We start from the raw sequence: 86,140 nt of genomic DNA, 5'->3' as shown, positions 1-86,140 counted from the left end.
GCCCCTTGCAGATTGGCTTTGTTGAGGTCTGCCCCTTGCAGATTGGCTTTGTAGAGGATTGCCCCCCTGATATCGACATTATTTAAATCCAAGCTCTGATTTTCTAGTTCATTTTCAGACTTGCGCCGTCCAATTACGGTAAGGGCTGCTTGAATATCTGTCTCAAGTTTTAGTTTTTCCTCTATCTCCTTTGGTTTTTGATAATTCCAAGTATTGACTATTATTAATGAATGTCTATATCCTGTATTTTTCTCGGAAAAATCTTTCAAAGGTGCATTCTCTCGCACAAAAGCTGTAAGGACTTCCATAATTGTCCAGTGGTCTTTTGGGGAATCCTTGGCGATTCGTTCTAGAGTATAAATCGCCCCCAATCGCGTTTCAATCTTTTCATTCCCAAGCTGTTCAACCGCTTTCGCAAAGCGTTCTGTAATTTGCTTGTCTTGTGCTGCTTCTGCATTCTTTAAAGCAGCTTCAGCAGTTTTATTTGCAGCCTCGGCGCTCTTATTTGCAGCTTCAGCACTTTTATCCAAAGCTTCCGCACGTTTAGCTGCATAGAACGCATTGATGAATACAGCAATTCCAACAAAAATTGTTCCAGTAGTTGTTAAAGCTTTAATTCCATAATCTAACCTTTGCTCTATTGATAAACCTTCAACATTCACAAAGGCTAAAAAAACAATAAATAAGCAAACAATAAATATAAATGGTAGAACTATTAACCAATTTCTCAGAGGGTCTGTGTTTTTATCAGACATATAGCAATCCTAAACGATTTATTTTTTTAACGAACCGCATTCGCGTAGCGTCTCGCAGAGAAGGACGCAAAGAGCGCGAAGGGAAGAGAATTGTAAAGGGTTTTTGCCTCAGTCTCGTGAATTTTTGATTTTGATTGCAGTTGTGAATTCTATAGTGTGTAGACATTGTTCAAGATGCTAAAACTTCACTGAGGATAACAATAGATAAACCAGGAACATTACGAAAGCATATAAGAGGTTGTTTGAAAAGTATTTCTCTATAACTTTAGGCACTTTTGATCCCCCCTAACCCCCCTTAAAAAAGGGGGAACCGGAGTCAAAGTCCCCCTTTTTAAGGGGAGCCAGTGCGGTCTTGGGGGTTTCCCCCATGAGCAACTGGCGTGGATTTAGGGGGATCTAAAACTTTTGATACCGACAAGAGAACTTTTCAAACAACCTCTAAATAGAGCCACTTTTTGGAAGTATTAGCTGTCCCATGATAAGCGTTCTTCTTGTAGTTGTCTGTCTATATCCTCAGCAGTTCGAGAAGGGTGTCTCCTACGGCTTTCTTCTATAATGTCGAGTACAGAACGATGTTTTGGTTCAGCTTTTTCTGGTAAAATCACAAATACATCAACGCTATCGCCTATTTCAGCTTCTAGAATTTCAATTTCTATTTTGTTTCCTGGTAAAACTTTGGTTGTGATACGTAAAGCTGATTGCATGGTTTTTCCCTGAACATTTATTAATACTGTAGGCAAGATTGTTTTCTTCTATATTCTCCTACAAGCTGTAGAAGGCGGCAGTACTGTTATTTATTTCTTGTTTGTCGCTAAATGAATAAATAAAGTTAAAATTATAAACAAATTTCTCGGTGTGTCTGTCTTGTTATCAGACATAAATTATGTTTCTTCCTCATCTCCCAAATATTTACGGAGACTTTTGGTAAAAACTATAGCACTAAGTGAAACTGGTAGAATGCGCCCAAATAACGAATGATGCTGTGATAACTTAACCAGACTGCCGCCAATGTGTCGGTGCTTCGATATAATCAGGTAAACGAGTAGTGCGATCGCCAAGTGCCTTTCTAATCTGCTGCAACTCTAAGTTTTTAGCCCCTGTCAAAATTGTCCCTTCCAGTTTGACATCACTGAGGTTAGCTTCTGAAAAGTTAGCTCCCATCAAGTTAGCTTGAGTCAAGTTAGCTTGATAAAAGGTTGCCCTATATAAGTTTGCTCCGATGAGGTTTGCTTGATGTAGGTCAGCTTCCGTTAAGCTTGCTTCTGAGAGGTTGGCAAAATAAACTTCTGTTTGGTGGAGTTTGGCTGCATTCAAGTTAGCCCCTGAAAGGTTGGCTCCATTCAAGTTAGCCCCTGAAAGGTTGGCTCCAATTAAACCCGTCATTTGCAGGTTGGCTTTCCCCAATTTTGCTCCTTGCAAATTAGCTAGAAACAGCTTTGCTCCAGAGAGATTAGCGACTTTTAAGGTTGCTTGTTGCAAGTTAGCTTTATAAAGGTTTGCTCCCTGTAAATTTGCTGCACGCAGACTTGCTCCAGAGAGATTAGCTGAACGCAGGTTTGCTCCAGAGAGGTTGGTACGATTGAGGTTAGCCCAACAAAGGTTGGCTCCACATAAGCTAGATTTTAGTAATTTGGTTTCATAGAGAATAGACCTAATGAGTTTAGCGCCACTCAGGTCAGATCCGCTCAAGTCAGCCCCACGGAGGTCAGCACCACTCAAGTCAGCCCCACGGAGGTCAGCTTGTTGCAGGTTAGCTTTTAGCAGGTCTGCTAGTCTAATATCGGTGCTACGTAAATCAAGTTTCTGATCTTTTGGGTCTTCGAGTAAATTACGCCTGCCGATAACAGTCAGGGCTGCTTGAATATCGGTGCGGATTTTTGGCAATTCTTCATGGAGATTTTGCTCTAACGGCTGTGTCGGACGCGACCCGCCTCTACGCCGACTTGAGTACACTGCCCCTTGATATTCCGGTTTTTGTTGCTCCCCTTTTAGGTGCTTGATAGGTGCATTTTCTCGCACAAAGGCAGTGAGGATTTCCATGATTGTCCAGTGTTCTTTGGGAAAATCCTGAGCAACTCTTTCTAGTGCATAAATTGCGCCTGTCCGGGTTTCGACCTTTTCATGACCAAGCTGCGAAATTGCCCCCATAAAGCGTTCTGCAATCAATCTATCTTGATTGATTTTTGCATTTTGAATGCCAATGTCCAGGTTTTTCTCAGCTGCGATCGCATTTTTCTGCATCGCTTGGGCACGCCTTGCTGCATAATAAGTATTAAACATTGCTGCCGATGCGAGAAAAACTATTGCAGTAGTTGTTAATGCTTGGTTTCTATACTGAATTTTTTCCTGGATTGACAATTCTTTAATACTTGACAATACGAAGAAAATTACAGTCAATGAGAAGCCAAATATAACTGTTATAGTTATTAACCAATTCAACAGAGCATCTGTCTTTTTAGAAGACATGGTAAAGATTTTCCTTACAACCTAGAATTATTACTTAGATGTTGCGGAAAAATAGTATAGCATTTAGCAGAAAATTATAATAGGTGTCAAGATACTCATTGAACTAAGGAATAATATCGAATATACTTCTATATTACGGCAGAAACAAACCACCCATTCCAAATTAATGAAACGCTTGCAGTACAAGAATTATGAATTACGTTGTACATAGGAAATGGGGAGTAGGGAGTAGGAAATAGGGAAAATTAATCAAGCGGGCATGATATTAGTATTTTACTGAGAGAATTGGGTTTCTCTGAGGTTTGCCCCATCGAGTATGGCATCATTGAGAATTGCCCCATGCAACCTAGCTAGATATAAACTTGCACAATGCAGGTTAGCTCCAGAAAGGTTAGCTCTTTTTAGATTGGCTACACTGAGGATTGCTCCTTCTAAATTGGCTAGATATAAGTTAGCTCCTTCTAGGTTAGCGGCACTAAGTATTGCTCCCGCTAGATTAGCTTTGATAAGATTGGCATCAGCAAGATTAGCTTGATATAGATTTGTTTGTTCTAGATTCGCCCCATTTAAATTTGCTCCTCTCATATCCGTGAAGCTCAAATCAAGTTGCTCATTTTCTGGGTCTTTATTTGCATCTCTTCTGGCGATAACAGTCAGGGCTGCTTGAATATCTACACGAACTTTTGTTGACAGATTGCTTGTTACTTCCCTTTGGGGCATATAAGGAGCATTCTTGCGTACAAAAGTAGTAAGAATATCGATGATTATCCAGTGGTACTGTGGATGATTATGGGCAATATACTCTAAATCGTTAATTATAGCTAGGCTGGTTTCTATTTTGCTATTTCCTAGCTGTTCACTTGCTATTCTTAAGCGTTGTTTTGGTGACTTAAGCTGAGTTTTTTTGACTTGCTCCTGGAGAGCAGGTATCCACAAGAATATTTTTGATAGCTGGATGTTATTTTTTGATGAAATATTTTTCATGGCATGACAAGTATTAATAATTACTGAAAAAATCTTCAAGTGGTTACAGTATTTTTGTAAGAATTCAGAATTCAGAATAGTTAAAAAAATAGGAGAAAATTTGATACATAAATGTACTAATCATGCTGCACTCCTTTTAAATTCTGACTCCTGTTAGCGATAGCGGGGCGTTTAGCCCATTCTGAGTGCTGAATTCTTACGTATTTTTAACAATTTATTTGCCCATACTATTGTTTCATTCATGGTCAATATTTGAATATGATAATGCAACGAGCCAAATTGAGTAGTCTGGAATGAGTGGTGAGTCTAAATCATCAACTCATTGATTTTGACTCGTGAATTCTTCTTCAATTTATTCATAATGATTGATGAACTAAATCTGAGTATCGAAATGCAGCAAAAAATACAGCCAATGGTTAAAGACCTGGTGTTAATTGGTGGGGGTCATAGCCATGCTATTGTCATGAAAATGTTTGGAATGAAACCGTTACCCGGAGTACGCTTAACGTTAATTACCGCAACATCAGAGACAGCCTATTCTGGAATGTTACCAGGACACATTGCCGGATTTTACACCCACGGCGAATGCCATATTGATTTGCGACCCCTAGCGAACTTTGCTCAGGCACAGTTGTATATTGACACGGTAGTTGCCCTAGACTTGGAAAACAACAAAGTTCTTTGTGCGAACGGACTTGCGGTAGATTTTGATGTGCTGTCTGTTGATATTGGCAGCACTCCGGCCACAATATCTGTATCAGGTGCAGCAGAATATGCGATCGCAGCTAAACCAGTATCGCAGCTATTAGAGCATTGGTATGAACTGATTGCAGCTGTAGGTAAAAATCCTCAAGAACCAATTAGCATTGCGCTCGTTGGTGGAGGCGCTGGCGGTGTAGAATTAGCGCTAGCGATGCGATCGCACTTACATCAGATTTTGGATAAAGCTCAACAACCAATTGAAAACCTGAAAGTTCATTTATTTCAGCGTGGACAAGAACTGATGCCCAATTACCATCAATCAGTACGCCATCAACTTCAGCAAATTTTAACTGAACGGGGTATTGAGCTACATCTTGGGGAAACTGTGTGTAAAATTGCACCCATAACTCATAGGGAAACTAAAGAAGTATTTGAAATTAAATGTGAATCTGGCTTAAAAGTAGAATTTAATAAAATTTTTTGGGTAACACAAGCCTCAGCACCCGAATGGTTAAAAACCGCTGGACTAGGAACTGATGAGCAAGGTTTTATCCTGGTAGAAGACACATTACAATCTCAAACGCACCCGCAGGTATTTGCATCTGGTGATATTGCCACAATGGTAAATCATCCGCGTCCAAAAGCTGGGGTATTTGCTGTTAGGCAAGGTAAGCCTTTGTTTGAGAATTTGCAGCGAATTTTATTAGGTAAGTCGCTTAAACCTTATAGACCACAAAAAGAATATTTGAGTTTAATAGGTACTGGAGACGAACGAGCGATATCTGCGATGGGCAACACCTACGCAACCAGAGGTATTATCACTCTACCACCCCACAAATTATTATGGTGTTACAAAGATTGGATTGACCGCCGTTTTATGGAACGCTTTCGCTTTGAATAATATTATGTATGGATAATTTAGTTGCGATTCCCACAGTCATTGCACCCCATCCCTTAATCCCTCGGTGTACATTTATCGAACAGAATTCATTCTGAATTCTGGCTCCTGACTCCTGAATTCTGTTCGATAAACTAAGTAAAAATAAAATGTATGTATAAAAAAATTCTAATGAATGTAAAAAAGTATAACAGATGCATCCGATAATATAAATTTTGAACTTACACTGACTTTGGCGGTATCATAATATGCATAATAAATATGCAAATAAATGTAAATTTATTTACAGTAAATAAGAGATTTCCGTTGACCATTAGTCGAGGTACAACGGCACAAACAACTAATGTATGGGTGAGAATCTCATCGGATGGGATCGAAGGCTGGGGGGAAGCATCACCATTTGGTGTAGGTAATCATCGGCAATCAACTGATGCAATCAAAGAGGTGCTACAGCAAGTTGTGCCACTTTTACAAGCATTCAGCCCCTTACAGCGGCAGCAAATTGAACAAGTTTTAACACAAAACCAGGTTCCTTCTGCTGCAAGAGCTGCCTTGGATATGGCAATGCACGACTGGTTGGGTAAGCGTGTAGGATTACCTTTGTGGCAAATTTGGGGACTCGATCGCAATCAAATAGTCCCTACTTCTGTCACAATTGGGATTAATTCGCCTGAAGGTGCGATCGCAAGAGCGCGAGACTGGCTAAAATTTACCGATGTCCGTCTTTTCAAGGTGAAGCTAGGTAGTCCAGATGGGATAGATGCAGATAAAAAAATGCTATTGGCGGTGCGAGAAGAAGCGCCTGAAATAGAATTATTTGTTGATGCCAACGGGGGTTGGAGTTTAGAAGATGCGATCGCAATGTGCAACTGGTTGGCAGATTTAGGTATAAAGTATGTAGAACAGCCATTGCCACGGGGACAGGAACCAAGTTTAGCAAAACTCAAAGAACATTCTCCCCTCCCCATATTTGTCGATGAAAGTTGTTTCACCAGCGCTGATATTCCCGATTTGGCAAATTACGTAGATGGTATTAATATCAAACTGATGAAATCAGGGGGACTAACAGAGGCAATGCGAATGGTACATACAGCACGAGCATATCGGTTGCAAGTAATGTTCGGTTGCTATTCTGACAGTTCACTAGCTAATACAGCAGCATTACAGCTAGCGCCACTAGCTGATTATTTAGATTTAGACAGTCACCTGAATTTAATTGATGACCCTTTTACGGGTGCATTGCTAAAAGAAGGAAGAGTTTTGCCAAACGATTTACCAGGTTTGGGAGTGCAACACAGTGCGTCTACCACTTAATCAACGAGTAGCTATTTTACTTCATGAGGGAACTGTTGGGACTCACGGCAAAACAGGGCTAGCGATTTTACGTTACAGTGAATCCCCAATCGTAGCCGTAATTGATCGCGAGTGTGCTGGCAAATCCCTACCAGAATTAACAGGCATCAAGCGTGATGTACCGATTGTGGCATCGGTAGCCGCAGCCCTTGAGTATAAACCAGAAGTCTTGGTAATTGGCATTGCCCCAGGAGGTGGTGCTGTACCAGATGATTATTGGCTGGAAATTAAAGACGCTTTAGAAGCGGGAATGTCGCTGGTGAATGGTTTACATACACCAATGGCAAGTATCCCAGAATTAAATGCACTGCTCAAACCAGGGCAACTAATTTGGGATGTCCGAAAAGAGCCATCTAATATCAGTGTTGCGAGTGGAATGGCACGCACTCTCCCTTGTCGGCGGGTGTTGACAGTGGGAACCGATATGGCCATTGGTAAAATGTCAACTAGCTTGGAGTTACATTGGGCATCAAAACTGCGGGGCTGGCGTTCTAAATTCCTCGCCACAGGGCAAACTGGGGTGATGTTAGAAGGAGACGGCGTAGCTTTAGATGCCGTGCGCGTAGATTTTGCCGCCGGTGCTGTGGAACAGATAGTTATGCGCTATGGCAAAAACTACGACATTTTGCACATTGAAGGACAAGGTTCACTGTTGCATCCTGGTTCAACGGCAACCCTACCCCTGATTCGTGGTTCTCAACCAACCCAACTGGTGTTAGGACATCGCGCGGGACAAGTTCATGTACGTAATCATCCCCATGTCATAATTCCACCCTTACCAGAGGTGATTCGGCTTTATGAAACTGTTGCTAGTGCCGGTGGTGCTTTTGGAAGTGTTCCTGTAGTCGGTATAGCTTTGAACACAGCCCATTTAGATGAGTCTGCGGCACATGATGCGATCGCTCAAACAATAGCAGAAACGGGGCTACCTTGCACCGATGTAGTCCGCTTTGATGCCAATATTCTTTTGGATGCGGTGATGAAGAATTAAGTTCTCTAGAATGCTTCAACCACTCCTGAAGGAGAAGTGGCACAACAGAAGAAGGGAGATTGCGATCGCTTGGCGGCAAAACTGCGAGAATAAAAGATAGATCCTGTATCCAGATACTATTTAACTTCTACGCTGTCTTGCTTGTGCCTGTTGCCCGGAATATTATGGATCTTCAGGAAAAACCCATTTTGGCGGTTCCGTCATTTTTTGTCGCAGACGTTCTTGTGCTAACTCCAGCATTTTCTCTAAGGGAGTTTCTTCAATAAATTTTGCGGCTGCTTCTCTAAACTCGATATTGGGACATTTATCCCCTAAAACACACCCGTTAACACAGGCTTGGGCGCAGTCAATCTTTTGCTCCACAGTAAATTCCTCTCTCTAAAAGTTATGAGGTATGAGTTGTGAGTTATGATTTTCACCCCTAACTCTTCACTCTTAACTCTTTACTATCAGGCATAACCCTCCAGATAAATTTTACCTTGCCAGTTGCCATCTCATTAGTCCAAATACTTACCATTTAGAAAGTTATGAGTTGGGAGTTATGAGTTATGATTTTTACTCCTAACTCCTAACTCCTCACTCTTATAAAGGGCGCTCATGTCGGAAATCTTTGCTACTACTGGAACTATAGCCGCGATCGCTACTGCTGTTGTCCCCCAACAGGGTAGTGTTGGGATTGTGCGGGTGTCCGGTTCTCAAGCAATGGCAATTGCCCAAAGTCTCTTTCATGCACCAGGGCGACAAGTTTGGGAAAGTCATCGGATTCTCTACGGTTACATTCGCCATCCCCAGACGCAACAATTGGTGGATGAAGCCTTGTTGCTGATTATGAAAGCACCCCGTTCTTACACCCGTGAAGATGTAGTAGAATTCCATTGCCACGGGGGAATTATGGCAGTGCAGCAGGTATTACAACTGTGTTTGGAAAACGGCGCTAGACTAGCGCAACCGGGAGAATTTACTCTCCGCGCCTTTTTGAATGGACGATTGGATTTAACTCAAGCTGAGGGGATTGCCGATTTAGTGGGAGCTAAATCGCCCCAAGCGGCTCAAAGTGCCTTAGCTGGTTTGCAAGGAAAATTAGCTCATCCGATTCGGCAGTTACGCGCTAACTGTTTGGATATTTTGGCAGAAATTGAAGCTCGGATTGATTTTGAGGAAGACCTTCCTCCGCTGGATGATAAAGCAATAATATCAGAAATCGATAAAATTGCCGCAGAAATAACTAGGTTATTGGCAACCAAAGATCAAGGGGAATTGCTACGCACTGGTTTAAAAGTGGCAATTGTTGGGCGTCCGAATGTGGGTAAGTCGAGTTTATTGAACGCTTGGAGCCGGAGCGATCGCGCCATTGTGACTGATTTACCTGGTACAACCCGCGATGTAGTGGAATCTCAGTTAGTTGTCGGGGGAATTCCCGTACAAGTGCTAGATACAGCAGGGATTCGGGAAACAACAGACCAAGTGGAAAAAATTGGTGTTGAGCGATCGCATCTTGCCGCCAATGCAGCTGATTTAGTCTTGCTTACCATTGATGCTTCAGCCAGTTGGACAGAAGGCGATCAAGAAATTTATGAAAAGGTACAACACCGTCCGTTGATTATAGTGATTAACAAAATCGATTTAGTCGAAGAAAGTGAGAGAACAACTCTTCAATCTAAAATTCCAGTTGCGCTGAAAGCGCATCAAGGTAGCGACTCAAAATCTAAAATTTTCACAGCCGCCGCCCAAAATCAAGGTATTGACGCTTTAGAAACAGCAATTTTAGAAATAGTTCAAACAGGAAAAGTGCAAGCTGCTGATATGGATTTAGCCATTAACCAAAGACAGGCGGCAGCCTTAACTCAAGCTAAAATGTCTTTGGAACAAGTACAAGCAACAATTGCCCAGCAGTTCCCTCTAGATTTTTGGACAATTGACTTACGGGGTGCAATTCAAGCTTTAGGAGAAATTACTGGAGAAGAAGTCACTGAATCAGTTTTAGAGAGAATTTTCAGCAGGTTTTGTATTGGAAAATAAAACAGGAGTCAGAATACAGAATTCAGAATTCAGAAGACTCTACCCATAAAGGGATAGAGTTTTAAGGTGAAAACATTTTATTTTTTTAGGACTTACGCACTGTAAAACTTAATCATGGTATGCATATATGAAAATGGGTCGTTTCAGCCTTTTATTAATCGTTCTTCGATGGTCATTGTAGGGGTTTAGCAATGCTAAACCCCTACGACAGACGTGCTTTTTCAAAGAATTCATATTTGGTATTTTCTGTCAATGCGTAAGTCCTATTTTTTTCGCTTGACTTCGGGCGTTAGCGTCTAGTAGAGAAGTACAGTTTTAACCAATATTCGTCACCCACTCGTACAGAACTCATACTGAATTCTGACTCCTGAGTTCTGAATTCTTCTTATAAAAAAAATATTGAATTTTACTGTCGTTACAATCAAATGATGATTGCTAAAATCAAAGTAAACAAGAATGTCTAATTGGTAGAAAAAAGGCTAAATAAGGATTATGACCGTAACTACCTATAAATGGACAATTCAACGTTATCACCAAGCAATAGAGGCAGGCATCTTTGACGACCAGCCCATTGAACTATTACGCGGCGATCTCATTGTTATGCCCCCAGAACGAGAACCTCACGCCTACTACAACACAGAAGCAGCTGATTATCTTCGCACACTGCTTGGTGAACGGGTAAAAATCCGCGATGCCAAACCCGTTACCTTGCCCAACGATTCAGAACCTGCTCCCGATGTTGCGATTGTCAAACCTTTAGGTGAGGTCTACCTAGAACACCATCCTTACCCAGAAGATATCTTCTGGGTTATTGAATTCTCCAATGCTACTCTGAGCAAAGATTTAGGTGACAAAAAAGACATCTACGCTGAGGCTGGTATTGTTGAATACTGGGTTGTCAACCTGAAGACTCCGCAGTTAAAAGTATTTCGTGACCTAAAAAATGGGGAATACAAAACTGAACTGACACTAACTACAGGTACTATTTCACCCCTAGCCTTTCCTGATGTATCCGTCCGAGTTGATCGCCTTATAAGTAAAACATAATACAGTGTATTGTGAAAAGCACGAAAGTACCAAATACCTATTAGAAGTGGGGGACTATGGCTCCCAACTTCTAACTGATAACTGTATAAATAGGAGTTATAAGTTATGAATTAAAAATTCATAACTCATCACTTATAACTCATAATTTATAACTCATTTTCTGTAATCGTTTTTGGAATATTGCCAACAGTTGCCAGTTGCACTGTAAAAGTAGAACCTTCATATAATTTACTTTTTACAGAAATAGATCCACCACAACGCAGTAGCAATTGCTGTACGATTGTTAACCCCAATCCAGCACCACCATAATCTTCTGTTGCTGCTGTACGCACACGATAAAAACGGTCAAAGATTTTGGGAATTTCGTTTTCGGCAATACCGATACCTGTGTCGCGGAATTCTAATTGGACATGATCACCTTGAAGACGGGCACGCACCCATACTTCACCCCCATTAGAGGTAAACTTAATGCTGTTATGCAGCAGATTTATCACAATTTGCCTCAGACCACCACTCACGCACCAAACAGATGGCAGTTCAGTCGGTATAGTGTAGGCTAGCATAATCCCTTTTTCTTGAGCTACAGGTTGGTAGGTACTGACTACTCCAGGCACAATCTCTGAGAGCCGCACTGACTCCAAAGCCATCCCTTCCCAATTACGTTCCAGTTGCACCAGTTCCAATAAACCAGTAATCAGAGAATTTTGCTGATCGCACTGGGTATTTAACATCTGTAAATAACGTTGTCGCTGGGGGGGTTTAAGATTAGGGGAGTTTAATAATGAAAGTGCTGTCTTCATGTGCGTTAGGGGTATACGCAATTCCTGACATACATTTTTTAGATATTCATCTTTGAGTTGCTCTTTGTTGTGCAGTTCTTGATTTTGCTGCTGAAACTTGGTGGTGCGTACTGTGATTATTTGACGATTAATTTCATCTTGTCGTAGTAGTTGTTTTGCCAACAGTTGATTCATCAATGCGGCTTGAGGTACGCTTGGACAAATAAAATCAGCAGGTAAAATTGGGGATGATTCTGGCACAATCGCTTGTTTGATACCATCTAATACTTGCTGAATTACTCTCCCTTCAACAGTAGTTATAATCAGCAACGGCTGGTTTTTATTAGTATTTACCTTCCCCGATGTCTGAGTTTTGCGTTTTTTAAGTGGTCGATGAGCCAAAATTAAACTGCAAAACTGGGGCGATAACACCATCAAAAAGTTTTCCCGTCGCAGTTGGCTATCTGGTGGTAGGTGAACGAGGACATAATTGGAAGATGTGGGGGATGAGGGGGATGAGGAGGTATTTAATTTTCCTTCTCCCTTATCTCCTTCTGTTCCCCCTGCTTCCTCATCTTCCCCTTTTCCACTTTCGTCAATCTGGCAAGTATAAATGAGACTAGACGCACCTACCGAGGATTGATAACGCGCTAATTCTGATTGCCAAATTTTTTCTGGTGGTAGCTTCACCCATAAAGTGGCTGCAATTTGCTGCTCAATTAGTAAGTCAATTTGCGCTCTCACCAGTGATAGCAGAGTAGCAGGACTGAGGGACAATGGTTTAGGAGGCACTTGCACTCCCATAACCAGTTGATAAACAGACAGATCCTTAGCCAGAGAAACATTCATGAGTCAAGCACAAAAAGGATGAAGCAAGAAATAAGTCTGTCTTCGATTTTCACCTTTATGTGTGCATTTTTTACAAAATCCCCACGGAAAGAAATATTAACTATGAAAAACTCCAACTAGAAGGGAGTGGGGAATGGGGACTGGGGACTGGGGAATGGGGAATGGGGAATGGGGAATGGGGAATGGGGAAGAGTTTTCTCTTCTGCCTTTTTTCAATGCCCAATTCCCAATGCCCAATGCCCAATGCCCAAATTAATGTTGCGTCTTCAGTCTTTCGTGTAAGGCGTCGCGTGCGTGTTCTCGGTCGTCAAAATGGATTTTTTCGGTGCCGAGAATTTGGTAGTCTTCGTGGCCTTTACCAGCAAGTAACACTCCATCACCGGGTTCTGCTTGTAAAATAGCGGTACGAATTGCGATCGCACGATCGCAAATTACAGTCGGCTGCACTGTGTCAGCGATTCCCGTCAAAATATCTTGCAAAATCCTTTCTGGGTCTTCAGTCCGGGGATTATCTGATGTCACTACTGCCACATCAGCTAATTCAGCAGCGATTTTACCCATTTTTGGGCGCTTAGTGCGATCGCGATCGCCTCCACAACCAAATACACAAATCACTTTTCCCGGTATAAATGGACGTGCAGCTTTCAGTAAATTTTCTAAGCTATCGGGTGTGTGGGCATAATCCACAATCACGCTAATATCTTGTTCAGGATTAATCTGTACCCGCTCCATCCGTCCGGGAACTCCTGGGAAATCAGGTATCACAGATGCCACTAACTGCAAATCTATACCTAAGTGTAAAACTGCTCCTACGGCTGCAAGAAGATTTTCTAAATTATATTGTCCGACTAGGGGCGATCGAAAAGCTACATCACCTTTTGGTGTATGCAATGTGCCGCTGACACCATTCGGCTGGTAATTTAAATCACTCATCCATAAATCAGCGCTGTTGTCGTTGACGCTGTAACTCCAAACGCGCTCAGAATCTAAGGAGGCAATTAACCGCTTCCCGTAGGAATCATCAGCATTAATTATTGCCCGTCCCTTGAGATAATCGGGGCTAAATAACAACGCTTTGGCAGCAAAGTAATCTTCCATGTCGCTGTGATAGTCGAGATGGTCTTGGGTAAGATTACTGAATACTGCCACATCAAATTCACAACCCAATACTCTACCTTGGGCTAAAGCGTGAGAACTTACTTCCATCACCCCGAACTCACTCCCAGCATTTACCGCTTCAGCTAGCTGCTGTTGCAGTTCTACAGCAAAGGGGGTAGTGTGGGCAGCAGTTTGCTCAAAACCTGCCCAACGAGTGTAGAGAGTTCCCATCAAAGCTGTAGCTAGATTAGCTTTGTTGAGGAGAAATTCAATTAGATGAGTAGTTGTAGTTTTGCCATTTGTACCAGTCACACCCACCAGCTTGAGTTTTTTCCCCGGATAACCGTAAAAAGCACTGGCTATTTGGGCACAAGCTTGAGTTATGTTGCTTGCACTGATGACCACAGCCTGATTTGTGGGAGGATTTTTTTGTGCAGCTTCGGGAGAAACGATCGCAGCTACAGCCCCGGATGCGATCGCACTTTGCCAAAATTCCCCACCATCAACCCGCGTTCCTGGCATCCCAATAAACAAATCTCCCACACGACAAGCATGGGAATTTGTCTTCAAACCCTTAACTTCCACATCCTCTAAAGTCGGATGGCTAGGTAATTGTTCAACACTGTCTACCGCTGTTAGTAATTCCCGCAATTTCATTTTGTGAACCTCGTCACATTCTTAATCTTGCGCTTATTCTGCATTATTTTTTTCTAATTGGCTAAATACTTTCGCAACATTTGCTCCAACTGCTGCACACTAGCACGAGGAGAAGGACGCGGCAATGGTTTCTCACTCGCCTCTTTTTCCTCCTCGCCTCTGTGGTTTGATAAAAAAAGTACCGGCACTTCATACTCATACGCAGCAAACCAATCTTCACGAGTCGTAATATCCCTAATTTCCAACTCGAAACTGAGATTTTGGATTTGTTCTAGCTTTTCTTGCAAGCCTTCACATAAATGACAGCCGGGTTTACTGTATAAAATTAATCGCATTTGATCTGTGGTGAGAGGTTATAAGTTTAAGATAACGAACCGCAAAGGCGCGAAGGAAGAGAGATGAGAAGAGAAGAGTTTGATGTGGGTGAGTATGTTGATCAAATGGCGTTGTTGTTAGATTTAGAGATCAGAGATGAGTATCGTGATGGTGTGGTGGCAAATTTTGAGAGAATTAGTGCGATCGCTAGTCTTGTAAATTCTTTCCCTTTACCAGAGGAAATTGAAGTTGCACCAGTGTTTGAACCATAATGACTTCAACAATAGCTATGTTGATGTTTTAGTAAAATTACTGAGCTTGCAGTATAACTAACGATACTAAGATATTAGCCGACTATATCTTGGAAAATCAGATGAATAATTTCAATGCTTCTAGTTCATTGAAATCTGCGGGTGTCGGTAGATTGTTGGTGCGGTTGCTTTGGATGCTGTTAGGATTTGGTATTGCTTCTACGCTATTATCTTTGTTGGAAGTCATAGCAAAGCCACTTTACCAGCTACTTGCTTCTCTTGATGCACTTGTATCAATCATTTCGTTATTTATCAGCTTAATTTCAATCATTGTTTTTTTGGTTTGGCTATATCGTCTCCATGCCGATTTAAAGAATCTATTTAAGGAATATCCGATTACGCCAGGAGGTGCGATCGCGCGATTTCTAATTCCCATATATAGCATTTGGGGAATAGCTAACACGTTGTCCACTTTTGCCGATCGATTTAAAGGGGAAGGTGATGATTTAACACGTTTAAGTGAACAAGTGCGATTGTTAATAGGGCCGCTATATGGTTTTATGATCGGGTCAAACCTTGTGACTCGTATGGCTCTTACAGAAAGTTTTAAAAATCCTGAAAACCAATTTTTGCCCTTTTGGTTTTTATTATCTTGTATTCTAGATTTAGGTTTTAGTGCTACTTTACTACAACTAACAAAAACTATGCGAACTGCTATTACTCAAAAAGCTAAACGCTCTATCTCTTAATATTTCAGCATGAATTTTAATTCAGCCGATGCCATCACAATAGCTGCTGCTGTGCGTGAAGGCAAAGTTAGCGCGGTGGATGTCACCAAAGCTGCATTAGCACGAATCGCTGCGCGAGATCATCAACTCAACTGTTTTACGGCTATCACTGCTGAAACAGCTTTAACGGATGCAGCCCGCATTGACAGGGAAATTGCCCAAGGTAATCATCCGGGAGTGCTGGCTGGTGTGCCTTTTGCGGTGAAAAATCTCTTCGATATCGCTGGTTTAACGACTCTGGCGGGATCGAAAATCAATGCAGAAAATCCAGCAGCCAGCCTTGATGCAACCGCAGTAGCGAAGCTGAAACAAGCGGGTGCGGTGCTGGTTGGCGCTTTGAATATGGATGAGTACGCTTATGGCTTCGTAACGGAAAATTCTCATTACGGCGCTACTCATAACCCCCATGATTTACGGCGAGTTGCTGGTGGTTCATCAGGTGGTTCAGCGGCGGCTGTGGCTGCTGGATTAGTACCGTTGACGTTGGGTTCTGATACTAATGGTTCAATTCGCGTTCCGGCGGCGTTGTGCGGCGTTTTTGGTTTCAAGCCGACTTACGGGAGGTTATCTCGTGCTGGGGTAGCTTTATTTTCTAGCAGTTTTGACCACATTGGCCCTTTTGCGCGATCGGTGCAGGATATCGCGACAGTGTTTGATGTGCTTCAGGGAGAAGATGATCGCGATCCAATTTGTACAAAACGTCCGCCTGAATTGGTTTTACCACAACTTAAACAGGATATTTCTGATATCAGAATTGCGATCGCTGGTGATTATTTCACCAAAGGCGCAGAATCGGAAGCTTTAGCAGCAGTACGAAAGGTAGCTGATACAATAGAAGTCACTGAATACGTAATCATACCAGAAGCACACCGCGCCCGTGCAGCAGCCTTTGTGATTACAGCTAGCGAGGGCGCAAATCTGCATTTGGAAAAATTGCGATGTCGTCCTCAAGATTTTGATGCGGCTACACGCGATCGCTTTTTGGCTGGGGCGTTAATTCCTAGTAGCTGGTATCTGCAAGCACAACGGTTTAGAAAATGGTATTGCGATCGCGTGCGGGAAGTTTTTCAAAATGTTGATGTAATCCTTGCCCCAACTACACCAATTTCCGCACCGTTAATTGGTCAACAAACGATGATTTTGGATGGCGAAGAAATTCTTGTCCGTCCTCATTTAGGGTTATTTACTCAACCATTATCTTTCATTGGTTTACCAGTTTTATCAATGCCAATTCAGCGTCAGAATGCATTACCTTTAGGTGTGCAATTAATAGCAGCACCATATAATGAAGCATTGATTTTACGGGTTGCGGCTACGTTAGAGGCAAAAGGTATAGTTTCAGCACCAGTAATTTTAAATAACAACTAATTGATGAATTATTGTCATCCTCACCGCCGTGAACTCAGGGTGATTCTGGAGTCAGGAGTAATGAGTCAGGAGTAATGAGTAATAAGTAATAAGTAATGAGTAAATACCCGTTTTTCATCCACTATGAAACTCATTACTCCTTACTCATTACTTTAAAGCCGTGCTGGAAGCACGGGGTTTTAAACCCATTTTTCGGATAATATCAATTTGAAAAAAGAATGCGACAAATAAACCATTTGTAGAGACGCGATTCATCGCGTCTTTACCCAAGGATGTGTTGCAATAATTAATTAAATTGGTATAATCTTGGTGCTATTGCACAATAAAAGTCAATTTGATTTAAGTAATACCAATTTAATGTGAAGTTGCACATATCTCGATCCCCCTAAATCCCCCTTAAAAAGGGGGACTTTGATAGATGTTTTTCCAGTTCCCCCCTTTTTAAGGGGGCTAGGGAGGATCTAATTCTATGCAGCTTTATACAAAATTGGTATAAGTCAGTGAAAAAAAATTCAATAATATAATATTAGTTAGGCTAACGCACCTGATATTGTTGACTGTGCGTTGCGCTCTGCGACAAAACATCCTACATTAAAATTCCTTAACATAACTGGAAATATTAGCGAGATGATAACATTAGTTTAGTAATGTCAGTATTCCAGCATGATCGAGAAAATTATGATAACTGCTGACACAACTTCTCAAATTTTGGCAATTCCGCCTTTAGAAAATGGCGACAAGCTCACCCGTCATGAATTTGAGCGACGCTACCATGCCATGCCTAATCTGAAGAAAGCAGAATTGATTGAAGGAGTTGTTTACGTGGCATCCCCATTGAGAATCAAAAGTCATGGAGAACCCCACGCTTACATTATGGCTTGGCTGGGAGTATATAAAGCAGCTACATCGGGTGTAGGTTTAGCAGACAATACCACAGTTTTAATAGATGCTGATAACGAACCCCAACCAGATGCCTTATTAAGAATAGAACAAGGTGGACAGTCGCACATTAATCAGGATGATTATGTGGAAGGTGCGCCAGAATTAATTGTAGAAATTGCCGCTTCTAGTGCTTCCTATGATTTGCATAAAAAGCTAAAAGTGTATCGTCGGAATCAAGTACAAGAATATTTAGTCTGGCGAGTTTATGACCGTCAATTTGATTGGTTTAGGTTACAAGAAGGCGAGTATATTCAACTTGAACCGAATACAGATGATATAGTTTGCTCTCAAGTTTTTCCAGGGTTATGGTTAGCAAAATCAGCATTATTATCAGGAGACTTAGCTAAAGTTTTAGCCATTTTGCAGCAAGGGTTATCTACACCAGAACATCAAAATTTTGTTGATAAAATATCTATTTAGAGAGAAATATTCCAGGTCTAATCTCAGCGTCAGGAATTGTTAATGAAAAATTAGCGATCGCTCAAAACTTCAGCTTGCCAGCTTCTTCAATAAATCTGTTAATGAAATTACAATTAACCACTTTTCAAATAACCTATCATCTTTGAACCTGTGCGCGACTTATACTCCATCAAAAGTAGATGGATAAACCACTTTTCCTTTGTAACTTTCCTGATAATTTTGCAGTGCTTTAACCATTAAAAATTGCTCTGGTATTGGAAAGGGAGACTCAATTCCATAAACAACAGAAGTTTTGAAGCCAAAACGAGTATAAAATTGGGGATGACCTAGTACAATTACTACGGCTTCTTTCTTTGCCTCTGCTATCTCTAACCCGGCTTTGATTAATGCACTACCAATTCCTTGTCTTTGAAACTGTGGATGAATTGCCAAAGGTGCTAAACCAAGTACCTGCAATGTTTCTTTACTTACCAGGTCAATATAGCTAAATAAAATATGACCGACTACAACATTTTCAAATTCTGCAACTAACGAAAGTTCTGGAATATAGCGGTCAGAACGGCGAATTTTCTCTACAAGTTTAGCCTCGTTTTCTTGTCCAAATGCTAATGTATTCACCTCAGCTATTGCTGGGTAGTCTGTCAAAGTTTCACAACGAATATTCATGATTTTAAAATCAATTCCATAAAAATCCAGTTTGCACGATGTTCTAAAGGAATTTCTGTTTTTTCCAAATATGGTTTGATATCCTGAAAGCCAAATGCACGATAAAGTGCCTGTGCTTCCTTTGCAAAAGGGGCGCTGTCTAAACGTATCCTTGAGTAACCAATGCAGACAGCTTCATTGATGATATCTTGTAACAATGCCCGACCGATTCCTTTTCGGCGAAATTCTGATCTTACATACATCCTTTTAATTTCGCCAACATCTTCACCAATCTTTCGCAAGCAAACACAGCCGACTATTTTTGCCTCGGATTGTCCCAGAAGAAAGCGTCCTGAAGGGTGTAGAAATTCGTGAAGTTGAGTCATATATTGCTCAAAGAATGTATTAACATCTAAATTAATGCCGAATTGATCGCTGAATATTAACTTAGTCTCGTTAAAATATTCCCAAAATATTTCCTGTATATAAGATTTGTGTTCGTCAGTCTCTATCTGAATAATTTTAAGCAAAGTTTATCCTTCCGCTAAATCATTAAACAAAATCAAAAATTTAGAAATATCAATGGTCATCATTCCAGTAATTGATTTAACTGCCTTCAGCAGTAGCAACGCAGCAACTCGGCAAGCTGTTGTGAAACAAATTTATCAAGCTTGTCATGAAATTGGTTTCATGTACTTGCAAAATTCGGGAATATCAAAAAAACTAATAAATCAAGTATTCACTCACAGCAAATCTTTCTTCAATCTACCTTTAGAAGTCAAGCAAAAGCAAGCTTGGAGTGATGAATTTAGTAACACGGGTTACGTTGGGATTGAGAGAGAACGTCTTAACCCCAATAATCCAGGCGACTTAAAAGAGGCGTTGAATGTCAACAAACAAGTGGCTGTAGGGATAGATGCTTCAATTGTCATCTTTTATGATGGTTGTACAGAACTTGCCAACACGATATTACAAGCTTATGCATTGGCGTTGGAATTGCCAGAAGATTTTTTTACAACAAGACATAATCAACAAAATCATACCTTGCGATTATTACACTATCCCCCATTGCAGACACCAGTTAAACCCGGACAAGTTCGTGCTGGTGAACATTCCGATTATGGCAGTATTACCTTACTTTTCCAAGATGACATTGGCGGGTTGGAAGTACAAACAACATCTGGAGATTGGATTGCCGCACCTGCAATTCCTGATACTGTAATAGTCAATACTGGTGATTTAATGCAACGCTGGACAAATCATGTATTTTGCTCAACTAAGCATCGAGTGATGATTCCTAGTGATGATAGGGTGAAGCAGTCCCGGTATTCTATCGCTTTTTTCTGTCATCCTAATGATGATACCGAAATTACTTGTTTGGAAAGTTGCCAGAAAGAACAATCGCCTATTTATCCCCCTATCCTTGCGGGAGAATATCTTTTAAGTCGTTTACAAGCAAGTTATGGTAATTCGTAATTCGTAGTTAAGAAAGATATTTAATATGAAAATATACGACTGGATTGTGGTTGGTGGTGGAATTACGGGTGCTGCACTCGCTTACGAATTAGTAAAAACAGGTTTTGCTGTACTTTTGTTGGAGCAATACAGCACACCACAGAATGCAACTCGCTATAGTTATGGTGGACTTGCCTATTGGTCTGGCAATACGCCATTAACTCGGCTATTGTGCGAAGAAGCGATCGCACGTTACCATATCCTATCTCAAGAGTTAGACGCTGATATCCAGTTTCGGGAATTAGATTTATTACTGACTATTTCAGCCGCTAATGACCCAGAAGCAACTGCGGCATCATATAATCATTTTGCCATTCCACCTCGTTTACTCAGTGTCCAAGAAGCTTGTGAGTTGGAACCGCAGCTAAATCGAGAAGCTATATCTGGTGCTTTAACTGTCAAACACGGTCATATTCACCCAGAAAAAACATCACTTGCTTACATCCAAGCCTTTGAATGTGCTGGTGGTGAAATGCAGATTACCCAAGTTTTGCAAGTATTGCAAGATGGTGTCAAAACCACCACTGCAACTTACCACAGCGCTAACGTTGTCATTTGTGCGGGTGGACTCAGCCGCCAACTGCTAAAATCTGCTGGTGTTTCCATCAAGCTGTATTTTACCCATGCAGAAATCATTGAAACCCCACCTGTTGATATTAAGCTACGCACTTTAGTTATGCCGGCTAATCTACAACGGTTTCAACTAGAAGCTGAATCTACTCAAGTTGATGAATTGTGGGATGAACTTGGTAATGATTTAGTACCGCCAATTTTAGATGCGGGTGCAATTCAGTTTCCAGACGGTAGTATCCGCATTGGTCAAATTAGCCGTGTGATCGCAGATCCTCATGCCAAGGTAAACTCAGAGGTAAGCGAAAAATGGTTGCGAAGAAGTGTTGGTCAAATTTTACCAACATTGGAGAATTTACCAGGAACTTGGTATCATTGCTTAGTGGCATTTAGTGGCAATCAACTACCCTTAATTGGTGCTATCCCAGGATTTGAAAGCGTTCATGTTTTTTCTGGGTTTAGCAATCCCCTAGTACTTATACCACCTTTGGCAAAACGCTTTGCTAATTTTGCAACTGGCAACGAAGATGAAATAATTACAAAAATGCTAATCTAAAAGCCCCACAGTGAAAAACACAAAATATTCCTTATATTGCTGTGTCAAGCAGCTATCTGTTCAGTAGCGACTAGCATTTTGAAAAAAGACAGATGTTTTCAACTCAATACAGTTCAGAATGAGCAACAAAACCCTGATGTAGAGACGCGATTTATCGCACCTTCAAAGACTGTCTAGAATCTCAGGCATTCGTGGAAGAGAAAGATTTTTCTTCCTCCACAACATAATTGCATAGATATGAAAATATTTATGAAGTTAACAAAGCTTAATATTAAAAAGTTTGTTTTTTATTACAAAAATGAACTTTTTTGTATAACACGTCACTTTTTACTAGTAAACTATCGCACTAATATCACACTTTGAAGATTGATATTGTCAGCTTTCTATAAGTTGGCTGATTCATCAAGAGGAAAATTCATAAAGATATGAGAAGACAATTTAACCGACGCAAGTTTTTAATCTACGGTTCTGCAACTTTTGGAAGCAGCTTTTTTTTGAAAGCTTGCGCGAATAATTCTCCAACTGCAACAGAGACTCCAGCCGCACCTCCTGCTGCTTCACCAGCGGCGGCTACTGCGGGTGATACCATCAAGATAGGTATTTTGCACTCTCTGAGTGGTACTATGTCTATTAGTGAAAAAAGCGTTGTCGATGCTGAAAAATTAGCAATCAAAGAAATAAACGCTGCTGGTGGTGTCTTAGGTAAACAAATTGAAGCAATTACCGAAGATGGTGCTTCTAACTGGGATACTTTTAGAGAAAAAGCAACCAAGCTAATCGATCAAGATAAAGTAAGTGTAGTTTTTGGTTGCTGGACTTCTGCTAGCCGTAAGAACGTCAAGCCAGTATTCGAGAGCAAAAATCACATGCTCTGGTATCCTGTGCAATATGAAGGTCAGGAGTGTTCTAAAAACATTTTCTACACTGGCGCTGCGCCAAATCAACAAATCGAACCATCTGTTGATTGGCTGTTAAAAAATAAGGGCAAAGAATTCTTTTTAGTTGGCTCTGACTACGTTTTTCCCCGGACAGCTAATACAATTATTAAAGCTCAACTAGAAGCTTTAGGCGGAAAAACAGTTGGTGAAGATTATTTACCTCTTGGTAACACAGAAGTTACACCAATTATCACTAAAATCAAGCAAAATTTGCCCAATGGTGGCGTGATTTATAACACTTTGAATGGTGATAGCAACGTGGCTTTCTTCAAACAATTGAAAGGGGCTGGATTGACACCAGATAAATATCCCTCTATGTCTGTAAGTATTGCCGAAGAAGAAGTTAAAGCAATTGGTGTAGAGTATCTCCAAGGTCACTATGCAGCCTGGAACTATTTCCAAACAGTAGACACACCTGCTAATAAAAAGTTTGTGGCAGCTTTCAAGAAAGAGTACGGTGAAAATCGGGTGACAAATGACCCAATGGAAGCAGCATACATTGCAGTTTATTTGTGGAAGCAAGCAGTACAAAAAGCTGGAACTACTGATTTAGAAAAAGTGCGGGCGGCGGCTTATGGTCAAACTCTAGATGCGCCTGAAGGGAAAGTGACAATGGATGCCAATCATCACATATCTAAAATTGTGCGGATTGGTCAAGTTAGACAAGATGGATTGTTTGATATTGTCTATGCTACTCCAACACCAGTTGAGCCAGTTCCTTGGAATCAGTTTGTAAAAGAGACTAAAGGATTTGCTTGTGATTGGACTGACCCGGCTAAGGGTGGTAAGTTCAAGAAAGCCTAAATAATTCGTAATACTCGCCAAAGGCGAGAAGCAAGCTACGTAATTCGTAATTCGTAATTCGTAATTAATTAATGATTACGAACTATCAGAAATAAGTAGGGTGTGTTACGGCTTTAGCCTAACGCACCATCTTAGATAACGGTGCGTTAGGAGGTCATGTCATGTTTTTTGTTAGAAATAATATAGAAATGCACGCCTAACATATCCTACGTTAATTCTAAAAACGAGAAGCTGATAGATAGGAGAAATAAGTGTTAGCAGGATTTTTAGAAGCTGTATTTAATGGTATTAGTATTGGCGCTGTATTATTGATTGCCGCGTTGGGACTAGCCATTATATTTGGATTGATGGGCGTCATTAATATGGCGCATGGTGAATTGATGATGTTCGGTGCTTATACAACTTATGTTGTGCAAAATGTATGTAAACAATTGGGCGGGGTATGGTTTGAAGTTTATATATTTTTGGCTTTGATTATCGCTTTTATTTTCACGGCTGCTGTGGGATTAATTCTAGAAAAAGGCGTGATTCGTTATCTCTATGGACGACCGTTAGAAACTCTATTGGCAACTTGGGGAGTAAGTTTAATTTTTCAGCAGTTTGTCCGCAGTGTGAATTGGGTATTGATAATTGGTATAGGCTTATTTTCTCTGTTGTTTTTTGGAGGTTTATGGATTTTAAATTCCCGCACAGATTTGGGAAGAGTTCGTAACTGGATTGTGGCGGTGATATTTTTATTATCGCTGGGGGTGACAATTACAACAGGCAATTTATTGAGTCAAACTTATCAGTTAGCAGTAACTCAACCTTGGTTTGGCGCTCAAAATGTGGATGTAACTGCGCCTACTTGGTTACAAGCAGGGATGTCTTTAGGTGGTGTACAATTACCCTTCGCCAGATTATTTATTATTGCTTTAACAATAATCTGTGTATCAGGAATTTACTTATTCTTACAACGTTCTAGCTGGGGTTTAAGAATTCGGGCTGTGACACAAAACCGGAGTATGAGTGCTTGTTTGGGTATCCCAACTCAAAAGGTTGATGCGATTACTTTTGCACTGGGTTCTGGTTTAGCTGGTGTGGCGGGATGTGCGATTAGTTTGCTTGGTTCTGTAGGGCCAAATACGGGACAAAACTATATTATCGATACTTTTATGGTTGTTGTTGTTGGAGGTGTGGGCAATTTAGCCGGTACTATTTTGGCAGCTTTGGGTATTGGTACGGCTAATTTTTTAATTGGTTCTGGGACTTTGGCTTTGTTGTTGACTCCTGTTAAACCTTTAGCTGATTTCTTTACTTTTTTTGCCACGACGAGTATGGCAAAGGTGATGGTATTTGCGCTGATTATTGTGTTTTTACAGTGGAAACCTGGGGGGATTTTTCCACAGAAGGGACGTACTGTTGATGTTTAAACCGCAGAGATGCAGAGGATACAGAGAATGATAAAGAAGGGGGGAAGGTTAATTTTAATTGAGGTGGGGGTGGTGATTGCGATCGCACTCTTCCTTATAATTATCATGCCATTGCTGCTTTCGGAGTTTCGCCTGAATTTATTGGGGCGATTTTTGTCACTGGCGATCGTGGCTTTGGGTATTGATTTGATTTGGGGTTATACTGGTTTACTAAGTTTGGGACATGGTATTTTCTTTGGTTTGGGTGGATATGCGATCGCAATGTACCTCAAACTCCAAGTCCCTACTGGAGAATTACCTGATTTCATGGGACTTTATGGGGTTACGGAACTTCCCGCGTTTTGGCAACCTTTTTATTCGTTTCCTTTGACAATAGCTGCTGTGGTACTAATTCCAGGGTTATTGGCGGGAATATTAGGATATTTAGTATTTCGGAATCGCCTCAAGGGAGTTTATTTTTCTATCTTGACCCAAGCCGGAACTATTGTATTTTTCAACTTCTTTAACGGTCAACAACAATTTTTCAACGGTACGAACGGACTGATAGATTTTACAACTTTCTTTGGGGCAACGGTCAGCGATGCCAAGACGCAATTGATTTTCTACACGCTGACGGTAGTTTTTCTCGCAGCCACCTACGGCGTTTGTCGCTGGTTGACAAGCGGACGCTTTGGGAGGTTGTTGATAGCGATTCGTGATGATGAAAGTCGGGTAAGATTTTCTGGCTACGACCCTACAGATTTTAAGGTGTTGGTGTTTGCAGTTTCCGGTGCGATCGCAGGGATAGCAGGAGGATTTTACACCATTCAAAGTGGTTCTGTATCACCCAGAGCAATGGATATTGCCTTTTCGATTGAAATGGTGATTTGGGTAGCTGTAGGCGGACGCGCTACTTTAATTGGGGCGATTGTCGGAACTTTGTTAGTAAATTATGCCCGCACTTTTTTAAGCGAACAATTTGCCGAAATCTGGCTATTTTTCCAAGGCGCACTATTTTTAATAGTTGTCACAGTCCTTCCTGACGGCATAGTGGGATGGTTGCGTAGTCAGAATATTTCTCTTTTCCACCGCCGTCAACAAATTGTTACATATCCCACCTTGGAAGAAGACCCCGAAGTGCAACATGAACGCGAAAATATTGGAAACTAAAAACGTAACTGTTAATTTTGACGGGTTTAGAGCGCTAAATCAGCTTAATTTTAGCATGGATGTGGGTGAATTACGGGTAGTAATTGGCCCCAATGGTGCGGGAAAGACAACATTTCTGGATGTGATTACAGGGAAAGTGCAACCAACCGTAGGACGAGTTTTATTCAAAGGAAGAAACCTGCGTTCTTTACCTGAATATCGAATTGCACGATTGGGAATTGGGCGCAAGTTCCAAACACCCCGAATTTACCTGAATTTAACGCCCCGCGAAAATCTAGAAATTACTATTAACAAGAAGAAAAATGTCTTTTCTACTTTGTTTGAACATTCTAATGCTGTTGAAAAGAATAATATTAAAGGATTGTTAGAAACCATCGGTTTAACGCCAAAAGCAGATATTAGAGCAGGTTTACTTTCTCACGGTGAAAAGCAACGGTTAGAAATTGGAATGTTAGTGGCACAGTCACCAGACTTATTACTCGTTGATGAACCAGTTGCAGGTTTAACAGATGAAGAAACCTATAACATCGGCGAATTACTTTTAGCGCTAGCACAAAGTCATTCAATTTTAGTAATTGAACATGATATGGAATTTGTGCGGCAAATTGCCAAGAAAGTAACAGTTTTACATGAAGGTTCGGTGCTGTGCGAAGGAAATTTTGAGGAAGTTCAAAATGACTCTCGCGTTATTGAAGTATATCTAGGAAAACAGGAAGAGTAGATTTTTACCGATAAGGGAAAAAGGGGAAAGGGTAAGGGGTAAAGGGAAAGAATTAAAAACTTTTCCCTACAGGTATAAAGCCCCTCTTTTTAAAGATGGAGAGCAAAAAAGAAGATTTTACCAGACACGCAGTGCGTTCGCCCTTGGCGTCTCGTAGAGAGAAAAATCAGCGTCAATACTTGAAACCCCTGCTTTGAAGTATGGGGTTCCTTTTCCCCTTTTCCCTTTCCCCATTCCCCCTCTTCTTCATCTTATGCAGATTTAAGTTTATGCTGCGTAATTGGATAAAGTCGAGCTAGGAGGATGTTTGAAAAGTATCGTTATTAAGATAAAATTTCTCGAAACGCTTCTGCTCTCCTTCCCTATAAGGAAATGGGGGTTTCCAAGCCTCTTTCCTGCAAAGAAAGAGGTTTCGAGTATATTTATTGACTTTCCAAATATCCTCTTACAGATTTTTTTACACTAAAACTCTCAAGAGTATTTCATTCCCAAAAATTCCATAAAATGTAGCATTGAATATCAGTAAGTTTATTGTTGAGAGTATCTTAAAAACTCAAATTTTCCCCTATGCCCTGATTCTCCAATGCTAGGCACAACGCGCTTTTAAGTGATTCCCAGCACACTTTTTTTGTTCACACTGTTGACATAGTTGATGATGACACGTTATAAACTGTGAAGAAAAATAAATCAGTCTGCCTAATCCACTATATTCCCTGAAAAATTTTTTGAGTAAGGGTAAACCGGAGCGGAGGAACCAAGTTTGGGGCGTATTTTGAAGAAAGTTAGAGTTAAGAATGAAGAGTTAGAAGTTACTAAATAGATAACTCATAATTCATAACTTACAACTTATAACTTTTTCAAGAAGGACATCTCTCAGTCCTAGCCCGTCAGCTAACTTCGTCGGCATTGAGAAGAGACTGAACGAGAAGCATTCTTACAAGTAATGCCTTGTTCTCGTCAGTGTCCTTTGGCTGGTAACTTTGTGGTTCGTTGTGCCTGCCCTCGGCCTTGAGAGAGGATAACAATATCTTGATTTCTGGCGTCTGAGGTAGGATTATTTGCCTTGAGGTGAAAATCAGCTATGTTCCAGAATAAGAAACATCGCATTGCTCTAATTTCTGTCGATGGCGACCCGGCTGTTGAAATCGGTCAAGAAGAAGCTGGGGGTCAAAATGTCTATGTGCGTCAAGTAGGTTATGCCCTAGCCCAGCAAGGTTGGCAAGTGGATATGTTCACTCGTCGTAGTAGTCCTGAACAAGCTGCGATCGCTCAACATAGTCTGAATTGTCGTACTATTCGGTTAAACGCTGGCCCAGCTGAGTTTATTGGGCGAGATAACTTGTTTAACCATTTACCTGAATTTATCGAAGAATTCCAGCGATTTCAGCAACGCCAAGGGTTCCATTACTCCCTAATTCATACCAATTACTGGTTGTCTTCTTGGGTTGGCATGGAATTGAAAAAGCAACAACCGCTGATTCAGGTGCATACTTACCACTCTTTAGGAGCGGTTAAATACAGAAGTATTGGTGATGTTCCCGTAATTGCAGCCCAGCGACTAGCTATAGAAAAAGCCTGTCTAGAAACTGTAGACTGCGTGGTTGCGACCAGTCCACAAGAACAGAAACACATGCGGATACTCGTTTCCAGCAAAGGGAACATTGAAATGATTCCCTGTGGTACTGATACTGATAAATTTGGGGAAATTCCGCGGTCTGCTGCACGGGAAAAGTTGGGAATTGCACCAGATGCCAAGATGGTTCTCTATGTTGGTCGTTTTGACCGACGCAAAGGTATTGAAACTTTAGTACGAGCCATTGGCAAGTCGAGTTTAAGGGGTGAGGCTAACCTCCAACTAGTGATTGGGGGTGGTAGTCGTCCAGGTCAGAGTGATGGAATTGAACGCGATCGCATCGCCAGCATCGTCACTGAACTCGGATTAGAAGATTGTACAACCTTTGCCGGTCGCCTAGATGAAACCGTCCTCCCCTTCTACTACGCGGCTGCTGATGTCTGCGTAGTGCCCAGTCACTACGAACCTTTTGGTTTAGTTGCCATTGAGGCGATGGCGAGTAAAACTCCAGTCGTAGCTAGTAATGTCGGTGGGTTGCAGTTTACTGTAGTACCAGAGGTCACAGGTTTACTAGCGCCCGCCAAAGATGAAGTGGCTTTTGCTGCTTCCATAGACCGCATTCTAATTAACCCAGCTTGGCGAGACCAGTTAGGTGAAGCAGCAAGGCAACGGACAGAAATTGCTTTTAGTTGGTATAGTGTGGCATTCCGACTGACTCAGCTATACAGTCGTTTGCTGGCTCCAACTGCACCCAATAACCGACCCCGGATTGCAGCTTAATTTTTACAGTTTTGAGCGCGGTAATATCCTCAAAGTGATTTTATCGCGCACAAACAGTCAAAAACAAACTACTCAGCCTAGTTAATTAGGGAATCAGAATTATGCTGAATATTGGAGATTATGCTTTGCATCAAAGAACAGGGCAAGTTGGTCAAGTTTGTGGTTATGGACATCAGGTAATGGATGGAGTTTACACAACTACCCTGAAAGTAAGAGTCAGCAAGCATAAGGGAACTCGTCGTCAAAGCAGATTTTTTGAGGATGCTTACTCCGCTTGGATGCTGACAAAGGAAGCTTGAAAAAGGGACTGGGGACTGGGGACTGGGGACTGGGGACTGGGGACTGGGAAAACTTGGAAGGGGATTCAGACCCAAATGGCACTAAGATAAGCCCAAAGTCCTATGTTGCCTCGTTCCCAGCCTGGGGGCTGGGAACGAATTCCTAGAGGCTCTGCCTCTGGTCAAGCCACTAGAGGCGGAGCCTCTCAGGAACCCCTTTATTCAGAAAGCTCTCTACACTATGCATAGCTTGCTTGTTTGCAGGAGTTCGCGAACTTGTTACTGCTGCGCTATCCGCCAGTCACACAGAATTCAATTCTGAATTCTGGCTCCTGACTCCTGAATTCTATTTTTTAATTTCTCTACCAGAGTTTGCACCGTAGATTCTGGTTGCTGACGTGCTACAGGTTTTTGCTGTCCAAAACCATCAAACAATTCGTCAAGCTTGACCGTGAAGCCCAAATACGCGCCACCTGCGGAACGTGTTCCAGAAAAATCTCGGTCATCAACTTTACCAAAAACATATCCAGCAGAAAGGCGCAGATTAGGAGTGAGGTAGTAGCCTGTTTCTACCACAAAGCCCGTCTCGCTGTAGTTAGATTGACCAATCCAACGAGCCTCACCAACTAAATCCCAGCTATATCCCAAACGATAAGTAGCTCGCAATTGTCCCAGATTAACCATACTTGTACCAACTAAATCGTTGGCTAAATAAGAAGTGCTGTTACGCAAAGCATACTTACCGTAGAATTCCCATTGCCAGTTAGGGGCATAAATAGCTTCTAAAGCAAAGGTATGGTCTTGGGAACCCGTACCACTACCTAACAAAATAGTTTCAGGAATAATTGTCGGATTTTGGCGATATTCATAACGCAACAAAGCATTAAATTTATCGCTATTGGGGTCGCGGTAGGCTAAACCCAGCTTCAAATTAGCGGTATCTCCCAATCCTGAAAGCTTCTGATTGGAAGAGTTTGCTTGTTGATAACGTACCAAAGCCGTCAGAGCCGGAGAAATTTTACCCGCTGCACCTGCGGTAATTACTGTATTACTACCACCAGAAGAGGAGCGATGTTCGTAACGAGCGCTGGCTTGAAACTGGGGATTATCACTGTATTCCAACCCAACGCTGTAACTATCGCCACCCTCAAATCCGATCGCTGATGCTGCTTGACCAAAGGCGTAGGGTTGGGCATATTGTTGACCTGCCGCAGTTCGTCCTAAGAAGTTGCCAAATACGTGTTCGTAAGCTAAATTCAGCCGCAATCCCGGAGCAATAGTCCAGCGGTTATTTAGACCAATTGCACCTTGGGTAGTCAGTTCATTTGCACCACCCAAAATTGAGTAACGACCAGTCAAGGTGGTATCAGTACCGAGTTTGTGTTCACCATTGACACTTAAGCTGGTGATGGAATTACCCGAAAATTGACCGCCAGTGTAAAACTGTTGAGCCAAACTGACATTGACACCAGGAAGTACTGCCCAATTCAACCCTAAAATAGTCCGGTCTGGGTAAACAGTATCTTTTTGGGAAGATAAGCTGAGTTCATTTTGGGCTTGGAAAGTCAGGTTTTTCGCAATGGGAACTGTAAAACGCGATCGCAATTGATTAGAATTACTATTCAGAGCGCTGTCGGGGATACGGTCTTCCCGATTACGATGAATCCAATCCAGATCCAGAATAGCTTTACCTAAGCGTTGTTGAATCCCAGCGGAAATCGTCGTCAGTGAATTATCAACTTTGCTCCCAGGTATGGACTCATAACGGGGTGCAAACAGTTCTTCAAAGGTGTCTAGGGGTTGGGGAGCAATCCCAAAATTGTCTTCATGGTCGTATTGCACCCTGACGTTGGTACTTGAAGTTAGTTTAGTTGTAACCTGCGCTCCATAACGGGTTTGTCCCGGTACAAAGCTGATAGTGGCATTATTGGCAAAACCGGTATCAGCAAAGCGATAATAGGCACGACCTTGAATCCCATTGGCAATTTCTCCCTCAGCTTCCAAGCGGTAGGCGTCACCACTAACTTTTCCCACAACATCAGAATCATTAGTGGAATGGGCATATTCTGCGGTTAACTTCCCTTTGTCACCCAAAGCAATCAGCGCATCTGCACCGTAGAGTTGAAAGTCACGTACTCCGTGATTTTCTTGAACATAAGTTGCCCCTATCCAACTTTCCTGGTTAAGTTTGCGGGAAAGGTTATATTGCAAACGACCAGCATAAATATTGCCGTCAGAGTTTTGGTCGTCATATTGGTAGCTAACAATAATCCGACGTACCAACACTTGTCCAGTTTGATCAATATCGGTGCGAAGAATCGGTTCGCGGAATATTAATGTACCGCGATCATAGTCGATTTCATAGTCTGGGCCTCGGTTAAGCTGTTTCCGTTCTAATACAGTCCCAGGACGATTGAGTTCTTCTAACTCGATAAAGACATTTTCGCTACCTGGTTGTAGTAGTCTGCGAGAGAGGAAGTAATAACCACTAGTACCATCGGGAGCAATGGTATCTCTTTGAAACCCTTCTAAGTTGTTGCCATAGAAACCTGTAATTTGTAGGTTTCCTAAGTTGTAGTTAGCTTTAAAACCGTGGAGTTGACGAGTGATAGAAGTAAATTGCTGCGATCGCCGCGCAAATTCTTCTGTGTTGTAGTCACCCCACATGCCATAATCTGGATCAGAGCCGGGGATACGAGCTGAACGCTCAAAACGCAGAAATACACTGTCAATAGAAGGCGCAACTACATCAACTTTTGAGCTATCGCCGTAGACAGGATAGTTTTGCTCACTGAATTGGTAAGTTCTAAACAGGCGATTATCGCAGTTACAATCTTCATTCAAGCTACGAGAACTGTTGTATGCACCTGTAAATAACCATTCCCCGATCGCACCAGTGGCAAATATCGCGGAATTGAAATCTAATTGTGTTCTGTTGTCTTTATCTGGAGGGAGGAAATCACGGAAACTACCGTAATAATTTGTACCTCTAGCACCCAAGCGTAAATCTATGACCCCTGTCACTAAACTCGGACGTAGTGACGTTTCAAATTGCAGTTGAGTAAAGGCTTCTAAATCATTAGCGATCGCACGAATTGTCACAGTTTGCGCTTTTAGCTGCGATCGCAAAATCGCTGTAAATTGCCCAGCTTTCGCCTCCACTTGAAATCCCGGTTCATCGGGTTTGAAGTCTTTCCCAACCAACTCCCCAGCAGTAGGGATCAAAGTGACAACAGCATCATGGTTAGAGCGATTACCACTTGCATCGATGAATTGACCCCGAATTGTCGCCGTAGAACGTCCATCTGCTGGGATACGGGACTCAACTGTTTCTAAAGTTAGTTTTTGTGGCGCTCCCCGAACTGCGACTTGCACTGTTACAGGAGGTTCTGTTCCGCCAACAGCTTGTGCAGAGATGGTGTTTGCACCTTCTTTTAACGAGACACCATACCATGTCTGCGTTACCAAGTTAGTAGTGGCATCAGTTTCCGTCCGTCCCACTAAAGAAGGGTCTACCAACGCCCCATTTACCCGCAATTCCACTTGACTACCAGCGGGGAACTGTACAATTACCGTACTAGCTTGTACATCTACAACACTGTCAGCCGTCGGAGTCAAAATTTTGATTGCTGTAGAGATAGGGATAGTGGGGGAAACGGGAAGATTTTCATTCACCCCTTCCGTTTTCTCCGTGTCCTCTACTCCTGCTATTTTGCGTAAGCCTCTAGGCAAATCGACAGAAGTTGCTGGTTGAAATGGTTGTATTTCTGTTGGAGAAGCTTCAATCTGTGTTTCTGTGTCTTCGCGTGCTGCTATTTTACGTAAGCCTCTGGGCAAATCAACAGAAGTTGGTGGTTGAAATGGTTGTATTTCCGTTTCACTTGGCTGGATATCTGGAATTGAAGTATGAGTAACTGGTGCTGAAGAAGTTAAGGGAAGTTCGAGGGGTGAAAGTTGCTTGTCAGAACTTCCCAAAACATGGGGAGAATTCAAAGCCTCTCCCTTTTGAGAACTTGAAAAGTCAGGATCTTCTACACCCTTGTCTACCTGCGAAGGAGAATCGGGGAAAAGTAGTTTTTCGCTAGTGATTTCAGCTTTGGCGATCGCAGGATATAAAACAAGGCTGAGAGCCATTACTGGCATCGCCCCCATCAATCTCAGGTTAAATGTAGTTGTACAGTGCAGTCTGGGTTTCATTTCTTCACTGACTCCTGAAATGTGGGGGTGACAGCGAAGTTCATACGTACCAAGCCACCCGGTTCTAAATGCACCAAGCGAGATTGGCTATTGCGTTCGCGGAATTTTTCGTTACGAGCTAGGGCGTAACCGGGTACACTGCTGAGGTCTAATACACCTGTGTGGTATCCAGGTAAAGCATTAGCTAAGGAGAACAAACCATTCGGATCTGTAGTGATGCGGTTCCCGTCTTCTAGAAAAATCACCGCATTTGGTACTCCAGGCTCACCACGCTGTTGTTCACCATCAAAGTTTTTATCAACAAACACCCGACCGATAATCGTGCCACAATCAGAAACGATTCCTGGACGAATATTCAACTGGTGGGTTGCTGGCCCATCCTTGGTGCTAAAACTGTTATCAGCTCGTTGGCCATTAACGATCGCACTATTACGACCATTTCCACGCAGTGAATCGGCTGTGAGTTGAGCAGCGTAAGCAATATTCAGAACTTTCTCTGTGGGAATCGTTACGTCTGTGCGGAATGTCACTGTGTTTCCATTGCGTTCTGAGGTGATAGTGACTGGTTGACCATCCAATTCTCCCCGCACAGATTTCGGCAAGAAATTGAATCCTAAAGGTAGATTGTCGGTGACAAATATATTATTCAAACCAGCATCAGCGAGATTTTTCACCGACAGGCGGTAGATTACGGTATCTCCAGGTTCAGCAGCAGCGCGATCGCCTGTTTTGATAATCTGTAACTGATTGGCTTGACACAAATTTGTGGTAAATTCAAAGGCTAATAAGTCCAGTCCCACAACTTCTGCATTGGGAACTAAAACAACTGTTTGCTCTACCCTGGTTTCGCCTGTGAGACTAATTGGTTGACCATCTAGAGAAGTAGCAACATATCGGACGATACCATTACCTTGTGTACCACTACTAGCAAGGATTTCAATCTTGACCCGCCGCTGTTTGTAGATAGAATTTGGTGGTGGATTAACTACAAAAATGTAGGTTCTACCTGGATCAGTTTGACCCTTATTCGGATCAAGTAAAAAATTGTAGACACCCGCAGGGTTATTCGTCACGAAGTAAGGGTTACTATTCTCGATATTTGGCGATTTACCACCAGGAATGTTGTTATTAGGAATATCTGGTAACTCTGTTCGAGTCAGAGAAACCAAACTGCCCAACTCTGTCCCCGTTGGATCACTAGAGTTAGGTTCATATACCCCAACAGAAAAACCTGTATAGTCAGGTAAAATTGTGCCAGCACAACCTAAAATCCGCCCTAATGGGTCAACTAATGGGCTAGGACTAACATTGATCTGACTAGAACTGCCTTGATATTGATAATTACTGCTGGAATCTGTATAAGTATAAGTAGCTTGGTTTATTAATGGCAAAGACGCAACCAGATTGTTAGTCTGTTGCGCGATCGCTGGTATAGGTATAGTAGTATGCAAAAAACTTCCCAGAAGAAGAGTAGCTGTTAACCGTCGCCACCATCTACTGCTAGAAGTAATTTGCTTTTGGTTTTGAGGATGGCTCACTCTACACATCTCCTCTGAAATGTCAAGCTTGTTGTTAATAAAAGCACTTATTTGTGGAAATCCAGTTAAGCCAAATCTCGTTTCCAGGTTTCGCCTAGAAACGCTTCTTTATCGAGTCAGGAAATTCGTCTCCCTTCGTCTCCATCAGCGCACTTGGGTTTGATAAGTCGCCTTAACTGTTGTCTTGGCTGCAAGTGATGGAATCTGTAAACGGATGTGGGTGTAGGCAATGGCTGGGGCTGGTTTTGTTTCCACTTTCCCACCAGGAAGAGTAACTTTAACAGTGGGATTTTCGACAAAGCTACGCCCGCCATCAATGCTGTAAATGACTTTGGCATTGTTGGCGACATTGGTAGAATTCAGCACGTAGACCATTCCTTTCGGAATCGGTTGATTGAGAATTAGATTTTTAACTGGGCGATCGCTCTTATTTTCGCCACTCAAGGTATATCGCAACACATCTCCTGGTCGCACCACAACTTGACCTTTCAAAGGTTCCCATTTCTGGCTTTGCTTACCCTGCTGATCCTGTGCCACCACTTGCTTTTCTGCTTCTAAACGCAATTGAATTTGCCCTTGAGTTTTGATATTCTGAGCAACAGCACTTCCTGAATGCCATACATTTGCGATTCCCGGAATTTGACCGACAAATGGAACTGTAATAATGAGTGCGATCGCTCCTAAACCTGCAAGAGAAACACGCTGCATATAAATCACCTCAAAAAACTTCCAGAATGTTGATTGTTGACTTATCTTTCCCTGCTTTTGCTAAGAAAGAGTCACTCCTCTCTTTACTTCCTATTTAGGGATTGGGGATAAGGTCAACTGGTTGCAGCGATCGTGCAATCTTTTCTCTACGAGACGCTACGCGAACGACAAAGCTCAGTGACCACGCCAATGAGTTTGCAAACATCAGAGTCCCCAATCCCAACGAATTAGTTAACCTTACGTCGGAAGCTGAATGTTCTCTGCTGACCTGGGGCTACCTGACCGGTGACACTATTGACATATCTAGTCACATCTGTAGTTACAGTTGTTCCAGTCTGGTCACTACCAGAGTTAGTAGCAGGATTACCGTTGAAGAATTGAATATTACCGTTGGGGTCAGTAGCTGAACCAATGATGTTGCTGGTATCAATTTGGCCGTTATTATCTTGGTCTAACGCCCAGTTATTAGGAAGTGTGACACCATTTTCATTAATCACCACATTGCTGGCGTTTAAGATGATGTTACCGTTACCAGATTGTGGCTCAGAAATGTTACTGTACTGAATCTGATACTCAATAATGTTTCCAGGTACAGGACTCTTAGGAGTATCGCTGAGTTGACCATCAGCCCCTGCCACTGGCTGTCCATTTTGGTCTAGGATTCTTGACAGTTTCCGCAGTTTTAAGAAGCCAGTATATACACGGTCAATCGTCGTGTTGCGAACAGTTTCTGCACCTAAACCAGCAGTAGCATCATCCACAAAGGCAGTAATTGGCACTGGGAAACCTCTGTCAATATCTGTGGATAACTGAGTATTAGCAGGTAAATCAATTTCCACACCGTAGTTGATATTAGTGCCAGCAGCCACGTTAGGAATGGTAATGTATTCAGTTATGGCATCAATAGCTGATTGATCACCCGCCGTAGCAGGATCACGATCTATATCAAAGAGAAAATTCGTGCCATTCCAAACATAGGATCTAGATTCAGAACCGTAGGTAATGGTGACTAACGTACCTGTGGGTAAGTCTGCATTATTTCCCGCAGGTGTATTACTTGCAGGTGGTATAGGTACTAGAGAATAATTACTAGCATTAGCACCACTATTTCTGATGGTGTTTGTAAAGCCTACTGGTTGTGGGTTAAGCCTGGTTCCCGGTACTGTACCTGCTGGGACTAGAGAAGATTTGTTAGTAAAGTCATCATTGGTTCCACCAGATGGGCCGATGGCATTGGGCGCATTAATTGGGCCATTGAGAATTGCTGAAGCTACAGCAACTTCCACCGTAAAGATGTTAGCTTCACCACCATCACCAACACCAGTGTTATCGTTGTTGCCATCAACTCCTGTTTCTGGAGTACCTGGGTTGTTAATAAAACCATCATCAACAACCAAAGTCTCTGGGATACCATCATTATTAATATCTGTACCTGGAAATGGTGTCATGTTACCCACTTGTCCACCGAAGTTACTGGGATTTTGATCACCAGATTCATCGTATACAGGGAAGGTATTGCCAGGGGTTTGACCAAACAATTGAGCGATGTTAGCAACAATTAAGGGTGATGTTGCACCAGATTCTACTGTTAATTGAATGAAGAAACCAGTAACTGTTTGATTAGGTGCAACTGATGTAACGGTAGCAGGATTATTGACAAAACCAACGCGCGTAACTGTAGCAAGGTTAGTTGGTACTGTTGTTGTCCATGCTGCGTCATTGGCATTAGTACCAATTGGAGATGTGGTGTAGACTGCTATCCACCCAGCAGGCGGAGTGACTGAAACTAAATCTGTACCTGTGGGAATGGCATCTGAAACTAAGATGCGTGGAACAGTTGAACCGTCAAGGTTGATGTTTCTACCTTCCAATGCGGCGGGGGTAATTCCCCGTCCTGTAGGATCATTACCTTCAACTCGCAAACTCAACCCATAAGTTAAGGTGTCATCTGTAATTGAGTTGGCTGTATTATTGTTGTTGTAAGCAGTGCGTGTCTTAAGAACAGTAGCTAAAGAATAGCTTTGAACAACTCCACCAATTCTCACATCGGTAGATGTATCACTAGCTTCCCTAGTACCGTTAACTGGAGCGCCAGCTACTTCATTGATGAGGCTACCGTCAGCGTTATCTACAGTGTAAACGTCACCACCATCAGGATTCCGCAAGACGTTTTGAGCGTTGGCAGGAGTATTACCAAGCCTAACAGTAATTGTGTCACCGTTTTGAGCGCCTGGTTGGACGGTAACTGGTACTCTGACTAAAACTTGACCACCTACAGGAATGTTTGGTACAACCACATCAGCTGTGATGTTAGTCCAGGTTACACCATTGTCAATACTGTATTGCAGGTTATTGGGTGTGCCACCGTTTGGTAAGGTTCCTGATACTGTAGCTGGCCCCGTTGTTGTGGCTAAGTTGGGTATACGGAAGCCGGTGGGGTCGTTACCAACGTTAGTGATAGTGTAATTGAAGATTAATGAATCATTAACTTCGACGTTGCCACCGTTACTATCTACTACACCAGTAGATTCAACTGTGATACCAGCAACTTCTGCCACTGTAACAGTGACGGTGTTAGAAGTTGTATTAATAGGAGTTCCTGGATTGTTAGGATCTTCGTAGGTAGCAGTTGCTGTGTTGCTGATGGATTGACCAGCAGCTGTACCGTCAGCTAGTACAGGTGCAATAAATTGGAAAAGGCTACCAGTTAATAATGCTGTTGCTACTAGAGATTGGTAAGGCTTACGCTGCTTGTTGACAGATTTGTTTCGGTTTACCATAAAAGTAGTTTGTTTGTTTGCTGAACTTGTATCTTGGATTTTGAGACAGGATAAAGTTCGGCAATTCCTTAAAGAATTACCGAATATAGCTGCCCAAAACTTCAACGTTTCGGGAATGCATATTTAAGGAGTGAAATGATTGACACTCCTTGAAAATTATATTGAGGCAATAACCAGAAATAACTTGTCTACTTGTTTTATGCTTACCCTTGAGACTCAAGGCTGGCAATCGCAAATATGTGTAATTTATTACTGTATTTTGCTAAGTTGTTCATGTAAATAGCAATGTAGCTTTTAAAGCTCAAAAAATCTTCCGTATAAATAAGTAACTTGTCTAGCTATTAATGAGTGCATCAAAGTTGAAAAGGTAACTTTATTTTGGCAACACACATAGAAATTTTAGTGGTTTAACTCAGGTGCTAAAAACACTAAAACTTATATCTGAAAACACTTTTGCGTCTTTTTCATCAGAAAGACATACTGCTCAATAGAGTCGTTTAGATAAAAAAATTGAAAGTTAACTAGTTGATCTAGATTACTTAAATGAGATAGTAATTTAAATAAATGCAAATTCATCATAACCAAAATGCAATTTAATCATATTATTTAGCAGTGTTAATGCTGAGTAGTTTAAGCTGTTTTCTTTTTTTATAACATTCGACGCATAAGTGTAAATACTAAATGTAGGGATTACTGATGTTAAAGTTTTACAATAATCATTCCTTTCAATACTAAACATACCCGACAAAATTTGTCGGGTATGTTTGACTGGTATTTTTACTCGTGTTACTATCAGGCGACAGCCGACAGACAAACAGGGAAAGCTAGTTTATGACTCAGGCAATCAAAACCCAAACCCAAACCCAAAGCAGCACTGCCTACTTTCAAGCCTTAAAGTGTAAAGAATGTGGTGCCGAATATGAACTCAAAGCCAGCAATGTTTGTGAGTTATGTTTTGGGCCGTTAGAGGTCAAGTATGACTACAGCGCCCTACGTCTGACTGTCACTCGTGAAACAATTCAAGCTGGGCCCAACTCCATTTGGCGCTACCGTCCCTTTTTGCCTGTCGCAACTGACAATGTTATAGATGTGGGAACGGGTATGACTCCCTTGGTTCGTTCCCATCGTCTTGCCCGTCGCCTGGGTCTAAATAAGCTTTATATAAAAAATGATGCCGTGAATATGCCCACCCTGAGCTTTAAGGATCGGGTGGTATCAGTTGCTCTATCGAGGGCGCGAGAGTTGGGCTTTACTACTGTTTCTTGCGCTAGCACTGGTAACTTGGCAAATTCTACAGCTGCGATCGCATCTCACGCCGGTTTAGACTGTTGTGTGTTCATCCCCGCAGATTTAGAAGCCGGTAAAATTCTCGGTAGCTTGATTTACAGTCCCACCCTGATGGCAGTTAAGGGCAACTACGATCAGGTAAATCGCCTCTGTTCAGAAGTTGCTAATACACATGGATGGGGTTTTGTCAATATTAATCTACGTCCTTATTACTCTGAAGGTTCCAAGACGTTAGGTTTTGAAGTTGCGGAACAACTAGGCTGGGAACTACCGGATCATGTTGTTGCTCCCTTGGCATCTGGTTCACTATTTACCAAAATTTATAAGGGTTTCCAAGAATTTGTAGAAGTTGGTTTAGTAGAAAACAAGAGCGTTCGTTTCAGTGGCGCTCAAGCTGAAGGTTGTTCACCCATCGCCCAAGCCTTTAAAGAAGGACGCGACTTTATTAAGCCAGTAAAACCGAATACAATTGCTAAATCGCTGGCGATCGGCAACCCAGCAGACGGCATTTATGCTGTAGAGTTAGCTCAAAAGACTGGTGGTAACATTGAATCAGTTAATGATGCAGAAATTATTGATGGCATCAAACTGCTGGCAGAAACCGAAGGCATCTTCACAGAAACAGCTGGTGGTACAACTGTGGCCGTGCTGAAAAAACTGGTAGAAGCTGGCAAGATTGATCCAGATGAAACAACCGTGATTTACATCACAGGCAATGGTCTGAAAACCCAAGAAGCAATCCAAGGCTACGTTGGTGAACCCTTGACTATTGACGCCAAACTCGATAGTTTTGAACGTGCGCTAGAGCGATCGCGTACTCTTGATCGCTTGGAATGGCAACAAGTCCTCGTTTAGTTAGGAGTTATGAGTTATGAGTTTTTTTATTCATAACTCTTTACTCTTAACTTTATTCCTAACTCCTCACTCTTAATTCCTCACTTTTTACTTCTATGGCTGTAAAAGTTTTAGTTCCTACGACTCTTCAAAGTTTTACCAATAATCAAGCTACTCTAGAATCCAGTGGTAGCACCATTGCAGAATTGTTGGAATCCTTAGAAAAAAGCTTTCCTGGAATTAAATCGCGCTTATGCGATGAAGAAGGTAAACTACGTCGGTTTGTAAATTTTTACGTCGATAGCGAAGATATCCGTCATTTAGATGGTATAAACACAACTCTTAAAGATGGTGATGAAGTAAGTATTGTCCCAGCTGTTGCAGGTGGTTAATACAGAGAAGACTCATTGAAGGAGGCAGGAGGCAGGAGGTTTTTTCGCTTATAGGATTCAAAACCCTCCTGAAAAAGAGCCACAAAACTAGAATTTTTGGAGTTCTTGTCTTAAACCCAAGACCCTATCTATGGTCGCGGGCTGTTACAGATAGCGCAGCGGTAGCTCAGGAAAGGAGCGTCGGGCAGTTTTCCTCCTGCCTCCTTCGATAAAGTAGAAGCATGACCTCGTTCCCAGTCTCCGACGACTGGGAATGCCTATTAAGAGGCTCCGCTTACCTTACTCAAGGGCAAATAATGATGTCCGTTGAGTTTTTGCGATCGCACCAGCAGAATCCAGGTTTAACCCTTTCCCTTTGACCTTTACCGAATGGCACTAAGTACTGCAAATATTCGGTTGGGTTACCTGAAAATAGCTGTAAATTATGTTTTGACGATCGCTGGAGTAATGTTACCAATATAAGTACTGAGCGATCGCGCCGTTTGCACTAAGAAATTATTGGGATCTACAAGACACGGACTAAAAGCCAAGACTTCCTCTAAAGGAACTGCTACAACTTGTCCATTTTGCCAAGCTACCATCTGTGCAGATTGTCCATCGGCTAATAAATCTACCGCAGCTTTACCAAAAGCAGTGGCTACCAAACGGTCTAAAGCTGAAGGAATACCACCTCGTTGGATATGTCCTAAAACAGAAACCCGAATATCAATTTGATCGTTACTGCAACGGCGAATTTCATCGGCAATATATTGACCCATACCACAGGATGGCTTTTGGCATGATGAATAGTTAGATGAATCGGCTGCTATTTGAACGCCTTCCGCTACGACTACAATTGCAAATCTGCGTCCCCAGCGATCGCGTAATTCTGCCAAATGTTCGCACACACCTTTAATTGTGTAGGGAATTTCGGGAATCAAAATCACATCCGCACCACCTGCAATGCCAGAGTGCAGTGCTAAGTGACCTGCTTTCCGTCCCATAACTTCGACAATCATCACGCGATCGTGACTAGCAGCCGTAAATGTCAAACGATTTAGAGCATCAACAATTGTGTTGACCGCAGTATCAAACCCAACTACTCTTTCCGTCTTGCCTACATCATTATCAATTGTTTTCGGAATGGCGATGAACTGCCAGTTCCCTTTGCTTTGCAGTTCGTTGAGAATTGCTAAACTGCCATCTCCACCAATACCAATCAAGGCAGCTAGTTCTAAAGCATGATAGCCTGCAACAATCTCGTCAACATGAGCCAGAGTATCTCCTTTGTTAATGCTACCCAGAATTGTGCCTCCCATATTTAACAAGGGGTCAATACCACGTAGGTCTAGACCATGTATGCTCAGAGGAATTGCCTTTTTCTCTAAAAGCCCTCTAGTCGCATAAGGAATACCCACTACCTGCCAGTTATATGTAAGAGTAGCGTGGTTTACAACTGCCCGAATTACAGCATTGAGTCCAGGACAGTCGCCACCACTGGTAAGAATGCCAAGTCGTTTTTGCATGGTCATGACTCCTCAACAAGAAACAAAGGAAGGAGGCAGAGGGTAGGAGGATTGAAGGAGGCAGGATAGCGCAGCGTTAGCGAGTCCGCGAGCGTCGGGCAGTTTTCCTCCTGCCTCCTGCCCTCTGCCTCCAACATCCTCGATAAAGAATACTGCCCTCTGTCTCACTTTTTAACCCTGTTTCGGCTGTATGTTGAAGTTAATCTAAAAAGCTGAGGAAGTTGTGAGGATCTAACTTAGGTATTATGCATCATTAGTTATCAGCTATTAAGATTGATAACTAAGCGGAAATTTAGATATTACTCCCGAAATATAATCTTCCCTCTGTGTCTGGAGTGTGATTAATTGTACCTTCATCCAACAACGCCGAAAATTCACTTAACTGTCATCACAAGTTTCTCAAATTGTTCTTCTATCATCTTAACTGTGAGACTCGGAACATCCTGAAGAGACAAGAGGCTCAAACCATGAATTCAGCATTTGCTGTTAAAATTAACAACACGGCAAAAACACCCTCAGCAACTCACAGTGATCAGCGCTTTAAGATGCTGGATGCAACTATAAAACGCTATCAGTATCAACAGGATGCACTCATTGAGATATTGCATAAAGCGCAAGAACTTTTTGGCTATTTAGAAAACGATGTATTAATTTACGTTGCTCATAGTCTCAAACTGCCACCTAGCCGAGTTTATGGCGTTGCTACGTTCTACCATTTGTTTTCACTTGCTCCTAGTGGTGTACATATCTGTGTAGTGTGTACAGGTACAGCTTGTTACGTCAAAGGCGCTCCAGCTATCCTGACAAATTTAGAAAAATCTGTCCACATTCACGCTGGTGAAACTTCAGCAGATGGTCAAATTTCACTGCTAACAGCAAGATGTTTGGGTGCTTGTGGAATTGCACCTGCTGTAGTATTTGATGGCACTGTTTTAGGCAATCAAACTGCTGAATCAGTCCTTGATTGCATCAAAGGATGGTTGCAAGATGGATCTACCTGAATTAATTGAAATTGCCCAAAAAGAACGTGCTTCAGAGAAACTTGTGCAAATTCGCTGTTGTGTTGCCGCTGGTTGTCTGTCTGCGAATTCCCAAGTCGTCAAACAGCGTCTAGAAGAGGCTGTAACAGCAGAGAATTTGACAGAAAAAGTAGAAGTTCGTGGCGTTGGCTGTATGCGTTTATGCTGTCAAGGGCCATTAGTACAGGTGGAGAAACTGGGGACTGGGGATTGGGTACTGGGGACTGGGGAGGACTCTAGGCAATCTCCACATAGCAAATTGTATGAGAAAGTCACACCTGATCATGCACCATCAATTATCACCGCTATCAATGGAGGAGAGACAACAGTCCAACAGGGTGATTTAACACATCCATTTTTTACATCCCAGATGCCAATTGTTTTAGAAAACAGTGGCAAAGTCGATCCAGAACGCATTCAATCTTATATTGCTGCCAACGGTTATCAAGCGCTTTACCATGTCTTGCGGGAGATGACTCCTAGCGAAGTAGTAGATACTGTTACCCGCAGCGGTTTACGGGGACGTGGTGGTGCTGGTTATCCTACAGGTTTGAAATGGGCAACAGTTGCCAAAGCAAAAAGTGATGCCTACGGCGAGCAAAGCGATCGCAAATTTGTAATCTGCAATGCTGATGAGGGAGATCCAGGGGCGTTTATGGATCGTAGTGTACTAGAAAGTGATCCTCATCGCGTTTTGGAAGGAATGGCGATCGCAGCATACTCTATCGGCGCAAACCAAGGCTACATTTACATTCGGGCAGAATATCCTATTGCCATTAATCGTCTGCAAATTGCCATTCGTCAAGCACAACGCCTTGGCATTCTAGGCACGCAAGTTTTCGACTCTCACTTTGATTTTAAAATTGATATTCGTATCGGTGCTGGTGCTTATGTCTGTGGTGAAGAAACCGCTTTAATGGCTTCTATTGAAGGTAAACGCGGTACTCCTCATCCCCGTCCGCCTTATCCTGCTGAGTCTGGTTTATGGGGCTATCCAACCTTAATTAATAACGTTGAAACTTACGCCAATATTGCACCCATTATTCGCAAAGGTGCTGAATGGTTTGCTAATATTGGCACTCAAAAGAGCAAAGGTACAAAGGTTTTCGCTCTAGCTGGCAAAATCCGTAACACAGGTTTAATAGAAGTACCGATGGGAACTTCACTGCGGCAAATTGTGGAAGCAATGGGCGGTGGCGTACCAGATGGTGGTGTGGTAAAAGCAGTCCAAACTGGTGGCCCTTCTGGGGGATGTATTCCAGCAGCAGCTTTTGATAGTCCGGTAGATTATGAATCACTCACTCAACTGGGTTCGATGATGGGTTCCGGTGGGATGATTGTTATGGATGAAACTACCAACATGGTGGATGTCGCCCGCTTCTTCATGGAATTTTGCATGGACGAATCGTGTGGTAAATGCATTCCCTGTCGAGTCGGGACGGTGCAGTTATATAAATTGTTGGCGAAGATTAGTGAAGGTAAGGCATCCTTTGCTGATTTGGAATTGCTGGAAGAACTATGTGACATGGTAAAACATACTAGCTTGTGTGGTCTTGGTCAATCTGCACCCAATCCAGTATTTAGTACCTTGCGTTACTTCCGTGATGAGTATTTGGCTTTGATTAGTCATTAGTCATTGGTCATTTGTCATTTGTCATTTGTCATTTGTATTTATAAAAGACCAATAACTGGAAAAAATGTGCAATTTGAAAGTACATTAGCGTTACCAGGAATCAATAAGAGATGGTTGTAAAAACTTTAACAATTAATGAACAATTAATTAGCGCTCGTGAGGAGGAGACTATTCTCCAAGCGGCGCAGGATGCGGGAATTCATATTCCGACTTTGTGTCATCTAGAAGGAGTTGAAGATGTTGGCGCTTGTCGGCTTTGTTTAGTAGAAATTGCTGGTAGTAATAAACTTCAACCTGCTTGTGTGACAAAAGTTACTGAGGGTATGGAAGTTGAGACAAATAGCGATCGCTTGCAAAAATATCGTCGCACAATCATAGAAATGCTATTTGCTGAAGGCAATCACATTTGCTCGGTTTGCGTAGCTAATGGTAATTGCGAATTGCAAGACTTGGCCATTGAGATGGGTATGGATCATGTGCGTTTGGATTACCATTTCCCCGATCGCAAAGTCGATGTTTCTCACGATCGCTTCGGTGTTGACCATAACCGTTGTGTTCTTTGCACTCGTTGCATCCGTGTTTGTGACGAAATTGAAGGAGCGCACACTTGGGATATGGCGGGTAGGGGGACAAACTCTCATGTAATCACTGATTTGAATCAGCCTTGGGGAACTTCAGATACTTGTACTTCCTGTGGGAAATGCGTTAATGCTTGCCCTACAGGTGCGCTTTTTAACAAAGGCTCAAGCGTCGGAGAAATGAAACGCGTAGACACAAAGTGGCTTGTCGCAAGACATCGCACCAAACTTGATTTCCTAGTCACAGCACGCCAGAAGTAGCAATGGCTTGTTTAGCTACCAATCATGAATTTGCACAACGAGGTAAATCTAATGTTACGCCGTCTCTTAAAATTTTTTTGGTGGCTCCTATTGCTAGCAATATTAACAATATATATATACCTGGGTTTAGCAACATTCACATCTCAACAGGTGATTGCTACTGTTATTCAATTAGACGATGCGCCAGGAGAAATCGTTTATCGCTCACAGCAAAAATTAAATGATGAATTAGGAAATTATTGGCAGGTTGTCTTGTTTAAGCGAGTTCATTCTAATAGCAATAAAATATCGTCAATAAGTCTCCGGTTGGTGGGATTTCCTGGTTCTCAGGAACTAGCCCATCCCTTACCTCTGAAAATTACTAGTGATACAGGTAAAGTATTTACTGCTCCTGATATTTTCCTAGATGAAGCACCAGCACCAACTATCGGTCAGTATGACTTCAAGAATGTTTTGCCTCAATTACCAACTGAAAATTTGTTAATTGGCATACCTGTAGATAGACAAAACTTCATTAATCTTTCAATACCTCAATATATCGTGCAGGAATGGCAAGAAGTTGCACTAAAGTCTTGAGTTATAAGGTCAAATTTCATCTCTATAGCAATCCGATTTGATTTCTGAATCACTCGTAGAGGTAAGGGACTGGGGATTAGGGACTGGGGACTGGGAAGAAGGAATAAAGGTGTACTGAGTTTTGTTCAAAAATCAAATATGAGTCCTATATCACCCTCAAAAAAAAGAAAATGGCTCGTTTAAAATTAGCAACGGTTTGGCTAGGCGGCTGTTCTGGTTGTCACATGTCTTTTCTCGATTTGGATGAATGGCTGATTGATTTAGCAGGACAGGTAGATTTAGTTTATAGTCCCTTCGCTGATACCAAAGAATATCCTCAAGGGGTAGATGTGGTGTTAGTTGAAGGTGCAGTAGCCAATGAAGATCACTTGGAAACGATTCGGAAGGTGAGAGAGCGATCGCACATTCTTGTCTCCTTTGGCGATTGTGCTGTCACTGGTAATGTTACTGCTTTACGTAATCCTTTAGGTAGTGCCGAACCTGTTCTTCAGCGTTGTTACATCGAAGCTGTGGATATTCACGCCACAATTCCTCATGAGCCTGGTATTGTACCAACCCTACTAGATCGGGTAATACCAGTGCATACAGTAGTTCCAGTTGATATTTATTTGCCAGGTTGTCCACCTGATGCAACTCGGATTAAAGCAGTGTTAGAGCCACTTTTAAGGGGAGAAAAACCACAATTAGCAGGACGTGAGTTTATCAAGTTTGGTTAACTTCACAAGTTACTCAAATTCTTTATCTAAGTTGAAAGTGAGGCAATTGTAAAACAAATTTATAAACAATTATGGCAGTTAATTATCGGGAAAGAATCATTGCTCTTTGGACAGTATTTCTACTAGGAACACTGTTTCATACACAGCTGAATTTAATACCGCTTTTTCATAGTTTACCTGTTGTCGAATCTCAACCAGCCAAAACCATCAATGATATTTCTGGAATTATGTGGCTGATGTTAGGTTTTTTTGTGCTGCCAATGTTGGCAATTATTGCTACTACTTTTACCGATTCAAAACGTTATCGAGTTATGCATTTTGGCTTAACTATCTTTTACAGCATTATGAACTTACTACACGTGATTTTAGATTTATTTGTCCAGCCACTTCTCTGGTATCAGATAGCCTTGATGGTCTTGTTATTCTTCGTGGGTTTATTATTAAACATTACTGCTTATCAATGGATGCGACTGCATAACAGGGCTAATAGATCACAAGGAAATTTAGAAAGCTCACATTTTTAGCTTTTATTAAACCCGTATAGCATTAGCTTTATAGCAGGAGGCAGGAGGCAGAAGGCAGGAGGTAAAAGTATTACTATTCCTAGCCTTGGGGTTTTCAAAATGTCCTAACCTATGTGGCTACGGCTTTATTAGAAATTTGGAGAGCATTATGTTGAAAGCATCTGACATTATGACTAAAGATGTTGCTACGATTCGTAGTTCCGCAACAGTGGCGGAAGCAGTCAAACTCTTAAGAACAAGGGACTGGAAAGCGCTGGTTGTAGATCGTCGCCATGAACAAGACGCCTACGGCATGATTACTGAAAAGGATATTGTCTATAAAGTGATTGCTTATGGTAAAGATCCCTGTAGTGTGCGTGTTCATGAAGTGATGACTAAGCCTTGTATCGTCGTCAATCCTGACCTTGGCTTAGAATACATAGCACGATTATTTGCTGACCATAATTTGCAGAGAGCGCCTGTTATTCAGGGCGAACTACTGGGTATCATTTCCCTTGTTGACATTCTAGCTAATAGTAGTTTTCTTGAGCAACCTCATACTATCTTATTAGAACAACAGCTTCAGGACGAAATTAAAAAAGCTCGTGTTATTTGCGATCAAAAAGGCATCCGTTCAGAAGAATGTGCTGCTGCTTGGGATGCGATCGAGGAATTACAAGCCGAGATAGCACATCAACGAGCAGAGAAAGTCGTGAAAACAGCCCTTGAAGAATATTGCGATGAATATCCAGAAGCTAAAGAAATTTATGAGAATTGGTGTAGTGGTTGACCGAATTTTAGATTTTTAATTTTTAATTTTTAATTTTTAATTAAAACTGGTCAATCTAAAATCCAAAATTAAGATAGTCATGAAAAAGATTATTATCGATCCGGTTACACGAATTGAAGGACATGCCAAAATATCTATTTACTTGGATGATACAGGACAAGTGAGCGATGCTCGCTTTCATGTCACAGAATTTCGTGGTTTTGAAAAGTTTTGTGAAGGTCGCCCGCTTTGGGAAATGCCAGGAATTACGGCGCGGATTTGTGGGATTTGTCCGGTGAGTCATTTATTAGCATCAGCAAAGGCAGGCGATCGCATCCTTGCTGTTACAATTCCCAAAGCTGCGGAAAAATTGCGCCGTTTGATGAATTTGGGACAAATTATCCAATCCCACGCCCTGAGTTTCTTCCACCTCAGCGCCCCAGATTTATTATTAGGGATGGATAGCGACCCTCAAAAACGCAATGTATTTGGCTTAATTGCAGCTGAACCAGAATTAGCGCGTGGCGGAATCCGCTTACGTCAATTTGGACAAGAAATTATTGAACAATTGGGAGGGCGAAAAATACATCCATCATGGGCGGTTCCTGGTGGTGTCCGTGAACCCTTATCGCAAGAAGGACGCACCCATATTCAGAACCGCATTCCAGAAGTACGCAGCACAATATTAGATGCACTGGGTAGATTTAAAGGCTTACTCAATGATTATCAAAAAGAAGTGCAAATCTTTGGGAATTTTCCTAGCTTATTTATGGGTTTAGTTACTCCTGATGGTTTGTGGGAGAACTACGACGGACATATTCGTTTTGTAGATAGCGCTGGAAATATTATTGCTGATAAACTCGATCCAATTCATTATCAAGAATTTATTGGTGAAGCAGTTCAACCAGATTCTTATTTAAAGTCTCCTTACTATCGTCCTTTAGGTTATCCTGACCAGAGCGACCATTGTCGTTTAGATAGTGGTATTTATCGGGTGGGGCCGCTAGCACGTCTGAATATTTGCAGTCATATTGGTACACCTTTAGCTGATACAGAATTGAGAGAATTTAGAGACAGAGGTAAAGGCACTGCTACCTCATCATTTTTCTATCACTATGCCCGGTTGATTGAAATTTTAGCTTGCATTGAACGCATAGAAATTATTATAAATGACCCAGATTTAATGTCTAAAAAATTGCGTGCTGATGCTGGCATTAATCAATTAGAAGGAGTGGGTGTAAGTGAAGCACCACGTGGGACATTATTTCACCATTATCAAGTTGATGAGAATGGCTTACTTCAGAAAGTAAATTTAGTAATTGCCACAGGTCAAAACAATCTAGCAATGAATCGTACAGTCGCGCAAATTGCCCGACATTTTATTCACAGTTCAGAAATTTCTGAAGGAATGTTAAACCGTGTTGAGGCAGGAATCAGGGCTTTTGACCCTTGTTTGAGTTGTTCAACTCATGCGGCAGGACAAATGCCTTTACATATTCAATTAATTGGGAAAGATGGAAATATTGTAAATGAAGTTTGCCGAGATTAATCTATTCTGAATTCTGGATTCTGAATTCTGACTTCTGAATTCTGAATTCTGACTTCTGAATTCTGGATTCTGACTTCTGAATTCTGAATTCTGAACTCTTGTTTGAAAACAACACAGCCTCAAAAGTTCTCTCGTAACATTTAACATTTCTTCTTCTGTGATTTCCATTCCAAAATGCAAATCTATCGGGCGCGATAATGCCTAATGCTAGAATAATAGAAGCATGAAAGCGTGAATACAAAACTCCTCATTTCTCCTCAAGAACTCACGTCGCTGTCAGCAGAAAAATCGTTACAAAGTGTCATTATCGATACGCGAAGCCCCGAAGATTATGCTATCTCTCATATTCCTCAATCCCTAAATATTAGAGATTTTTTCACCTATCTTTTAGAGAATTCCTCCCCAGCAGGATTAAAAGAACTACAAGAGTATTTTGCAGAAATTATGAGCAAGCTGGGAATATCAGGTGCGGAACGGTTAATTGTGTATGAAGATGCCTTAAATAGAGGTTATGGTCAATCTTGTCGAGCAGCTTTCTTACTGAAGTATTTGGGCTGCACTCAGGTATCTATTTTACACGGAGGATATAGAGCATGGCTGACAGAGGGATTACCTACTACCGATGAAGTACCATTACGTGAAAGCAGCATATTTAGATTGCATCCCAATGCTGACATAATGGTGACTACTGCCGAGATGTTGCAAGCAATTGACAATCCAGCAATTATTAAATTAGATGTGCGCGATCGCAATGAATGGCTTGGGTTGAGTTCTTCTCCCTATCATCCTGATTTTTGTCCCCGCAAAGGCAGAATCCCTAACGCTGTATGGTTAGAATGGCATCATCTGATGAATTCCGAATCGGAAATCCCCACGTTGCGATCGCCAGATGAAATCCGAGAAATTTGTCAGTCAGTAGGTATTACTTCAGAGTCCATTGTGTATATTTACTGCTTTAAGGGTTCAAGGGCTGCGAATACATTAATAGCCCTTGAAGAGGCGGGAATTTCTGCCAGAAATTATTTTGGCTCTTGGAATGAATGGTCGCGTGATTTTTCACTACCTATTGATAATACATGTTTCCGGCTCTGAGAAAAAAATTGCCTGCAATATTGACTAATATCAGAATTGCAGGCAGGTTTAAAACAACCATAAAAATGGATGGATGGAATCTTTAACTAACTGGAATAGGTTGACCACTAGACAAAACTAAAGGGAAATTATGGACATTAGGAGCGTGCATTGCATTTATACCCAGATTGGCACGGTTCAGTATATCAGCGTTGGTTCTAATTACTTCACCCCGACTATCTAAGATGGAATGATTAAAGTTTAACCCATTGATGTTAAACGCCATCGAACATACACCCATTGCTGCGAACCAAATACCTATCGTTGGGAATGCTGCTAATAATAAATGGAAAGCACGATGATTTTTACTAGCAAAGATAGGAATCAACAACCGTCCCAAAAAGCTAGAGTGTCCTGATAGGTACTTGTAGGTAAATTTCTTTTGACCTAACTTATATCCGGCATTAATTGATTCATTGTCATCGGTCTTCCGAATGAGTGTTGAAGTCACCAAAGAACCATGTAAAGAACTAAAGAGTGCGCCACTGAATATACCTGCTACACCCAACATGTGAAACGGGTGCATAAGGATATTGTGATCACCTTGGAAAGCCAACATAAAGTGGAAAGTTCCAGTGATTCCCAAAGGTAAACCATCAGAAAAACTACCTTGGCCAATGGGATAAACTAGCAAAACGGAAGTAGCGGCGATGACGGGTGCAGAATAGGCAATTGCTATCCAGGGGCGCATTCCCAAACGATAGCTTAGTTCCCAAAATCGCCCTAGATAGCACCAAATACCAATGAGAAAATGCAGCACAATCAATTGATATGGCCCACCATTGTAGAGCCATTCATCCATTGATGCCGCGTCCCAGATCGGATAAAAGTGCAAACCAATGGCAGCAGAGGTTGGTACAACTGCGGCTGTAATTAAGTTATTACCATCCATCAATGACCCCATGATTGGCTCACGGATGCCATCCATATCTACGCTGGGAGCGGCAATAAAAGCCAAAATAAAACAGATGGTGGCAGCCAACAAAGTGGGAATCGCCAACACACCAAACCAGCCGATGTAAATCCGATTTTCTGTACTAGTAATCCAGCGACAAAAACTATCCCAGAAATCAAAAAAATTAAATTCTCTTTGAGGTTGAACAATGGTACTCATGGTGTGTAGCTCCTAAGTAATTCCAAGTTCAAAAATTTTTCACTACTTTTGGCAGATGCCTATCTATTTTGCTTAATCTATATTTGTTGCTTCGCAAATTTTCAAGCTAATTAATGCAATAGTTGGGCATCTTTATCTTGAAATTAGAAAAAGAATTTGAGGAACTTGTGAGGAAATACAGTGCTGATTACAACTTAAATTTTGTCAAAACTCAGATTCACATACCCGCAAAAAAGCAGGAAGCATCAGGGAACTGGGGGATGTTGCGTCAAAAATCTCAGGCTAACGTGAGCTTTCAATGAACCTCTCCCTACCTTGAACTTTAGTTCAAGTCTGTCCCTCTCCGAGTTGGAGAGGGAAGGTTTTGCGTAATGAAGAGTGCTGAGTTCCAAGTGCTGTACATGGATAGCGGGGCGTTTAGCCCGTGCTGAGTTGACCGCCCACACTATGCGCGGGTATCAACCTTCTCTCTATAAGAAGATTCCGCCCACACTCTTGCGGGGCTTTTACGCCCTGTGCGAAGTACTGAGTACTTCTTAAATTTACTCAGCACTCAGCACTGAGTTGGTCAAACCAAGGAGAGGTATTTTTCAGCTAAGTAGACAGATACTATATGAGCCGTCGAATTCACTTCAGGTTAAGTCAGGGGATGTAAAAACCCCTGGCTAACTTCTGGCTAATTTCGTTGAGATAGGGGTAGTTCATAACAGTATTAATTATTTAAAGCCACGACCAGTATGTGGAACGTGGATCAGTTTTTTTGGCTTGTGAGTGACGTAGATATCAGTTTCCAGTTCTGGCTTTTCTTCTTCCTGCTTCCCAAAAGCACCAGCCTGACTGAGGTCTTGAATCAATTCATCAATCAGGATAGTTGTAACGTGCGCCATGATGAAAATATGCGAGTACTCACGCTTATGACCTTTCACATACAACGTCTCGCTCGATAGAGAATATTTAAAGACAATATCATCATTGGCACGTTTGAAGCGTATAGTAAGTGATAGTGGCGTGTGTCTCACCCACAAATCCTCGCCCAGTTTCTCTTCGAGGGTCTTTAATTGTAAGTATGCATAGATAGCTATATTCTCGGTATAAAGCACCTTATTAACCTGGGCTTCGTAAGAATTTTTTGCCAGATAGTCCCAGAGAAGTATAGCTGAGAAGCCGTTGCGAGAGCCAGCAAATGTAGTATCCTGAGAACCTATATATTCTGGATCGTCGGGTGGACGCAGCTGATATTTTGTCTTGGTCATATAAATCCCACATGGTAGTGGTGCGCCAATCCACTTGTGTCCGCTCATAGCGATGGAGTGGACAAAGGGCAGACGAAAGTCAAAGTTCGGGCCACGCTGCGAGATTTTGCCCATGTTATACGCCATTTCAAGAAATGGCATATAGGCAGCACCGAGCGCAGCATCTACATGGAACCAGTAACCACTGCGAATATCATACTTGGTCGGATCTTCGGGATCATAATATACCTTACGTTCATCAAGACCATATTTTTTTAAAATAGGAAGCAGAGCGTTGCCTGCTGCTTCTACATCGTCATAAGCACCTTTGAATGTGGTGCCGTAGTTAAAGCACACGAGAATCGGATATCCCTTGGCGGCAAAAAACTCGACAAGTTTGCACAGTGATTCCATATCAATCGAGCCAGGGCCATCGTTACCGCCTTGAGATGGCACCTCTTTTGGCCAAGGTTGACCTGGTGCTAGTGGATTTTCCTGGGGATATTTTTCAGTCCCAATCTCGTAAAAATTTTGAATAGCCATCACGCGCATGGCTTTGATAATTGAGTAGTGCGTGTCCTCTGAATAAAATGTAACTGGAGTGTGAGCGTTTGGGTTATTTTCTAAAACGGGTGTCTGCTGATAGATGAGGCGGCGCTCTACTGAGCGTGGCTGACCTGCTAAACTAGCTTGTCTAGCTTCTTCTTCAACGGTAGGGTCATTGAGTAGGAACTTACCAGCTAAATAATCACGTCCGTTCCACAAACCGTATAAGTTACCTTCGGTGCAACCCATTGTTAAAGCATAACCCCAGTAAGACTCTGGATCATTGGGATCGTGGGGCCAACGCGCATTCCACAGCGAGGCGTAATAATCTAATACTGCACGCTCCATAAACTTACTGTTGATGGTATAGTTCCCGCTTTGGAAAGGGTCGCCGACATTATTAATGTGGTAGTTGAGGTACGGCTTTAAGTCTTCTTCATAGTTGAGGCTTTGGTTGACTTGATAGCCGAGGAAGTAATTTCTCTGGGTAGACTCATAGTTTTGTAATTGAACCAGAGCGGTTTTTCGTTGTTCGGGGGTCAAGCCTGTTGAAGATAGCTCGAAATTTTTGTAACTAATACCAGGGACTGTGGGGTATGTAGAGCAAGAATCTTTCGTGGGAGGTGACACGATCGCAGCATCACCAACAATAGCCGAATCAGACACCGTTTGCTGCCATAATCCGACTTCTAACGTAAAAAGCAGGGGATTTTTGAGATTTTCTGAGTTCTTTCCATCACTTATGCTCATCATCATCCTCCAAACAAAAGATTCACCAGACTATAGAGATGCTTGGTTGTTGATAAAAATCACAATTCTTGTCTTGACTGGAGAGAATTTGACTATAGGCGATCGCCTGTAGTCATAATTTCTGCTACAGAGTACTGATCAGTTGTAATGTTGACTCACAGGTTTATTTATATGTCAACAATCTGAGGAAATTGTGAGCATTTCTTCCAAGCTTCTCTATCTCCTCACAAGTTCCTCAAGTTTTGTCTCTAATTTCAGAATAGTGTTGGATAGCTAAAAAGTATGAATTTTAATGCGATGGGCTACGCTCCACCGGAGGCGATGTCTACGACGGGCTACGCCTACGCAATTGGTTACGGTAATGAGTTACGTAGTGATGATGGCATTGGGCAACGAGTAGCTAAGGCGTTGCATCTATCAAAAGTGAAATCTTTGGCTGTCCATCAACTCACCCCCGAACTGGCTGAAGCTTTAGCCCATGCTAATTTGGCAATCTTTATCGATGCTTGTTTCACCTCTGAAAGTTCTCAGGTACAGGTACAATTGCTTTCACCTGAATCTTTCAAAATGATTGCTGGACATACAGCTGATCCGCGATCGCTCTTAGCTCTCACTCAAGCTCTTTATAATCGTTGTCCACCAGCTTGGTGGATCAAAGTACCAGGCGTAAACTTTGAATTAGGTTGCTACTTATCACCATTTGCTGAAATTGGAGTAGCTATCGCTTTACAAAAAATTACCCAGATTATAGACGAAAATTTCAGCTTACTTGTTTAAAATATATTTCCACCACAGGTAACAGCAACTCATGCAAAAGCCTATCCAGTCATCTGGCGATCGCGCCTATGATATTTTGCGAACTGAGAAAGCGAATCCCCTTGATGATATCTTTGCACCAAAAAGTGTGGCTGTAATTGGTGCTAGCGAAAAAGCTGGTAGTGTTGGACGCACTCTACTATGGAACTTGATTAGCAATCCTTTTGGTGGAACTGTTTTCCCTGTCAATCCCAAGCGGCACAGCATCTTGGGAATCAAAGCATACCCGACTATCTTTGATGTACCAGAACTGGTGGATTTAGCAGTTATTGCCACCCCCGCAACAACAGTCCCAGGTATTATTGCTGAGTGTGTGGATGCAAGTGTCAAAGGTGCAATTATTCTTAGTGCTGGTTTTAAAGAAGCTGGTGCAGAGGGTATCGCTTTAGAACAGCAAATACTTCAGCAAGCACATCGGGGCAAAATGCGGATTATTGGCCCGAACTGCTTAGGTGTGATGAGTCCACGCACAGGTTTAAATGCAACTTTTGCCAGTACAATGGCGCGTCCTGGGAATGTGGGCTTTATTAGTCAAAGTGGAGCGCTTTGTACGGCTATCCTTGATTGGAGTTTTCGGGAAAACGTTGGTTTTAGCGCCTTTATTTCTCTTGGCTCAATGTTGGATGTGGGTTGGGGAGATTTGATTTACTATTTGAGTGATGACCCGCATACCAAAAGTATTGTCATTTACATGGAATCAATTGGGAATGCGCGATCGTTTTTGTCAGCAGCGCGGGAAGTTGCTTTAACTAAACCGATTATTGTCATAAAAGCAGGTCGGACTGAAGCAGCAGCTAAAGCAGCAGCTTCCCATACTGGCGCACTGACAGGAAGTGATGAGGTTCTGGATGCAGCTTTCCGACGTTGTGGGGTGTTGCGCGTCAACAGCATCTCTGACTTGTTCGATATGGCAGAGGTGCTGGCAAAACAACCCCGTCCCCAAGGGCCACGGCTGACAATTTTAACTAATGCAGGTGGGCCTGGGGTACTTGCTACTGATGCTTTGATTGCAGCAGGTGGAGAAGTTGCACCAATTTCTGAGGAAACTAGCGCATCCCTTAATCAATTATTACCAGCACATTGGAGTCACGGCAACCCGATTGATATTCTAGGAGACGCTGACCCACAGAGATATACCAAAGCATTGGAAATTGCTGCGAAAGATCCCAATAGTGATGGTTTATTGGTGATTCTCACTCCTCAAGCAATGACAGAACCCACCCAAACAGCCGAGCAATTGAAACCCTACGCACATATAGCTGGTAAACCTATCCTTGCTAGTTGGATGGGAGGAGCAGATATTGCAGCAGGTGAGATGATTCTCAATCGTAGCCATATCCCCACATATCCTTACCCTGATACTGCTGCTCGGATATTTAGTTATATGTGGCAGTCTAGTTATAATCTGCGCGGTATCTACGAAACTCCTGTAATGCCTGTATTTGATTCCGCTTCAGGGATACCAGACCGTAATTGTGTGGAAAAAATTATCAAAATAGCCCGTCAGGCTGGGCGAACTATTCTTACAGAGTTTGAATCGAAGCAGATTTTAGCTGCTTATGGTATTCCGGTGGTTGCAACTTGCGTTTCTAAAAGCGAGGATGAAGCAGTTCAATGTGCTGAAACAATTGGCTATCCAGTTGTTTTAAAGCTCTTTTCCGAGATAATCACTCATAAAACTGATGTTGGCGGTGTGCAGTTAAATCTAAGAGATGCTGAAGCTGTACGACAAGCCTACCGCAACATTGAATCCTCTTTACAGAATAAATTACAACACGACCCTGATTATTCAGACGCGATGAATCGCGTCTCTACAAGAGATGGGATTCATCGCGTTTCTACAGAATTATTTTTGGGTGTAACTGTGCAGCCGATGGTAAAAATGGCTGGTTATGAACTGATTATTGGCAGTAGTCTGGATGCACAGTTTGGCCCGGTGTTGCTGTTTGGTACAGGGGGACAACTAGTTGAAGTTTTTCATGATCGCGCGATCGCACTTCCACCCCTCAATACCACTTTAGCGCGGCGCATGATGGAGCAAACGCAGATTTACAAAGCGCTGAAAGGAGTCCGGGGACGCAAAAGTGTTGATATAGCTGCCCTTGAACAATTAATGGTGGTATTTAGTCAATTAGTTGTGGAACAGCGTTGGATTAAGGAAATCGATATTAACCCGTTGCTGGCTTCATCTGAACAATTAATTGCCCTCGATGCGCGGATTATCCTCCACGAACCAAATGTTGAAGAAGACCAACTACCAAAGTTAGCGATTCGACCCTATCCCACACAATATGTCAGCAAGTGGACGATGAGAGATGGCACTCCAGTTACCATTCGTCCCATCCGTCCAGAAGATGAGCCGTTGATGGTGCAATTTCACAAGACACTCTCAGAGCAAAGTGTTTATTTCAGATATTTTCACTTAATTAAGCTCCAGTCAAGAGTAGCCCATGAACGGCTAACACGTATATGCTTTATTGATTACGATCGCGAAATAGCTCTAGTTGTCGAATCTCAAAATCCCGAAACGCAGACACGGGAAATATTGGCAGTTGGTCGATTAAGTAAAATACATAGTACGAATGAGGCAGAATTTGCTATTGTGGTTAGCGATCGCTCTCAATGCCAGGGTATAGGAACCGAGTTACTACAAAGGTTACTGCAAGTTAGTCGAGATGAGCAACTAAATAAAATTACTGCTGATATTTTGGTTGATAATTACGGTATGCAAAAAGTTTGTGAAAAACTAGGTTTTCGTATTCAACACACAGATGATCCAACTGTACTGAAAACCGAAATCGATATCAAAACATTTCACCCCAAAAATTAACGTGCGCCTCCGTTGGAGACTCACATAAAATTAATACTCATCGACAAATTGAGGATGAACCCACAGAAATTCACGGCGTTTGTTCTGCACCCGCACTAGACCACCAAAACTAGGATCTTTTTGTTTCAGAAGGGCGTGTAATTCTCGCAAAATCGAGCCTTGAGCGCGGATTGCATCGCCTTCCAAGAAGGTGGCATCGCTCTTGGACTTTCCAGTTAAAGCCATATCACTTCCCTTCAAGGTAGACTCGATGCTTTTCTGTCCCAAATCGAGTTGTTCTTCAATGGCTTTGTAGGTGGTATCATCCAGTATAAATTTAGTTGCCGAACCTGCCACAGGTAAGACTAGGCTCAGGGTTCCGGTCAAAATTCTGAGATAGGGGACTGCCTTGGTGAACCACTCACGCGGCAAGTCTAATTCATAGACTCCCTTTTTCTTGTCATCAGGATTTAAGGCTGGAAGTGGCTGACGTGCGTGTTCGCACCAGAGGGTGAGTTGAAACTTGGCACTAATCCATTTGGGGCGATCAAAAAATTTCGGATCGACAGGCTGAAAGCTGAACAGGCGCGGGCCGTCTTTTGCTTCATCGGTGAGCATTTGCATCAGTTCTGCAAACTGCTGATCGACCTGGCTTAAAATGGTGCGTTGCTCCTGAGATAATACCTGAAAACGCGCGTGATCTAGACGATCGTACATAACCAAATCTTGGCGGATGACGTTTAACTCGTCTTTCACAATGTCTCGGAACTGCTCAATGCCAATTTCTTGAGATGGGGGTTGAGCAGTCGGCGCATTATTTAGCAGTCGGTCTATGTTTTGCCATTCGCCACACCCGGAAATGGGACACGGGAACTCATGACGATTTTTCTTTTTGCTTTCAATTAGTTTTTGTACCTCAAACAGTCCGTTTCCAGGGGCATTCATACCGCAAGTTTCAATGCAGGGAACCATCACATTACAACGCAACCCTTCCCAGAAATTCTCGACTAGCCATTTAATCTCTTCCGTGAGATACGACAGAAACCTTTCTGGATAAGCTGCTCGTACTGTAATTTTTACATCAGTGCCAACATATTCCAGCAATGCCCGACCGTTGTAGTCATTGTCAAGCATTAAGCCCCGTTGCCAGTGAATGCTGTTTTCGTAATTTGCCCGTCCCAGTGAGTATTTGTGCAATCGGACAATCAACTGGTAAAATAACCCTTCTGCTACTGCAAACTGTCCGCGACTGTCCACAATGCGGCAGATTTGCACCTGTTGTCTATCTCCGGCTTCCGGTTGCTCTCCCCAATTGGGCAATGACTCCGGGCGTGTGTCGGGAACAAGTTGAGCGATGAGGCTGGTATTGCTAGTTTCTGACGGCTCGAAAACCACTTTGTAGGATAGATCAAAGCGTTCCATCAGCCGCAGAAAGATTGGATGCAATTTTGAAAGGTAGCCTTCTTCGCCTGCAAATGGCGGATGGCTCCACAACTGGCTGAGATGCTGAAATTCCACCAAACCGTTGCGTTTGCGTGTCATTTCATCATCTAGCACAAAGCTGATCGCTTTTGCTAGCCAGTCGGGTTTGAGAATGACGATATTGCGTAGTGTTGGGTCGTAATGGTAATGGATGAAATGCCCTAATATATGGGAGATGCGAAGGAACAGTTCTGCTTGCTCCTCATCGATTCCCTGTTCAGCGCAGATGGCAATGACATCATCATACGGTAGATAGGCTTTGTCACTTGTCTGCAAAGTTTCCCGCACCCGTTGCCACTTTGCTGGAACGGATCGCCCCATTTCGGGAAGAGATGCAGCGACACGAGCAATAGTATCTTTTAATTCTGCAAGACCAGCGCAATCCGTCGTATCCTGGTTGGGTTTGCTGTCTACATGGAAGAAATCGATTACCGTATCTTTGCCGAATTGATCAAGAATTTCTTGTCTGTCAATGTCCGGTTGTCGCTGTCCGGGGCCGCCGTGCGTTGCAACTACCAACACCTTTGCATCTGGTTCTCGATTTTTGATCAGCGTAATCCACTCTTTGACAAAGCCCTGCTGGGGGCCTTCCCGTGGTTTCCAGATAACTAGATACACGGCTGGCGCACTGAAAAACAACTGGTGCGTTGGTCGATAAACCCGTTGACCGCCAAAATCCCAACCATTGAGTGATATCTTTGTGCCACTATCGGGATCGGTGACGATTACAGGTTTAATTTCAATCCCGTGAGTTGTGGGGCGACCATCTACCCATTCATCCCCCCGCAATGCACCCAACAGACAACTCTTGCCCACCTCACCCTCCCCAACTAGGATCAGTTTGGCTTCATTCAGAGTTATCTGTGCTTCTGCCTTTGTCCGCAGGTATTGCAAGACTGCTTCAGTGCCTTGTTTGCTTGCAGCAGCAAGTTCAGGGTTAAAAGGGTTACCGTGAAGTCTAGGTATCTGCAAACTATGAAGTTGTCCAAGCGAATATGGTAAATCGCTCAACAGATTATGGGCAACTTCTATGATTTTCAGGTTAGAGAGTTGACCTAATGACTCCGGTAAGGAGGTTAACTTGTTGCCTTCTAAATCAAGGTGTTCTAAGTTAGCTAGTTGACCAATAGAATGTGGTAGTGATTTTAACTTACCTTCTTCTACTATATTTAGAAGAGAAAGCTTACGCAATTGGATTAGATTAACAATCGCCTCTGGTAGTTCCGTCAATTGGTTTCTGGAGAGGTCAAGCTCTTGCAAGTGAGTCAGGGATGCGATCGCCTCCGGTAGTTCCGTCAGTTGGTTCTCAAAGAGGTCAAGCGTTTGCAAGTGAGTCAGGGATGCGATCGCTTCTGGCAGTTCGGTCAGTTGGTTGTTGCCGAGGTGAAGCCGTTGCAACCCAGTCAGGGATGCGATCGCCTCTGGCAGTTCTGTCAATTGGTTGTTGTTGAGGTAAAGCCGTTGCAACCCAGTCAGGGATGCGATCGCCTCTGGCAGTTCTATCAATTGGTTGTGGGAGAGATTAAGTTGTTGCAACCCAGTCAGGGATGCGATCGCCTCTGGCAGTTCTGTCAATTGGTTCTCGGAGAGGTTAAGTTCTTGCAACTGGGTCAGGAATGCGAGTGCTTCTGGCAGTGCCGTCAGTTCGTTGTGAGAGAGGTCAAGCTGTTGCAACTGTGTCAGGGATGCGATCGCTTCTGGTATCTCAGTGAGTTCCATATCGCTGAGTTCGAGTTCTACTGCTCCCTCTCGCCTTGCCTTTTCAATACGCTGCTCTGCTTCCCGATAAGCCTCATCTCTTGCCATGACCAAATCCTTTCTCTCACTACCAAAATCGGAGTAATAGCCAGACTTTTTCTGAGTAACAGCCTATACAGGTGGTTTAGCCAGAAAATCTCAGCCTAACACTCTAATAAACAGCAAGCAACGCCAAGGGTGAAAATAGAGCAAACAAATCTCATACAGGGGTTTTCATCGCTTCTACTCTATAAAACCTGCGTTCTGCACCGCAACAACAATGGCGTTAAGGAATCAAGGTATAAAAACCGAGCTACTGCGATCGCTGCTGCAAATTAGTAGAGATGAGCAAACACCCAGCCCCTTGAAATGACAAACCTCTCAAGTCTTCACAATTTACTCTTCTTCTTATTGTGATAGTTTACACCGAATAGGAGGCAATCTAGATAACTATTCATTTATGTTGATAGTAAAATTTATAGCTGATAAAAATATCCAATTACAGATAAATTAATATTCATCTTCTATTGCTAAGTATTTGGCAATTTGGCACATTGTAATTAGAGTATTTTGATATATTGCAGAAATTACCAAGATGTTTTTACTTATTATACATAGGACGGGCTAAAGCCCGTCTTTTTTATTGCTGATTATTTGGCATTTTGGCATTACACTCAAAGCAAAATATGATATATTTGCTAGAATGCAAATAATTAAAACATTAAAAAAAACTAAGCTCAACTAAAATTTTCTGTTAAGATTATTTGCTAGCCTTACAATCTATTGAGTTTTATTTGTGCTATTTTTCCACAGTTCAAGGTGTATTTCCACTTTCAAGCTATTTAGACGGGATAAACCATCCCGTCTTTTATTTTGCTTGCTAGTTCGAAAAATCGCTTTAATGTAAGTTCTGGATATAAAAATACTGCTAGTTTTTTTGCTAATTTTAACATCTAAATTAATCTGCCATAGCCTCTAACCTATGGCAGATTAATTTTATATTTTAGGTATTCAATAATACTGGAGTAATGTCTTATCAGGTTTCAGGATATTTGCACACATCCTATAGGAAGATGCCCTATGAATAGAATAATGAGTAAATTAATTCGGGATGTTGTTATGCACTGGATTTATATATAGGTTTGGCTCACCGCCAAACCTTTTTTATTTACAAAAAATTAAAAACTAAAAGTACTTCGCAAAATGCCGATAGTAACTGAGTCACTATCTGGTGTATGACCAGGCTCTAAGATATGAATTATTCCTGGTGTAATACTGATATTATTTGTTAGCTGAAAACGATAAAATGCCTCGATTTGAGTGGTCGTTCCTGGTTGTCCACCTGCACGTCCTAAACCACTATTTACAAAATCAGGGACATTATTCCCCACAGGTAAGTTGCTACTGGTAATTTTAGGAGGTTGACCAACATAAATTCCTCCCAAATTACCTTTAGCAAATAAATCAGGGAAATTCATGAACACCATATAATTCGTAGTTTCTACATTTCCTGATTGCCCAGGAATATAAGATTTAGTATAACCACCCCATGCACCTGCGCTAATGCGGGGAGAAATTTGCCAAGTTACAGTCGCACCCACGGCGTTAGTTTGCAGCGGTGCTGATCTTCCGGTAGTGGTATTAACTGTAGTTAAGCATTCATCGCCAACAAAGGTTAGTAAACAACCATCAGAAGAGTAATTGTTAACGTAATACAAACTTAAATCGAGAGTATCAGTTGGTGTCAGCAGTAATTGCACACCTGTAGTGGTGGTTCCATCAAATAAACCACTAGCTGTCCCAGGATTTCCTGGTTGATAACTAGTATAAATTGCCTGCAAACTAGCGCGTTTAGTAAATTGCCAATCAATAGCTATACCACCGTGACCGTATCCCATATTTAAAATTGGGTTTCTTTGGGCAAAATAAGACAGCGGCCCTGTTGCAGCACTTTCTACCCGATTGGGGCCTCGGAAAGCAGCTGGCATACTTACGCCTTCTGTTCCCACCATTACTGCTAATTTATCTGTCACCAGCCAATGCAAATTGAGGTCACTTACAATCAAGCTATCTGTAGGAAATTCGTAGCCAAGTAAAACGTCATTTCGGGAAACGCTATTAGTAAATCTAGGCGTAGTTCTTCCTTTACCATCTATAAGACCTGTAAACAAGTAACTATTGGGAGTGATTTGGCTAGTTAAATATAGTTGCGCGAGGGATATGACATTAGTGTTTGTCCCCGCATCATCTGTATCTTTTTGTCCATTTCTAGGATTTACATCACCACGATTGCTAGTCCGTCCTTGAACGCCAACTATTAGTAGTCCGTTGAGTTTGGTTGTTGCTGAGAATTGGTTGGCTTTGATTTCGGCTGTTCTGGCTTCTAAACTATCGACACGACCCCGTAAAGTTGCTAATTCAGGGGAAAATTCTGACTGCAATTTTTGTAATATTGCTAAATCTTCGCGAGTCACTAAATCGTTGGTGGCTGTAGTGATTAATTCGTTGACTCTATCTAAACAAGCATTCACACCAGCGGCAAATTCATACCTAGTTAAGGCGCGATTACCGCGATAGCTACTATCTGGATAGCCAGCTATACAACCATAGCGTTCTACTAAAGACTGTAATGCTTGGAATGCCCAATCGTTTGGTTGTACGTCCTTGAGTTGAGAAACCGATGTAACTTGCGCCATCGGTTCTTCTGGGGAGGGAGATGAGGGAATAATATTATCGCTCTTAACTCCTGACTCCTGAGTAGTTATTGTATCTATGTATTCTTGTGCTAGTGCTTTTTGTGCAACTCCATGTACTCCCGCAATTAGTAACCATGCGAGCATCCAGGTTTTGCGATGACTGCGGCTAATAAGTCTACCTTTCAATTTTTTACACTCTGCTCACATACTTAAGTGAAGAGTGTATTCGCGATCATCTAGGGTTCACATGGGGACATTTACGGATTTTGTCCCAAATTAGACTTAATGCTTCTGGGCAACTTCTGAAAGGACGAGTATAACAGGGTATTGGGGACTGGGGACTAGGTACTGGGGATTGGGGACTGGGGACTAGGAAAGAGTTTTCTCAATCCCTAATCCCTAATTCCCAATCCCTAATTCCTTATCCCTAATCCCCAGTTCCTAATCTATGGCAAATCGTTCACGCAAGCTGACACCAAAAGCCTCTAAACAAAATAAACCTCATGCAGGTGCGATGAAAAGCGTTGTTAAAAAACCCCAGAAAAAACTAAAACGGGGAAATTGTTTGTCGTCAACGCTAGCAATCGCAATTCTGTTAAGTAGTGCTAGTCTAATTATGGCTTTTGCCTGGATTAGCGTTCTCTTCATTTTCAATCCAGACCAGGTAAGCTGGCTAAATAAAATTTTACCTGCATGGGCGCAAATCCCCCTTGGTAATCACGAACGCCCCCAAACTCTCGAACAAATTCAACTCGATTTGAGTAAAAAAAACCAAATATTTGGGGAAACTCTGCCTTTACATCAAGATGTGAAAAAATCATTTTTACTGCCAGTTTTTCAGCAGCGTGCTAATTGTCAATCTGATTGTGAAGAACTGGTGGAACTCAGGGTTTACGAGCGCTCAGAAGAGTTAGAGTTTAAATCTCAGTCAGAAAATTACTACTATCTAGCGACTCAATTACCTATAACTGGCCCAGATGAATCCTTTGTGATTTCTCCCTTACTTGATGGAACATTAGAACCCCAAGATATTAATATTCCTCTACCTTTAAATAAGGTACAACGTTTTGAAGGTGGGACACCATCACCAGGGGTTTGGTTTGATTTGCGGGGTCAACGCCAACAAGGAACTGGTGCGTTCGCATACGGTCACGTTGTATACTACAATCCAGAACGCACGAATTTACTACAAATGTTGTCTTGGACTAGTCCTAATGGACAATTGCCCAAATGGCAGCAGGTAACTGGTGATGGTACAAAAGAGTTAGTTGTTGATCAAACTATAGGTTTAGAACCCCACTTACAGGTTTATCAAGTCAAGCCTCTGAAGTTATTCCTCAAACCAATTCAATTGGAGGAAATTACCCTCAAATCACCAGCTTTCAAGGATTCTGCATACCAAAATGCCCTGTCAATTGCCCGTAGTGGACTGTGGACACCAGCCTTTGAATGGTTGAAGTCAATCAAAAAACAGCGCAAGGGAGTTTTACCAGAGGCGGCGCAAGCGCAAATGGATTTGATTCGTTTGCATTCCCAACTTACCAAAATCCAAGCCCAAAAAAATTGGGCAAGTCCTAGTCAAGAAGCACTAGCAGATTTGATTGATGGTCGCTGGGAGAAGGCTTTACAGGTGTTTGAAGCGTCGCCACATAATGCCCAAGAAATTGCCACCCTACTCAAAGCTGATGAAAAACGGTTGTGGAATCGCACAGCGGCGGCGTTGCGGGTGAACCCAAATAGACGAGAGGTGCAAGCTTGGTTCGCTTTGATTTTAGCAGTTCAGCGGGGAGAAGGACATGCTAATTCTTGGTTAAAGGCGCAACCAAAAATTACAAAAGATAATCTTGCTTATATTCAAAGTCTGTTAGCAAGACTCAATGGTGAGGGTACAAAGTCGCAAATATCCTCTACTCACCCTAGTCAGATTATTGGTACAGTCCAACCAATCACTCAAGTTATTAACACCGACTGGCTGCAAACAAATTCCTCAGCAGATTTGAAACTCACAGATAACCAAGTTTGGTATCAGGTGGAGGTGAGTGCATTTAATGACGGAAAACGCTGGCTAAATTTCCCTTTTGAGAATTTCAACTTACCCAAAACTGAGTCCGCTAAATTTTTGGGGAAAACTTTGGGCATCACTTCTGACCCTGAAATCCAGATTGTGGTCTGGTTACCAAATGGAGAACAACAAATTACTATAGCCGCTATCAAAGCAGTGCAACTACGGGGTAAAGTTTTGCGCCTATTAGCTGCTGGCCCAAAAATTCCAGATAATCAAAACGATGTTCTTCAACCAAAACCTTTAGCCCTGACCAATGCAGCACTAGAATGGGTGCAACCATCTCCCATTACTCTACGGGAACTATATCAACAAAATCCCCAAGGGGTGAAGGTAATGCTATCGAGTTTGTGGAAATCTTTACAGCAATCTGGTGAAGTTCCGGCTGGTGCTATTCCTAGTTTTGAACAGATGCAGGAAAAATTGGGTAACTGGCCTGTTCAAGTGATTGATTTAACAAATAACGCTCAACCAGAAATAATACTGACTATCTCACCAGAAGCAATAACATCGTTGAATGAGTCTAAACCTGCAATTCAGGGGGAGAACACAGAGCAACGCCGTGACCGGACTATAATTTTATCTGATCGGAATAAAGTCATTTACACTGATTTTACAGGAAATTACTTACAAAGACTCTCTGCGATCGCCAAGCTTTCAGGGGTGCAATCCTTAGCTTTGTTGGTAGAAAATGCTCATAATTACAGTTTGAAGCGCTGGTCAGAGAAAAATCAGCGCTTTGAATAACGCACCCCTGACTCAAATTTCCCCGTTACTCAAATTTAAATTAAAGAGGGGAAAAGCGTAGGCGTAGCCCGTCGTAGACATCGCTATCTAGAAGACTAACTTATTGTTGTTGGTTAGTTTCGGCTAGACGTTGGTGCTTCAGGTTTTCCAACTGCTGCAACAGAGAGTCTACCTCTGCCTGTAAATGCATCAATTTAGCTTGCTGATCGTCTTGATAGTAAGACTTGGTTAACTTACTGACCCAGTTAGCCTGGGACTCGCGATCGGAAACATTAGATAAACAAGTAGGCATCGCTAATTAAATCCACAATTTAACTCACACCATTAGAAATAATATAATAATGCTCTTTTCAGCTTTATTATATTATTGTGTATTTTCAATCAATTACTCTAATGGATTTTGGGTTCAATCATAAGAGACGGTGATCATAATGGCTGTGTTCCAAATAAAACATCGCCCCAAGTGTGTAAAGCTTCCATCCAGTGAGATGGTACTTAATTGATAGCCTGTCAATTATGCTTGTACGAATTATTATCGCTGTTTTTGGTGAATTTACGCAAGAAATTATATGTAGACTCTATCAAGAATTACGCCAAATTATGAAAAACTCGATCCACAAGGGAATGGGGAATGGGGAATGGGGCAGAAGAAAGGGAGCAGGGAGAAGAGTTTTCCTCTCTGCCCCAAGCTAATTTGTTGAACCTAATGTCACTGTGGCGGTTATGATAAACTGACGTTCTAAATAAAATAAAAAATAGCAAGTGAAACGCCTGCACCACAAAAAATAATATTCTTAATGGAATTAAGGGACTCTTAACTGGGAACTAGCAAAGAAAAATTCACTTTCTTCCTCTTCCCTATTTTGCACTTCCTGATCCCACCCTCTCTAAAATATCCAATCCTTACATTAAGAAATTTTAAATCCCGTGACTTTGAGCCTGTCTGTTGCTACATCTTATCGCCAACCCTGGCCCGGACTGATAGAAGCCTATCGCGAATATTTGCCCGTCAGCGAAAAAACACCGGTTGTCACTCTATTAGAGGGAAATACACCGCTAATACCAGTGCCAGCGATCGCAGAACGTATTGGCAGACAAGTTCGGGTTTTTGTAAAATACGATGGTCTAAACCCTACCGGCAGCTTCAAAGACCGGGGGATGACTATGGCAATTTCCAAGGCCAAGGAAGCGGGGGCAAAAGCGGTAATTTGTGCCAGCACAGGCAACACCTCAGCCGCCGCCGCCGCTTATGCGAGGCGTGGGGGCATGAATGCCTTTGTACTGATTCCCGACGGCTATGTGGCACTGGGCAAATTAGCTCAAGCGTTGCTGTACGGGGCAGAAGTATTGGCAATTAAAGGTAATTTTGACCAAGCCCTAGAAATTGTCCGCGAGATGGCTGAAACCTATCCAATCACTTTGGTGAATTCGGTCAATCCCTACCGCCTAGAAGGGCAGAAAACAGCAGCCTTTGAAATCGTTGATGCGCTGGGTGATGCCCCAGACTGGCTATGTATCCCCGTGGGCAATGCCGGGAATATCACAGCATATTGGATGGGATTTTGTCAATATCATCAAGCCAAAAAGTGCGATCGCTTACCCCGAATGATGGGATTCCAAGCCGCAGGTGCAGCCCCCTTGGTACATGGACAGCCAGTGGCGCATCCCGAAACCCTAGCGACAGCAATTCGCATTGGCAACCCTGCTAGTTGGGATTTAGCGATCGCAGCCCAAACCGCAAGTCAGGGAAATTTCCACGCCGTCACCGATGCAGAAATTCTTGACGCTTATCGACTTTTAGCAGCATCAGAAGGTATCTTCTGTGAACCCGCTAGCGCCGCTTCTGTAGCCGGTTTATTGCAAGTGAAAGACCAAATTCCCACAGGGGCAACAGTGGTTTGTGTCCTCACAGGCAATGGTCTCAAAGACCCAGATACAGCCATTAAACACAATCACAGTCAATTTAAACAGGGTATTGCAGCAGAATTGGGCGCAGTCGCTGAGGCAATGGGATTTTAAGATTAACGTGAAGCGTTAGTGTTAGGTAACTCATAACAGTTTTCGGTTAAGGGAGAAAGGGCAAAGGGAAAGGGTTTGAATTTACCTTTACCCCTTGCCCTTTAACTTTTATCCAGACCAAAAGAGACTTATGGTGTTGCATATCAGTTGCAATTAAGTATCTCACTGACATAATATTGGTTTGAAAAGTCAGGCACTTGTAAGGTTAGAGAGACGCGATAAATCGCCGTCTCTACAGAAAATTTATCCATCAATTATTTATTGACAGACTACTACTGGATAAAGAGCAGGGTTCGCAAGTATTATCTCGATTTTGCACGAATTAATTATTGATCATATATTTTGCTGATCGCTACTCCTAATTTTCTGACTTTATAAATTATTTGTTGTTCGTAATCTATAAATTTTCGCAGCATTAAAATACCAGGAATTTATCATGACAAGTCTTAAAGGTAAAACAGTACTTTTGACTGGTGCTTCGCGTGGATTAGGAGTATATATTGCTCGTACTTTGGCAAAAGAAAAAGCGACTGTAGTCAGCGTTTCTCGTTCCAAGTCAGGGTTAGACAAAACATGTGATGAAATCAAAATAGTTGGCGGTAAAGGAATAAGTATTCCCTTTGACATAACAAACGTGACAGAATTTTCTACTCTAGTGAATCAGATTAATAAATTTGTAGGGCCAGTTGATATTTTAATTAATAATGCTGCAATAATCATTTCTCGAACTTTTGTAGATTATTCTCTCGAAGAAATCCAGTCAGTAGTTACGACTAATTTACTTGCTCCTATGGAATTGACGCGTTTGTTACTGCCAAGTATGTTAGAACGCGGGACAGGACATATTGTTAATATTGCTTCTCTGGGCGGCAAAAAGGGAGTTGCTTACAACAGCATTTATTCTGCGAGTAAAGCTGGTTTGATTATGTGGGGTGATGCTGTGCGAGAAGAATTAGCTGGTACTGGTGTAAATCTCTCAACGATCTGTCCGGGATATGTCAGTAGAGCCGGGATGACTGTTGATAGTGATTTAAAAATTCCTCAGCTTGCAGGTACTTCCATACCGACTGATGTGGCAAATGCAGTCATCAAAGCTCTTAAGCAAAACCAGGCAGAGGTAATAGTCAATGGCGGTCTGCTTAACGAAAGTATGACTAAATTATTGCTTGCAATTGGACAAATTTATCCACCATTTGTAAATACAATTTATCGGTTGATTGGTATAGAAAAAGCGAATTCAAGGCGTAGAGGAAATTTGAATATTGGAATAAATCGGGGTTATGCAGAAATACCTAGGAAATAGAAGGTTTTCTATTTTTTTGTAGTACAAAGGGTTAAAACCAATAAGCAAATATACCTGGCGATTAGAAATCGCGGCTACACAAACTTTTGTCCGCCTGCGCGGACTTAAGAAATTGGTGTTTCTTTGTCTCCTACTCCTAGCGATCGCTCACGTGTCAAGCTATCAATAGCATCGCCCAAGGCAGTAGTAAGGCTATTGCGGGTTTGGGCGTGGTTATCTTGCTCAGTTTTCAAAGCTTGGAAAAAGCGATCGCGTTCTTTGATTACCGCGATGAGTTTAGCTTGCAAGTCCTCCACAGATTTTAGCTGTTCTATTTCTTCTTGGATCGCTGTAACTGATGTCCCAGCAGCCAGTGTCTCTGCTTCAATACCCTTAAGTTTATGCAAATCTGCCTTGAGAGAAGCGATCGCCTGTTGGGATAATTGGGCATCTGTGCGGCGCTGTTCTGCTTCTGTGTTATAAAGCTGACGCCATTTTTGGGCACTTTCCCAAGCTGCATCGCGGTCGTGTTGCAACTCTGCCATCTGCTCTTTAATTGTCTGGATTTCTGTCAACCACTGTTGTGTTAAATCTTGATTCATAAATAAATAGTCAATAGTCATTAGTCAATGGTCATTAGTCAATGGTCATTAGTCAAGAGAGACGCGATTAATCGCGTCTGTACAACCTGGATTTCTCACTCGGTATTCTTGCGGTAAAAAGATAGATGCGATCGCTACGCAAAATTTGGCAAAGTAGTTAAGAAACCTCATCAGTTTTAACTCTAAATCCATGCCAAAGCCTCGTTTTTTCCGCTTTTTTCGCCATCTCAATTGGCGCACGCTCAAAAAAACTTTTTCCCGGACAATGGAAAGACGACTTTTGGGACTCGCCTCGGAAATCGCCTTCAATGCCATGCTATCGCTGTTTCCAGCAATTCTTGCGATCATCACAGCTATTGGCTTATTGGCAGAATCTTTACAAAACACCTTTAAACAACTGGCAATACTACTAAGTCAAGTCCTACCTGAAGAAGCCCTGGTTCTGATTCGTGATTTTGCGACTACAGAAATTACCAATTCTAGAAATAGCGGTTTGTTTTCTCTGAGCTTTATATTAGCAATTTGGACTGCTTCTGGGGCGGTGAGTACTGCGATGACAGCCCTCGACCAAATCCATCAAATTCCTCCAGAAAAGATCCGCCCCTTTTGGAAAGCCAAGCTAGTCTCTCTGGGATTAACAGTCGGTACTATGTTGCTTTTAGTATTGGCTTCTTTGTCAGTGTTTACTAGCGATTGGTTGTTGGGAATGGTAGTAAGCGGAAATGGTTCTTTGATGTTTTTGTTGCATCTTTGGCAGCTGTTACGCTGGCCCTTAGCTTTAAGTATTGTTGCTGTTGCCTTTGGCTTTGTCTATCGCTATGGCCCAAGTAAGTGGAACCCAGGCACGCCAATGATGCCTGGAGCAATTTTAGCAGCTGTTTTTTGGGCGATGTTGTCTGCCATATTTCGGCTATATGTGGCGAATTTTGGCAATTATAATAAAGTATATGGTGCTGTAGGGGCTGTGATAGTTTTAATGCTCTGGCTGTCGATGAGCGCTGCTGTTATGCTAATCGGCGATCAGTTGAATGTGACTGTGGGCGATGATATCCGCTTAAAAGCGCAGTCGCAATCTCACGAAAAATATTAATTAGTAAATCCCTGAGAAAATTTTTGCAAAAGCTCACTAGGGGAGTAAAATGTCTAACGATTCAATACAAAGTTAGCGATCGCCTTCATGTCTGATTCTCCGCCTCGATTTTCGATGATTGAACCTGATGCCAAAGCACCCACCTTAAAGCGCCTGCGTCAGCTAAGTCGGTTACTGGATAATGTTATTACCATTCCTGGCACAAAGATTGGTTTTGGTCTAGATCCAATTTTAGGACTCATACCGATTGGTGGTGATTTTTTGGGAGTGATGTTTTCTTGCTACATCATCCTAGAAGCAGCGCGGCTAGGTGTATCTAGAGCCACTTTAGGTAAAATGGTTGTGAACGTGATCATTGATGGCTTGGTAGGCACTGTCCCAGTTTTGGGAGACTTTTTTGATTTTGCCTGGAGAGCTAACACTAATAATATCAAGCTATTAGAAGAGTACTTAAAGTTTCCCAGCGAGCAAAAGAGTGCAGACAAGTGGTTTATTCTTGCCGTTTTGGCTGGGTTGTTGCTAATCTCTATTGTCTTAGTAGCGTTGCCCGTGATACTAATTAGAATCCTGTGGAACGCCTTAACAGGCGGTTAGAATAATTCGTAATTCGTAATTCGTAATGACGCTCGCGGACTCGCTACCGCTACGCTAACGTAATTCGTAATTAGCGTTTGCCGAACTTCTTGTTAGTTGCTATGCAACTTAAAACCCATAATTGCTTAAATCATTTATTGATAACGGAATGAAAGATTGGTGGCAAGCTACTTTTCCTAAAGGGCGGCAAAGTCTAATTATTACTGATGCTAAAGGGTATCCTGTACAAATTGCTTATGGCGAAAAAGGTAAAGGGAAACCGCTAATTTTATTACATGGCATGGGTAGTTGGAGCTATAATTGGCGCCACAGCATAGCACCATTATCTAAACATTACCGGGTAATTTGTTTTGATGCCAAAGGTTTTGGTTTTTCGGAAAAACCATCATTTCGTAGAGAAGACAATGGTCATCAAGTTATTGAATTTCAAAGAATTATTCAAGCATTATGTGATGAACCAGCGGTAATTGTGGCTGAATCTTTGGGTGGATTAGTTGCCCTTGCTCTTGCTCAAGAAAATCCGCAGTTAATCGGGCGGCTTGTAGTAGTAAATGTACCTGTTTTTACAGAAAAACTACCCCATTGGGCTATGTGGTTACTTGCCCAAACGCCCTTGGAAGTAATGCAAACAATTGACTCCTTACGTCTGGCATATTTGTTTGCACCTCTATTTAGAGAAATTATGGCAATAGAAAGACGTGGGGTATTATTTGATCCCTCAATCTTGACACAGGAAGATGTCTATTGGATAACTTACCCGTTTATTGAATTACCTGGTGCGATCGCAAAAGTTGCCGAAGAGTTACAAATAGCAGCGCTAGAAATTGAGAATTGGCAAGCAAATAAGCCAAATATGCTCACCAAAATTCAAAATAAACTGAGTGCAATTGAGTGTCCTACACTAGTTTTATGGGGTGAACAAGATAGTTGGTTTCCTGCTAGTCATGGTGAAAAATTGCATCGGCATATCCCCAATTCCAAATTACAGATTTTGTCTAACTGCTGTCATGATGCTTCAACTGGTGCTTCTGAAGTACTAAATGCAGCGATTCTTAAGTTTTTACGAGAAACTAACTTCTAAAGGAAAATTCAGAATTCTGAATTCTGACTCCTGAATTCTGACTCCTAAATTCTCTTCCGATAAAAAGAGAGTGGGAGGAAGCATATCCGTTAGCTTCAAACTCCCACTCTGCCATTTGCTGCTGAAGTGAACAGGAATGTATACAGACGTTGCCCGTTATTTGGGGGCTAATGCGTATTTCAACAACAACGCCCGTACGCATTTAATATTCCTGTCGCAGCAAATGCCAAACTTGATTATTGATGTTTATTTACTGAGAAAAATACTCTGTAAATAATTGGTAGAGATAGTTTTTTATTTTTGTAAATCACTTAGCAAATAGTGTTTTACAAAAGGAATTTGCTTACGTGGTAGTCCCTGACAACAAAACCCTTGAAGTCGTTTATCTTCATACAATTTAACTTGGTTAATCAAAAGCTGGTTGCCATTTTGGCATGTTTTTAAATTTTATAATTGCTCATATCTCACTTTTTAAAAGCAGTTAATCAGCTATGTAGCATTCAGGAGGATTTTCGGTAAACGCCCTCCTGTCTTCTCTGTTCAATCATTCATATATAACAAGATTCCCAACTTCTTAGAGAAGTCGGGAATCTTAGCCAAGCTAATTGGCAAAAAGTGTTAATTTAACCGGGTTTTACTTTACGGTAGTATTAATACTGGCGTAAAATTGCAGACAATGAACTATTTTTACGAAGATCCATTAGGTCTGCCAAAGGTTCTGTGCGCGTATCCAGGTGGTGCTTGTGTTCTGCTGGTAGAACCGTTACCAGATGCTTTGTTTTAGGTTGCATCTGCATAAGGGGCATCAGTTGTGGCTGTGGCACAAAAATTGGTTGGTTCTTGGGAAGACGTGGTTCCAATTTTTGGTAATGATTCTGTGCCAAGCGTGCCTGATGGCGGTTAACCTGTTTTTGGACTTTTTGCGGTTGCGTTGTCCGGTTAAGCATTCGGAAAATGAGCAAACAACCACTACCACAACTGAGGACGATCGCAGCTACCATCCATAAAGGTGTAGGATTACTACTCTCAGAGGGCACGTTGATTGGTTCTTCAACTATAACTGGGATTTTTTCTGGTTCTTCTTGTGTTACCTGGCCAGCATTACCTAAGCTATACAGGGCAAAAGCACCACCTCCTAGAAACATGGCTAAACACCCAGTTAACAATAGCCAAGGATGATGTGTGACCAGATATATCAGAACATTCGAGCTTTGTTTTAATCTCGATTTCCTGTTTGTCAGCTCTGGAGTAGCCCTTCTTAGTTGGGTTCGCTCGCGCTGTACACTCTGACTTTTTTCCATGATTACTTTCAGATTTGTACCCCTCTAGTCAATAAATTGTACTGGAGGAGTTAATCATCAGGTATCCGTAACAAAATTTCAGATTTTAGTAGCTTTTTTGTAAAACATAAGCTACCAAATCTGGCTAAATTTTGCCACAATTCTGTATTTATTGTGACTTTTTGCTGTGATTATCTAAAAGTCTGTTAGTCTATTTTCTCCCTTAGCTAGGAGAATTTCTTTCAAGAGCAAGTTGAATTAACCGATCAACTAATTCTGGAAAAGAGACTCCACTCTGGGCCCAGAGTTGGGGATACATACTCGTTGCAGTAAAGCCTGGCAAGGTATTTATTTCGTTAATAAAAACTTCTTGTGTCGCTTCCACATAGAAAAAATCTACCCTTGCCAACCCCGCAGCATCAACAGCTGCAAAAGCTTGCAAAGCCATGTCCTGAATTTGACGGGCGATCGCATCTGGAAGAGGTGCAGGTATCAGTAAATCTGCGCGACCCTCAGTATATTTAGTTTCATAATCATAAAAATCGCTGTCATAAGTAATCTCTCCAATGACAGAGGCTTGGGGTTGCTCATTACCCAAAACGGCACACTCGACTTCTCTGGCTACAACACCAGCTTCTACAACTAGCCTTCGGTCATAACTGGCAGCACTATCTAAGGCGGCTTCTAATTCTTGACGCGATCGCACTTTGGCAATACCCACTGATGAACCCAAATTAGCAGGCTTGACAAAAGCAGGATAACCTAATGCTGCCTCAATTTCATCACACAATTTCGGAAACACACAAGGATTAGACCAAACCTGCGCTCTAGTTATTGCTTTGTATTTTACTTGTGGTAGTCCCGCTTGCTCAAAGGCCATTTTCATGGCAATTTTATCCATTCCCACTGCCGAACCTAACACCCCAGAACCAACAAAGGGGACTTGCATCAAGGTGAGTAACCCTTGAATTGTCCCGTCTTCACCGTTGGGGCCGTGGAGAATGGGAAACCAAACATCCACTTGGGCAACTTGAGAGGGATATTGCCACTTGCTTAGAGTTTGGGCTTCAGAAGTTGACTGTTCTGATTCCAGCAGCGGACTGCCGGTTTCTAAAACCTTTTGGGGTGCTTCTCCCGCCAGCCAGCGTCCATCTTTTTGGATGTAAAAAGGCAGTATTTCGTACTTATTAGCATTTTCCTCTGCACTCAAGGCTTTAGCGATCGCCCGTGCTGATTTGATCGAAACTTCATGTTCTCCCGAACGACCGCCAAATAGTAACCCCACGCGCAGCTTAGTCATTTTCGGTTCCTCCACACTCCTAAAGCAGATAGCGTATCACAACCTACAAAAGTTGCCATATTTTTCTATATTATTTTATCAAGGAAGGCAGAAGGCAGAAGGCAGGAGGCAGGAGGCAGGAGGCTGGAGGCAGGAGGCAGGAGGCAGAAGGCAGAAGGCAGGAGGCAGGAGGTAGGAGGCAGAAGGCAGGAGGCAGAAGGCAGGAGGCAGAAGTTATAAAAATTCCCCATTCCCCATTCCCCATTCCCCATTCCCCATTCTTATTTATTTAACTACTCGTTGTTGATATTCCTGTTCAGTAATCATATCGAGAGTGTTCTCTAGGCGGTCAACAAATACGATACCGTCGAGATGATCATACTCATGTTGAAAAATCCGAGCGATAAAATCGGTTAATTCTTGCTTTTGTAAGTTGCCTTGAGAATCAGTGTATTCGACTTCAATAGATTTATATCGAGGAACTAACCCCCGAATTCCTGGAACACTTAAACAACCTTCCCAATCTTTGACAACTTCAGTTGAGTGAGCAATGATTTTGGGATTAATCATAGCAGTAGGTTCCATTTCCGGGGCATTGGGATACCTGGCATTAGGACGGGAAGCCACAATAAATAAACGATAGGATTGCGCTACTTGAGGTGCAGCAATTCCCACCCCGTTAGCCTTGGCAACAGTGGTGATTAAGTCTTCAATTAATTTTTGGATATGCTCATCTTGAATATTCTCAACCCAAGCAGCTTTTTGGCGTAGTGTTGGATTGCCTAATTGAATTATTGGCGCTAACTCACTCATGATGAAACTCCCTTAAGTAATGGGGAATGGGGAATGGGGAATGGGGAGTAGGGAATGGGGAATGGGGAATAGGGAGTAGGGAATGGGGAATGGGGCATTGGGCAAATGACAAATGACCAATGACAAACATCATCCTTCACGTCTTACTGGTAAAGGGGCAGGTTGAACTCTTACTTGAACAATTTGCCCATTGCGTTCCACTTCTATTGGTAAGTTAGTACCGATTTTGCTATTTTCTACTAGCTTTTGTACTTGGTCAATTTTAGTCACAGGCTGGTTATTAATGCTTTTAATCACATCACCAACTCGTAGTCCAGCCTCAGAAGCAGGCGATCGCGGCACAATTTCAACCAGCAAAACGCCCTCATCTGCTGTAAGATTTAAGCGATCGCCTGCTCTACTTGTTATTTTTTCTTTAATATCTTGTGTCAGTGTCACCATCTGAACACCCAAATAAGGATGATCCACCTTACCTGTAGCAATTAATTGCTGGGAAATTCTTTGCACAGTGTTAATGGGAATAGCAAATCCCAAACCTTGAGCGCCTTGAATAATCGCTGTGTTCATCGCAATTACCTGGCCACGAGCATTTAGCAATGGCCCACCGGAGTTACCAGGGTTAATCGCTGCATCTGTTTGAATGTAATCAACCCGCTTGTCACTAGCACCGATATCGCTACCAGAACGACCTGTAGCACTAATAATCCCAGAAGTGACGGTATTATTCAAGCCCAATGGATTACCGATGGCAACTACTGCTTCTCCTGGTTGCAAGGCATCGGAATTACCCACAGCTAGGGTTGGCAGATTATTAGCATCAATTTTGATCACAGCTACATCCGTTACTGCATCTTCACCCAGTACTTTCCCATCAAAAGTCCGGCCATCTTTGAGTGTGACAGTCACTCTATCAGCACCATCTACCACATGGGAATTGGTCAAAATTTGACCTGAAGAATTAATGATAAATCCAGAGCCGCTACCCCGCTCTACTCGTTGTCTAGGCTGTGGCGCTGCGTCTCCAAAAAATCGCCGGAAAAATGGATCGTTAAATTCGCCTGGTACGCGAGGGCGAGAAGTGATTGTGCGGGAAGAATCAATGCGAACTACCGCAGGCCCCACATTTTGCACTACTTTCACCACAAAATTAGGATCTCCAGACGAAGAGAAAATTGGCGGGGGGACAATTACCGGATTAGGTTCTGCTGTATTTTGGGCTTGAGTCTGGTTTTGTCGAGTCTCAAAAGTCTTAGCAGGTAGAAGAGAGCAGCTCCCCAGGAACACCACTCCTACCCCATATAAGAGCATCCACAATCTGTGGGGCAAACGCCTAGTACCAATATTTTTGGGCGCTGAGTGATGCTTTGTTGTCTTCATGTGTCGTTGCTTCTCCGTATCAGTCGGTGGGTGTTAGGATGTTGCCTACTGGGTATGTCCCAAAATGATTACAACTTAAAAGCTTATTCTAGGTCTAGCGTGTCTCAATGCTAAATTGGTGCTTTCTCTTCTATTGTGACAATTAGCAGCCAAGGTGGTGGATAATGGAAATTCCCGAAATTCCCATAGAAAGTTTGTGGAGTCAGGTACTAGAGCGCCTACAGCTTGAACTATCCCGGCCTACCTTTGAAACTTGGATCAAAACTGCTAGTGCAGAGCGATTAGAAAATAATTGCTTGGTTATCCGCACTCCTAACCCATTTGCTCGTAATTGGTTACAGAAGTATTACATCAATACCATTGCTCATGTAGTACAAGATATTCTCGGTCATCCCGTGGGAATTTATATTACCGTTGCTCAAGGTGATGAAGTTTCTAATTTTAGTGAACGAGAGGTTTCTGGGGAATCACCAAATCCTAACAGTATTTCTGAACCTGTTCCTAATCACAATCATAAAACTACTGAATTAAATTCTAAATATGTCTTTTCGCGATTTGTAGTTGGTGCCAACAATCGGATGGCTCACGCTGCTTCTTTGGCGGTTGCAGAATCCCCTGGTAAAGAGTTTAATCCTTTATTTTTATGCGGTGGTGTAGGTTTGGGTAAAACTCATCTTATGCAAGCTATTGGTCACTATCGCTGGGAAATCTCTCCTGATTGTAAAATATTTTATGTTTCTACTGAGAAGTTTACTAATGATTTAATTACGGCAATCCGTAAGGATAGTATGCAAAGTTTTCGAGAGCATTACCGAGCCGCTGATGTTTTATTAGTTGATGATATTCAGTTCCTTGAAGGGAAGGAATACACTCAAGAAGAATTCTTTTATACTTTTAATACTTTACATGAAGCTGGTAAACAAGTAGTTATTGCTTCCGACCGCCCTCCTAACCAGATTCCTAGCTTACAAGAACGTCTTTGTTCTCGGTTTTCTATGGGGTTAATTGCCGATATCCAAAAGCCGGATTTAGAAACTAGAATGGCAATTCTACAGAAAAAAGCTGAGGATGAAAATATTCGGCTTCCCCGCGATGTAATTGAGTATATTGCTTCTAACTATACTTCTAATATTAGAGAGTTAGAAGGAGCTTTAATTCGGGCTGTGGCTTATATTTCTATTTGGGGTTTACCGATGACGGTGGAAAATATCACACCAGTTTTAGAACCGCCTAATGAAAAAATGGCAGCTACCCCAGAAGCAATTTTAAAGGTTGTGGCTGATAATTTTGATGTTTCAATAGACGATCTCAAAAGTAACTCGCGGCGAAGAGAGATTAGCTGGGCGCGTCAATTGGGAATGTATCTCATGCGCCAACACACGGCTTTGAGTTTGCCGAGAATTGGGGAGGAGTTTGGTGGTAAAGACCATACAACGGTGATTTACAGTTGCGATAAAATTACTCAACTCCAGGAGAGCGATCGCACTTTAGCACAAACTCTACGCCAACTGAGCGATCGCATCAATATGACTAGCCGTTCCCAAAAACCATCGTGAAGATTTATTTTAAGTTTTCCACAACCAGCACCGTAAACATTAGCCTTGATGACTGAATAATTAGTCAATAATATTAAGTAACGTATAAAAATTGATTAAATTTAACTTAGATTGTGGAAAAAACTGTGGAAAACTTGATATTTTGCTAGTAAAACTTAATTAAGTATAATTACCTTGTGGAAAACTGCCATAGTTTTTCCACAGGTTTTCCACAGATGTAAAGTAGTTTCTGTTAATAATTTTTTCCTTCTGTCTCCTGTCTTCTAGCTCCTGCCTTTCTTTGTAATTTATATAGTTATGACTCGAAGAATTACAACAAGCCGGCTTAGGAGATGGGAGAGGAAACCAGCGGTTAGTTTTGCCAGCGCATCATCCAGAAAGTTTTCAGGTTCGCAAGCGATAACCCATCCCTCTAACGGTTTCAATGAGGTTACTACCTAGTTTCTTGCGGAGATAACCGACATATACATCGACAATATTAGAACCTGGATTATAGTCGTAGCCCCAAACGTAATCTAGCAGTTGTTCGCGACTTATAACTTGTCCGGGATGACGACAAAACATTTCTGCCATTGTAAATTCACGAGCAGGTAATTCTACAAAGCGATCGCCTACTTTTACCTGTCGAGTTCGCAAATCAAGCACCACGTTACCCGCTTGGAGGAGAAATTCTTGGTCATTTCTCACAGGTCTAGCACTTCGCAAACGCAACTTTACCCGCGCCAGAAGTTCTTCAAATCGGAAGGGTTTGGTGACATAATCATCTGCGCCCCCTTCTAGTCCAGCAACTTTATCGTGAATATCACTCCGAGCCGAGAGGATAATTACAGGTAAATCTTCCCCCTGTCCCCGCAGTTCTTCGAGTACCTGAAATCCATCTTTTCCAGGTAATCCCAAATCCAAAATTAGTAAGTCAAAGCTTCCATTATGTGCTATGTCTAGCACATACAACCCATCGGTAACAGTTGTTGTTGTAAATCCTTGCGATCGCAATCCTTTCTCAATAAATGAAGCAATCCGGGGTTCATCTTCAGCGATGAGAATGTTGGCCATAAGCACTCATTTCCTGCGGGGGATCGAGGGGTAAAACGATGGTAAACATCGAACCTTTTCCTAGTTGACTCCGAAGTAACACTTGTCCACCGTGGGCCTCTGCGATCGCTCGGACAATTGACAGTCCCAATCCCGCACCCTCAGAGCGACGACGACTGTTAGAAGTTCGAGCAAAACGTTCAAAAATCCGTTTTTGATCAACAAGGGGAATGCCTTCGCCTGTATCGCGTACCCAGAAACGCACCTTTCCTTTAGCGATCGCACAACCTATGGAGATAGTATCACTCTTTGCTGTATGCTGAGTCGCATTCTGCGCCAGATTAATCACAGCCTCAGTAATTCTTTGGCGGTCAACTATAATCTGACCCCTTGCGATCGCATCTATTTGCCAATCTCGCTCTGCTAATGCCTGAGTTTTGACAAATAACTCTTGGGTTAAGTCTGCTACATTCACCGTCGTCAACTGCAAAAAATCTAAGCGTTCTGCCTTCGCCAACAAAATCATGTCATCCACCAGACGGCTCATCCGGTCTAATTCTCCCATGACCAGCGCCAAGGTTTCCTGTTGCTCTTGGGGGTCATCTCCCATCAGTTCCAGATGTCCGCGAATGATGGTAATTGGAGTCCGCAATTCATGCCCAGCATCGTTGACAAATTCTTGCTGCGTAGCAAAAGCTGCCTCTAGTCTGTCCATCATTTCGTTGAATGTCTTTGCTAATTCTGCCAGTTCTCCCTTACCTCGCGCAGGTAAGCGTTGGGTTAAATCTGACTCACTAATTGCATGAGCAGTAGCAGTAATTGTCCGTAGAGGAGATAGCACCCGTCCCGCCGCCAACCACGCCAGGATGAAGGACACCACAAACACTAGACTAGAAACCTCAATAATTACCGAAACTGCTTCTAGGGCTTCTGCACGTTCACCAACTGCACTATGGGCAACAACGAAGACTCCCTGAGTTTGTCCATTAATTTTAATCGGTTCCACCATGTAAAGGATCTTACTAAGATCGGGATCGGAAAATTCTTTTTCTCCCTGTTCTGGTTGAGTTTGTTTTGCCCACCGCTCCATGAGTGGTGAGTCTTTAGCAAGTGGTTTAGGACGCGCTCTGGGGCTAGATTTATAAAATTCACCATCAACAAACGTGATGAAATAAGAATCATCCTCTGGTAGTCGATATAACAGATAAGCTCTGAAAAGTCTGATCAAATCTTCTTTGGAAGTTGGAGGAGCGATTTGTTTTTTGCCAGCCAACAACCATTTCAATTGCTCTGGCCCAATCACTATGTCTTCTGAATCGTCCTCAGCGAGTGCATCATCTGGAGCAAAGGTTTCACCTTTAATTAACGCATTAAAAGCCGCCATATCTTCTACCATATCTCGACGAACCCGTTCATCAATGCGCTGGTAGAGCTTATAGCGAAAGGCGGGTATAGCGATGAGAAAGGTTATCCCCAAAATCAGCAAGTACCAGAATAAAATTCGGGTGCGTGCTTCTCCAAATACTTGCTGCCAACCTAAAAACAGTTTCGGTATTTTAATCCCAAACCTGCGATCGCGGCGATGGCTGGTGATGCTGCTCATTTTTACCCCTCCCCACTTGAGACAGTCTATCGCAATTGGGGATTTGTCATTTGTCATTGGTCATTTGTCATTTCTCCCCAATCCCCAATCCCCAATCCCCAATCCCCAATCCCCAGTTCCCAATCACTGAGATAAACGCCAAATCTTAATAGTATTATCTTCACAACCGCTGATAAGGGTTTTGTCATCAGGACTGAAGGTAACGGATGTCACTGTGTTAGTGTGCCCCGCTAATGTGAGAATTTCCGCTCCTGTGGCTGGATTCCAAAGTTTGATGGTGCGATCGCGGCTACCACTAGCAATCATTTTACCATCGGCACTGAAGGCTAAGGTTGTGACAGTGTTTACATGTCCCACCAGTGTACGAATTTCTTTTCCGGTAGCTAGATTCCAAAGTTTGATGGTGCGATCGCGGCTACCACTGGCTAAAGTTTTACCATCTGGACTTATAGCCACTGTTGTTACTGTTTGAGAATTTCCTTCTAGTGTCCGGATTGAGTACCCTTTTGTGAGATTCCAGATTTTGATCGTCTTGTCAAAACTCCCACTAGCAAGAATCACGCTATCAGGGCTGATGGCCACTGATCGCACCCAGAATGTATGCCCTACCAGTGTCCGAATTTGCTCTCCTGTTGCTAAATCCCATATCTTGATGGTGTTATCATCACTACCACTAAGTAGGGTCTGGCTATCAGCACTGATGGCTAGGGCATGAACTGAGTCAGAATGCCCTGTCAGAGTGCGAATTTGTTTTCCTGTGCCCAAATTCCAAATTTTGATGGTGTTGTCATCATTACCAGTCACCAGAGTTTTGCCATCTGGGCTAATTACCACGGCATTCACCTGCTGAGAATAGGTGTTGAATGAAGAGATTGGGCTACCTGTTGCGAGATTCCAAAGTTTAATTTTGCGATCGTCGCCACTGCTGGCTATGGTTTTGCCATCGGGGCTGATGGCGACGGATAAAACCGAGTTTTCATGTCCTTGAAGGGTATTAGCTAAGGAAGCCTTTCCCAAAGTAATATTTAGTGGCTGACCTAAAAATGCTTCATCTTTGGTAGAACTATTATGCTGACTCAGCCTAGAGACTAAACTGGTTTGGATGCGGCGAAAATGTTTATACCAAGATTCTTGAAATCCGAACAATAGAATGAAAGCACTTACCAATATGAAAGTTTTCAGTAAGGGATAACTTTTTGGTAAATATGGAGCTTTAGTCGGTGGTATTTTCCCAGATGACTTACCCGCTGGTGGTAGTGCGAGGAGTTGTTTGGGAGTCAAGTCTCTGAGAACTTCATCGACTGACTGGTAACGTTCATGGACATCTTTTTTCAAAAGCTTGTCGATGACAAAATCTAACTCAGGATTTAATGGACTCCGTAAATATTCCCGCCAATTACTCACCCAGGCGTACCCAGATTCCATCCACAATTGAAAGGGGGAATTTCCCGTAAGCAGATGAAAGCAGGTAGCCCCCAAACCGAACAAGTCACTGGCGGGGAAAGCTTTACCATCTCTAATCTGTTCTAAGGGAGAATAACCATGTGAACCAATGGATGTACCAGATTTATGCTGAACTTTGGCAGTAAATTGCTTTGAGGAGCCAAAATCAATCAGGTTTAATCGCCCATCATTTTTATTGCGGATAATATTTTCTGGCTTGATATCGCGATGAATGATTTTGCGATCGTGGATAAATTTCAGGATGGGCAGTAAATCTAACAAAATAGATTGAATTTCCCTAGAATTATATACCTTGCGCTGTTGCAACTCCTTTAACAAATTTTCTCCATTGACAAACTGCTGCACTAAATATAGGCAGCCATCTTGTTCAAAGTAAGCTAGCAAAGTCGGAATTTGGGGATGTTCCCCAAGGTCTTGTAATCGTTGCGCTTCTTCAGCAAACAACTCCATCGCCTTTTTTTGCGACCAAGTTCCTTGAAATTTTGGAGCTAATTGCTTGATAACACAACGTTCATTGAGTTTATCTACGTCTTCTGATAGATAGGTTCTCCCAAATCCCCCCTCATCTGAAAGGACTCGGATGACACGGAAGCGATTTCTTAAAAGTGACACCAATGGGGTGCTACAACTTTGGCAAAACTTCTTTCCATTAGGATTCAGGGGATTTGGGCAATCGGGATTTAAGCAGCAGATCATGATCTGACAGGCGCGACTGCATGACAACTTAGGCTAAGTTTGCCCCGAACTTTCCCTTAAGAATATTGACTCTCGCTTACTTGTGGTAGAAAACCCTGTTCTGGGGATTGGGGAATTACTTATATAGCTAGCGTTTGTAAATAGTAGTCAGTCTTCCTCATCTGTGGAAAACTACGAGAGCCATAAGATTAATTATTCTATCGATTATATATTAATCTGAATAGAAATATTTTTCTGAACTGTTAAACCTAGTAATTTTGCTTGTATATTGGCAAGCGATAACTTACTAAGTATTAAAGATAAACCCTGATTAATTAATCATCACTGACGAGCCAATATAGTTAAAATGCTTACTAAATTTGTTTTGGCTATTTTAAATAGTCCATGATTAATTATTCATTTGATACTTGAAATAAAAAAAGGCTTCAACTAAACTATGCTACCTTGTTTCCTTAAGCCTTGATCTCCATTTCCGAATGGCACTTGCAGTTCTGGCTACAGGTGGTACGTATACATCATAATTTTCGTATTGTGTAATTTCGTGCTGTGTAATACTTTTATTATTTAATTTTTGGGTAGTTAGACAGTTAGCCAAACTAGGCAAATAACTTTCATAACTTAAGGCTTTCATCACTTCATCAGCACTCTTAAACCGTTCATCTAACGTAAGTTTCACCATTTTTGCTAAAATCTGGGCGAAACTGTCGCTAATATTTACCTGTTTTTGCCAACATATCTCACCAGTATTTGGGTCATAGTCAAATTCTAAAGGACTTTTTGCA

67 protein-coding genes and 1 riboswitch (1 of these 68 running past the window's edge) are annotated in these 86,140 nt (G+C 42.2%); of the genes, 37 read left to right on the top strand and 30 right to left on the bottom strand.

From position 1 onward, the window contains the following. From A4S05_RS13200 to A4S05_RS13185, 4 genes are all read right to left on the bottom strand, one after another. The coding region (locus A4S05_RS13200) for a pentapeptide repeat-containing protein (protein ID WP_176726996.1) at window positions 1-755 on the bottom strand (755 nt) is incomplete at its 3' end. Window positions 756-1,219: 464 nt separating this feature from the next. Continuing rightward, a complete protein-coding gene (locus A4S05_RS13195; RefSeq protein WP_069070280.1) occupies window positions 1,220-1,459 on the bottom strand; it encodes a hypothetical protein in 240 nt (79 codons plus the stop codon). Window positions 1,460-1,745: 286 nt separating this feature from the next. Further along, window positions 1,746-3,221: a pentapeptide repeat-containing protein gene (locus A4S05_RS13190; protein ID WP_069070279.1), complete on the bottom strand. Its 1,476-nt coding sequence runs from the start codon at window positions 3,219-3,221 to the stop codon at window positions 1,746-1,748. A 273-nt stretch (window positions 3,222-3,494) separates the two neighbouring features. Next, window positions 3,495-4,205, bottom strand: a complete 711-nt coding sequence (locus A4S05_RS13185; RefSeq protein WP_084227097.1) for a pentapeptide repeat-containing protein — start codon at window positions 4,203-4,205, stop codon at window positions 3,495-3,497. Between the two features lie 391 nt (window positions 4,206-4,596). On the opposite strand from A4S05_RS13185, the gene A4S05_RS13180 reads away from it, so the two are divergent. The 3 genes from A4S05_RS13180 (at window position 4,597) to A4S05_RS13170 (ending at window position 8,149) form a co-directional block, all read left to right on the top strand. Beyond that, window positions 4,597-5,808 carry an FAD-dependent oxidoreductase gene (locus A4S05_RS13180; protein ID WP_069070289.1) on the top strand — a complete coding sequence of 404 codons (1,212 nt, stop codon included), beginning with the start codon at window positions 4,597-4,599 and terminating at the stop codon, window positions 5,806-5,808. Window positions 5,809-6,066: 258 nt separating this feature from the next. Next, the gene (locus A4S05_RS13175; protein WP_069070278.1) at window positions 6,067-7,119 is read left to right on the top strand and encodes a dipeptide epimerase; all 1,053 of its coding nucleotides are present in this window, start codon (window positions 6,067-6,069) and stop codon (window positions 7,117-7,119) included. After that, the gene (locus A4S05_RS13170; protein WP_069070277.1) at window positions 7,103-8,149 is read left to right on the top strand and encodes an N-acetyltransferase DgcN family protein; all 1,047 of its coding nucleotides are present in this window, start codon (window positions 7,103-7,105) and stop codon (window positions 8,147-8,149) included. Before A4S05_RS13175 ends, A4S05_RS13170 begins: the two co-directional genes overlap by 17 nt. 162 nt (window positions 8,150-8,311) lie before the next feature. On the opposite strand, the gene A4S05_RS13165 is transcribed toward A4S05_RS13170, so the two are convergent. Continuing rightward, entirely contained in the window at window positions 8,312-8,512 is a 201-nt protein-coding gene (locus A4S05_RS13165; protein ID WP_069070276.1) for a hypothetical protein, read from the bottom strand. A 234-nt stretch (window positions 8,513-8,746) separates the two neighbouring features. On the opposite strand from A4S05_RS13165, the gene mnmE reads away from it, so the two are divergent. Further along, a complete protein-coding gene (gene mnmE / locus A4S05_RS13160) occupies window positions 8,747-10,168 on the top strand; it encodes a tRNA uridine-5-carboxymethylaminomethyl(34) synthesis GTPase MnmE (protein WP_069070275.1) in 1,422 nt (473 codons plus the stop codon). Window positions 10,169-10,660: 492 nt separating this feature from the next. After that, on the top strand, window positions 10,661-11,215 hold the full coding sequence (locus A4S05_RS13155; RefSeq protein WP_069070274.1) for a Uma2 family endonuclease: 555 nt from the start codon (window positions 10,661-10,663) through the stop codon (window positions 11,213-11,215). Window positions 11,216-11,361: 146 nt separating this feature from the next. Here the strand turns inward: A4S05_RS13155 and A4S05_RS13150 are convergent, their stop codons facing one another. The 3 genes from A4S05_RS13150 to A4S05_RS13140 form a co-directional block, all read right to left on the bottom strand. Then, window positions 11,362-12,843 carry a DICT sensory domain-containing protein gene (locus A4S05_RS13150; protein WP_069070273.1) on the bottom strand — a complete coding sequence of 494 codons (1,482 nt, stop codon included), beginning with the start codon at window positions 12,841-12,843 and terminating at the stop codon, window positions 11,362-11,364. Between the two features lie 252 nt (window positions 12,844-13,095). Continuing rightward, on the bottom strand, window positions 13,096-14,598 hold the full coding sequence (locus A4S05_RS13145) for a UDP-N-acetylmuramoyl-L-alanyl-D-glutamate--2,6-diaminopimelate ligase (protein ID WP_069070272.1): 1,503 nt from the start codon (window positions 14,596-14,598) through the stop codon (window positions 13,096-13,098). Between the two features lie 53 nt (window positions 14,599-14,651). Beyond that, window positions 14,652-14,933, bottom strand: coding sequence for a glutaredoxin family protein (locus A4S05_RS13140; RefSeq protein WP_069070271.1), 282 nt, complete (start codon window positions 14,931-14,933; stop codon window positions 14,652-14,654). Between the two features lie 63 nt (window positions 14,934-14,996). Between A4S05_RS13140 and A4S05_RS13135 the strand changes: the two genes are divergently transcribed. The 4 genes from A4S05_RS13135 to A4S05_RS13120 all read left to right on the top strand — a co-directional run bounded on the left by A4S05_RS13135 (window position 14,997) and on the right by A4S05_RS13120 (window position 18,682). Then, a complete protein-coding gene (locus A4S05_RS13135) occupies window positions 14,997-15,185 on the top strand; it encodes a DUF4089 domain-containing protein (RefSeq protein WP_069070270.1) in 189 nt (62 codons plus the stop codon). 101 nt (window positions 15,186-15,286) lie between these two features. Then, a complete protein-coding gene (locus A4S05_RS13130; protein WP_069070269.1) occupies window positions 15,287-15,913 on the top strand; it encodes a DUF4328 domain-containing protein in 627 nt (208 codons plus the stop codon). Between the two features lie 9 nt (window positions 15,914-15,922). Continuing rightward, window positions 15,923-17,320, top strand: a complete 1,398-nt coding sequence (locus tag A4S05_RS13125; RefSeq protein WP_069070268.1) for an AtzE family amidohydrolase — start codon at window positions 15,923-15,925, stop codon at window positions 17,318-17,320. A 678-nt stretch (window positions 17,321-17,998) separates the two neighbouring features. After that, window positions 17,999-18,682 carry a Uma2 family endonuclease gene (locus A4S05_RS13120; RefSeq protein ID WP_069070288.1) on the top strand — a complete coding sequence of 228 codons (684 nt, stop codon included), beginning with the start codon at window positions 17,999-18,001 and terminating at the stop codon, window positions 18,680-18,682. 159 nt (window positions 18,683-18,841) lie between these two features. Here A4S05_RS13120 and A4S05_RS13115 read toward each other — a convergent pair whose 3' ends face one another. Both A4S05_RS13115 and A4S05_RS13110 read right to left on the bottom strand, forming a co-directional pair. Then, a complete protein-coding gene (locus A4S05_RS13115) occupies window positions 18,842-19,348 on the bottom strand; it encodes a GNAT family N-acetyltransferase (protein ID WP_069070267.1) in 507 nt (168 codons plus the stop codon). After that, window positions 19,345-19,857, bottom strand: a complete 513-nt coding sequence (locus A4S05_RS13110) for a GNAT family N-acetyltransferase (RefSeq protein WP_069070266.1) — start codon at window positions 19,855-19,857, stop codon at window positions 19,345-19,347. The genes A4S05_RS13115 and A4S05_RS13110 overlap by 4 nt, the downstream gene beginning before the upstream one ends. Before the next feature lie 52 nt (window positions 19,858-19,909). Between A4S05_RS13110 and A4S05_RS13105 the strand changes: the two genes are divergently transcribed. From A4S05_RS13105 to A4S05_RS13070, 8 genes are all read left to right on the top strand, one after another. After that, the gene (locus tag A4S05_RS13105) at window positions 19,910-20,803 is read left to right on the top strand and encodes an isopenicillin N synthase family dioxygenase (RefSeq protein ID WP_069070265.1); all 894 of its coding nucleotides are present in this window, start codon (window positions 19,910-19,912) and stop codon (window positions 20,801-20,803) included. A gap of 25 nt (window positions 20,804-20,828) precedes the next feature. Beyond that, on the top strand, window positions 20,829-21,968 hold the full coding sequence (locus tag A4S05_RS13100; RefSeq protein ID WP_069070264.1) for an NAD(P)/FAD-dependent oxidoreductase: 1,140 nt from the start codon (window positions 20,829-20,831) through the stop codon (window positions 21,966-21,968). Window positions 21,969-22,393: 425 nt separating this feature from the next. After that, window positions 22,394-23,710, top strand: coding sequence for an urea ABC transporter substrate-binding protein (urtA, locus tag A4S05_RS13095; RefSeq protein ID WP_069070263.1), 1,317 nt, complete (start codon window positions 22,394-22,396; stop codon window positions 23,708-23,710). 251 nt (window positions 23,711-23,961) lie between these two features. Next, the gene (gene urtB, locus A4S05_RS13090) at window positions 23,962-25,122 is read left to right on the top strand and encodes an urea ABC transporter permease subunit UrtB (RefSeq protein ID WP_069070262.1); all 1,161 of its coding nucleotides are present in this window, start codon (window positions 23,962-23,964) and stop codon (window positions 25,120-25,122) included. Between the two features lie 27 nt (window positions 25,123-25,149). Continuing rightward, on the top strand, window positions 25,150-26,271 hold the full coding sequence (gene urtC, locus A4S05_RS13085; RefSeq protein WP_069070261.1) for an urea ABC transporter permease subunit UrtC: 1,122 nt from the start codon (window positions 25,150-25,152) through the stop codon (window positions 26,269-26,271). After that, window positions 26,246-26,992 carry an urea ABC transporter ATP-binding protein UrtD gene (gene urtD / locus A4S05_RS13080; RefSeq protein ID WP_069070260.1) on the top strand — a complete coding sequence of 249 codons (747 nt, stop codon included), beginning with the start codon at window positions 26,246-26,248 and terminating at the stop codon, window positions 26,990-26,992. The genes urtC and urtD overlap by 26 nt, the downstream gene beginning before the upstream one ends. 687 nt (window positions 26,993-27,679) lie before the next feature. Next, window positions 27,680-27,913: riboswitch (cyclic di-AMP (ydaO/yuaA leader) on the top strand. Window positions 27,914-28,073: 160 nt separating this feature from the next. Next, the gene (locus A4S05_RS13075; protein WP_069070259.1) at window positions 28,074-29,345 is read left to right on the top strand and encodes a glycosyltransferase; all 1,272 of its coding nucleotides are present in this window, start codon (window positions 28,074-28,076) and stop codon (window positions 29,343-29,345) included. 101 nt (window positions 29,346-29,446) lie between these two features. Next, complete coding sequence (locus A4S05_RS13070; protein ID WP_069070258.1) at window positions 29,447-29,644, top strand: hypothetical protein; 198 nt, start codon at window positions 29,447-29,449, stop codon at window positions 29,642-29,644. 291 nt (window positions 29,645-29,935) lie between these two features. Here the strand turns inward: A4S05_RS13070 and A4S05_RS13065 are convergent, their stop codons facing one another. The 4 genes from A4S05_RS13065 to A4S05_RS13050 all read right to left on the bottom strand — a co-directional run bounded on the left by A4S05_RS13065 (window position 29,936) and on the right by A4S05_RS13050 (window position 38,846). Then, the gene (locus A4S05_RS13065; protein ID WP_069070257.1) at window positions 29,936-33,820 is read right to left on the bottom strand and encodes a hypothetical protein; all 3,885 of its coding nucleotides are present in this window, start codon (window positions 33,818-33,820) and stop codon (window positions 29,936-29,938) included. After that, window positions 33,817-35,367 carry a DUF11 domain-containing protein gene (locus tag A4S05_RS13060; protein WP_069070256.1) on the bottom strand — a complete coding sequence of 517 codons (1,551 nt, stop codon included), beginning with the start codon at window positions 35,365-35,367 and terminating at the stop codon, window positions 33,817-33,819. The genes A4S05_RS13065 and A4S05_RS13060 overlap by 4 nt, the downstream gene beginning before the upstream one ends. Window positions 35,368-35,502: 135 nt before the next feature. After that, the gene (locus A4S05_RS13055; protein ID WP_069070255.1) at window positions 35,503-36,066 is read right to left on the bottom strand and encodes a DUF11 domain-containing protein; all 564 of its coding nucleotides are present in this window, start codon (window positions 36,064-36,066) and stop codon (window positions 35,503-35,505) included. 227 nt (window positions 36,067-36,293) lie between these two features. Further along, window positions 36,294-38,846 carry a DUF7925 domain-containing protein gene (locus A4S05_RS13050; protein ID WP_069070254.1) on the bottom strand — a complete coding sequence of 851 codons (2,553 nt, stop codon included), beginning with the start codon at window positions 38,844-38,846 and terminating at the stop codon, window positions 36,294-36,296. An 831-nt stretch (window positions 38,847-39,677) separates the two neighbouring features. Between A4S05_RS13050 and thrC (A4S05_RS13045) the strand changes: the two genes are divergently transcribed. Together thrC (A4S05_RS13045) and A4S05_RS13040 are read left to right on the top strand one after the other, a co-directional pair. Next, complete coding sequence (thrC, locus tag A4S05_RS13045; protein ID WP_069070253.1) at window positions 39,678-40,988, top strand: threonine synthase; 1,311 nt, start codon at window positions 39,678-39,680, stop codon at window positions 40,986-40,988. A 95-nt stretch (window positions 40,989-41,083) separates the two neighbouring features. Then, window positions 41,084-41,359, top strand: a complete 276-nt coding sequence (locus tag A4S05_RS13040) for a ubiquitin-like small modifier protein 1 (RefSeq protein ID WP_069070252.1) — start codon at window positions 41,084-41,086, stop codon at window positions 41,357-41,359. Between the two features lie 422 nt (window positions 41,360-41,781). Here the strand turns inward: A4S05_RS13040 and A4S05_RS13035 are convergent, their stop codons facing one another. Beyond that, the gene (locus A4S05_RS13035) at window positions 41,782-42,864 is read right to left on the bottom strand and encodes an ATP-dependent 6-phosphofructokinase (RefSeq protein WP_069070251.1); all 1,083 of its coding nucleotides are present in this window, start codon (window positions 42,862-42,864) and stop codon (window positions 41,782-41,784) included. A gap of 467 nt (window positions 42,865-43,331) precedes the next feature. On the opposite strand from A4S05_RS13035, the gene hoxE reads away from it, so the two are divergent. From hoxE to A4S05_RS12990, 9 genes are all read left to right on the top strand, one after another. Further along, the gene (gene hoxE, locus A4S05_RS13030) at window positions 43,332-43,865 is read left to right on the top strand and encodes a bidirectional hydrogenase complex protein HoxE (protein WP_069070250.1); all 534 of its coding nucleotides are present in this window, start codon (window positions 43,332-43,334) and stop codon (window positions 43,863-43,865) included. Next, window positions 43,852-45,516 carry a NuoF family protein gene (locus A4S05_RS13025; RefSeq protein ID WP_069070249.1) on the top strand — a complete coding sequence of 555 codons (1,665 nt, stop codon included), beginning with the start codon at window positions 43,852-43,854 and terminating at the stop codon, window positions 45,514-45,516. The genes hoxE and A4S05_RS13025 overlap by 14 nt, the downstream gene beginning before the upstream one ends. Before the next feature lie 110 nt (window positions 45,517-45,626). Beyond that, complete coding sequence (hoxU, locus tag A4S05_RS13020) at window positions 45,627-46,355, top strand: bidirectional hydrogenase complex protein HoxU (RefSeq protein ID WP_069070248.1); 729 nt, start codon at window positions 45,627-45,629, stop codon at window positions 46,353-46,355. A 51-nt stretch (window positions 46,356-46,406) separates the two neighbouring features. Then, entirely contained in the window at window positions 46,407-46,931 is a 525-nt protein-coding gene (locus tag A4S05_RS13015; RefSeq protein WP_069070247.1) for a DUF3122 domain-containing protein, read from the top strand. A gap of 170 nt (window positions 46,932-47,101) precedes the next feature. After that, window positions 47,102-47,647, top strand: coding sequence for an NADH-quinone oxidoreductase subunit B family protein (locus tag A4S05_RS13010; RefSeq protein WP_069070246.1), 546 nt, complete (start codon window positions 47,102-47,104; stop codon window positions 47,645-47,647). Window positions 47,648-47,718: 71 nt separating this feature from the next. Continuing rightward, window positions 47,719-48,171, top strand: coding sequence for a hypothetical protein (locus tag A4S05_RS13005; RefSeq protein ID WP_069070245.1), 453 nt, complete (start codon window positions 47,719-47,721; stop codon window positions 48,169-48,171). Between the two features lie 148 nt (window positions 48,172-48,319). After that, window positions 48,320-48,940, top strand: a complete 621-nt coding sequence (locus A4S05_RS13000; protein ID WP_069070244.1) for a CP12 domain-containing protein — start codon at window positions 48,320-48,322, stop codon at window positions 48,938-48,940. 79 nt (window positions 48,941-49,019) lie between these two features. Continuing rightward, window positions 49,020-50,468 carry a Ni/Fe hydrogenase subunit alpha gene (locus A4S05_RS12995; protein WP_069070243.1) on the top strand — a complete coding sequence of 483 codons (1,449 nt, stop codon included), beginning with the start codon at window positions 49,020-49,022 and terminating at the stop codon, window positions 50,466-50,468. Between the two features lie 231 nt (window positions 50,469-50,699). After that, a complete protein-coding gene (locus tag A4S05_RS12990; protein WP_069070242.1) occupies window positions 50,700-51,560 on the top strand; it encodes a sulfurtransferase in 861 nt (286 codons plus the stop codon). 82 nt (window positions 51,561-51,642) lie between these two features. Here the strand turns inward: A4S05_RS12990 and A4S05_RS12985 are convergent, their stop codons facing one another. Both A4S05_RS12985 and A4S05_RS12975 read right to left on the bottom strand, forming a co-directional pair. Further along, on the bottom strand, window positions 51,643-52,713 hold the full coding sequence (locus tag A4S05_RS12985) for a photosynthetic reaction center family protein (protein WP_069070241.1): 1,071 nt from the start codon (window positions 52,711-52,713) through the stop codon (window positions 51,643-51,645). Between the two features lie 716 nt (window positions 52,714-53,429). After that, window positions 53,430-55,241, bottom strand: a complete 1,812-nt coding sequence (locus A4S05_RS12975; RefSeq protein ID WP_084227096.1) for a pyridoxal-dependent decarboxylase — start codon at window positions 55,239-55,241, stop codon at window positions 53,430-53,432. A 321-nt stretch (window positions 55,242-55,562) separates the two neighbouring features. On the opposite strand from A4S05_RS12975, the gene A4S05_RS12970 reads away from it, so the two are divergent. Then, complete coding sequence (locus A4S05_RS12970; protein WP_069070286.1) at window positions 55,563-56,018, top strand: hydrogenase maturation protease; 456 nt, start codon at window positions 55,563-55,565, stop codon at window positions 56,016-56,018. 31 nt (window positions 56,019-56,049) lie between these two features. After that, window positions 56,050-58,887 (top strand): bifunctional acetate--CoA ligase family protein/GNAT family N-acetyltransferase, encoded by a 2,838-nt coding sequence (locus A4S05_RS12965; protein ID WP_069070239.1) that lies wholly within the window; start codon window positions 56,050-56,052, stop codon window positions 58,885-58,887. A 30-nt stretch (window positions 58,888-58,917) separates the two neighbouring features. Here A4S05_RS12965 and A4S05_RS12960 read toward each other — a convergent pair whose 3' ends face one another. Both A4S05_RS12960 and A4S05_RS12955 read right to left on the bottom strand, forming a co-directional pair. Beyond that, window positions 58,918-62,154, bottom strand: a complete 3,237-nt coding sequence (locus A4S05_RS12960) for a leucine-rich repeat domain-containing protein (RefSeq protein WP_069070238.1) — start codon at window positions 62,152-62,154, stop codon at window positions 58,918-58,920. Between the two features lie 1,109 nt (window positions 62,155-63,263). After that, window positions 63,264-64,925: an iron uptake porin gene (locus A4S05_RS12955; protein WP_141699713.1), complete on the bottom strand. Its 1,662-nt coding sequence runs from the start codon at window positions 64,923-64,925 to the stop codon at window positions 63,264-63,266. Window positions 64,926-65,229: 304 nt separating this feature from the next. On the opposite strand from A4S05_RS12955, the gene A4S05_RS12950 reads away from it, so the two are divergent. Next, a complete protein-coding gene (locus A4S05_RS12950) occupies window positions 65,230-67,590 on the top strand; it encodes a hypothetical protein (RefSeq protein ID WP_069070236.1) in 2,361 nt (786 codons plus the stop codon). A gap of 100 nt (window positions 67,591-67,690) precedes the next feature. Here the strand turns inward: A4S05_RS12950 and A4S05_RS12945 are convergent, their stop codons facing one another. Next, the gene (locus A4S05_RS12945) at window positions 67,691-67,882 is read right to left on the bottom strand and encodes a hypothetical protein (RefSeq protein WP_069070235.1); all 192 of its coding nucleotides are present in this window, start codon (window positions 67,880-67,882) and stop codon (window positions 67,691-67,693) included. Window positions 67,883-68,517: 635 nt separating this feature from the next. Between A4S05_RS12945 and thrC (A4S05_RS12940) the strand changes: the two genes are divergently transcribed. Both thrC (A4S05_RS12940) and A4S05_RS12935 read left to right on the top strand, forming a co-directional pair. Continuing rightward, window positions 68,518-69,609 (top strand): threonine synthase, encoded by a 1,092-nt coding sequence (gene thrC, locus A4S05_RS12940; RefSeq protein WP_069070234.1) that lies wholly within the window; start codon window positions 68,518-68,520, stop codon window positions 69,607-69,609. 436 nt (window positions 69,610-70,045) lie between these two features. Then, window positions 70,046-70,912 (top strand): SDR family NAD(P)-dependent oxidoreductase, encoded by an 867-nt coding sequence (locus tag A4S05_RS12935; RefSeq protein ID WP_069070233.1) that lies wholly within the window; start codon window positions 70,046-70,048, stop codon window positions 70,910-70,912. A 104-nt stretch (window positions 70,913-71,016) separates the two neighbouring features. Here the strand turns inward: A4S05_RS12935 and A4S05_RS12930 are convergent, their stop codons facing one another. Both A4S05_RS12930 and A4S05_RS41560 read right to left on the bottom strand, forming a co-directional pair. Then, window positions 71,017-71,493 carry a hypothetical protein gene (locus tag A4S05_RS12930; protein ID WP_069070232.1) on the bottom strand — a complete coding sequence of 159 codons (477 nt, stop codon included), beginning with the start codon at window positions 71,491-71,493 and terminating at the stop codon, window positions 71,017-71,019. A gap of 48 nt (window positions 71,494-71,541) precedes the next feature. Further along, window positions 71,542-71,685: a hypothetical protein gene (locus tag A4S05_RS41560; RefSeq protein WP_176726995.1), complete on the bottom strand. Its 144-nt coding sequence runs from the start codon at window positions 71,683-71,685 to the stop codon at window positions 71,542-71,544. Between A4S05_RS41560 and A4S05_RS12925 the strand changes: the two genes are divergently transcribed. The 3 genes from A4S05_RS12925 to A4S05_RS12915 all read left to right on the top strand — a co-directional run bounded on the left by A4S05_RS12925 (window position 71,684) and on the right by A4S05_RS12915 (window position 74,258). Then, entirely contained in the window at window positions 71,684-72,583 is a 900-nt protein-coding gene (locus A4S05_RS12925) for a YihY/virulence factor BrkB family protein (RefSeq protein WP_069070231.1), read from the top strand. The two genes, A4S05_RS41560 and A4S05_RS12925, sit on opposite strands and share 2 nt — an antisense overlap. Window positions 72,584-72,670: 87 nt before the next feature. After that, window positions 72,671-73,177: a DUF4112 domain-containing protein gene (locus tag A4S05_RS12920; RefSeq protein WP_069070230.1), complete on the top strand. Its 507-nt coding sequence runs from the start codon at window positions 72,671-72,673 to the stop codon at window positions 73,175-73,177. Between the two features lie 148 nt (window positions 73,178-73,325). Further along, window positions 73,326-74,258, top strand: coding sequence for an alpha/beta fold hydrolase (locus tag A4S05_RS12915; protein WP_069070229.1), 933 nt, complete (start codon window positions 73,326-73,328; stop codon window positions 74,256-74,258). A 650-nt stretch (window positions 74,259-74,908) separates the two neighbouring features. Here A4S05_RS12915 and A4S05_RS12910 read toward each other — a convergent pair. The 4 genes from A4S05_RS12910 to A4S05_RS12895 all read right to left on the bottom strand — a co-directional run bounded on the left by A4S05_RS12910 (window position 74,909) and on the right by A4S05_RS12895 (window position 79,007). Continuing rightward, window positions 74,909-75,403: a hypothetical protein gene (locus A4S05_RS12910; RefSeq protein ID WP_084227098.1), complete on the bottom strand. Its 495-nt coding sequence runs from the start codon at window positions 75,401-75,403 to the stop codon at window positions 74,909-74,911. A 358-nt stretch (window positions 75,404-75,761) separates the two neighbouring features. After that, window positions 75,762-76,838, bottom strand: a complete 1,077-nt coding sequence (locus A4S05_RS12905; RefSeq protein WP_069070227.1) for a D-alanine--D-alanine ligase family protein — start codon at window positions 76,836-76,838, stop codon at window positions 75,762-75,764. A 264-nt stretch (window positions 76,839-77,102) separates the two neighbouring features. Further along, the gene (gene def, locus A4S05_RS12900; protein ID WP_069070226.1) at window positions 77,103-77,630 is read right to left on the bottom strand and encodes a peptide deformylase; all 528 of its coding nucleotides are present in this window, start codon (window positions 77,628-77,630) and stop codon (window positions 77,103-77,105) included. Window positions 77,631-77,759: 129 nt separating this feature from the next. Beyond that, window positions 77,760-79,007, bottom strand: coding sequence for an HhoA/HhoB/HtrA family serine endopeptidase (locus A4S05_RS12895; protein WP_069070225.1), 1,248 nt, complete (start codon window positions 79,005-79,007; stop codon window positions 77,760-77,762). Window positions 79,008-79,171: 164 nt separating this feature from the next. On the opposite strand from A4S05_RS12895, the gene dnaA reads away from it, so the two are divergent. Further along, window positions 79,172-80,563, top strand: coding sequence for a chromosomal replication initiator protein DnaA (dnaA, locus tag A4S05_RS12890; protein WP_069070224.1), 1,392 nt, complete (start codon window positions 79,172-79,174; stop codon window positions 80,561-80,563). 384 nt (window positions 80,564-80,947) lie between these two features. On the opposite strand, the gene A4S05_RS12885 is transcribed toward dnaA, so the two are convergent. The 4 genes from A4S05_RS12885 to A4S05_RS12870 form a co-directional block, all read right to left on the bottom strand. Beyond that, entirely contained in the window at window positions 80,948-81,616 is a 669-nt protein-coding gene (locus A4S05_RS12885) for a response regulator transcription factor (protein ID WP_069070223.1), read from the bottom strand. Continuing rightward, window positions 81,594-83,198 (bottom strand): sensor histidine kinase, encoded by a 1,605-nt coding sequence (locus A4S05_RS12880; RefSeq protein WP_069070285.1) that lies wholly within the window; start codon window positions 83,196-83,198, stop codon window positions 81,594-81,596. Before A4S05_RS12880 ends, A4S05_RS12885 begins: the two co-directional genes overlap by 23 nt. A gap of 123 nt (window positions 83,199-83,321) precedes the next feature. Next, window positions 83,322-85,358: a serine/threonine-protein kinase gene (locus tag A4S05_RS12875; RefSeq protein WP_176726994.1), complete on the bottom strand. Its 2,037-nt coding sequence runs from the start codon at window positions 85,356-85,358 to the stop codon at window positions 83,322-83,324. A 439-nt stretch (window positions 85,359-85,797) separates the two neighbouring features. Next, window positions 85,798-86,140: the end of a serine/threonine-protein kinase gene (locus tag A4S05_RS12870; protein ID WP_069070222.1), read on the bottom strand. The gene runs 722 nt beyond the window's last position; the window shows 343 of its 1,065 coding nt (coding positions 723-1,065); its start codon lies beyond the right edge, outside the window; the stop codon is at window positions 85,798-85,800.

The organism is Nostoc sp. KVJ20 (assembly GCF_001712795.1).
Taxonomy (GTDB): Bacteria; Cyanobacteriota; Cyanobacteriia; order Cyanobacteriales; family Nostocaceae; genus Nostoc.
This window is presented reverse-complemented; position numbering and strand designations above follow the sequence as displayed.

Excerpts from the sequence above, each read along its gene's own strand:
- A4S05_RS13195 (WP_069070280.1), bottom strand. The coding sequence starts at position 1,459 with ATGCAATCAGCTTTACGTATCACAACCAAAGTTTTACCAGGAAACAAA.
- A4S05_RS13190 (WP_069070279.1), bottom strand. The coding sequence starts at position 3,221 with ATGTCTTCTAAAAAGACAGATGCTCTGTTGAATTGGTTAATAACTATA.
- A4S05_RS13185 (WP_084227097.1), bottom strand. The coding sequence starts at position 4,205 with ATGAAAAATATTTCATCAAAAAATAACATCCAGCTATCAAAAATATTC.
- A4S05_RS13180 (WP_069070289.1), top strand. The coding sequence starts at position 4,597 with ATGCAGCAAAAAATACAGCCAATGGTTAAAGACCTGGTGTTAATTGGT.
- A4S05_RS13175 (WP_069070278.1), top strand. The coding sequence starts at position 6,067 with ATGCAAATAAATGTAAATTTATTTACAGTAAATAAGAGATTTCCGTTG.
- mnmE (WP_069070275.1), top strand. The coding sequence starts at position 8,747 with ATGTCGGAAATCTTTGCTACTACTGGAACTATAGCCGCGATCGCTACT.
- A4S05_RS13155 (WP_069070274.1), top strand. The coding sequence starts at position 10,661 with ATGACCGTAACTACCTATAAATGGACAATTCAACGTTATCACCAAGCA.
- A4S05_RS13150 (WP_069070273.1), bottom strand. The coding sequence starts at position 12,843 with ATGAATGTTTCTCTGGCTAAGGATCTGTCTGTTTATCAACTGGTTATG.
- A4S05_RS13145 (WP_069070272.1), bottom strand. The coding sequence starts at position 14,598 with ATGAAATTGCGGGAATTACTAACAGCGGTAGACAGTGTTGAACAATTA.
- A4S05_RS13140 (WP_069070271.1), bottom strand. The coding sequence starts at position 14,933 with ATGCGATTAATTTTATACAGTAAACCCGGCTGTCATTTATGTGAAGGC.
- A4S05_RS13135 (WP_069070270.1), top strand. The coding sequence starts at position 14,997 with ATGAGAAGAGAAGAGTTTGATGTGGGTGAGTATGTTGATCAAATGGCG.
- A4S05_RS13130 (WP_069070269.1), top strand. The coding sequence starts at position 15,287 with ATGAATAATTTCAATGCTTCTAGTTCATTGAAATCTGCGGGTGTCGGT.
- A4S05_RS13125 (WP_069070268.1), top strand. The coding sequence starts at position 15,923 with ATGAATTTTAATTCAGCCGATGCCATCACAATAGCTGCTGCTGTGCGT.
- A4S05_RS13120 (WP_069070288.1), top strand. The coding sequence starts at position 17,999 with ATGATAACTGCTGACACAACTTCTCAAATTTTGGCAATTCCGCCTTTA.
- A4S05_RS13115 (WP_069070267.1), bottom strand. The coding sequence starts at position 19,348 with ATGAATATTCGTTGTGAAACTTTGACAGACTACCCAGCAATAGCTGAG.
- A4S05_RS13105 (WP_069070265.1), top strand. The coding sequence starts at position 19,910 with ATGGTCATCATTCCAGTAATTGATTTAACTGCCTTCAGCAGTAGCAAC.
- A4S05_RS13100 (WP_069070264.1), top strand. The coding sequence starts at position 20,829 with ATGAAAATATACGACTGGATTGTGGTTGGTGGTGGAATTACGGGTGCT.
- urtA (WP_069070263.1), top strand. The coding sequence starts at position 22,394 with ATGAGAAGACAATTTAACCGACGCAAGTTTTTAATCTACGGTTCTGCA.
- urtC (WP_069070261.1), top strand. The coding sequence starts at position 25,150 with ATGATAAAGAAGGGGGGAAGGTTAATTTTAATTGAGGTGGGGGTGGTG.
- urtD (WP_069070260.1), top strand. The coding sequence starts at position 26,246 with ATGAACGCGAAAATATTGGAAACTAAAAACGTAACTGTTAATTTTGAC.
- A4S05_RS13075 (WP_069070259.1), top strand. The coding sequence starts at position 28,074 with ATGTTCCAGAATAAGAAACATCGCATTGCTCTAATTTCTGTCGATGGC.
- A4S05_RS13070 (WP_069070258.1), top strand. The coding sequence starts at position 29,447 with ATGCTGAATATTGGAGATTATGCTTTGCATCAAAGAACAGGGCAAGTT.
- A4S05_RS13065 (WP_069070257.1), bottom strand. The coding sequence starts at position 33,820 with ATGAAACCCAGACTGCACTGTACAACTACATTTAACCTGAGATTGATG.
- A4S05_RS13060 (WP_069070256.1), bottom strand. The coding sequence starts at position 35,367 with ATGTGTAGAGTGAGCCATCCTCAAAACCAAAAGCAAATTACTTCTAGC.
- A4S05_RS13055 (WP_069070255.1), bottom strand. The coding sequence starts at position 36,066 with ATGCAGCGTGTTTCTCTTGCAGGTTTAGGAGCGATCGCACTCATTATT.
- A4S05_RS13050 (WP_069070254.1), bottom strand. The coding sequence starts at position 38,846 with ATGGTAAACCGAAACAAATCTGTCAACAAGCAGCGTAAGCCTTACCAA.
- thrC (WP_069070253.1), top strand. The coding sequence starts at position 39,678 with ATGACTCAGGCAATCAAAACCCAAACCCAAACCCAAAGCAGCACTGCC.
- A4S05_RS13040 (WP_069070252.1), top strand. The coding sequence starts at position 41,084 with ATGGCTGTAAAAGTTTTAGTTCCTACGACTCTTCAAAGTTTTACCAAT.
- A4S05_RS13035 (WP_069070251.1), bottom strand. The coding sequence starts at position 42,864 with ATGCAAAAACGACTTGGCATTCTTACCAGTGGTGGCGACTGTCCTGGA.
- hoxE (WP_069070250.1), top strand. The coding sequence starts at position 43,332 with ATGAATTCAGCATTTGCTGTTAAAATTAACAACACGGCAAAAACACCC.
- A4S05_RS13025 (WP_069070249.1), top strand. The coding sequence starts at position 43,852 with ATGGATCTACCTGAATTAATTGAAATTGCCCAAAAAGAACGTGCTTCA.
- hoxU (WP_069070248.1), top strand. The coding sequence starts at position 45,627 with ATGGTTGTAAAAACTTTAACAATTAATGAACAATTAATTAGCGCTCGT.
- A4S05_RS13015 (WP_069070247.1), top strand. The coding sequence starts at position 46,407 with ATGTTACGCCGTCTCTTAAAATTTTTTTGGTGGCTCCTATTGCTAGCA.
- A4S05_RS13010 (WP_069070246.1), top strand. The coding sequence starts at position 47,102 with ATGGCTCGTTTAAAATTAGCAACGGTTTGGCTAGGCGGCTGTTCTGGT.
- A4S05_RS13005 (WP_069070245.1), top strand. The coding sequence starts at position 47,719 with ATGGCAGTTAATTATCGGGAAAGAATCATTGCTCTTTGGACAGTATTT.
- A4S05_RS13000 (WP_069070244.1), top strand. The coding sequence starts at position 48,320 with ATGTTGAAAGCATCTGACATTATGACTAAAGATGTTGCTACGATTCGT.
- A4S05_RS12995 (WP_069070243.1), top strand. The coding sequence starts at position 49,020 with ATGAAAAAGATTATTATCGATCCGGTTACACGAATTGAAGGACATGCC.
- A4S05_RS12985 (WP_069070241.1), bottom strand. The coding sequence starts at position 52,713 with ATGAGTACCATTGTTCAACCTCAAAGAGAATTTAATTTTTTTGATTTC.
- A4S05_RS12975 (WP_084227096.1), bottom strand. The coding sequence starts at position 55,241 with ATGAGCATAAGTGATGGAAAGAACTCAGAAAATCTCAAAAATCCCCTG.
- A4S05_RS12970 (WP_069070286.1), top strand. The coding sequence starts at position 55,563 with ATGTCTACGACGGGCTACGCCTACGCAATTGGTTACGGTAATGAGTTA.
- A4S05_RS12965 (WP_069070239.1), top strand. The coding sequence starts at position 56,050 with ATGCAAAAGCCTATCCAGTCATCTGGCGATCGCGCCTATGATATTTTG.
- A4S05_RS12960 (WP_069070238.1), bottom strand. The coding sequence starts at position 62,154 with ATGGCAAGAGATGAGGCTTATCGGGAAGCAGAGCAGCGTATTGAAAAG.
- A4S05_RS12955 (WP_141699713.1), bottom strand. The coding sequence starts at position 64,925 with ATGCTCGCATGGTTACTAATTGCGGGAGTACATGGAGTTGCACAAAAA.
- A4S05_RS12950 (WP_069070236.1), top strand. The coding sequence starts at position 65,230 with ATGGCAAATCGTTCACGCAAGCTGACACCAAAAGCCTCTAAACAAAAT.
- A4S05_RS12945 (WP_069070235.1), bottom strand. The coding sequence starts at position 67,882 with ATGCCTACTTGTTTATCTAATGTTTCCGATCGCGAGTCCCAGGCTAAC.
- A4S05_RS12935 (WP_069070233.1), top strand. The coding sequence starts at position 70,046 with ATGACAAGTCTTAAAGGTAAAACAGTACTTTTGACTGGTGCTTCGCGT.
- A4S05_RS12930 (WP_069070232.1), bottom strand. The coding sequence starts at position 71,493 with ATGAATCAAGATTTAACACAACAGTGGTTGACAGAAATCCAGACAATT.
- A4S05_RS12925 (WP_069070231.1), top strand. The coding sequence starts at position 71,684 with ATGCCAAAGCCTCGTTTTTTCCGCTTTTTTCGCCATCTCAATTGGCGC.
- A4S05_RS41560 (WP_176726995.1), bottom strand. The coding sequence starts at position 71,685 with ATGGATTTAGAGTTAAAACTGATGAGGTTTCTTAACTACTTTGCCAAA.
- A4S05_RS12920 (WP_069070230.1), top strand. The coding sequence starts at position 72,671 with ATGTCTGATTCTCCGCCTCGATTTTCGATGATTGAACCTGATGCCAAA.
- A4S05_RS12915 (WP_069070229.1), top strand. The coding sequence starts at position 73,326 with ATGAAAGATTGGTGGCAAGCTACTTTTCCTAAAGGGCGGCAAAGTCTA.
- A4S05_RS12910 (WP_084227098.1), bottom strand. The coding sequence starts at position 75,403 with ATGTTTCTAGGAGGTGGTGCTTTTGCCCTGTATAGCTTAGGTAATGCT.
- A4S05_RS12905 (WP_069070227.1), bottom strand. The coding sequence starts at position 76,838 with ATGACTAAGCTGCGCGTGGGGTTACTATTTGGCGGTCGTTCGGGAGAA.
- def (WP_069070226.1), bottom strand. The coding sequence starts at position 77,630 with ATGAGTGAGTTAGCGCCAATAATTCAATTAGGCAATCCAACACTACGC.
- A4S05_RS12895 (WP_069070225.1), bottom strand. The coding sequence starts at position 79,007 with ATGAAGACAACAAAGCATCACTCAGCGCCCAAAAATATTGGTACTAGG.
- dnaA (WP_069070224.1), top strand. The coding sequence starts at position 79,172 with ATGGAAATTCCCGAAATTCCCATAGAAAGTTTGTGGAGTCAGGTACTA.
- A4S05_RS12885 (WP_069070223.1), bottom strand. The coding sequence starts at position 81,616 with ATGGCCAACATTCTCATCGCTGAAGATGAACCCCGGATTGCTTCATTT.
- A4S05_RS12880 (WP_069070285.1), bottom strand. The coding sequence starts at position 83,198 with ATGAGCAGCATCACCAGCCATCGCCGCGATCGCAGGTTTGGGATTAAA.
- A4S05_RS12875 (WP_176726994.1), bottom strand. The coding sequence starts at position 85,358 with ATGATCTGCTGCTTAAATCCCGATTGCCCAAATCCCCTGAATCCTAAT.